The sequence below is a fragment of the Janthinobacterium sp. 1_2014MBL_MicDiv genome, assembly GCF_001865675.1.
In the GTDB taxonomy this organism is placed as follows: domain Bacteria; phylum Pseudomonadota; class Gammaproteobacteria; order Burkholderiales; family Burkholderiaceae_D; genus Janthinobacterium.
Window position 1 is genome coordinate 4,442,674 of the sequence record NZ_CP011319.1, and the last position, 115,343, is coordinate 4,558,016.

Sequence of the window (115,343 nt, forward strand, 5' to 3'; positions counted from 1 at the left end):
GTACGCGGCCGGCGACCTGCAGTCGAGCGTGTCGACCTTCGCCGTCACCATCTGAGCCCCATGAAAGTACTGCTCTTTCACATCGGACGCGACCGCTACGGCCTGCCGCTGGCCGGCATCGTGCGCGTGCTGCCGCTGCTGGAGCTCAAGCAGTTGCCGCTCACGCCCGACTATGTGGCCGGGCTGATGGACTTGCACGGCGCGCCCGTGCCCGTGATCGACCTGTCGCGCCTGGCCGGGCTGCCGGCAGCGGCCGCGCAATTCGACACGCGCATCATCATCGTCGACTACCGCGCGCCTGGCGGCGCCGCGCATGCGCTGGGGCTGATGGCCTCGCAGGTGCGCGGCATCGCCGACATCGATCCGCAAAAACTCGACGACAGCGGCGTGGCGACGGCGCCCTTCCTGGGCCAGGTGGCCAGCGACGCCGACGGCATCGTGCAACTGGTGGAACTCGAACACCTGCTGCCGCCCGACGTGCGCGCGCTGCTGTTTCCGGCCGGGAGCGCGGCATGACGGCGCAAACGCTGCTGCGCCGCGCGACCGGGCTGTCCGTCTCGAAAGCCGTGGCCGAGCGGGCCGTCAGCCAGCGCATGGAGCAAACGGGCTTTGCCGACAGCGAGGCCTACCTGCAGGCGCTCACGCCGGCCGAAATGACGCAATTGATCGAACTGGTGGTGGTGCCCGAATCGTGGCTGTTCCGCGACCCGCAGGCGTTTTACGCCACCGTCGAACTGGTGCAGGAACGCTGGGCGCGGGGCCGCGCCACGCGCATCCTGTCGATTCCCTGCGCCGGCGGCGAGGAACCGTATTCGATGGCCATGGCGCTGCGCGACGGCGCCGTGCCGAAACAGGCGTTCAGCATCGACGCCTATGACCTGAGCCCCGGCTGCATCGAACGGGCGCAGGCCGGCATCTATGGCCGCAACGCCTTCCGCGCCCAGGACGTGGCCTTCCGCGAACGCTATTTCACGCATGTGGCCGACGATTCCTACCGCATCATCGACGCCTTGCGCGAACAGGTCACGTTCAGGCAGGGCAACCTGCTGCAGTTCGATACGGCCACCTACAGCCGCCATTACGACGTCATCTTCTGCCGCAACCTGCTGATTTACTTCGACAAGCCGACCACGCGCGCGGCCATTCACAACCTCTCCGCCCTGCTGGCCGACGACGGCATGCTGCTGGCCGGCTATGCGGAGGTGCCGTCGTTCTGCCAGAACGGCTTCGCGCCGCTGCAGTTCCGCCAGGCCTTCGCCCTGAAAAAGGAAAGCACGCCGCCGGCGGCCGTCATCCAGGTCGCCGCGCTGCCGCCCGCGCGCGCGCTGCGCAGCGTGCCGCCGACGCCGCGGCCCGCGCCTGCCCGGGCCGCCGCGCAGGCCGCGCCGCCAGCAGCGGCGCGGCCGCGCCCGGTACCGGTGCAAACGGCGCCGGCACCGGCCGACCTGCTGGCCGAGGCGCGCGTGCTGGCCGACCGCGGCCTGCTGCGCGAAGCGGGCGAGAAATGCCACGCCCACCTGGCCAGGGTGCCCGAGGCGGCGGAAGCGTATTTCATGCTGGGCATCATCAATGAACTGGCCGGCAAGATGGACCTGGCCGACGACTACTGGCGCCGCTGCATCTACCTGCAACCCGACCATTACGAAGCGCTGTGCCATCTGTCGCTGCTGGCCGAACGCAATGGCAACCATACGGCCGCCGCCACCCTGAAGGCGCGCGCGGCACGCATCTACCAGCGCCGCCAGGCCAGCAACTAAGGGGAACGCAGCATGACAACCATCACCGGCAGCGAGACCACCGAAGCGATCCAGGACTGCTGGAACCATATCGGCGTGGTCGGCGACCAAAGCTGCAGCAAGCTGCCGGCCAACGTCCATTGCCGCAACTGCGACGTGTATGCGGATGCCGCCCAGCGCAACCTGCAGCGTCCCGTCGACGCACACTACCAGCAGGACTGGGCCAGCCACTTCCGCCAGATCGATGCGGGCGGCGAGGTGCGCGACAGTTCGGCGCTGGTGTTTCGCATCGGCCGCGAATGGCTGGCGCTGCCCACGTGCGTGTTCGACTCGGTGGCGCCGCAGGCGAAGCCGCACGCGCTGCCGCACCGCAGCGGGCGTGGCCTGTCGGGCATCGTCAACATCGGCGGCAAGCTGTATCCGTGCATGTCGCTGGCGTCGCTGCTGGGCATCGACGAACAGGGCGCGCCGCCGACCAAGGGCCGCCATACATTCGCGCGCCTGCTGCTGATGCGCTGGGAAGACCAGGCCTATGCCCTGCCCGTGGCCGACCTGCACGGCATCGTGCGCTACGCGTCGGGCACCGTGCAGGCGCCGGCCGCCACCATCAACAAGGGCCTGTCGCGCTTCCTGTCCGGCGTCATCACCGAGGGCGAGCTGCGCATCGGCTGCCTCGACACGGCGCTGATCGGCTTTCAACTTGCGAGACTATTACGATGAGCCAGGACCAGCACGGCGACCTGAGTGCCTTTTCCATGCTGGACCTGTTCCGCATGGAGGCGGACAGCCAGACCCAGATTCTCACCGATGGCCTGCTGGCCATGGAGCGCCATGCGGGCGACGCCGCCGCCGTCGAGGCGATGATGCGCGCAGCCCATTCGATCAAGGGCGCCGCCGCCATCGTCGGCCTGCAGGTGGTGGTGCAGCTGGCGCACGGCATGGAAGACAGCTTTGTTGCCGCCCAGCATGGGCGATTGAAACTCACGCCGGAACGGGTCGACGTGCTGCTGTCGGGCGTCGACCTGATTGTGCAGCTGTCGCGCCTGGACGACGCGGGCGCCGAGGCGTGGCTCGCCGCCAACGCGGCACAGATCGACCAGACCCTGAACGCCATCGCCGGCATCGCCGAACTGCCGGAATTGCCGGCCCTGCCGTCGGCCCCGGCGGCGGCCCCCGCACCGGCGCCTGCACCAGCGCCAGCACAGCCCGACATCGCCGAGCTGCAAGCGCCGCTGTCGAGCGGCCTGGCGGACGAGGAAGCGGCTGCGGCCGCCCCGGCGCCGCGCGGCGGCACGACGCCGGCCAAGGCGCCGGCGCAGAATTTCGACAAGCTGCTGTCGCTGGCCAGCGAATCGCGCATCAACGCGCACCAGATGCACCCGTTCATCGGCGCCCTGCAGCGCTTCAAGCGCAACCAGAGCAGCCTGTTTTCCGCCATCGAGCACCTGCACGAAGCCATTGCCCGTTCGGGCGACGCGGGCCTGATGGAAAAATCGCTGCTGGCGCTGCAAAAGACGCAGCCCATGAAGCAGTTCATGCTCGAGCACATCGCCGACATCGAAACCTATGAGCGGCGCCTGCTGGCCGTCTCGCAAGGCATGGTCGACGAAGTGCTGGCCCTGCGCATGCGCCCTTTCCGCGACGGCATCCACGCGTTTCCGCGCATGGTGCGCGACCTGGCGCGCAGCCTGGGCAAGGAAGTGCAGCTCGAGATCGAGGGCGAGGACACGCTGGTCGACCGCGACATCCTGGCGAAGATCGAAAGCCCGCTGAACCACATGCTGCGCAACGCCATCGACCATGGCATGGAAGGTCCGTACGAGCGCATCGATGCGGGCAAGGAGGCGCTGGGCACGATACGCATGGAGGCGCGCCACCGCGCCGGCATGCTGAGCATCGAGATCAGCGACGACGGGCGCGGCGTCGACCTGGAGAAGATCCGCCAGTCCGTCATCGAGCGCAAGATGGCCAGCCCCGCCATGGCCGCCGCGCTGTCGCCGGGCGAGCTGCTGGAATTCCTGTTCCTGCCCGCCTTCAGCCTGAAGGCCACGGCGAATCAATTGTCCGGACGCGGCGTGGGCCTCGATATCGTGCACGAGACGATACGCCAGCAAAACGGCACGGTGCGCCTGGAATCGGAGCCGGGACGCGGCTTCCGCGCCCTCATCACCCTGCCGCTGACGCAATCGATCGTGCGCGCGCTGGTGATCGACATCCAGGGCGAAGCCTACGCCATCCCCATCGTCAAGGTGGAAAGCGTGGTGCGCGTGCCGCAGGCGGCCATCCACACGCTGGAAAACAAGCAGTTCTTTGAACTCAAGGGCGAGCACCTGGGCCTGGTCTCGGCGGCGCAGGTGCTCGAACTGGGCGAGACGGCCAGCAGCGCCGACGACCTGCCGGTGGTGGTGATCGGACGCGGCAAGCAAAGCTACGCGCTGGTGGTCGACGCCATCCGCGGCGAGCAAAGCCTGGCGGTACAGGCGATCGACCCGATTTTCGGCAAGATGCGCGACATTTCCGCCGCCGCCCTGCTCGACGATGGCGAGCCGGTGCTGATCCTCGACGTGCCCGACCTGCTGCTGTCGATCGACAAGCTGCTGCACGAGGGCGGCCTGCACCAGCTGGCGCAGACGGGGCACGCCGAGCGGCGCCGCGCCAAGCGCATCCTGGTGGTCGACGATTCGCTAACCGTGCGCGAGATGGAGCGCAAGCTGCTGCTGGCGCGCGGCTTCGACGTCGACGTGGCCATCGACGGCATCGACGGCTGGAACGTCGTGCGCAGCGGCGAATACGACCTGGTGATCACCGACGTCGACATGCCGCGCATGGACGGCATCGAACTGGTCTCGCTGATCAAGAAGGATCTGCACCTGCACAAGCTGCCGGTGATGATCGTCTCGTACAAGGACCGCCCGGAAGACCGCGCACGCGGCCTGTCCGCCGGGGCCGACTATTATCTGACCAAAGGCAGCTTCCACGACGAGACCTTGCTCGACGCCGTGGCCGACCTGATAGGAGATGCCCGCTTATGAGTTGTACTTCATGAAAATTGCCATTGCCAACGATGTCGCCATGGCCGCCGAGGCCTTGCGCCGCGTGGTGGCCAGCACGCAGGAACACCAGGTGCTGTGGATCGCCCGCACGGGCCTCGAAGCGGTGCGCATGTGCGAGGGCAACCGCCCCGACCTGATCCTGATGGACCTGAACATGCCGGAGATGGACGGCGTCGAGGCGACGCGCCTGATCATGGAGCAAAGCCCGTGCGCCATCCTCGTCGTCACGGGCCGGCCGCAGGACAATGTCAACCAGGTTTTTCGCGCCCTGGGCGCGGGGGCGCTCGACGTCACCGCCACGCCCATGCTGCAAGGCAAGGCCGGCGGCGACAGCGAACTGCTGGCCAAGATCAAGACCATCGGCAAGCTGATACGGCACAGCGCCGAGACGCCGCCGCCGCGCCAGGCGCCGGCCAATGGCGGCGAACGCGGCGACGGTCAGGTCAGCACGCTGGTGGCCATCGGCGCCTCGACGGGCGGCCCGTCGGCCGTGGCCAGGGTGCTGTCCGGCTGGACGGCGCCGCCCGGCTGCGCCATCGTGGTGGTCCAGCATATCGATGAAACCTTCGCCTCGCACTTCGCCAAATGGCTGGACGACCAGCTCAGCATGCCGGTGCGCGTGATCGCCGAGGGCGACGAGCTGGTGTCCGGCACGGTGCTGATCGCCAAGACCAATGACCACCTGCTGCTAGATCAAAATTATCGTTTGGGGTACGATGCAGCACCGCGCGAGTATGTTTACCGCCCCTCCGTCGATGTATTCTTCAATTGCGTGGCGCAGCACTGGCGCGGCGACGCCATCGGCGTATTGCTCACAGGCATGGGACGCGACGGCGGCGACGGCTTGCTGGCCATGCGCCGCGCCGGCAAGACGACCATCGCGCAAGACCAGGCCAGCAGTGCCGTGTACGGCATGCCGCGCGCGGCGGCCGAACTCGATGCAGCGCAACAAATTTTGCCTCTGGACAAAATCGGCGCCAGCCTGCGCAGCCGCCTGGGCGCCAAACTCAACAATGGGTGGGAGCCCTCCCCTAACATCTGAAAAGAATGCAATGCCAGAATTTTCCTCCAGTTTCATCCAGCACGAACCTGCCCTGACCGAATTCAAGGTCAGCGTTCTGCTGGTGGACGACCAGTTGATCATTGCTGAGGCAATCCGGCGCATGCTGAGCGACCAGCAGGATATCGAGTTTCACTATGTCACCGATGCCACCCAGGCCCTGGAGACGGCACTGCGCCTGCAACCCACCGTCATCCTGCAGGACCTGGTGCTGCCAGGCATTGACGGCTTCGCCTTGATCAAGCTGTACCGCGAGCACGAGGCGCTGGCGCACGTGCCCGTCATCGTGCTGTCGGCCAAGGATGATCCGAAACTGAAGGCGCACAGCTTTGCCGTCGGCGCCAATGATTACGTGGTGAAACTGCCGGACCGCCTGGAATTGCTGGCGCGCATACGCTATCACTCGGCGGCGCACATCAGCCGCCTGCAGCGCGACCAGGCTTTTCGTTTCCTGCGAGAAAGCCAGAAAAACCTGGCCGACGCCAATATCGAACTGCAGAAACTGGCCGCGCTCGATGGCTTGACGGGCATCGCCAACCGCCGCCGCTTCGATGAAACCCTGCAATTCGAATGGCAGCGGGGCCAGCGCGACAAAGCACCGCTCAGCCTGCTGTTCTGCGATATCGACCATTTCAAGAGCTATAACGACCATTTCGGCCACCTGCCGGGCGACCTGTGCCTGAAAAAGGTCGCCGCCGTGCTGACGGAACATCTGAAACGCCCGGCCGACCTGGCGGCCCGCTACGGTGGCGAAGAGTTCGCCCTGATCCTGCCGGAAACGGAAGCGGCCGGCGCCCTGCTGATCGCCGAAGCGTGCCGGCGCCACCTGGAAGGCTTGCAGATCGAGAACCCGGCGGCAGACACCGGCATCGTCACCATCTCGATCGGCGTGGCCACCGTGGTGCCCTCGCCCAACTCGACCATCGAGCAGCTGATCAACCGCGCCGACCAGGCCCTGTACGCGGCCAAGCGCGGCGGACGCAACAGCGTGCTGGGCGCCGATGACGTCAATGATTGATTTTTTTCAACCGCAAGGAAAGTGAAGCATGAGCACACAACTGGACAATGTCAGCGTCGTCAAGAAGTCGAATATTTACTTTGATGGCAAGTGCGTGTCGCACAACGTCATCCTGGCCGACGGCACGAAAAAAAGCGTGGGCGTGATTTTCGCGTCTTCGCTGCGCTTCAACACGGGCGCGCCGGAAACGATGGAAATCGTCAGCGGCCTGTGCAAGGTGCGCCTGGCCGACGCGTCGGAATGGAACAGCTACGGCGCCGGCACGGCATTCAAGGTGCCGGGCAATAGCTATTTTGATATTGAAACCACGGAGACCGTGGATTACGTCTGCCATTTCGGCTGATCCACGCAGAAAAACGTCGATGGCTGTACTGCCCTCAACATTTTTCAAGCATGGATTTGATGCACATCACACAAACACAGGCTCGGGCGACAGGCGCACGCCATATTTCGCCTCTACATCATCCTGTATCGCTGCCGCCAGCCGGGTAATGTCCGCGCCACGAGCGCCGCCATTATTCACGAGGACCAGCGCCTGCTTGGGATACACTCCCGCGGGCCCCAGGTTCCTCCCCTTCCAGCCGCACTGGTCGATCAGCCATCCGGCCGCCAGCTTTTCCGTGCCATCGGGCTGCGCATGGTGCACCAAGGCAGGAAAACGTTCCAGTAAAGCAAGACATTGCTCGCGTGACACCACCGGATTCTTGAAGAAACTGCCCGCATTGCCGATCACGGCCGGATCGGGCAGCTTGCGCCGGCGGATCGCCATCACCGTCTCGGCCACCTGCTGCGGCGTCGGTTCGGCAATCGCGCGCTCGGCCAGCGCCTGCGCCAGCTCCGCATAGCGCAAATTCGGCTGCCACTGGGCCGGCAAGGCAAACGTCACTTCCAGCACGATCAGCTCGCGCCCGTCTTCCTGCTTGAAGATGCTGTCGCGGTAGGCGAAGCGGCAGGCGTCGCGGTCCATGTCGAAGACGATGCCGCTGGCGCTGTGCATGACGCTCACGCTATGCAGATAATCCTTGATTTCGACGCCATACGCGCCGATATTCTGGATAGGGGCCGCGCCCACCGTGCCGGGGATCAGCGACAGGTTTTCCAGCCCGCCCACGCCCTGGGCCAGGGTCCATTGCACGAAATCGTGCCAGTTTTCGCCGGCCGCGGCCGTGACGAGGATGGTGTCGAAGTCAGCCTGCGCCAGGCGCATGCCGCGCGTGGCCATGTGCAATACGGCGCCGGGAAAGTCGCCCGTCAGGACGATATTGCTGCCGCCGCCCAGTATCAGGCGCGGCATGGCGGACAAGGCGGGATCCTGCAGCGCCGCTTGCAGCTGGGCCTGGGAAGTGATGCGCATGTAGGCGGCCGCATTGGCCGTGATGCCGAAGGTATTCAGGCGCTGGAGGGGGTAATTGTGTTCGATGGTGAGCTCGGCAGACATGGAATAGCGATTATTTTGCTCGATTATAGAGTGAAACCGACAAAAAACCAGCGCAAGACAAGGGCAGGCCGTCCGTTGTCCGTTAAAATGTCGCATCTTTAACGGGGCTGTGCCATTTTGCAAAGAATGCGCGCGCCCGGCGCGCTACGAGCGCGTTCGCTCTAATACGAAAGGAACAGACCATGCCGTCATTTGATGTAGTCTCCGAAGCCGATATGATCGAAGTCAAGAATGCTGTCGAGCAATCCAACAAGGAAATCACGACCCGTTTCGACTTCAAGGGCAGCGATGCCCGCGTCGAGCACAAGGAAAACGAATTGACCGCGTTCGCGGATTCCGAGTTCCAGCTCAGCCAGGTGCGCGACGTGCTGACGAACAAATTGACCAAACGCAAGGTCGATGTGCGCTTCCTCGACGAAGGTGACATCAAGAAGATCGGCGGCGACAAGGTCAAGCAGATCATCAAGATCAAGAATGGCATCGAGTCGGACGATGCGAAGAAAATCGTGCGCGTCATCAAGGACAGCAAGATGAAGGTGCAGGCGAGCATCCAGGGCGAAGCCGTGCGCGTCACGGGCGCCAAGCGCGACGACCTGCAGGCGGCCATGGCCATGCTGCGCAAGGACGTGCCCGACATGCCGCTGGAATTTAACAATTTCCGCGATTAAACGCGGCCCGGCCTGCGTTTGCCGCCCATGGGCGGCAAGCGAAAGAACGGCGCAATGCCTCGGTGAGCCACCCCGCTTGGGGTAGAATTGGGGCTGTGCACAGCTACATGCGCGCGCCCGCACGCCGACACGGCGGCGGGCATGACCGTACATCTGGCTCAGTGATAACCACGGTAGTCTAAGGATAGCAATGAAACGTGTTGATGATTTCCGCCTGCGATTTGGCAAAAAAGAGTATGTGCCCATCATGATAGGCGGAATGGGTGTGGATATTTCCACGTCGGAGCTGGCGCTGGAAGCAGCCCGGCTGAACGGTATCGGCCATATCTCCGATGCCATGGTGGAAGACGTGTCGGATCGCCGCTTCGACACCACCTTCGTCAAAGACAAGACGAAACTGTACAAGTTCAACATCAATAACAGCGACAAGGCCGTGGTGCAGTTCGACCTGGGCCGCCTGGCGGAAGCGCAGCGCCTGCATATCGGCCGTACCATGGAAGCGAAAAAAGGCGATGGCTTGATCTTCGTCAATTGCATGGAAAAGCTGACCATGAATGGCCCGCGCGAAACCTTGCGCGTGCGCCTGAATGCGGCGCTCGACGCCGGCATCGACGGCATCACCCTGTCGGCCGGCCTGCACTTCGGTTCGTTCGCCCTGATGGCTGACCATCCACGTTTCCGCGATGCCAAGCTGGGCATCATCGTCTCGTCCGTGCGCGCCCTGCAGATTTTCCTGCGCAAGAACGCCAAGCTGGACCGCCTGCCCGACTTCATCATCGTCGAGGGACCATTGGCCGGCGGCCACCTGGGCTTCGGCATGGACTGGGCCAATTACGACCTGCACACGATCACGGCGGAACTGCTGGCCTACCTGAAGGCCGAACAGCTGGACATCCCGCTGATCGCCGCCGGCGGCATCTTCACGGGCAGCGATGCCGTTTCCTTCCTGGAAGCGGGCGCGGCCGGCGTACAGGTGGCGACGCGCTTCACGGTCACGAAGGAATGCGGCCTGCCGCACAAGGTCAAGCAGGAATACTACAAGGCCTCGGAAGAAGACATCATCGTCAACGGCGTCTCGCCGACCGGCTACCCGATGCGCATGCTGAAAAACACGCCCGCCATCGGCGCCGGCATCCGCCCGGGCTGCGAATCGTATGGCTACCTGCTCGATGCGACCGGCAACTGTGCCTACATCAACTCGTACAACCGCGAAGTGGCTGCCCATCCGGAGCAAAAAACCGTCGTCGTGATGGACAAGACCTGTCTGTGCACGCACATGCGCAACTTCAACTGCTGGACCTGCGGCCATTACACCTACCGCCTGAAGGACACCACGCATAAGCTCGACAATGGCGAATACCAGATCCTGACGGCCGAACACGTCTTCAAGGATTACCAGTTCAGCGTCGACAACCAGATCGCCCTGCCGGAAAAAGAAATCCTCGTGGCAGGCTGAATCTTTCCGGCCTGATCTGAACATGGCGCAGCCTGCGAAGGCTGCGCCATTTTTTTGCCTACCGCTGATGCCAGCCGCCATGCGTCACCAGATGAACGCCGTGCAGACGGTCCTTTCATCGATGATCGCATAGGCAATCTGGCAGTGCTCGCTCCCCTGCAGCTGCGCACACAGGGGATCGGCGATGCGGAACGACAGGGTGCGCTGCCGCGTGTCGATATCGGTCAGCACGATGGTATTGAAGTCCAGGAAGCGCTTGACCGTGCTGAACATCGCCTTGTAAAAACTTTCCTTGGCAGAAAATACCAGCGCCATCAGCACGCTGAACGGCGCCGCATGCGCCATCGCCCGCATGCGGACGATTTCCGCGTCCGACAGCACGATATCGATCATGCCCCGCCATGACTCGGCCGTCATGACGCTTTCGATATCGATGCCGGCGCCCCGGTAGGGGCCCAGCGGCAGCACCGTCGCCGCCGCCAGCACCTGGTTATGCGTGATGCTGCCGATGATGCCCGGCGGCCAGAGCGGTTCGCGCGAGCGCCCGATCGGCACGTCGCCGCAGCTCAGGCCGTGCTGCAGCAGGGCGGCGCGGGCGCACAGGCGGCCGTGGAAGAATTCCGCCTGCCGCCGCGGCACGCTGGCGGCGATCTGCGGCGGACAGTCGAGCGCCTCGCTGGCGAACCACGCCGCATCGAACAAGCCCTGCTCGACCCGGGTGAGAAAAACGGACAAGGCGCCATGGCCGTGCACGGCCATGCTCCAGCGCCTGACGCGAACATCCTGTGCGTGTGAAATCACGATGCCATCCTTTCGGTGCCACGTTCAAGGGTAAAAACCGGCAATTGCCGCAGCGTCGACGCCACGCATTCCAGCACGGCCGCACGCTGTTCATTGACAAAAAAATGGCCGCCGTCAAACCAGGCGATGCGGCTGTCCCTGGCCGTCTCGCGGCCCCATTCCGCCAGCCGGGCGCCGGCCACATGCTCGTCGTCGCGGCCCGCCAGCACGGTCAGCGGCACCGGCAGGCGCAGCCACGGCTGGTAGGCATACGTTTCGACCAGGCCGAAGTCGGCGCGGATCGCCGGCAGCACCAGCGCCATCAGCTCGCGGTGCTCGAGCAGCTCGGCCGGCGTGCCGTTGTACTGGCGCAGCGCATCGATCAGCTGGGCATCCGGCAGCAAATGCAGCTGGCGCAGCCCGCTGCGCGCCGCCGGCGCATCGGAACCGGAGACGAACAGGTGCAGCGGCAGGGGCAGGCGCAGGCGGTGGCTGCAGCGCGCCACCTCGAACGCCAGCAAGGCCCCCAGGCTGTGGCCGAAGCAGGCATACGGCAGCGGCCCCTGGCGCGCGATCACGTCGGCCACGGCCGACGCCACCTGCGCCAGCGAGATCAGCGGTGTTTCGCCCATGCGCGCGCCGCGCCCCGGCAGCTGCACGGCGCACACCTCCACATGCGGCCCCAGCTGCTGCTGCCACTGGGCATACGCGCTGGCGCTGCCGCCGGCATAGGAAAAGCAGAACAGCCGCAACCGCGGCGCCGCGCAAGGCGACCGCACCAGCCAGGAAGTTGCCATCATCATATTGCCTCGCTTCGTCGGTGACAGGGTCAGAACGGCTCCGGAACGGCATCGCCAACGAGCTTGATGCGGCCGTGGGAGATGAGGATTTCCCGCTTGCCGAACAGGCGCGCCGAATAAATGTCCTCGTTGCGCAGCTTTTCCACCAGCAAGTTGCTTTCGATGATGGGTTCCGATTCATCGTCATACGAAATCGAGGAGATGAAGCGCAGCGCCGGCTCGGCCCCCATCGCATACACGAAGACGGAATGGGGCGTGAAGCAGCTCACCAGTTCATAGGCGCGCTCGCAGTCGGAACCGTTCAGGCGGCGCGACTGGTCCTGGCTGCGCGTCAGCGACTTGGTCAGGAAGCTGCCGTACAGCCAGGACATCGGCGCACCGCGGCATTCCATGCCGATGAAGATCGTGTCGATCTTGCCCAGCTTCCTGGCGATCAGGCGGTACATCTCGGTATCGAGATTGTTCGAATCGGCAAGGAACATGGTCGAGGCGCCGTTGTCGCGGATGGCGTAGCCGAGCTTGCCGATGATATTCATGTCGCCGTGCTCGCCCAGGAAGGGCAGGCCCGTGATGGCGCCTTCGGGCAGGTCGATCGACTCCAGTTCGCCCAGCTCGATGACGTTGGGGAAGCCGCAATGGTTGAGGATCATCTTCAGCGACGGGTCCGTGATGCCGTTGCCGCTCGTCTTGGGCACGACGATGGCGCCGATGCGGCTGCGGATCTGCAGCAGCGTTTCAAACAGCACATGGTCCGAATGGTTGTGCGTGAGCAGCACGTAATCTATGCGTGCCGGCAAGTCCAGGTCGCTGAACGAGGGAATCCCGTTCGCATCGGCCGAGGCGATGAAGGGGTCGACCATGATGGACACGTTGCGGCTCTGGATCAGCGCCGACGCATGCGCGAAATAGCGCACGCGCAAGCCGTCGCCCGCATACTCGTTGCCGCTGTTGGCCACCACGGGCGTATCCGTGACGAGCTGCTCGAGCTGCGCGGCGCTGCAGGCGCCGTTGCTGAGTTTTTCGACCAGCGCCAGCAGGGTATCGAATTCCACGCCCTGGTACTTGGCCGACATCAGCACGTCGACGTCGCTGCTGGCGAACGGCACGTTGAGGACGATGCCGTCATCGCCCTGGAAGCACGGGGTCGACAGCGCGAACGGACGGTTGTCCATGTCCGACTTGATCAGGCGCAGGCTCTGGAAACGGTCGGTGCTGTACTTTTCATACACCAGCGCCTCGATCAGGCGCAGCGACGGCCGGCTGCGGATGTCGTAGGTCAGCTCGGTAATGCCCCGCAGTTCGGCCGGCAGCTCGTCGTACAGGGGTTCGACTGAATTGCCGTCAAGCACATTCAAGCGTTCATGGAATTCGAATACCTTGTTCGCCAGCGAACTCAGCTCGGCCAGCGAGGTGCGCGTCTGCGCGGCGAACTGCTCCACATTGGCGACGTCGCCCTGGTAATTGATGAACGGTCCGCCGATCAGTGCAGGATCGCGGGCCGCATTGATGTGCACCTGCGGCGACTTGACATAGGACTCGAGCAATTTCAGGTGGTTGCTGTTGGTGATCATCCCCAGGGTCGGCGGATAGATCAGGAACGGCCAGGCGTACCAGGAATTGACGCGTGGTTCAAATGCGATATCGGCTCTGAAAAAGACTTTGCGGGACATGTGTTTCTCCTGTTATTTATTATTCATCAATGTTCATTAGAGGGCATGCACGGCGTGCATGCCCCGTATTGCATTTCCTCAGCCGCGCAGCGCCTGCACGGGACGCAGGCCCAGCGCCGCCAGCGTATGGCGCAAGGCGGCCAGGGTGGCCATCAGCGCCGTCGCCAGCACGGCCGCCAGCAGCGGCCAGCCGCCGACGGGCGCCCGTTCCACATAGCCGGCCAGGTATTGCGCGCCCGCCAGCCACGCCAGCGGCAGGCCCAGCACCAGTCCCAGGACCAGCAAGGTGCCGAATTCGCGCACCAGCAGGCCCGCGATGGCGCCGGCGCCCGCGCCGTGCAGCTTGCGGATGACGATTTCGCGCGTCTTGATGCGCACCGTGTAGGCGGCCAGCGAATACACGCCCAGGCTGGCCAGCAGCAGCGCCATGACGCTGGCGGCGGCGATCAGGCCGCCCACCATGCGGTCTTGCTTGTAGTGCTCGGCAAGGTAGGCATCGACCGTATCCATCGTCACCACGTCGTCGGGGAACAGGCGCTGCCAGGCCGCCTGCACGGCCTTGCGCGCCTGCGGCAGGTCGCTCGTGTGCAGGGTCAGCACGGCGCCCGCGCCGAAGTTGCCGTCGTTCAGGTAGAACAGCTGGGCCGCCGCTTCCGCATGCGCCGTTTCCTGGCGCACGCGGTCGATCACGGCCACCACGCGGGCGAACTTGCCGTCGGCCGACTTGATGTTGGCGCCCAGCGCCTGTTCCGCCTGCGCAAAGCCGAGCAGCTTCGCGGCGGTGCGGTCCAGCACGACGGACTTGTCGGCATTGGCGTCGACGGTGGTGCCGCCCGAGGTGATCTTGCCAGCCAGCAAACCGATCTTGTAGACATCGAAGAAGGCCGCGTCGACCGCATTCATGCGGATCAGCACGGGCGCCGGATTGCTGCCCGTGGTGAATGCCTCGTTCTGGCCCGCGGGATTGCGGCCAGGCACCTCGTCGCTCCAGGCGGCCCCATCAATGCCGGGCGAACGCGCCAGCACGTCGCGCAGCGCGGCGGCGGACTGCGGCGTGGCCGTGGCCGGCAGGGTCACCGCCAGCAGGCCCGTGCTGCGGAAGCCCAGGTCGAGCGTGCGCACGAAATGGCTTTGCCACATGATCGTCGCGGCGACGGCCGACAGCGTGATGGCGGCGGCAAACTGCAGCGCCGTCATGGCGCGGCGCACCCAGCGTCCGCCCGCATTCTCGCTATGGCTGCGGCCCGACAGCGATTCGGCGCAATTGATCTTCAGGGCGATGCGGGCCGGATACAGGCCCGTCACCACGCCCAGCGCGACACAGCCCAGCAGCAGCGACAGCAGCATGGCCGGCGTGAACAGCCGGTTGTCGAAGCGGTAGTTGAGCAGTTCGCCGAACGCGGGCGCCACCAGCCAGGCCAGCAGCACGCCCAGCGCGCCGGCCAGCAGGGCCACCAGCATCGATTCGCCGATCAGCTGCCCCGCCAGCCGCGCCGGACTGGCGCCGAGCGACTTGCGCACGCCGATCTCGCGCTGGCGCGCCAGCGTGCGCACGGTGGTCAGGTTGACGTAGTTGACGCTGGCCAGCGCCAGCATGGCCAGCGCGGCGGCGGCCAGGGCGCCGTACAGCAGGCGCTTGGCGCCGCTGCCGGCGCCGCTGAAGGCCAGCTGGTCCATCGGCACGGCGCGCAGGAAGGCGGCCTTGCGGCCATTCTCGATCCAGCCCGGCGGCACTTCGCGGATCACGGGCGAGTGGTCGAAAATGCTTTGCGCGATCTCGCCCAGCTGCGCCGCGCTGGCGCCCGGCGCAAGGGTGGCGTAGACGCGGCCCGACAGCGCATACCAGCCTTCGCGGTCTTCCGGCGGCAAGCCGTTGAGGATGGAATTGAACGGCGCCAGCGCCTCGAACTGCAGCTGGCTGTTGCCGGGCTGGCGCGGCAGCAGCGCCGCGACGGTGACGGTCTTGCCGTTGACGGCCAGTTGGCGGCCCAGCACGTCGCGCTGGCCGAACAGGCGTTCGGCCGCCTCGAAGGTCAGCGCCACGCTGTCAGGACGCGTCAGGCTGGCCTGCAGGTCGCCGGCCGCGCTGGCCAGACCGAACATGGAAGCCACCTCGGCATCGGCGAACACCATGTCGATCCTGGCCACCTGTTCGCCCACCCTGGCCGAGATATCGGTCTTCAGGGCGCGCGCCGACGCCGCCACGGGTGCCTTGGCCGCATGCAGCGCGTCGCGCAGCACGAACGGCGCGGCGCCGGTCCAGTCGATCTTGCGGTCGGGGATGTTCGGCTTGAAGTCGAGCGCCACCACGCGCGAGGGCTGCGCCATCTTCGACTCGGGGAACATGGCGTCGGCCACCAGTCCCAGGATCAAATAGCTGCTGGCCACGGCGATGGACAGGCCCAGGATGACGATGGCCGAATACACGGGGTCGGCCAGCAGCTGGCGCCAGCCGGTGCGGAAATCGCTGAACTTGATCATCCGACCCTCCGCAGCATGGCGCCGTCGTTGACCACGCGGCCGTCGAGCAGGTCGATCACGCGCGTCGCCTGTTTCGCATGCGCGGGCGAGTGGGTCACCATCACCAGCGTCGTGCCCTCGTCGTTGAGTTCCTGCAGGATGCGCATGACTTCATCGCCATGGCTGCTGTCGAGGTTACCGGTCGGTTCATCGGCCAGCAGCAGGGCTGGCCGGGTGACGATGGCGCGCGCGATGGCCACGCGCTGCTGCTGCCCGCCCGACAGCTGCGACGGCTTGTGGCCGGCGCGGTGGCTCACGCCCAGGCGGTCCATGGCGGCCGCCACGCGCTGCTTGCGCTCGGCCGCGGACAGGTCGCCGTATTCCAGCGCCAGCGCGATGTTTTCCTGCACGCTCAGCTCATCGATCAGATTGAAGTTCTGGAAGATGAAGCCGATGCGGCCGCGCCGCAGCTGGTTCAGCTGGCGTTCGCTGGAACCGGCCACGTCCTCGCCCTGGAAGCGCATTTCGCCGCTGTCGGGCGCGTCGAGCAAGCCGAGGATGGACAGCAGGGTCGACTTGCCGCAGCCGGACGGGCCCGTGATGGCCACGTATTCGCCCGCCTCGATCGTCAGGTTGATCTGGTTGAGCGCCGCCGTTTCGATGTCTCCCACGCGGTGCAGCTTGCTGACGTTATGTAGTTTTAGCATTATGTTTTCCTTCAAGTTAAAAAAAGATCCGGCCCGACGGCGCCGGCGATTCACTGGTCAGCGCGTCAGGCGCAGCCCTTCTGCTTCACCGAAACGGCGGTAGCCGGAAACGATCACCCTGTCTCCTGCTGCCAGCCCTCCCAAGACTTCCACCTTGCCGGCCGCGCGGCGGCCCAGCTTGACGTTGCGCCGCGCCGCGTAATCGCCGCCCGCGTCGAGCACGAACACCCAGGCGCCGCCCGTGTCGGCATAAAAGGCGCCGTCCGGCAGCAGCAGCGCGCGCGCCGACTGGCCCAGGGTGACGTGGGTGTCGAGGCTCTTGCCCGGCTGCAGGCCCGATGGCGCGGCGCCGTCGAAATGCAGGAACATCGTGAAGCGGCCATCCTTGATCTGCGGATTGAGCTGCGACACCGTCAGCGCATACGCCTGCCCCCCCTGCTCGACCTTGCCCTTCAGGCCCGTGGCGATGCGGTTCAAATAAAACTCGTCGACCGAGGCCGACAGCTTGTAGCGGTCGGAACTGTCGATGCGGCCGATACGGTCCGTCGTCTTCACGGATTCGCCCACCTGCAGCTGGAAGCTGGTCAGGCGGCCGTCGACGGGGGCGCGCACGGCCAGCTGTTCGGCGCTGGCGCGCACCAGGCGCAAGCCGTTGTTCAAGCCCGAGATGGCGGCGTCGAACTCCGTGATCGACTGTTCGCGGATGCGGTATTCGGCCCCCGCGTCGGCGCGCGTCTGCGCCAGCAAACGCCGCTGCTGCTCCAGCTTGTCGGCCGCCTCTTCCAGCGTGGCCGCCGAAATGAAGCCCTTGGCCGCCAGGTCGGCCTGGCGCGCATATTCCTTGGCCGCGCGCGTCACGTTGTATTCATAGCCGGACAGGTCGCGCTGGTAGCCGGCCTTGGTGGCGGCCAGGGCGGCGCGCATGGTCGACAGGTTGGCCAGCTGCTGCGCCACGTCGGCCGAACGCGCCAGCGCTTCCTGGTCGCGCTGCGGGTTCGACAGGCGGAACAGCAGTTCGCCCTGCTTCACCGTGGCGCCGTCGCGCACCAGCACCTCTTCCACGCGCCCGCCCTCGGTCGCATCGAGATACACGGACGACAGCGGCACGACCGTGCTGCGCACGGCCAGCGCATCCTGGAACACGCCCTGGGCCACGGTGCCGATATCGAGCTCGCCCGCCTCGACGGCATAGCCGCGCGGCATGGCCAGCCAGACGGCGCCGGCCAGCCCCGCCACGGCCGCCGCGCACGCGCCCATCCTGATCCAGCGCTTGCGCGGATCGCGCGCCACCACGCGGTCCATGCCGGCGCCGCTGCTGGCCTGCGGCAGCGCCGATACTCTTGCAGTGTTCGCTTCATTCATATGCATGTCCTTGTCAATGCCGTCGCGCTCACACCGCCGGGGTGTAGAAATAGCTGCGGCGGTAGGCGATCTTGTCGTCCTTGAAGCGGTAGATTTCCGCGTAGTGGATATCGACTTCCGTATCGTCCTTCTTGCGCCCGAGGAAATGGCCGCAAGCCATGGCGCTGTCGCCGCCGCAGACGAAATCGACGATGGCGTGGTTGCCGTCGCGGATCACGCGCGCATTCCGGTAAAAGTCGAGGATTTCATCGATGCCGGAAAAAGCCGAGTAGCCGGGCCGCTCGTACACGGCATCCTCATGCATCAGCTCCTTGAGCGCCTCGAAACGGCAGCCATCGATGGCCATGAACATCTTGCGCACTACGTCTTCGTTAACCATATCGCCTCCAAAAAGTGAGAAAAATGATGTGCCGGCCTCAGGCGCGGCGCATGAACATGGAGCTGTTGACACTCTCGCGTTCCCGCGCATGCGGCAGCTCGATCCGCGTGACTTCGCCGTCCGCCATGACGATCACCTTGTCGGCGATGTCGAAATAGCGGTCGTCATGGGTAATCGCCACCACGGCCTTGCCGCGCGCCTTCAGCGACGGCAGCACTTCGTGGTAGAACACTTCCTTGAAGATGGGGTCCTGGTCGGCCGCCCATTCGTCGAACAGATACAGTTCCTTGTCCTCGATGAAGGCGGCCAGCAGCGCCATGCGGCGGCGCTGGCCGTCCGACAGCGCCAGCGTGGAGAACTTGCCATCCTTGTACGTGACCTTTTCATCGAGGCGCAGGGCCACCAGGAAGTGCTGCACCTGCGCCGCGTCCACTTCCACGCCCAGCAGGCGGTCGAACAGGTAGTAATCCGAATAGATGGCCGAGACGCTCTGGCGGCAGATGCCGATCGTGTCGCGGTCGATGGCCGTGTCGCCGAAGTAGATCGTGCCCGCCACCGGCTGGTAGTGCAGCGTCAACAGCTTGCACAGGGTCGACTTGCCGGAGCCGTTGCCGCCGACGACCATGGTGATTTCGCCCTTGGCGAATTCGAGGTCGATCGGGCCGACGCGAAAGCCGCTCGCATCGTCGGCCAGCTGGTGCTGGTAGCACACCTGCTCGAAGCGGATCACGTCCCACTGCACGGGCGTCGCCGCCGTCTCGGCGATGTCTTCGTCGGAGAGGCGCTCGAGCAGCGACGTGACGCGCTGCAGCGCGATCTTCGAGCGCGAAATTTCGGGCAGCAGGCGCAGGATGCCGGCCACCGGGCCCGTGATGTACAGCAGCACCATGATCGCGCCCAGCAGTTCCTCCGTGTTGATGGCGTGGTAGTTGACGAGGATGAAGGTGACGGCGCCGATGATGAAAAAGCTCAGCATCTCGCCGTAGTTGGCCGAGACGCGCACCACCGTGTTGGCGCCTTGCTGGGCGCCGAACAGGTCGCGCTCGTAGCGCAGCAGCATGGTGTCGAAGAAGGCGCGGCGCTTGTCGTCATTGAGCTTGAGCTCCTTGACGCCGCGCACCAGGCCCTGGATCGCTTCCTGCAGCGAATCGGAGCTCTTGCCGCCCTCGATGAAGTAACGCTGGCCCAGCAGCATCGGCAGCTGGTAGGTGATCACGCCGAAGATGATGGCGCCGAAGACGAACCAGAAGATGGTCACGTCCAGGTACAGCAGGAAGCCCAGCATGCCGGCCACGGTGACGCAGGCCACCAGCAGGTCGGGCAGCAGCTGGGTGCCCGACACCACCGTCGGCAAGTCCGAGGTCATGGCGGCGATCAGCTTGGGCACGCCGATATGCTCGAGCGACGGCAGCGGGGCGCGGGCGATGCGCTCGTACATGTTGACGCGCAGGTCGGAAGCCAGCTTCATCGACACGCGCGACAGCGTCACCTGCGAAAAGGTACGCGCCACCACGATGAACAGGCAGATGGCGGCAAACAGGGCCGCCACCGGCGCGTTGGCCACTTCCAGCCAGGCCACCGTCACGGGGCCGCTGTCGACGGTGGTGAAGCGGGCGTCGGCCGGACGCAGCGCATTGATCATCAGCGGGATCAGCAGCGCGTAGGTGGCGCCGGACAGCACGCCGAGGAGCATCGAACCGAATACGCGGTTCGGGGCTTTTTTGGACAACATGGAAAACAGGCTCATTTTGCCTCTCCGGATTGGACTGCGGGATTGAGTGGAACGAATTGAACCTTGGCAAACGGCTCGACCATGTCGTCGTAGTGCCGGCTCAGCAGATTGCCGGACTGGCCGGTGGAATTCATGTACATGTTCAGCACGCCGTCCGGCTGCAGGCGGATCACCTGGCGGAAGCCCGCGCCCAGGTGCTGCTTGTAGCCCTTCTTGGTCTCGAACGAGGAAGCGGCCACGTTGATGGTATTTTCCGAGCCGCCGCTGCCGACGCGCCGTTCGAAGAAGCCGTCGAGCGGCTTGGTCTGGCTGAATGGCGTGTGGCCGTACAGCGCCGTCTGCAGCTTGCCCCAGTGCCAGGAATCCATCGAATGGTCGCCCTTGAGTTCATAGATTTCATCGATGGCCGCCTGCAACGAGGTGCGCAGCACGTCCTGGCACGCCTTCACGCCGGCCGTCGCCGCCGGCGCGCACCAGCCGCCCTGCTGCTGCGCCAGGATGCGGCGCAGGGTGTCGACGCGGATTTCCTCGCTCAGGCCGCGGATCACGCCGCCCTGCTCGGCCTTGTTCCAGTAGCCCTTGAACTGCGCCGAGAACAGCTGTTCGCGCAGGTGGCGCATCCAGACGTGGAAGATGGCCGCGGCCTGGCTGTCCGCCTGCATGTCGCCATTCCATTGGCGCAGCCACGTCATGGCCTGGCGCTGCGCGTCGTTGGCGGGCGCCAGCTTGAGCAGCTCGGGCAGGATTTCCTGCGCTTCCAGGTCCAGCGTGTCGCCCTGCATCTGCTGCATGTCCGCCATCGTCAGCGGCTTGTTGGCGGCCAGTTTCTGCCGCAGCAGCTGCTCGATGCGGCGCGCCCGCGCCGGCGAGGCCCAGTCCTGCGAAATGAAGTACGGGTAGCCTTCGCCGACGATGCTGTTGTTGGCGCTGACGATAAAGCCCGATGGCGGGTTGTATATCTGCGGCAGCTTGTCGGCGGGGATGAAGCCGCTCCAGGCGTAGTCGTCGTTCCAGCCCGGCGACGGCACGCTGCCGTTGCCCTTGCCGCGCAGCGGCACCCTGCCCGCGCCCAGGTAGCCGATATTGCCCTGGCGGTCCGCGTACACCATGTTCATGGCCGGCGCCACGTGCAGCTGCATGGCCTGCTTGAAGGCGCCCCAGTCGGCCGCGTGGTTCAGGCGGAAGAAGGCTTCGTAGCTGGTGTCGCCCGCGTCGAGGGCCGTCCAGCGCAGCGCCACCGGCTGGTCGAACACCTTGAACATGTCCGAGACGATGGGACCGTGGCGGCTGGCGCGCACCTGCACCGTCACCGGCTCGTATTTCGGATGCAGGAAGTCGGGAAACTCCGAGCGCACCGATACCGAGACGCTGCGCGTGGTGTAGGCCTGCCAGTCGCCGTTGACGGCGTAGCGGCCCGGGTTGGCGGGGTCGCTGCGCTCGAAATACAGGTCCTGGGCATCGGCCATCATGTTGGTGCCGCCCCAGGCGATGTCCTTGTTGTGGCCGAAGATCACGGCCGGCAGGCCGACCAGGCTCATGCCGCCTACGTCCAGGGTCTTGCCCTTGGCGCTGACGACGTACCAGAGCGACGGGATCTGCAGGTTCAGGTGGGGATCGTTGGCCAGCAGCGCGGCGCCGCCGGCGCTGTGCTTGCCCGACACCACCCAGGCATTGCTGCCCACGCCCCTGCCGCCCAGGCCCAGGCCTTGCGTCAGTTCCTTGTGCTGGAACGCCAGCATGCTGGCCAGCTGGCCGCTGGCGGCCGTGCCGCCGGTCTTGCCGGCCTTGCCGTTCTCGCCGCCGGCCAGCAGGGTGCTGTCGATGCTGTTATCCGGGAACAGCACCGCCATGTGCTCGGCGTCGAGGCTCTGGCCCGCCAGGTAGCGGCCCATCTCGCGGTTGAAGTTGCCGCCGAGATTGAGCGCGAACATCTTGATCCACGCCAGCGAATCGTAGACGGTCCACGGCTCGGGCTGGACGCTGAGCATACGGAACTCGGGCGGCAGCGTCTCGAGCGAGGCGCGGCCCGCGTTCACGCCCGCCGTATAGGCGGTCAGCGATGCCTGCGCCTCCTTGCTCAGCGCCGGCCAGGCCGAGCGGGCCGCGTCGTACAGGCCCAGGGTGCGGAACCAGATGTCGCGCTGCACGCTGGAGCGGCCAAACACTTCGCTCAGGCGGCCCTGGGCGATGCGGCGCTGGATTTCCAGCTGCCACAGGCGGTCCTGGGCATGCACATAGCCGATCGCATAGTAGGCGTCGTTGTCGGCGCGCGCCTCGATATGCGGCACGCCGTGGGCGTCGCGGCGGATCGACACGGGCGCCGTCACGCCCTGCGTCAGCTGCAGCGCGCCATCGGTGGGCAGGCTGTGGCGGAACTTGGCCAGCAGCAGGCCGCCCGCCACCAGCAGCGGCAGCAGCACCACGACGACCAGGCGCGTCAGGAGCGGCGAGCCTTGCGTCAGTTTCGTGTAACGTTTAAACATGGAAGACCTTTAGTATCTGCACAACATTTATCGGATGCCGGGAAGGGGTCGCCTTCGGCCGGCCTTGCATCAGGTGCGCCATGGATCACACATCGCCCTCCCGCATGACATCGTTGAGCCACGCGCCCAGCTCCTGCACGTGCGGCGCGGACAGCAGGGTCATGTGGTTGCCCGCCGCCTGCCGGTAGCCCAGTTGCGGCACCTGCCCGCGCCAGCGCGCCAGCATCTGCGCGTCGTCGATGTCGCGTCCCGCGTTGGCGGCCAGGACCAGGTGCGCCCTGCCCAGATATGGCGCGGCGGGCTGGTAGTCCGTGTTCAGGTTGGCCTCGAAGACGCGCACGATGCCGCGCATCGCCTGCAGGCTGGTACGCGCCGGCATCAGCCTGGCCTTGACGACGCGTTCGAGCAGCAAGGCGATCTGCTGCTCGCAGGCCAGCGGCGCAAAATCCGCCTCGGCCAGGCGCAGCGATTTGCCCAGGGTCATTTCAAACAGCGTTACCAGGCGCAGCAGCGCCTCGATGCGCGGGTAATGGCGGCGCGCCTGGCCAGATGCGGAAGGCACCCGGCTGTCGAGCACCACCAGGCTGGCCACGCGCTCGCCTGCCGCCTCGAGCTGGCGCGCCATTTCCAGCGCCACCCAGCCGCCGTAGGAATGGCCGAGCAGGCGGTACGGCCCGCGCGGCGCCACTTCGCGCATCGCCCGGATATACGCGCGCGCCGCGCTCTCGACGTCGATGTGCGGCGCCAGGCGGCCGCACAGGCCGCGCGGCTGCAAGCCATGCACGGGCAGGCGCGCATCGAGCGACTGCGCCAGCGCATGGAAGACCGTCACGCTGGCGCCCGCGCCCGGCACGCAGAACAGCGGCGCATGGCCCTCCTCGCCGCGCTGGATGGTGAAACGCGGCGCATAGCGCACTTCCGGCGTGGCGTCGCGCTGCAGCCTGGCGGCGCTGCGCAGGGCCTTGTTCATGGCCGTGCCCAGCTTGCCGATGGCCTGGCCCTGGACGATCGCGTAATGGTCGCCCGTCAGCGGATAGGCGTGCATGCCGCCCAGCGCCAGCTGTTCCCAGTCACGGGCATTCTTTTCCGGATCGCCGCCCACGCTGGCCGTAAACAAGGACAGCGGCGCGGAAAGCGGACACATCGGATAGGCGTGCAAGGCCAGCAGCATGCCCCGGCGCACGTCGAAGTAGCGGCGCAGCGCATCCTGGCCCAACTCCGGCGGCAGCATGCCGATCTGCTGGCACTCGAGCAACATGGCATCGAGATCCTGCGCCCGGGCCAGCTGGCGCAGGCGGGCCAGCGCGGCGCCCGGCGTGCCGGCCGGCACCATACTCAGCAAGGCGCCGCACTCGTCGAATTCCGCCTTCGCGCGCAGCAGCAGCTTGTCGCCCACCGTGCGTTTTTGCAGCGTGCCGTAATCGGGCACCGTGTCGATCAGGCCGAGGAATTCGACGCTCTCGTCGGCGCCGGCCAGCTGGGCCGCCATCTCCCAGGCGATCGTGCCGCCGGCCGACCAGCCGGCCAGGCGGTACGGCCCGTGCGGCTGCACGTGGCGCAAGCCCTGCAGGTACAAGGCCGCCATTTCCGGCACCGAACGCAGCGCCGTTTCGCCTGCCTGGAAACCGCTGGCGGCAAAGCCGTACACGGGCATGCCCGGTTCCAGGTATGGCGCCAGGGCCAGCGCGTAGCCCACCTCGCCCTCATACGGATGTACGAGGAACAGCGGACGCGCCGTGCCGGCCGTGCGGATCGGCACCAGGTTCGGATAAGGATTGGCCTGCGCCTGGCCGCCCAGCATGGCCGCCAGGCCAGCCAGGGTCGGCTGGCTGAACACGTCGCGCAGGGCGATGACGATGCCGAAGCGCTGCTCCAGCATCGCTTGCATCTTGATCACCAGCAGCGAGTGGCCGCCCAGCGCGAAGAAGTTGGCGTCGCGGCCGATATGCTCCATGCCCAGCAACTCCGACCAGATGGCGGCCAGGGCCTGCTCCATGCCCTCCAGCGGCGCGCCGTCCGCGCCGGAATCGGCTTGCTGCGCCACCTCGGGCAGCGCGCGGCGTTCCAGCTTGCCGTTCGGGCTGAGCGGGAAGGCGTCGAGGCGCACGAAGGCCGACGGCAGCATGTAGGCCGGCAGCACGGCGGCCAGCGCCGCGCGCAGGGCACCGGCCTCCATCTCGCCCGCATCGGCGGCGGCGATCCAGTACGCCACCAGCCGCTGCGCCTCGCCTTCGCCGCGCGCCACCACCACGGCTTCCTTCACGCCGTCCAGCTGGCACAGGCGCGCCTCGATCTCGCCCAGTTCGATGCGGAAGCCGCGCACCTTCACCTGGAAGTCGTTGCGGCCCAGGTATTCGATGTTGCCGTCAGGCAGCCAGCGTCCCAGGTCGCCCGTCCTGTACATGCGTCCGCCCTGGAAGGGATCGGCGATGAAGCGCTGCGCCGTCAGTTCCGGCTGCTTCAGATAGCCCAGCGCCACGCCCGCGCCGGCGATGTGGATCTCGCCCGGCACGCCCAGCGGCACCGGCTGGCCATGGCTGTCGAGCAGGTAGAAGCGCGTGTTGTTGATCGGCTTGCCGATCGTCATGGCGCCCGTCAATGGCGCATCGAAACTGGCCCACGACGAATACGTCGTGTCTTCCGACGGACCGTACAGATTGCACACGCGCGCCACGCCACCCTGCGCCAGCAGGGCGTTCACCAGCGCCACCGGCAGCGCTTCGCCGGCCAGGTTGACCACCTGCACGCTGGCCGGCACGGCCTGCGCATCGACGAGGGCGCGGCAGGCCGACGGCACCGTGTTGAGCAGGGTGATGTCGAGCGGGCCTTGCAGCAGCGCCAGCGCATCGTCGACCACCACCGTGGCGCCGCCCAAGGACAGCGGCACGAAGATCTCGAACACCGACAGGTCGAAGTTCAGCGACGTCGAAGCCAGCACGCGCGCCAGTTCGGCCGGCGCGTACGCCGTCTGCGCCCACTGCACCAGCGCCGCCACGTTGCGGTGGCAGATCTGCACGGCCTTCGGCCGCCCCGTCGAACCCGAGGTATAGATCAGGTAAGCCGTGTCTTCCGCCAGCGCGCGCGGCGCAGGATTGCCGTGCGGCTGAAGCGCCACGGCGGCCGTCACGGCTGCCGCGTCGAGCGCCAGCAAACGCGTGCCCGCCGCCTGCAGCGCCGCTTGCAGCTCGCCTTGCTGCTGCAGCTGCGCCAGCAAGTCTTCCTGCGTCAGCAGCCAGGCCATGCCGCTGTCCTCGACGATATGCGCCTGGCGCTGGGCCGGGTACATCGGGTCCAGCGGCACGTAGGCGGCGCCCGCCTTCAGGATGGCCAGCAGCGCCACCACCATCTGCTCCGAGCGGCGCAGGCACACGCCCACCAGGCTGCCCGCCGCCACGCCCTGCGCAAGCAAATGATGCGCGAGGCGGTTGGCGCGGATATTCACTTCGCCGTACGACAAAGCCGTGGCGCCATGCACGAGCGCCAATGCCAGCGGATCGCGCGCCGCCTGCGCCTCGAAGGCCGCATGCATCAGGCGCGCCGCGTCGTAGGGCTGGGCGTTGTCGTTGAAGCCGGACAGCAGCTGCTGCAGCTGCGCAGGCGACTGCAGCGGCAAGCTGGCCACGGGCAGCGTCTCGTCGGCCACCATGGCGGCAAACAGGGTCTGCAAATGTCCGGCCCAGCGCGCAATCGTCGCGGCGTCGAACAGGTCGGTCGCATACTCGATGCTGAAGGCGATGCCGTCCGCATTGTCAAAGCACGACAGCGACAGGTCGAAGTGCGTGGTCTGGCGCGCCTGCTCCAGCACGCCCAGGGTCAGGCCGGGCATGCTGAGGGCATGCGGCAAGCCCGCCTCCGTCAGGGTCAATGAGCTCTGGAACAGCGGTGCATGGCTCATCGAACGGGCCGGATTGATGGCCTCGACCACCTGTTCGAACGGCACGTCCTGGTTGGCATAGGCGTCGAGGGCGTCGCTCCGCACGCGGGCCAGCAGCGCGGCCACGCTGGGGTTGTCGCCGAGCTTGACGCGCATGGCCAGGGTGTTGACGAAAAAGCCGATCAGCGATTCGATCTCGCTGCGGCCCCGGTTGGCCACCGGCGCGCCGATCACCACCTCGTCCTGGCCCGACAGGCGGGCCAGCAGGACGGCCCAGCCCGTCAGCAACGTCATGAACAGGGTGCTGCCATGGCGCTGGCTCAGCTGGCGCAAGCCGTCGCTCAGTGCCGGCGGCAAGGTGGCGGCAAACAGGCTGCCGGCATAGCTTTGCTGCGCCGGGCGGGCACGGTCCAGCGGCAGTTCCAGCAGGGCCGGCGCGTCGTCCAGGTGCGTGCGCCAGAAGTCGAGCTGCGCCTGCAGCGCGTCGCCCTGCAGCCAGCCACGCTGCCAGGCGGCGAAGTCGGCATATTGCAGCGCCAGCGGCGGCAACGGGTCGGCGCCGCCCTGGCTCAGTGCCGCATACAGCGTCGCCACTTCGCGCACCATGACATTGATCGACCAGCCATCGGTGACGATGTGGTGCTGGGTGATCAGCAGGATGTGCTCTTCCGGCGACAGGCGCAGCAAGCGGCCGCGGATCAGCGGACCGCGCGCCAGGTCGAACGGCTTGGCCGCCTCGTCCTGCGCCAGGCGCATGACGTCGTCCGCGGCGCCGCCGGCAAGGTCCTGCAGCTGCAGGTCGAACGGCGCGGCGGCGTCGATCACCTGCCTTACCTCCTGCTCCTGCGCCACGAAGCGCGTGCGCAGGATTTCATGGCGCTGCACCAGGCGGTCGAGCGTGGCTTGCAGCGCGGGCAAGTCCAGCCGGCCCTGCAGGCGCAAGGCCATCGGGATGTGATAGGCGGCACCGGCCGCATCGTCGAGCTGGTCGAGGAACCACAGCCGTTGCTGGGCCCACGACAGCGGCAGCGCCGCGTTGCGGTCGGCCCGCTCGATGCGCGCCAGATTGCTGCGGCGGGCGCCGGCCACCAGGGCCGACAAGCCTGCGAGCGTGGGCTGCGCAAACAGTTCGCGCAGCGACATTTCCACGCCAAACACCTGGCGCAAACGCGACACGAGGCGGATCGCCAGCAGCGAATGGCCGCCCAACTCGAAGAACTGGTCGTGGCGGCCCACTTGCGGCAAGCCCAGCAAGTCTTGCCAGATCTGCGCCATGCCCTCTTCCACGGCGCCCTGCGGCGCCGCATACTGCGCCGTTGCCAGCAATTCCTGTTCCACCTCGGGCAGCGCGCGGCGTTCCAGCTTGCCGTTCGGGCTGAGCGGGAAGGCGTCGAGGCGCACGAAGGCCGATGGCAGCATGTAGGCCGGTAGCACGGCGGCCAGCGCCGCGCGCAGGGCACCGGCCTCCATCTCGCCCGCATCGGCCGCGGCGATCCAGTACGCCACCAGCCGCTGCGCCTCGCCTTCGCCGCGCGCCACCACCACGGCTTCCTTCACGCCGTCCAGCTGGCACAGGCGCGCCTCGATCTCGCCCAGTTCGATGCGGAAGCCGCGCACCTTCACCTGGAAGTCGTTGCGGCCCAGGTATTCGATGTTGCCGTCAGGCAGCCAGCGTCCCAGGTCGCCCGTCCTGTACATGTGTCCGCCCTCGAAGGGATCGGCGATGAAGCGCTGCGCCGTCAGTTCCGGCTGCTTCAGATAGCCCAGCGCCACGCCCGCGCCGGCGATGTGGATCTCGCCCGGCACGCCCAGCGGCACCGGCTGGCCGTGGCTGTCGAGCAGGTAAAAGCGCGTGTTGTTGATCGGCTTGCCGATCGTCATGGCGCCCGTCAATGGCGCATCGAAACTGGCCCACGACGAATACGTCGTGTCTTCCGACGGACCGTACAGATTGCACACGCGCGCCACGCCACCCTGCGCCAGCAGGGCGTTCACCAGCGCCACCGGCAGCGCTTCGCCGGCCAGGTTGACCACCTGCACGCTGGCCGGTACGGCCTGCGCATCGACGAGGGCGCGGCAGGCCGACGGCACCGTGTTGAGCAGGGTGATGTCGAGCGGGCCTTGCAGCAGCGCCAGCGCATCGTCGACCACCACCGTCGCGCCGCCCAAGGACAGCGGCACGAAGATCTCGAACACCGACAGGTCGAAGTTCAGCGACGTCGAGGCCAGCACGCGCGCCAGTTCGGCCGGCGCGTACGCCGTCTGCGCCCACTGCACCAGCGCCGCCACGTTGCGGTGGCAGATCTGCACGGCCTTCGGCCGCCCCGTCGAACCCGAGGTATAGATCAGGTAAGCCGTGTCTTCCGCCAGCGCCCGCGGCGCAGGATTGCCGTGTGGCTGAAGCGCCACGGCGGCCGTCACGGCTGCCGCGTCGAGCGCCAGCAAACGCGTGCCCGCCGCCTGCAGCGCCGCTTGCAGCTCGCCTTGCTGCTGCAGCTGCGCCAGCAAGTCTTCCTGCGTCAGCAGCCAGGCCATGCCGCTGTCCTCGACGATATGCGCCTGGCGCTGGGCCGGGTACATCGGGTCCAGCGGCACGTAGGCGGCGCCCGCCTTCAGGATGGCCAGCAGCGCCACCACCATCTGTTCCGAGCGGCGCAGGCACACGCCCACCAGGCTGCCCGCCGCCACGCCCTGCGCAAGCAAATGATGCGCGAGGCGGTTGGCGCGGATATTCACTTCGCCGTACGACAAAGCCGTGGCGCCATGCACGAGCGCCAATGCCAGCGGATCGCGCGCCGCCTGCGCCTCGAAGGCCGCATGCATCAGGCGCGCCGCGTCGTAGGGCTGGGCGTTGTCGTTGAAGCCGGACAGCAGCTGCGCGCGCTCGGCCGGCGCCAGGATGGCGATGTCGCCCACCGGCAGGTCGGGCTGCTGGCGCAGCGCCTCTGCCACGGCCAGGACGGCCGTGTGCAGATAGGCCGCCACGCGCTGCGGTTCGACACCGCTGCACTTGGCCGTCAGGACGAATTCGTCCTTGAAGTCGTCGACCGAGATATCGAACGGATAATTCGTGCGTTCGACCGCGCTCAGCAAGCGGGTGCCTTCCCAGATTTCCAGCGCATCGCCATCGCCCGAAGGCGTGACCACGTTCGGATGCCGGTAGTTCAGCAAGGCGCTGAACAGGGGCAGCGGCGCGCGCACGCCGCTGCAGCGCTGCGCCAGCGCCAGCGACGCCTGCTCGTGGCCGAGCAGCTGCGCCATGCCGGCATACGTTTCGCGCACGGCGTCCTCGACGCTGCGTCCGGCCAGCGAGATGCGCAGCGGCAGGGTATTGATGAACATGCCCAGCACCTGGTCGGCGCCGGCGGAGCCTTGCAGGCGGCCCGACAGCACGCTGCCGAAGACCACGTCCTCGCGTCCGCTACAACGGGCCAGCACCTGCGCCATGGCGACGTGGAACAGCACCGCCGGCGGCACGCCGCGGCCGCGCGCCGTGTCGCGGATGGCTTGCGCGGCGTCGCCCTCGATCACCAGGCTCGCTTCGGCGGCGACGGCGCCGCTGGACTGCACGTCGAGCAGGCCGAAAGGCGCGGTCGGCTCGTCGATATCGCCCAGCTGAGCGCGGAAATACGCTTCGTGCACGGCGTCGGGCACGGAGCGGGCTTGCGCGATGAAGTTACGGTAAGGGACGGGCGGCGTCAGCTGCGCCTCCTGGCCCGAGATCAGGTAGCCGATCTCCGCCAGCACCAGCTGCAAGGTGAAGTTGTCGCTGATGATGTGGTGTTCGTGCAGGCCCAGCAGATAGCCGGAGCCGTCCGGCTTGGCCGCCACGAAGGCGGCCAGCTGCGGCGCCAGGCGCAGGTCCATCAGCGGATAGTCGCGCGCCACCTGGGCCAGCAGGTCGGCGACCGGCTCGGCGCCGTCATCGAGCCGCAGCTCCGTGACGGGCAGGCTGGCGCGGCGCGCCACCACTTGCACCGGCTGCGCCAGGCCTTCCCAGAAGAAGGCCGTGCGCAGGATGTCGTGGCGGTCGATGACGGTCTGCAGCGCCTGCAGGAAGCTGTCGAGACGTCCGCGGCTGTCGAATTCGACCACCGAGCAGGACAGGTAGGCATCGCTGCCGTTGCCCAGCATGTGATGGAACAGGATGCCTTCCTGCAGCGGCGCCAGTGCATACATGTCCTGCACGTTGGCGATCCCGCCCGGCATGGCGGCGACCACGAGGTCGATTTCCGCCTGCGACATCTCGGCCAGCGGCAGCATGGCGGGCGTGATTTCGCGCGCATCGGCGGCGATCAGGTTGACCGGCGCTTCCTGCGGTGCCGGCCGGTCCGCGCGCTGGGCGATGACGGCCGCCATCGCCTGCAGGGTCGGCGCATTGAAGACATCGCGCACGTCCATGGCCAGGCCGCGCTGGCGCAGCCGTTCGATCAGGGTCACCACCAGCAGCGAATGGCCGCCCAGCTCGAAGAAGTGGTCGTGGCGTCCCACGCGCTCGATGCCCAGCACCTCCTGCAGCACGGCGGCCACGGCCAGTTCCACCTCGCCTTCCGGCGCCACGTAGGCCTGCGTCACGACGGCTTCCTGGTCCGGCGCGGGCAGCGCCTTGCGGTCCAGCTTGCCGTTCGGGCTGAGCGGGAAGGCGTCGAGTGCCACGAAGGCGCTCGGCACCATGTGCGCCGGCAGCACGCCAGCCAGGTAGTCGCGCAGGGCCGCCGGCGACAGCTCGGCGCCGTCTTCCAGCAGCAGATAGGCCACCAGACGCTTGTCGCCGGCGGACGCACCCTGGGCGTCGTCGCGCGCGGCGACCACCGCTTCGCGCACGCCGGGAGCGGCCGCCAGGCGTGCCTCGATCTCGCCCAGCTCGATGCGGAAACCGCGGATCTTCACCTGGAAGTCGTTGCGGCCCAGGTATTCGATATTGCCGTCGGCCAGCCAGCGCCCCAGGTCGCCCGTCTTGTACAGGCGCGCGTCCGCCTCGCCGCCGAACGGGTCGGCGATGAAGCGCTCGGCCGACAGTTCGGGGCGGAACAGATAGCCGCGCGCCACGGCCGTGCCGCCGATGTGGATCTCGCCGCTCACGCCCAGCGGCACGGGCTGGCCCTGCGCATCGAGGATGTACAGCTGCGTGTTGGCGATCGGTTTGCCGATCGGCACCGAGCCTTGCAGGTCCGGCGTGCAGCGGAACACGCTGGCGCACACCGTCGTTTCCGTCGGGCCGTAGGCATTGAACAGGCGGTGGCGCGCCGCCAGCTGGCGCGCGGCGGCCGGCGGGAAGGCGTCGCCGGCGACGATCAGGGTCATGCCATCGGCCAGGGCGTCGGCATCCCAGGCCGCCACCACGGCGCCCGGCAGGGTCGCATGGGTGATGCGCTGGCTGGCCAGCGTGTCGAGCAGCGGCTGGCCCGGCAGCAGCGCGTCGCTGCTGGCCAGGTGCAGGCTGGCGCCGCTGGTCAGCGCCATCACGCATTCCCAGATGCTGGCGTCAAAGCTGAACGAGGCGAACTGCAGCACGCGGCTGCCCGCTCCCGCCTCGAACAGCTCGGCCTGGGCGCGGGCCAGGTTGCACAGGCCGCGATGGTGGTTCATCACGCCTTTCGGCATGCCGGTCGAACCGGAGGTGTAGATCACGTAGGCCAGGTGGCCGGCGTGCAAGCCATCGACCTGGGGATTGTGCTGCGGCCGGCGCGCCAGCTTGGCCGCGTCCTCGTCGAGCACCACCACAGGCGCCGCCAGCCATGGCAGGCGGTCCAGCTGGGCCGACTGGCTGACCAGCACCGACGGCGCGCAGTCTTCCAGCATGTAGGCCAGGCGGTCGAGCGGATATTGCGGGTCGAGCGGCACGTAGGCGCCACCCGCCTTGAGGATGCCCAGCATGCCGATGACCATCTGCGGTCCGCGCTCGACGCACAGCGCGACGCGCTGGTCGGGACCGATGCCCAGCGCGATCAGGTGGTGCGCGAGCTGGTTGGCGCGGCGGTTCAACTCTTCGTAGCTGAGCGTCTGCTCGCCGAACACGAGGGCAGGCGCCTGCGCATCGGCAGCGGCGCGCGCCTCGATCATGTGATGGATCAGCTCGCCGTGCGGATAGTCGCGCTGCGAGGCATTGAAGGCGTGCAGCAGCTGCGCGCGTTCGCCATCCGACAGCAGGGCCACTTCGTTCACGCGGCGCTGGTCATCCTCCACCATGGCCGCCAGCACGCACTGCAGGTGGCCGGACCAGCGTTCGATGGTGCTGGCCGCGAACAGGTCGCTGGCATACACGAGCGAGCCTTCGATATGCTCGCCCGACTCGGCCAGCAGCAGCGAGACGTCGACCTTGGCCGTATGGTGGCTGCTCTCGACCTGCTCCAGCCGCAGGCCTGGCAGGCTGGTGGCGCCGCCATTGGGCATGTTGTTGAGCGTGAGCGAGACCTGGAACACGGGTGGGTGGCTCATCGAACGCACCGGATTGACGGCTTCGACCACCTGTTCGAACGGCAGGTCCTGGTGCGCATAGGCGTCCAGGGTGTCGGCCTTGATGCGTTCGAGCAGCTGCGCCAGCGTGGGATTGTCGTGCAGGCGCACGCGCAGCGCCAGCGTGTTGACGAAGAAGCCGATCAGGTTTTCCACTTCGTCGCGCTGGCGGTTGGCGATCGGCGCGCCGATCACCATGTCCTGCTGCCCCGTCAGGCGCGACAGCACCGTGGCCCAGGCGGCCATCAGGATCATGAACAGCGTGCTGCCCGAGCGCCGGGCCAGCGCGCGCAGGTCGGCCGTCAGCTGCGCCGGGAACGTCACCGGCACCAGCGCGCCGGCATAGCTTTGCACGGCGGGACGGGGGAAGTCGAGCGGCAGCTCGAGCAGCGACGGCGCGCCGGACAGGTGGCCGCGCCAGAAGTCGAGCTGCGCCTGCAGCACCTCGCCCTGCAGCCAGCCGCGCTGCCAGGCCGCATAGTCGGCGTACTGGATGGCCAGCGGCGGCAGCGGGTCGGCTTCGCCCTGGGTGAAGGCGGCATACAGCGCCATGACTTCCTGCACCATGACGCCCACCGACCAGCCGTCGGTGACGATGTGATGCTGCGTGATGAGCAGGATATGCTCGTCGTCCGCCGTGCGCAGCAGCTGGCCGCGGATCAGCGGACCCGTGGCCAGGTCGAACGGCGCCAGCGCCTCGGCGCCGGCGATCCGCTGCAGCGCCGCTTCGCGGGCGCCGGTCTCCAGGCCGCGCAGGTCGTGCATGGCCAGGGCAAAGCCGGTAGCGGCATCGCCGATGGCCTGGCGCGGCTGGCCTTCGTGCACGACGAAGGCCGTGCGCAGCACTTCATGGCGCGCGACGATGCGGTCCAGCGTCGCCTGCAGCGCTGCCAGGTCCAGCTGCCCGCTCAGGCGCAAGCCGGCCGGCAGGTGATACGCCGCGCCGGCCGCATGGTCGAGCTGGTCGAGGAACCACAGGCGCTGCTGCGCCCACGACAGCGGCAGGGGCAGGCTGCGGTCGGCCGCGGCGATGCGCTCCAGGTTGGCGCGGCGGGCGCCGCCGGCCACGGCCGCCAGTCCGGCCAGGCTCGGTTCGGCAAACAGTTCGCGCAGGCTCACTTCCACGCCGAGGGTCTGGCGCATGCGCGAGAGCAGCTGCACCGCCAGCAGGGAATGGCCGCCCAGTTCAAAGAACTGGTCATGCCGTCCCACCTGCTGCTGGCCCAGCAACTCCTGCCAGATGGCCGCGATGGCCGTTTCCAGCGGACCGACGGGCGCCTCGAAGGCGCGCGCCAGCACGGCGCCCTGCTCCGGCGCCGGCAGCGCGGCGCGATCGAGCTTGCCATTGATGGTCAGCGGCAGCGCCGCGAGCACGACGAAGGCCGACGGCACCATATAGTGCGGCAGGTGGGCCGCCAGGGCGGCGCGCAGGGACGCCACCTCGAGCTGCGCGCCGTCGTGCGGCACCAGGTAAGCCACCAGGCGCTTGTCGCCGGCCGCTTCGTCGCGGGCCACGACGGCGGCATCGCGTACCCCGTCGAGCTCGGCCAGGCGCGATTCGATCTCGCCCAGTTCCACGCGGAAGCCGCGAATCTTCACCTGGAAGTCGTTACGGCCCAAAAATTCGATGCTGCCGTCGGGCAGCCAGCGCCCCAGGTCGCCCGTCCTGTACAGGCGCGCGTCCTCTTCCCCGCTGAACGGATCGGCGATGAAGCGCTGCGCCGTCAACTGCGGCTGGTTCAGGTAGCCGCGCGCCACGCCGGGACCGCCGACATGGATTTCGCCGGGCACGCCCAGCGGCAGCACCTTGCCTTGCGCATCGAGGATATAGATGCGCGCGCCGGCGATGGGACGGCCGATCGGCACCGTGCCCTGTCCCTCAGGCAGGCAGGCGTGCACGCTGGCGCACACCGTGATTTCCGTCGGGCCGTAGGCATTGAACAGGCGGCAATGGGCGGCCCAATGGCGCGCCACGGCAGGCGGACACACGTCGCCGGCCATGATCAGGGTCAGCGGCTGCGCCGGGACGGCGTCGCCCCAGATCGCCACGACCGAACCGGGCAAGGTGACATGGCTGATGCGTTCCTGCTGCAAGGTCTGCCACAGCGCGTCGCCGGCCTGCAGGCGCGCCGGGCTGGCCAGCACCAGGGTGGCGCCGCCGCACAGGGCCATCACGCATTCCCACACGCTGGCGTCGAAACTGAACGAGGCGAACTGCAGCACGCGGCTGCCGGCGCCGGCGCCGAACAGCGTGCGCTGCGCGCGCGCCAGCCTGCACAGGCCGCGGTGATGGTTCATCACGCCCTTCGGCAAGCCGGTCGAACCGGAGGTGTAGATGACATACGCCAGATGCTCGCCGCGCAGGCCCAGCGCAAGCGGATCGGGATTACCGGGCGCCTCGTCCTGCGGCGCCAGCAGCGCGGCGATGTCGAGCGCCGGCACGGCCAGCGGCGGCAAGCCGTCCGCCAGCGATGCCTGGGTCAGCAGCGCCACCGGCGCGCTATCGGCCAGCATGTAGGCCAGGCGCTCCTGCGGATACTGCGGGTCGAGCGGCACATAGGCGCCGCCCGCCTTCATGATGCCCAGCAGGGCTGCCACCATGTGCGGACCGCGCTCCAGGCACAGCGCGACGCGCTGGTCGGGCACGACGCCGAGCGCGATCAGCTGCCGCGCCACGCGGTTGGCCATGTCGTTCAGCTGCGCGTAGCTGATCTCCTCGCCGTCATGCGACAGGGCGACGGCCCCGGGGCACGCCGCCACCTGTTCTTCGAACAGCTGCTGGATCAGCGCGTGGCCGTCGTCGGCATCGGCCGCCGCGTTCAGGTTGAAGTCCTGCACGAGGTGGCGCTCCTGCGCCGGCGACAGCAGCGGCAGGTCGCGCACGGCCAGCTGGTCGTCGGCGGCCATCGCGGCCAGCACCGTCTGCAGGTGGCCGATCCAGCGCGTCACGGTGGCCGGTTCGAACAGGTCGCTCGCATATTCGAGCGCGCCGGCGATGCCGGCCGCGTCCTCCGAGAACGTCAGCGACAGGTCGAAATGGCTGGTCACGTGCGACGGCTCCAGCGACGACAAGCTCAGGCCCGGCATCTCGAGGGCCGCGCCGGACGGCGTATTGTTCAATGCCAGCATGGCCTGGAACAGCGGCGCATGGGCCAGCGAGCGCACGGGACGGACCGCCTCGACGACCTGCTCGAACGGCAGGTCCTGGTGCGCGTACACGTCGAGCGTGTCGCCGCGCACGCGGCCCAGCAATTCAGCCACGCTGGGATTGTCGCCCAGGCGCACGCGCAGCGCCAGGGTGTTGACGAAGAAGCCGATCAGGTTTTCCAGCTCGCCGCGCTGGCGGTTGGCGATCGGCGCGCCGATCACCACCTCATCCTGTCCCGACAGGCGCGACAGGACAATCGCCCAGCCGGCCAGCAAGGTCATGAACATGGTGCAGCCATGGCGCTGCGACAGCTGGCGCAGCGCGCCGCACAGGTCGGCCGGCAGCATCACCGGCAGCATGCCGCCGGCATGGCTTTGCACGGGTGGACGGGCGTGGTCGAGCGGCAGTTCGAGCAGCGCGGGCGCGCCCTCGAGGTGGCCGCGCCAGAAATCGAGCTGCTCCTGCAGGGCCTCGCCCTGCAGCCAGCCGCGCTGCCAGACGGCGAAGTCCGCATACTGCAGTTCCAGCGGCGGCAGCGGGTCGGCCCGGCCCTGGCGGAAGGCGCCATACAGGGCAGCCACTTCCTGCACCAGGATGCCGATCGACCAGCCGTCGGTGACGATATGGTGCTGCGTGACGAGCAGGATGTGCTGATCGTCGCCGAGGCGCAGCAGCTGGCCGCGGATCAGCGGTCCCTGCGCCAGGTCGAACGCTGCGCACGCCTCGGCCTGGCCCAGGCGCCGCACGGCGGCCTGCTGCTGTTCCGGCGTCAGGCCGGACAGGTCCTGTTCGCGCAACTGGAAGGCGGCGCCGGCCGCGTGGATGACCTGGCGCGGCTGGCCGTCGTCTTCGACGAAGGTGGTGCGCAGCACTTCATGGCGCGCCACGATGCGCTCCAGCGTCGCCTGCAGGGCGGCGCGGTCGAGCTGCCCCGTCAGCAGCAGTGCGGCCGGGATATGGTAGGCGGCGCCGGCCGCATGGTCGAACTGGTCGATGAACCACAGGCGCTGCTGCGCCCAGGACAGGGGCAGCGGCAGGCTGCGGTCGGCCCGCTCGATGCGCGACAGGTCGGCGCGCCTGGCGCTGTCGGCCACGCTGGCCAGGCCCGCCAAGGTGGGCTGCGCGAACAGCTGGCGCAATTCCAGCTCCACGCCGCGCAACTGGCGCAGGCGCGACACGAGCTGCACGGCCAGCAGCGAATGGCCGCCCAGCTCGAAGAACTGGTCATGCCGGCCCACCCGTTCCACGCCCAGCAGCTCTTGCCACAGTGTGGCCAGCGCGATTTCCGTCTCGCCCACGGGCGCCTCGTATTCGCGCGCGGCCAGCGACTGCTGGTCCGGCGCCGGCAGGGCCTTGCGATCGAGCTTGCCGTTCGGCGTCAGCGGGAAGCTGTCCATGCAGACAAACGCGGACGGCACCATATACGGCGGCAAGACCTGCGCCAGCTGCGCGCGCAGGACGGCCGCCGACAGCGCGGCGCCCTCCTCTGGCAGCACATACGCCACCAGCCGCTTGTCGGCCGGCACGCCGGCCTCGGGCTGCGCCTCGCGCGCCAGCACCACCGCTTCGCGCACGCCGGCGCAGGCGGCCAGGCGCGCCTCGATCTCGCCCAGCTCGATGCGGAAACCGCGGATCTTCACCTGGAAATCGTTGCGTCCCAGGTATTCGATATTGCCGTCGGCCAGGTAGCGGCCCACGTCGCCCGTCTTGTACAGGCGCGCGCCCTCCTCGTCGCCATACGGATCGGCGATGAAGCGCTGCGCGCTCAGTTCGGGACGGAACAGGTAGCCGCGCGCCACGCCGGGGCCGCCGATGTGGATTTCGCCCGCCACGCCCAGCGGCACGGGCTGGCCGTGCGCGTCGAGGATGTAGATGCGGGTGTTGCCGATCGGCTTGCCGATCGGGATGGAGCGGGCATCGGCCGCCACGGCAGTGATGTCGTAGGTGGCGGCAAACGTCGTCGTTTCGGTGGGGCCATAGCCGTTGATCACGTGGCGCGGCGGCACGGCGCTGGCCAGCAGGCGCGCCATGGCGCGCGGATCGAGGGCGTCGCCGCCCACCAGCAGGTAGCGCAGCTGGCTGAACGCCGTCTCCAGCAAGGGCGCATATTCGTTGAACAGGCCCACCGTCATCCACAGGGCCGTCACATGCTCCTCGATCAGGGCGTTGGAAAAACTGATCGGGTCGAGCAGCACCGGCTGCGGCACCAGCAGCAGGCGCGCGCCGTTCAGCAGGGCCGCCCAGATTTCCCAGGTCGAAGCGTCGAAGGCGGGATTGGCGCAATGCGCGATGCAATCCTCGGCATCGATGCGGGCGTACGGATTGTTCATGACCAGGCGCAGCACGCTGCGCTGTTCGACCATCACGCCTTTCGGCTCGCCGGTCGAGCCCGAGGTATAGATCACATACGCGAGGTGGCGCGGCTGCGCCTCGCCGCGCTGCGGATTGGCCTCGCTGCATGGCGCCAGCTGCGCCGCGGCCGCGTCCAGCGCGATCATGGGGCAGGCCAGCGACGGCAGGCCTGCCAGCAGCGGCGTGCTGCCGACCAGGGCGGCCGGGGCGCAGTCGGCCAGCATCCATGCCAGGCGCTCGGGCGGATAGCTGGTATCGAGCGGCACATAGGCGGCGCCCGCCTTGAGGATGGCCAGCATGGCGACGATCATGTCGGGGCTGCGCTCGAGACAGACGGCGACGCGGTCCTCGGCCGCCACGCCCAGCGCCGTCAGGTGGTGCGCCAGGCGGTTGGCGCGGCCATTCAGCTGTCCATACGAGACGCTCGCGCCTTCATGCACGAGCGCGACGGCGTCCGGCTGCTGCGCGGCGCGCGCCTCGAATACCCGCGCGATATCCATGTCGTGCGGATACTCGCGCGCCGTGGCGTTCAAACTTGTGACGATCTGCTCGCGCTCGGCCGCCGTCAGCAGCGGCAAGGTGCCGGCCTGCTGCTGGTCGTCGGCCACCATGGCCGCCAGCACCGTGTGCAAATGCCCGATCCAGCGCTGCACGGTGGCCGCGTCGAACAGGTCGCTGGCATAGGTCAGCACGCCCTGCACCGCCTGGCCCACTTCCATCAGCTCCAGCGACAGGTCGACCTGGCTGGACGTGTCGTGGGAAGCGATGCGCGACAGCGACAGGCCGGCCAGTTCCAGCTCCGTGCTGATCGGCATGTTATTCAAGGTCATCGACACCTGGAACAGCGGCGCGTGGCTCATCGCGCGCAGCGGCTGCACGGCTTCGACCACCTGCTCGAACGGCAGGTCCTGGTTGGCATAGGCGTCGAGCGCATCGGCCTTCACGCGCGCCAGCAGCGCGGCGACGCTGGGGTTGTCGTCCAGGCGCACGCGCATCGACAGCATGTTGACGAAAAAGCCGATCAGCGACTCGATTTCGGCATGCGGACGGTTCGCCACCGGCGTGCCGATGACGATATCGTCCTGGCCGGACAGGCGCGACAGCACGATGGACCAGCCCGTGAGCAGGGTCATGAACAAGGTGCTGCCATGGCGCTGGCTCAGGTGGCGCAGGCCGTTGCACAGCTCCGCCGGCAAGGCCAGCGCCAGGGTCGCGCCGGCGTAGCTCTGGATGGCGGGACGGGCGCGGTCGAGCGGCAGCTCGAGCAGCGTCGGCGCGCCCTGCAGGCGGTTGCGCCAGAAGGCGCGCTGGCCGTCCAGCACACTGTCGTGCAGCCATGCGCGCTGCCAGCTGGCGTAGTCGGCATACTGCAGGGCGAGCGGCGGCAGCGGGTCAGGCTGCGCCAGCAGGAAGGCGGAATACAGCGCCGCCAGTTCCTGCACCATCACGCCCACGGACCAGCCGTCGGTGACGATGTGGTGCTGGGTGATCACCAGCGCGTGCTGGTCGTCGGCCAGGCGCAGCAGGCGGCCGCGCACCAGCGGGCCGCGCGCCAGGTCGAACGGTTCGCGCTCCTCGCTGCGGCACAGGCGCTGCACCGTCTCCTGCTGCGCCAGTTCCGTCATGTCGCGCAAGTCTTCGCGCAGCAGGCAGAAGCCCGCGCCGGCCGGCGCCACCAGCTGCATCGGCTGGCCGTCGACGGCGACAAAGCTGGTGCGCAGGATGTCGTGGCGGGCGACGATGCGGTCGAGCGCCGCCTGCAGCGCCGCCGTATCGAGTTCGCCCTGCAGCAGCAAGGCCGTGGGGATATGGTAGGCAACGCTGGCTGCGTGGTCCAGCTGGTCGAGGAACCACAGGCGCTGCTGCGCCCACGACAGGGGTACCGGCACGCTGCTGTCGACGCGCTCGATGCGCGCCAGGCTGGCGCGCCGGGCCTGGGCCGCCAGGCGCGACAGGCCGGCCAGCGAAGGCTCGTCGAACAGGTCGCGCAAGGTCAGTTCCACGTCGAGCGCCTGGCGCAGGCGCGAAATCAGCTGCACCGCCAGCAGCGAATGGCCGCCCAGCTCGAAGAACTGGTCGTGCCGGCCGACGCGCGCGGCGCCCAGCAAATCCTGCCAGACCTGCGCCATCGCCGCTTCGATGCCCTCGTGCGGCGCTTCATACACGCGCGTGGCCAGGGCCGCCGCATCCGGCGCCGGCAAGGCGCGGCGATCCAGCTTGCCATTCGCCGTCAGCGGCAAGGCATCGAGCACCACGAAGGCGCCCGGCACCATGTAGGCCGGCAGCACCACGGCCAGGCGCGCGCGCAGGTCGGCTGCCTCCAGCACGGCGCCATCGCGCGCCGTCACATAGGCCACCAGGCGCTGGCCCGCATCGCCGGGGAAGTCGTCGCGCACGATCACGGCGGCGTCCAGCACGTCGGGGCAGGCCGACAGGCGCGCCGCGATTTCACCGAGCTCGATGCGGAAACCGCGCAGTTTGACCTGGTCGTCGGCACGTCCGACAAACTCCAGGTTGCCATCGGGCAGCCAACGCACGAGGTCGCCGCTGCGGTACATGCGCGCGCCGGCGACGAAGGGGTCGGCCAGGAAGCGCTGCGCGGTCAGCTCGGGCAGGTTGATATAGGCAAGCGCCAGGCTGTCGCCGGCCACATGCAGTTCGCCCACCACGCCCACCGGCACCGGGCCGCCGGCCGCATCGAGCACGTACACGCGGCGGTCGCCGATCGGACGCCCGATCGGCAGCTTGTGCGCGTCGGCCGCCGGCGCTGCGGGCAGCACGTGGCAGCAGCTGAATACCGTGCACTCGGACGGGCCATAGCCGTTGACGACGCGCGTTGCGGGCTGGGCCAGCATCAGCTTGCGCACATGCGGCGCCGAGACCTGTTCGCCGCCCACCATCAGCTGCGCCACGCCGGCGAGCAGCGAGACATCCTCGTCGACGATCAGGTTGAAGAAGCTGGACGTGATCCACAGCTGGTTGACGCCGTGCGCGCGGATATGCCGGCCCAGTTCCTGCGGCGTCACGCTGGCGCCGCTGAACAGCACCGAGCGGCCGCCGTGCGCCAGCACGGGCCACAGTTCCAGCGTCAGGGCATCCCACGATGCCGACGAATACTGCAGCATGACGCTGGCCGGCGTCCACGCCACATAGTCGACGTCGAGCATGAACCCGAGCACGCTGCGGTGCGGAATCGCCACGCCTTTCGGCTGCCCCGTCGAACCGGAGGTGTACATGCAGTAGGCCAGGTCGCCCGGCTGGCTGAGGGCCGGCGGATTGCTGTCAGGATGGCCGTCGATGACGGCCGCGTCGCGGTCGAGCAGCAGCAGGTGCTGTCCGGCGAGCGGCAGCGCACTGGCCACCTCGCCATGGGAAATGACCACGCCGGCGGCCGTATCGGCCAGCATGAAGGCCAGCCGGTCGGCCGGCAGCGCGGGATCGAGCGTGACGTAGGCGCCGCCCGCCTTCAGGATCGCCAGCAGGCCGACCACCATGTCCACGCCGCGTGGCACGCAGATGGCCACCGGCTGGTTCGGCGCCACGCCGAGCGCGCGCAGGTGGTGCGCCAGGCGGTTGGCGCGGCCGTTCAGCTGCCCATACGACAGCTGCTGCGCGCCGCACTCGAGCGCGATGGCGTCGGCATTCCCGGCGGCGCGGTCTTCGAACAGCTGGTGCACCAGGCGCTCCTGTGCACAGGCGCGGGTGCCGGCGTTCAAGCCGTGCAGCATCTGGTGGCGGCCCGCGGCGTCGAGCAGCGGCAGCGCACTGACGCGCTGCGCATCGTTACCGGTCATGGCTTCCAGGATGGCCCGCAGGTGGCCGGCCCAGCGCGCGATGGTGGCGTGCTCGAACAGGTCGCTCGCGTATTCGATATCGCCTTCGATGCGTCCGCCGCTATCGGTCAGCGACAGCGACAGGTCGAAGTGGGTGGTGCGGTGGTCGCGCGCCAGCGGCGCCAGGGTCAGGCCCGGCGTGACGAGCGCCCCGCCCTGCGGCGTATTGTTCAGCGTCAGCGATACCTGGAACAGCGGCGAGTGGGCCATCGAGCGCACCGGGTTGAGCATCTCGACCACCTGCTCGAACGGCAGGTCCTGGTGCGCGAAGGCGCCCAGGGTGCCGCTCTTGACGCGCGCCAGCAGCTCGGCCACGCTGGGATCGTCGTCGAGGCGCACGCGCAGCGCCAGCGTATTGACGAAGAAGCCGATCAGCTCCTCGACCTCGCGCCGCTGGCGGTTGGCGATGGGCGCGCCGATCACCACGTCCTGCTGTCCCGACAGGCGCGACAGCAGGATGGCCCAGCCCGTCAACAGGGCCATGAACAGCGTGCAGCCGTGACGCTGGCTCCACACGCGCAGCTGCGCGGACAAGGCATCGTCCAGCACCAGCGGCACGCTGCCGCCGGCGTGGCTTTGCCGGGCCGGGCGCGCATGGTCGAGCGGCAGTTCCAGCAGCGCGGGCGCGCCCTGCAGGTGATGGCGCCAGAAATCGAGCTGCGATTGCAGCACCTCGCCCTTAAGCCAGTCGCGCTGCCAGGCCGCATAGTCGGCGTACTGGATCGCCAGCGGCGCCAGCGGGTCGGCCTCGCCGCGGCTGAACGCCTGGTACAGGGTGACCAGCTCCTGCACCAGCAAGCCGTTGGACCAGCCGTCCGTGACGATATGGTGCTGCGTGATCTGCAGGATGTGTTCTTCATCGTCCAGGCGCAGCAGCTGCGCGCGGATCAGCGGGCCGCTGGCCAGGTCGAAATGCTGCTGCTCGTGCGCCGCACACAGGCGGCTGATGGCCACCTCGCGTTCCGCGCCGTCCAGCGCCGCCAGGTCGTGCTCGTGCAGGCTGAAACCGTGGGCCGGGGCGATCACCTGCACCGGGTGGCCGTCGATCTCGGCAAACGTGGTGCGCAGCACTTCATGGCGCGCGATGATGCGGTCCAGCGCCGCCTTCAGGGCGGGACGATCCAGCTTGCCGGACAGGCGCAGGCCGGCGGCCAGGTGGTAGGCCGCGCCGGCGGCGCTGTCGAGCTGTTCCAGGAACCACAGCCGCTGCTGCGCCCAGGACAGCGGCACCGGCAGGCTGCGGTCGGCCTTGCCGATGGCGGCCGGCTGCCGCGCGGCGCCACCGGCGCCCTTGGCCAGGCGGCGCAGCATCAGTTCGCGTTTCAGTATCTCGACGGCGCTCGTCGCGCCCGTGCTCAATTCATTCATTGCATATCTCCAGTGTCATTCGATGTCGTTCGGCGGCATGGCGACGCCAGCGCCCGTGCCAGTCCTATTGATCTTCTTGCGCCAGCAATGCCAGCAGCTGCTCCTCCGTCAAGTCGTCGATGCCGGCGCCCGCCCTGGCGATGTCATCCGATGCGAAGCGCGCCATCTGCTCCTGCGCCACCAGTTCGCCCAGGAAGGCGATGGTCGGCGTCTGGAACACCCTGGCCAGCGGCACCTCGACGCCAAACTCTTCGCGGATGCGCACCAACAGGCGCATCGCCAGCAGCGAATGGCCGCCCAGTTCGAAGAAATGGTCCTGGCGCCCGATGCGCTCGATGCCCAGCAACTGCTGCCAGATGCCGGCCAGCGCGCCTTCCACCTCGCCGATCGGCGCTTCCCAGTCGCGCTTGACGACGGCCTGCGCACCGGGCGCCGGCAGCGCCTGGCGGTCGATCTTGCCGTTCGGCGTGAGCGGGAAGGCATCGAGTTCGACGAAGGCGCCCGGCACCATGTAGGCCGGCAGGCACGCCGACAGCTGCTCGCGCAGCGCGGCAACGGCCAGCGCCGCGCCGTCGCAGGCCAGCACATACGCCACCAGCCGCTTGTCGCCGCCCGCCTCGTCGTCGCGCGCCACCACCAGCACTTCGCGCACGCCATCGCACTCGGCCAGCCGCGCTTCCACCTCGCCCAGCTCGATGCGGTAGCCGCGGACCTTCACCTGGAAGTCATTGCGTCCCAGGTACTCGAGCTGGCCGTCCGGCAGCCAGCGTCCCAGGTCGCCGGTGCGGTACAGGCGCGCACCGGGCGCCGCCGAGAACGGATCGTTGCCGAAGCGCTGCGCCGTCAGGTCCGGCCGCAGCAGGTAGCCGCGCGCCACGCCGGCGCCGCCGATGCAGATCTCGCCGACGGCCTGCGGCGGCACGAGGCGGCCTTCGCCATCGAGCAGGTAGATCGCCGTGTTGTCCAGCGGACGCCCGATCGGGATATCGCCGGACGGCAGCGCCTGGGCGCCATCGAACATCGAACCGGTGACATACACGGTGGCCTCGGTGGGGCCATAGGTATTGAGCCAGCTGCAATGGGCCATGCCGTCGGCCGCCATCCATGTCGCCAGGTGACGCCGTTCGGCCTTTTCGCCGCCCACCACCACCAGCCGCAATTGCGGGCAGCGCGGCACGCCAGGGTCGCGTGCCTGCCGCGCCCACTGATGCCAGAACGCGGTCGGCAGTTCCGCCACGGTGATGGCGCTGTCCTGCACGAAGTCGAGGAAGGCGCGGTCGGGCACCAGCATGCCGACGGGGCACAGCACCAGCGCGGCGCCGGCCGCCAGCGGCGTGAAGATTTCTTCCACGGCGCTGTCGAAGCTGACGGACGAGAACTGCAGCATGCGGTCGCGCGGCGTCAGGCGGCTGTTGCGCAGCGCCGCGTGGATCATGTTGACCACGTTGCGGTGCTCGACCATCACGCCCTTCGGCTGCCCCGTCGATCCCGACGTATAGATCACATACGCCAGGTGGCGTTCGAGCAGGCCGGCCGTCTGCGGCGACGGATTGTCGTCGCGCCCGTCCACGGGAGCGGCAGCCGGCAGCACCGGCACGGCCACGTCCAGCGCGCTGTCGGACAGCACCAGTTTCGGCGCGCAATCGGCCAGCATGTAGGCCAGGCGCGCCGGCGGATAGGCCGGGTCCAGCGGCACATAGGCGGCACCGGCCTTGAGCACGGCCAGCAGCGCCACGATCATTTCCACGCTGCGCGGCAGGTGCACGGCGATGCGGTCGTCCGGCGCCACGCCGCGGGCCAGCAAGTCGTGCGCGAGGCGGTTGGCGCGGCGGTTCAACTCGCCGTAGCTGAGCTGCTGGCCCGCATGTTCGAGCGCCAGCGCGTCGGGCTGCGCCGCCGCCTGCGCCTCGAACAGCTGGTGCACCAGCATGCCCGGCGTGTGCACCCGCGGCGGCGGATTGACGCCATGCAGCAGATGCGCGCGCTCGGCGGCAGGCAGGCGGTCCAGGGCCGCGAAAGGCTGCTGCGCATCGCCTTCCAGCGCCGCCACCAGTTGCCCGATGGCGTGCAGCAGGTAGCCGAACACGCGCTCGGGACCATGTTCGCGGTAGCACTGGACGGTCAGCGCGAAGCCCTCGCCCATGTCGTCTACCGTCAGCTCGCACGGATAATTGCCGCGCTCCTCGGCCGCCAGCACGCGCATGCCGTCCCATTCCATCAGCGCTTCCACCGTGCCGTCCGGGCTGTGCACGAGCTGGCTGTGGCGGTAGTTGAACAGGGCGTTGAGCAGCGGCGTGCCGGCAGGCAGGCCGCTGGCGCGCTGGGCCAGGGCCAGCGGCGCCTGTTCATGGCTGAGCAGTTCCGTCAGGCGGCCGTACGCTTCGTCCAGCACTCGGGCGACGCTGCGCCCGCCACCGAGCGAAATGCGGATCGGCAGCGTGTTGATGAACATGCCCAGCACCTGGTCGGCGCCGCTGGAACCCTGCAGGCGGCCCGACAGCACCGTGCCGAAGACGACATCGTCGCTGCCCGCATGGCTGGCCAGCACCTGCGCCCAGGCCACATGGAACAGCGCCGCCAGGGTGGTCTTGTGCTGGCGCGCCGCTTCGCGCATGCGCGCTGCCAGCGCCGGCGCCAGGTGCTGCTGGAAGGCGCCCATGCGCTCCTCGTCGTGCGCCGGACCGAACAGGCCAAACGGCGCCGTCGCCTCCTCCACGTCGCCCAGCTGGGCGCGGAACCAGGCCGCATGCTCGTCCTCGCTGACGGAATGGGTCAGCGCGATGAAGTTGCGGTACGGTAGCGCCGCCGGCAAGTCGCCATGGCGCTCCTGCAGGATCAGGCGGATCTCGGCCAGGATGAATTCCATCGTCACGTGGTCGCAGATCAGGTGATGGTCGAGCAGCACCAGCAGCCACTTCGACGATTGCGGATCGGCGGCGATGGTGGCCGACATCAGCGGCGCGCGCGTCAGGTCCAGCCGCACGTGGCGCGGATCGACGCGTTGCAGCAGCTGCGCCAGCGCACCGCCCTCGCCGTCCAGCGCCAGCTCGGCCAGCGGCAACGGCGCATGGCGCAGCACCACTTGCACGGGCTGCGGCAAGCCGTCCCAGAAGACGGCCGTGCGCAGGATGTCATGGCGGTCGATCACTGTCTGCAGCGCCGACAGGAAGGCATCGAGGCGGCCGCGGCTGTCGAATTCGATCGCCACCCGCGCCAGGTAGGAATCGCCCTCGCTTTCCAGCAGATGCTGGAACAGGATGCCTTCTTGCAGGGGACCGAGCGGATAGATGTCCTGGATGTTGCGCATGCCGTCCGGCACGCCGGCGGCGATGCCGTCGATGGCTTCCTGGCTCAGCGCCACCAGCGGCAGCATGGCCGGCACGATGGCGTCGCAACCGGCCGCGATCAGGTTCGGCGGCGCCTCGAAGGCGGCCGCGCCACCCTGCTCCAGCGCGCTCGCCAGTTCGGCCAGGGTCGGCGCGTTGAAGACCATGCGCACGTCCGCCGCATGGCCGTGCGGACGCAGGCGCTCGATCAGCGACACCACCATCAGCGAATGGCCGCCCAGCTCGAAGAAGTGGTCGTGGCGGCCGACGCGCTCGATTCCCAGCAAGTCCTGCCAGATCTGCGCGATCGCCTCTTCCACCGCGCCCTGCGGCGCGGCATAGCGGCGCGCCGCCATCGCTTCCTGGTCCGGCGCGGGCAGCGCCTTGCGATCCAGCTTGCCATTCGGCGTGAGCGGGAAGGCCTGCATCACGACGATGGCCGACGGCACCATATAGGCCGGCAGCACGGCGGCCAGCTGCTCGCGCAGCGCGGCCACGGGCACGGCCGCGCCCTCGTCGGCCAGCAGATAGGCCACCAGGCGCTTGTCGCCGCCCTGGTCGTCGCGCGCCAGCACCACCGCTTCGCGCACACCGGCGCACTCGCCCAGGCGCGCCTCGATTTCACCGAGTTCGATGCGGAAGCCGCGGATCTTCACCTGGAAATCATTGCGGCCCAGGTACTCGATGCTGCCGTCGGGCAGCCAGCGTCCCAGGTCGCCCGTGCGGTACATGCGCGCGCCCGCTTGAGCTGGCGCGGCGAACGGATCGGCAATGAAGCGCTCCTGCGTCAGTTCCGGACGGAACAGGTAGCCGCGCGCCACGCCGGCGCCGCCGATGTGCAGCTCGCCCGTCACGCCCAGGCCGACCGGCTGGCCGTGGGCATCGAGGATGTAGATGCGGGTATGCGCAATCGGGCGCCCGATCGGCACCGGTCCCGTGTCCGCCGCGCCGCACAGCCAGTAGCTGGCCCACACGGTGCACTCGGTCGGGCCGTATTCGTTGTACAGCGCCAGTCCCGGCACGCGCGCCGCCTGCGCGCGCAGCGCTGGCGGACAGGCTTCGCCAGCCACGATCAGCGCCTGCAGCGCATGCTGCCGCGGCAGGTGGTCGAGGATCAGGCGCGCCAGCGAGGGCACGCACAGCAGGCTGGTGATGCCTTCGGCGGCGATGTACTGTGCCAGCAGCTGGGGATCCTGCGCCACGGCCTGGCTGCCGATGTGCAAGGTGCCTTGCGACACCAGCGTGCCGAAGATGCCGGCGATCGAGCTGTCGAAGCCGATCGACGACAGCAGCAGGAAACGCTGGCCTGGCGCATACACGGCGCTGCGGGCCCGGGTCGACGCCATCAGGTTGTGGTGCTCGATCATCACGCCCTTCGGCATGCCGGTCGAACCGGAGGTGTAGATGACATACGCCAGGTGCCGCGGCAGCAGGGCCTCGAGCACCGGATTGGTGGCCGGGCGGCGCGCGATTTTCTTCGCATCCTCGTCCAGCGCCACCACCGGCGCGGCGATCCACGGCAGCAGGTCGAGCTGGGCCGACTGGCTCACCAGCGCGGCCGGCGCGCAGTCTTCCAGCATGTAGGCCAGGCGGTCGGCCGGGTAAGAAGGGTCGAGCGGCACATAGCCGCCGCCCGCCTTCATCACGCCAAGCAGGGCGACGGCCATGGCCACGCCCCGCTCGAGGCAGATGGCGACCCGGTCGTCGGGCGCGATACCGAGCGCCAGCAGGTGATGGGCGAGCTGGTTGGCGCGGCGGTTCAATTCAGCATAGCTGAGCGACTCGCCCGCATACACGACGGCAGGCGCATCGGGGCTGGCGGCGGCCTGGTGCTCGAACCACTGGTGCGCCAGCCACTGCTGCGGCGGCGGCGCCAGCGCTGCACCGTTGAACCCGTCGAGCAGCAGTTGGCGCTCGGCTGCCGGCAGCACCGACAGCTGCGCCACCGGCGTGGCGGGAGCGCTTTCCAGCGCCTCCACCAGGCCCAGCAAGGCCGTCTGCAGGTAGGACACGATGCGACGCGAGTCGATGCCCTGGCTGCATTGCGCCGTCACGGCAAAGCCGTGCGGCATGTCGTCGACGCGCATGGTCAGCGGATAGTTGGTCAAGTCTTCCGTGCGCAGCACGCGCATGCCGTCGAGGATCTGGTCGGCATCGTCGCCGCCGTCGTGGGCCGTGGCGACCTGGCTGTGGCGGTAGTTCAGCAGGGCGCTAAACAGCGGCAACGGCGCCGCCACGCCGCTGGCGCGCTGGGCCAGCGCCAGCGGCGCCTGCTCGTGCGCCAGCAATTCGCTCATGCGCTGGTAGGTTTGCAGGACGACGTCGCGCACGCTGCGGCCCGTCAGCGAGACGCGCAGCGGCAAGGTGTTGATGAACATGCCCAGGGCGCGGTCGGCGCCCTCCGAACCTTGCAGGCGGCCCAGCAGGACGGAGCCGAACACCACTTCTTCGCGGCCGCTGCAATGGCCAAGCACCTGCGCCACGGCGACATGGAACAGCACCGCGGCATTGATGCCATGCGTGCGTGCGGCGGCACGCAGGCGCGCGGCCAGCGCCGGCGACAGGTTCTCGCGCACTTCGTCGACGGGACCGCCGTCGCCCTGGATGTCGAGCAGGCCGTACGGCGCCGTCGGCTCGTCGATGTCGGCCAGCTGGGCGCGGAAATACGCTTCATGCGCGCTGGCCGGCACGGCGTGGGTGTGCGCGATGAAGTTACGGTACGGCAGCACCGGCGGCAAGACCGGCGGCGTCCCGCTTTCCTGCGCCGCCAGGATGGCGCGGATTTCATCGACGATGAATTCCAGGGTCACGTGGTCGCACACCATATGATGGCTGAGCAGCACCAGGAACCAGTGCGAAGACTCCGGATCGGCCGCCACATGGCAGGCCAGCAGCGGCGCGCGGCGCAGGTCCAGGCGCAGCTTGCGCGTGTCGGTGCGCTCGAGCAGCTCGGCCAGCGCATCGCCGCCGGCGGCCAGCTGGAGGGTTTCCACGGGCAGCGGCGCGTGGCGGTACACCACCTGCACCGGTTGCGGCAAGCCTTCCCAGCGCACGGCGCTGCGCAGGATGTCGTGGCGCGCGATCACCACCTGCATCGCTTCCAGGTAGCGCTCCAGGCGCGTTTGCGAATCGAAGGAAAACACGGAACGCAGCAGGTAGGCGTCGCGTCCTGACTCCAGCAGGTGATGGAACAGGATGCCTTCCTGCAGCGGAGCGAGCGGATAGATGTCGGCGATATTGGCCGCGCCCTGCGGCACGCTGGCGGCGACCAGGTCGATCTCGGCCTGGCTCAGGGCGACCAGCGGCAGCATCTCCGGCGTGATGGCGGCACAATCGGCGGGAATCTGCGGCGGCGGCACGACGAAGGCCGGTGCGGCCTGCCGCGTGGCGGCGGCGGCCATGGCGCACAGGGTCGGCGCGCTGAAGATGCTGCGCACGTCGAGCTGCATGCCTTCCTTGCGCACGCGCTCGATCAGCGCCACCACCAGCAGCGAATGGCCGCCCAGCTCGAAGAACTGGTCCTGGCGTCCCACGCGGGCCACGCCCAGCAGGTCTTGCCAGATGGCGGCCATGGCCGTTTCGGCCGCGTCCAGCGGCGCCTCGTATTCGCGCATGGCCAGCGCAGCCTGGTCGGGCTGCGGCAGCGCCTTGCGATCCAGCTTGCCGTTCGACGTGCGCGGCAGCTCATCGAGCAGGACGAAGGCGGCCGGCACCATGTACGACGGCAGCTGGGCAGCCAGCGGTTCGCGCAGCTGCGCCGGTTGCAGCACGGCCTGCGGCTGCGCCAGCACATACGCCACCAGGCGCTTGTTGCCCGGCGTGTCTTCACGCACCAGCACCACCGCCTCGCGCACGCCATCCAGCAGCTTCAGGCGCGCTTCGATCTCGCCCAGCTCGATGCGGAAGCCGCGCAGCTTGACCTGTTGGTCGACGCGGCCGACGAATTCCAGGTTGCCGTCGGCGCGCCAGCGCGCCAGGTCGCCGCTGCGGTAGCAACGGCTGCCGGCCGGGCCGAACGGATCGGCGATGAAGCGCTCGGCCGTCAGCTCCGGCAGGTTCAGGTAACCCTGCGCCACGCTGTCGCCGGCCACGTGCAGCTCGCCGGCCACGCCCAGCGGCACGGGCTGGCCATCGCGGTCGAGCAGGTAAATGCGGCGGTCGCCGATGGGGCGGCCGATCGGCAGCAGTTCCACGTCGTCGGCCAGGCCGGCCGGCACCACGTAGCAGCTGCTGAAGACCGTGCACTCGGACGGACCGTAGCCATTGACCAGGCGGATGTCGGGACAGGCGCGCTGCAGCTTGCGCACATGCGCCGCCGAGACCTGCTCGCCGCCCACCATCAGCTGGCGCACGCCGCGCAGCAGCGCCACGTCGACGTCGACCATGGCGTTGAAGAAGGTCGAGGTGATCCACATCAAGTTCACGCCGTGCGCCTGCACCGCCGCGCCGATTTCCTGCGGCGTCGGATTGGCGCCCGCATACAGCACGGCGCAGCCGCCATGGGCCAGCACGGGCCACAATTCCAGGGTCAGCGCATCCCACGAGGCGGACGAATATTGCAGCGAAACACAATCGGCCGCGTAATCGACATAGTCGACGCCCAGCATGAAGCCGAGGATGCTCTTGTGCGGAATCGCCACGCCCTTCGGACGGCCGGCGGAGCCGGACGTGTACATGCAGTAGGCCAGGTCGTCGGCCGTGGCGCGCGGCGCCGGATCGCTGTCCGGCTGCAGCGCCAGCAGCGCATCGATCTCGTCCACGCACAGCAGCACGCGGCCGTCCAGCGGCAGGGCCGGCGCCAGCGCGCTGTGGCTGAGCACCACCGTGCAAGCCGTATCGTCGAGCATGAACGCCAGGCGCTCGGCAGGATAGGCCGGATCGAGCGGCACATAGGCGGCGCCCGCCTTGAGGATGCCCAGCAGGCCGGCCACCATGTCGGCGCCGCGCTCGATGCAGATGGCCACGCGGTCGCCGGCAGCGACGCCGAGCCCGATCAAATGATGCGCGAGGCGGTTGGCGCGGCGATTCAATTCCCCGTACGAGATGAACTGCCCGTCGTGGCGCAGCGCCACGGCCAGCGGCTGGGTAGCGGCGCGGTCGGCAAACAGTTCGTGCACCAGCCGGTCGTGCGGGCATGGCCGCACGCCGGCATTGAAGCCATCGAGCAGCATGGCGCGTTCGGCTGCGGGCAGCAGCGGCAGCGTGCCGATGGCCGCCGGCGCATCCGCCTCCAGCGCGGCCACCAGGCCCTGCACGGCTTGCTGCACATACTGCGCCACACGCAGCGGATCGATGCCCGCGGCGCACAGCGCATGAATGGCAAAGCCTGCGCCCAGGTCATCGATCGAGACGGTCAGCGGGTAGTTGGTGCGCTCCTCGCTGCCCAGCAGCGTGATGCCGGACAAGCCCATGCCGGCGCTGCCGTCCGCGCTGTCGAGGGCATTGCCGTGGCGGTAATTCAGCAAGGCGGAGAACAGCGGCAGCGGGCTGGCCACGCCGCTGCAGCGCTGCGCCAGCGCCAGCGAAGCTTGCTCGTGGCTCAGCATCTGCGACAGGCGCGCATAGGTTTCCGTCACCACCTGCCGCACGTCGCGCTGCGCCAGCGAGACGCGCAGCGGCAGCGTGTTGATGAACATGCCCAGCACGCGGTCCGCGCCGCTGGAGCCCTGCAGGCGGCCGGACAGCACGGTGCCGAACACCACGTCGTCGCGGCCGCTGCACTTGCCCAGCACCTGCGCCATGGCCACGTGGAACAGCACCGCCGCCGTCACGCCGTGGGCCCGCGCCGCGGCGCGGATGGCGTGCGCCAGCTCGGCCGGCAAGGCCAGTTCGGCGGCGGCTACATCGCTGCCGTCGCCGCGCACGTCGAGCAGGCCGAATGGCGCCGTAGGTTCATCGATATCGCCCAGCTGTTCACGGAACCAGGCTTCATGCGCGCTGGCCGGCTGCGCCAGTCCCTCGGCCACGAAATTGCGGTATGGCAGCGGCACCGGCAATGCGGCGCCCTGGCCGGCCAGGATCAAGCGGATTTCGCCGATGATCAATTCCAGCGTGACGTGGTCGCACACCAGGTGATGATTCTGCAGCGCCATCAGCCAGGCGCCCGTCGCGGCGTCGTGCGCCACGTAGGCGGCCAGCAGCGGGCCGGCGCGCAAATCCATGCGCATGGCGCGCGGATCCGTCTGCGCGCGCAACTGCGCCAGCGCATCGGCGCCCGGCGCCACGGCAATCTCGTGCACGGCCAGCTGGGCGTCGCGCTGCACCACCTGCACGGCCTGCGGCAAGCCTGCCCAGTGCACGCTGCTGCGCAGGATATCGTGGCGGTCGATCACTTCCTGCAAGGCCGACAGGAACGCATCCATGGTGCCGCGCTGCTCGAACGACAGCATCGAGCGCAGCAGGTAGGCATCGCCCTCGCCGCCCAGCAGGTGATGGAACAGGATGCCGTCCTGCAGCGCCGTCAGCGGATAGATATCGGCGATGTTCGCCGCACCCTGCGCCACGTTGGCGCACAGGGCGTCGATGTGTTCCTGCTCCAGCACCACCAGCGGCAGCATGGCCGGCGTGATGGCCTGGCAGCCGGCGGGAATCGCGTTGGCCGGCACCGTCGCAGCGGCGTCGCCCTGCCCCGCGCGGCCGACGGCTTGCGCCATGGCCGACAAGGTCGGCGCGGTAAACACATGCTTGACGTCGAGCGCCATGCCTTGCTGGCGCAGCCGCTCGATCAGGGTGATGACGGTCAGGGAATGGCCGCCGAGTTCGAAGAACTGGTCGTTGCGGCCCACGCGGGCGACGCCCAGCAGCTCCTGCCAGATGGCGGCAATCGCGCACTCCACCGCTCCTTGCGGCGCTTCGTACTGGCGCGCCACGAGCGCCGACTGGTCCGGCGCCGGCAAGGCCTTGCGATCGAGCTTGCCGTTCGCCGTCAGCGGGAAGCGCGCCAGCGTCACATATGCCGACGGCACCATGTAGTCGGTCAGCACGGCCGACAGCTGCTGGCGCAGCGCGGCGGCCGACGGTTCGGCGCCCTGCTCCGCGATCAGGTAGGCGACCAGGCGCTTGTCGCCCGGCGCATCCTCGCGCACCATCACGACGGCTTCCTGCACGCCATCGCAGGCGGCCAGGCGCACTTCGATCTCGCCCAGTTCGATGCGGAAGCCGCGCAGCTGCACCTGTTCGTCGATGCGGCCCAGATGGGCCATCTCGCCGTTTTCCAGCAGCTTGCCCAGGTCGCCCGAGCGGTACAGGCGCTGCCCCGGCTGCCATGGATGGGCGATAAAGCGTTCCGCCGTCAGCTGCTCGCGGTTCAGGTAGCCGCGTCCCAGGCCATCGCCGCCGACATAGATTTCGCCGACCACGCCGACCGGCAGCAATTGCTGCTGCGGCCCGAGGATCAGGGTGCTGGTGGTGGGGATCGGCGTGCCGATATTGTTCGAATTGGAGGCGATATCGGAGGCCGTGATGCGCTTGAACGTCACGTGCACGCACGTCTCGGTGATGCCGTACATGTTGACCAGGGCGACATGCGGGTAGCGGGCGGCAAAATCCTGCAGGTTGACGGGATCCAGTCCCTCGCCGCCGAAGATCACGTAGCGCAGGGCCGGCAGCGTCAGGCCGGGCTGACGCTTGGCTTCGGCGATCAGGTTATAGAAGGCGGTCGGCGTCTGGTTCAGCACCGTCACGCCTTCGGCCGCCAGCAGGGCCAGCACGGCGGCGGGGTCGCGCCGCACTTCTTCCGGCACGATGGCCACGCGGCCGCCGTGCAGCAGCGCGCCATAGATCTCCCACACGGAGAAATCGAAGGCGCAGGAATGGAACAGGCTCCAGACATCGGCGGCGCCGAAATTGAATTGCAGGCGGTCGTTGACCAGCAGGCGCACCACGTTGCGGTGCTCGAGCATGGTGCCCTTCGGCATGCCGGTCGAACCCGAGGTATAGATCACGTAGGCGAGGCTCGACGCGCCGGCCAGCGGCGCGGGGTTCTCTTCCGGGAAGGCCTGCGCGGCAGCCACCGCCAGGACCGGCAATCCCGCCGGGAACAGCGCCGGACTGACGTCGTCGCCGGCGATCACGCACACGGCGCGGCAATCGTCCATGACATAGGCGATGCGTTCGGCGGGATAGGCCGGGTCGACGGGCACATAGGCGCCGCCCGCCTTCAGCACGGCCAGCATCGCCACCAGCAGGTCCGCCGAGCGGCCCAGGCACAGCGCCACCATGGCGTCGGCGCCCACGCCCATCGCGCGCAGCTGGTGCGCCAGACGGTTGGCGCGGCGGTTCAGGTCGCCGTAGCTGAGGCGGGTCTCGCCGCAGCTGACGGCGATGCTGTCCGGCGTGCGCTCCACCTGTGCCTCGATCAGCTGGTGGATGGTGGCCTCGCGCGGCCACGCGGCGGCGCTCTGGTTCCACGTCGCCAGCTGCTGCCGCTCTTCATCCGCGTCCAGCAGGGGCACGCTGTCGATGACGGCGCCGTCGTTGTCCGCCAGCGCCTGCAGCAGCACCTGGTAATGGCGCATCATCTGCCGCATCAGCCAGGCATCGAAGAAGTCGGCGTTGTACACCAGCTTGCCCGCCCACTGGCCGCCGGCGTCATGCAGGTACAGGTGCAGGTCGTTCTTGCCGTAGCCAAGGTTGGTTTCGATGATCGCGGCCGACAGCCCGCCCGCCTGCAGCTGCTGCGGCGCGGCCTCGTCGAACTGGAACAGCACGTCGAACAGGGCCGTGCGGCTCATGTCCTTCTCGGGCTTGAGCGCCAGCACGAGCTGGTCGAACTGCATTTCCTGGTTGTGCAGGCCGTCGCGCAGCTGGCGCTCGACCTCCGTCAGCAGCGACGCCAGGGTGGCGCCGGCAGGACAGGCATTGCGCGTCACCAGCAGGTTGGCCAGCGGGCCGACCATGTGTTCCAGTCCCGGCGCGTTGCGGCAGGCGACGCTGGTGCCCACCACCAGCTCGTCATGTCCGGCATAGCGGCGCAGCAGGGCATTGAACGCGGCCAGCAGCACGGCAGTATGGCTCACGCCGTGGCGGCGCGCCACGGCCTTCAGCCGCGCCGTCAGGCCGGGCGCCAGCTCGAAGGCATGGCGCGCGGCCGTGAAGGTATGCACGAGCGGACGCGGGCGGTTCAGCGGCAGCTCCATCGCCTGCAACTGGCCGCGCAGCTGGTAGCGCCAGTAGAACAGCAGCTCGTCGCGGTGCTGCGCGAGGAAATCGCGCTGCCACGCGGCATGGTCGGCGTACTGCAGCGCCAGCGCAGGCAGCTGCGGCGCGCGGCCCTCTTCCTGGGCGGCGCACAATTCCAGCAATTCCTGTCCGATCAGCTGCATCGAACGGCGGTCGGCCACCGCATGGTGGGCGCAGACGGCCAGCACGCTGCTGCCGTCCGTGCCTTCGACCAGCACGGCGCGCAACAGGGCGCCGCCGATGAAGTCGAATGGCTGCTGGCTCGCCTCGATGGCGCGCGCATGCACGTCGCCCGCCTCGCAGCGGATATGTTCGAGCCCGATGGACAGTTGCGGATCGAGGCTGGCGACCACCGTTTCGCCGGCCATGCCGATGCGGCTGCGCAGCACGTCATGGCGCGCGACGATGGCGTCGAGCGCCACTTGGAGCACGTCCGGCGCCGGCGCACGGTGCCAGGCGAGCAGCAGGGGAATATTATGGTAGACGGGGCTGGCGGGATACAGGCTGCCAGCTTCGAAGGTGTCGATGAACCACATGCGGTTCTGGTGGGCCGACAGGGCTTGCGGCGACGGGCCGCGCGGCGCGGCCGGCACGTCGGCCATGGCGGCCGGCGTCACGCCGACGTGGCGCAGCGGCTGCAGCGGCGCGCTCTCGAGCGCCTCGACCAGCTGCGCCAGCGCGGCGGCCGTGTAATGCGCCAGCTGCAGCGGCGCGATGCCGCCGACGCACTGTGCCGTCAGGACGAAGTCGTCGCGCGCATCGTCCACGTTCAGGGTGAACGGATAGTTGGTGCGCTCTTCGGCGGTAAGGAAACGCATGCCCTCGCCGGCCGCGACGCTGGCGCCATCGATGCTCGACGGCGCGCTGTGGCGGTAGTTCAGCAAGGCTGTAAACAGCGGCGTATTCGCCGCCACGCCGCTGCAGCGCTGCGCCAGCGCCAGCGATGCCTGCTCATGTTCGAGCAGGCTGCTCAGGCTATCCCAGGTGGCGTCGAGCACCTGGCGCACGCTGCGCCGTCCCAGCTGCACGCGCACCGGCAGGGTATTGACGAACATGCCGACCGGGTTGCCCTGCACCTCGACATCCTGCAGGCGGCCGGACAGCACGGTGCCAAACACCACGTCGTCGCTGCCGGACAGCTGGGCCAGGACCTGGGCCCACGCCACGTGGTACAGCGCGGCGGCTGTGGTGCGGTTGCCGCTGGCGGCACGGCGCACGCGCGCGCTCAGCGCGGCGCCCAGCAGATGGCGCGCCTCGGCCGCCTGCGAGCCGTCGGCCTGCACGTTGGACAGGCCCAGCGGCATGGTGGGACGGGTCACGTCGCCCAGCTGGCGGCGGAAATACGCCTCGTGCAGCGCCGCCGGCACCGCCCTGGCGCGCGCCACGAAATCGCGGTACGGCAAGGCCGGCGGCAGCTTGCCGCCTTCGCCGCGCAGGATGGCCTGCACTTCGGCCAGCAGGATGTCGAGCGTGATGTGGTCGCAGGCCAGGTGATGGATCAGGATGGCGAGGTAACAAGCGCCGGAGCGCGGGTCCTGCGCGGCATAGGCCAGCATCAGCGGCGCGGTGCGCAAGTCCAGGCGCACGTGGCGCGGATCGGACAATTGCAGGAACTGCTGTTCGCAATCGCCGTCCGCATCGAGTTCCACGCTACGCGTTTCCATCTGCGCATGGCGCTGCACCACCTGCAGCGGCTGCGCCAATCCTTCCCAGCGCAAGCTGGTACGCAGCATGTCGTGGCGCTCCACCAGCTGCTGCAGCGCGGCCAGGTAGGCATCCAGGCGGGCGCGCGTATCGAGCGCAAACGCGGCGCGCAGCAGATAGGCGTCGCCTTCGCTCTCGAGCAGATGGTGGAACAGGATGCCTTCCTGCGGCGGCGCCAGCGGATACATGTCCTGCACGTTGGCCGCGCCGCCCGGCACGCCGGCGACGATCTGGTCGATGTCGGCCTGGCTCAGCGCCACAAGCGGCAGCATCTGCGGCGTGATCGCCTCGCAGCCGGCGGGAATCGCGTTGGCCGGCACGCCGGCGGAGGCCGGCGCGGCGGAGGCTGCAATCACGGCGGCCAGCGCCTGCAGGCTGTTGGCGCCAAACACCGCGCGCACGTCGCATGCCACGCCGAGCGCCGCCAGCCGTTCGATCATCTCCAGCACCATCAGCGAATGGCCGCCCAGTTCAAAGAAGTGGTCATGGCGGCCCACGCGCTGCAAGCCCAGCAGCTCTTGCCAGACCTGGGCGATGGCGCCTTCCAGCGCGCCCTGCGGCGCTTCGTACTCGCGCGCCACGGCGGCGCCGGCATCGGGCGCCGGCAAGGCCCGGCGGTCCAGCTTGCCATTCGGCATCAGCGGGAAAGCGTCCAGCACCACGAAGGCGGCCGGCACCATGTAGGCGGGAACGGCCTGCGCCAGTTGTGCGCGCACGCGTTCCGGCGCCAGCACGGCGCCGGCAGCCGGCACGAGATAGGCCACCAGGCGCTTCGCGCCCGGCACGTCTTCGCGCGCCACGACCAGCGCCTCGCGCACGCCTTCGCATTCCTGCAGCCGCGCGCCCACTTCGCCCAGCTCGATGCGGAAGCCACGGATCTTGACCTGGAAGTCATTGCGGCCCAGGTAGGCGATATTGCCGTCGGCGAGCCAGCAGGCCAGGTCGCCGGTGCGGTACAGGCGAGCGCCAGCGACGAAGGGGTCGGCGAGGAAGCGCTCGGCGTTCAGCTGCGGACGCTCCAGGTAGCCACGCGCCACGCCGGCGCCGCCCACGTAGATTTCACCCGCCACGCCCGGCGGCACCGGCTGCATGGCGCCGTCGAGGATGTAGATGCGCGCATTGGCGACGGGACGCCCGATCGGCAGCTGGTCGGGACAATCTGACGCGTACTCATACACCGTGCTGCACACCGTCGCTTCGGTGGGGCCATACGCATTGAAGAAGCGCCGGCCGGCCGACCAGTGGCGCGCCAGGGCGGCCGGGCAGGCATCGCCGCCGACGATCAGCGACTGCACCGTCGCCAGGTCGGCATCGGGCGGCAGCGCGGCCAGGGCCGCCGGCGGCAGGAACAAATGGGTCAGGGCGCCGCGCTGCACGGCGTCGACCAGCGGCGCGCCAGGCAGCAGCGCTTCGCGCGTGGCCAGGTGCAGGCTGGCGCCGGCGCTGAGGGTCAGGGCAATCTCCCAGATGCAGGCATCGAAGCTGCACGAGGCAAATTGCAGCACGCGGCTGGCCGGCGTGATGCCGAACAGCACCACCTGGTCATGCACGAGGTTCCACAGGCCCGCGTGGTGATTCATGACGCCCTTGGGCTGTCCGGTCGAACCGGAGGTATAGATCACGTAGGCCAGGTGCCGCGCGTCGAGGCCCAGCTGCGCCGGATCGGGATTGCCATCGGGCGCGCTGCCGCCCTGCGCATCGAGCATCAGGGTCGGCAAGGCGGTCGGCGGCAAGGCGGCGGATGCCAGCGCCGTGCTCACCAGCGCGCGCGCGCCGCAATCGACCAGCATGTAGGCGAGCCGCTCGGCAGGATAGTCCGGGTCGAGCGGCACGAAGGCGGCGCCCGCCTTCATGATGCCCAGCATGCCGGCCACCATGTCCATGCCGCGCTCGACGCACAGGGCGATCCTGTCGTCAGGCTGCACGCCCATCTGGATCAAACGGTGCGCCAGCTGGTTGGCCTGGCCATTCAATTGCGCGTAGCTGAGCGTACGCCCGTCCATCGCGAGGGCGACGGCGTCGGGCTTGCTGGCGGCGTGGGCTTCGAACAATTGCTGGATGGGGCGGGCGGCGGGGAAACCGCGCGCGCCGCCGGCAAAGGTGCCCAGCAATTGCTGGCGTTGTGCCGCGGACAGGGGCGACAGCGCGGCATGCGCCTGCTGATCGTCGGCAGCCATCTGCGCCAGCAGCGATTCCAGGTAGCCGGCCCAGCGCTCGACGCTGGCACGCGCCAGCACGTCCGCATCGAACTTCAGTTCGCAGCGGATGCCCTGTTCCAGTTCGAGCACTTCCAGCACCAGCGGGAAGTGCGCGTGGCCGCCGCTTTGCAGCAGCGGGAAGGACTGCAGGCGCACGCCGCCCCACTCGGCGACCGCGTCGGCGCCGCTCCACAAGGCCAGCAAGTCGCTGGCGTGGCGCGCTTTCTGGAAGACGAAAGCCGTCTGGAAAATCGGATGCTCGTGGCTTTCGCGCGCCGGCTGCAGGCGTTCGACCAGGTCGGCAAACGGCAAATCCTGCTGCGCCATGGCGCGCAGGGTGGCGCCGCGCACGCTGCGCAGCAGCTGGGCCACGCTCTGCTCCGCCTCATGCGCGATGCGCACGGCGACCGGATTGACGAAGTCGCCCACGACCTGGTCGAACTGCTGGCTGGTGCGGCCGGGCATCGGCGTACCGATCACGATATCGTCCTGGCCCGTCAAGGTGCGCAGCAGCAGGCCGTAAGCCGCCAACATGGTGGTAAACAAGGTCGAGGCATTCCGGCGCGCCAGCGCATGCAGTTCGGCGGCAAACTGCGCCGGCAGCGAAAAGCCGACGCTGTCGCGGCGCCCGCTGACGCGGCCCGAACGGGTGACATCGCTGCGCAACTGCAGCACCGGCAGCTCGCCCCCCAGGTTCCGCTCCCAGTACTGGCGCTGCGCTTCGGCAGCCGGGCTGTCCAGCCAGGCACGCTGTTGCGCGACATAGGCGGCGTAATCGGCCTCCGGCGGCAAGGCAGGCAAGGCCTGGCCCCGCATCAGCTGGCCCAGCTCGTCCAGTAACTGCCAGTAAGACCAGCCATCGCAGGCGATATGGTCGAACACCAGCAGCAGCACGCCATCCTGCGCGCCCTGCGCGTACCAGTGCGCACGCATCAGCGGCGGCGCCGCCAGGTCGAAGGCGATGCCGCAATCGGCCTGCACCTGCCGCGCCAGATCGGCGTCTGCGCTGCCCCGGACATCACGGCAGATCAGCTGCACCGGCGCGCTGCCGGCGATGCTTTGCTGCGGCGTGCCGGCCGACTGGCGGAAGCGGCTGCGCAGCATCGGATGGCGCGCGGCCAGCGTCTGCAGCGACGCGTCGAGCACATCCAGGTCCAGCGCGCCCTGCACGCGCGCCGCAAAGCCATTGTTGTGCGTGCCCTGGGTGGCCGGGTCCAGCTGGTACAGGAACCAGCGGCTGCTTTGCGCGGCGGACAGGGGGAACCACGATTGGGTCAGGTCGAGCGCGCTCATACGGCACCTGCCGTCTGCGCGGCGCGCGCTTGCAGGTGCTGCGCCAGCTGGCGCACCGATGGGTAATCGAACAGCGTCTCGAGTTCGAGCTCGATGCCGGTGCGGTCATGGATGGCGCGCGCCAGGCGCAGGGCGACGAAGGAATCGACGCCTTGCTGGTCCAGGGTGGTGGTGAGGGAAATGGCGCCGCGTTCGGCATTGGTCAGGTCCGCCAGGAGGTCGACCAGGCATTGTTCAAACAGGTTCATGGGGTTCTCTTCGCAAAAGTCAGGCAATGGCTATCGCGCCGCAGGCGGCGCATGGAATGGTGGAAATCAGGGAGCTTCGGCACGCGCCAGCGCGCCATCGAGATAATCGAGCCGGCACTGGTTGCGCCGGACCTTGCCGCTCGAAGTCCGGGGCAGCGCGCCAGGCTTGATGAACAGCACCTCGTCGAGCGTCAGGCCCAGGTTCGCCGTCACGGCGGAGCGCACGCTGGCGGCAACCTCCGGCCACTCGGCATGGCGGCGCAGCCACTCGCGCTTCAGTTCGAACACCAGCACGGTGCGCTGCTTGTCGCCATCGACGATGCTGAAGGCGCCGCCCCCGGATTCGCGCAAGGCGATGTGATTGCGTTCGGCTTCGTTCTCGATGTCTTGCGGCAGGTATTTTTTGCCATAGTGGATGATCAAGTCCTTCAGGCGGCCGCTGACGAAGAGCTGGCCGTTGCTGACATAGCCCAGGTCACCGGTGCGCAGGTAGCGCTGCGCGCCCTCGTCCGCGATGCTGGCGTGGAAATACTGTTCGCTCAGTTCGGCGCGCCGCCAGTAGCCCAGCGCGACGCTCGATCCCTGCACCCAGATCTCGCCCACCAGGCCATCGGCCAGGCGCTGGCGGCTATCGGGGTCGACAATGGCGATGTGCGTGTCGTGGCGCGGATGGCCGCAGCCCACGATGGCGCTCTCGTCGCGCTGCTGCACTTCCAGCCCGGCGCCGCGTTGCGCTCCCGTGATGAACAGGGTGGACTCGGCCATGCCGTAGCAGGCATAGAAGGCCTCGGGACGGAAGCCCACGGAGGCGAACCTGCGGATGAAGGCGTCGATGGCCTCGGGACGGATCGGCTCGGCGCCGCAGAACGCCACGGACCAGGCCGACAAATCCAGGCCGGCCATGTCTTCGTCGCGGATGCTTTGCGCGGCCAGCTGGTACATGAAATTGGGGCCGCCGCTGGTCGTCATGCCAAAGCGCGAAATGATCTGCAGCCAGCGCTCCGGATACTGGACGAATTCGGCCGGCAGCATGCAGCTGGCGCTGCAACCGGTGTACATCGATTGCAGGATGCCGCCGATCAAGCCCATATCGTGGAACAGGGGCAGCGCCGTAAACACGCTGGAGCCGGCATCGAGCTGCATGCCCTGGCCGATGGCCAGGCAGTTGTTGACCAGGTTGCCATGGCTGACCATCACGCCCTTGGGGTCGCCCGTGGAGCCGGACGTGTATTGCAGGAAAGCCAGGTCATTGCCGGACAGCGCAGGCAATGTCCAGCTGGCGGCCATGGCCGCCAAGTCGTCACACGCGGACCAGGTGCGCATGTCGATGCAGTCGCTGACCGCCTGGGCATCGTGGAAATGCGCCGGCGCCACTTCGTCGCTGTCGCAGATCAGGGCGCGGAAGGCGGCATCGCGTGACAACACCTGCAGCCGTTCGAGCAAGGCATGGCGGCGCGGCAAGGCCGTCGGTACGGCGACGGCGCCCGCCATCAGGCAGGCGAAGAAGGCGATCACAAAATGCCGCTGCGACTTGCAGGTCAGCAGCACGCGCTCGCCGGCCAGTCCCCGCGATTGCAGCAGGGCCGCCAATGCCGCGGACTCTTCCCACACGCGCTGGAATGTCAGGACATCGGGGACCAGGCTGGCGCCCTGGAAGAAGCGGTATGCCGTGCCGTCGGGCGAGGACTGCGCACGCTGCAGCAGGATTTCCGGAAAGGTTTTCATGGCGGCCTATCCCGCGATGCGCAGATTGGACAGCGCGCCGGCAGCGGGCCGGAGACGGTCGGGGGAAATGGCTGGTCTGGCGAAATGCATAGTCGTCACTCACACGAAAAAGGGGTCGGAATGTGTGATGTGGCAGACAGGAAAACCGTAAAAAGCCGTCCATCGCAGGCGAATCAACATCGTTCACCTTGCTTCTCCACACCATGCACAGCGGTGTTTATAGGAGCCCATTAAACGTGAATGCGCAGGCGGAGATAACTGTCAGATTTGACAGTGAAGGTCAGGACAGGGAAAAAATGAGGAGGAAAAACGCGGGCCGACAACGTGGCGCGCCGCAGTGTGCAGAGAGGAAAAACGGCAGGCAGGGGCTGGACGCGGAAGGCGCCCGCCGAGGCGAAAAAAAATTACAGCAGGCGCAACATCGCGGCCTTGACGACGCCCGCGGTTTTATTGACGACGCCCAGTTTGACGAGGGAATTGGTGATGTGGAAGTTGACGGTACGCTCGGAAATATCCATGATCTGGGCCACCTCGCCCGACGTCTTGCCATCCGCCGTCCAGCGCAGCACTTCCACTTCGCGCGCCGTCAGCATGATGGCCGGTTCGGCATCGCGCTTCATGCTGGCCAGGCGTACTCCGCCCTCGTGAACCGCCTGGGCCAGCCAGGACAGCTGTACGGAATTTTCCCGCAACTCCGTCAGCGTAATCTCCTCTTGCGAGCGCGCCAGCGTCAGCATGCCGACATTGCTTTTGGCATCAAACGACGATTGCGCCCAGCCATGCTTCAAGCCATGCCCGCTGGCATCGGTCCAGAAGTCGGGACAGCTGGCGAACAATTGCGGCGACCACACGACGGGCATGGCGGACTGGATACCGTGAGCAACGGTGGGATCGACCGCCAGGTAGTTCTCGCTCGCGTAGCGCTGCTGCCATTCGGTGGAATAATTACTTAAAAGCAACATCTTGGGATTGGAGACGGGCAACGGCATGCGCAAGCCATAGGCGCAGTACTCGAAGCCCAGGTCGCGCGCCGCCTTCGCGATGGCGGCGAAAAACGTCTCTTCCGTGGTGGCGTTCGTTAACGCTTCGCTTTGCTCTTCTCGCCAGACAATTTCACGTTTCACAGAATCATCCTCACACTGGAATGCCGGGCAATATGGCCGGCAAAAAAAGCAACTGTCAGATCTTACAGTGTCCCAAACACCATTTTTGCCTCAGGATAGACTGCACCTTTGTTTCTCTCTATCCTGACAAATGAAAAAATGGGGTCAAGCCGGACATGACAGTCATCGCATTTACAAGGGCTCCTTTTGAGAACCAAGCAAAATATTCTTGCTGGCCAAATTTTGGCGATGCGGCATGGACATCAGCAAATCCATTGCCGAATAGCAGCAAACCTCGAATATAAGCATCTCTTTTTATCATTGCAAGAAAAATATTGATTATTTGATATAGGTGGTGGCGATACAGCACCAGCCGTGCTGAAAATGGGGGGAGCTGTAAAAGATGACAGTTATGCGGGTTCGTTGAAAAAGGTTTAATGGCAACCATTGGGAATCTTGATGTACCACCACTTGGAGCGCGCAGATGAACGTAATCACAGGCAAAACCGGAGCACTTCCCGAAGAACTTCTGACCAGTCTCGCGCACTATCGCCACAAGGTGTTCGTGGAAACACTCGGGTGGGATTTGAAAACCAAGAATGGCGAGGAACTCGATCAATTCGACCGCCCCGATACCCTGTATGTGGTGGCAAAGGATGAGCAAGGGCAAATCAATGGCTGCGCCCGGCTTTTGCCGACAAGCCAGCCCTATCTGCTCGGTGAAGTCTTTCCCGAACTGATGCAAGGACAGCCCATTCCCTGTTCATCCGATATCTGGGAACTTTCCCGTTTCGCCTCGGTGGATTTCAATGGCGGCAAGACGTCCGCCCTGGCGCAGTTTTCCTCGGGCGTGGCGGCGCAACTGCTGCGCGAATCGATCGCCATTGCCAAGGCACATGGCGCGAAGCGTCTGATCACGGTCTCGCCGATCGGCATCGAGCGCCTGTTGCGCCATACGGGCGTCCATGCCCACCGCGCGGGTCCGCCGATGATCATCGGTGGCCATCCGATTTTTGCATGCTGGATTGAAATCGACTAAGCAATATCCCGCCATCGCCCGTGTTGACGGCGCAGGCAAGGACGGGACTCGCCCACCAATGACCTCGCGGTCTGATATTCGGAGGTTCCATGGACAAAAACAGATTGCTCGTGTCGGAGTCTGGCTATATACACCTTTCCTTCGCGGAGCTGCAGGATATCAGCCTGATCCACCTGATTTCCGGTCTCGACGAAGACATGGCCGGCATGCCGGCAGAAGGCGCGATACCCACCGCCATCACCGGCTATACGGAATGGATTGCCGATGGCAACCAGGGTGTCTCGATTGGCTGGGACTGGCAAATGCAGGGCGATAGCCACCATGTCCAGCTGACGCGCGTAGGCGACGCCAGCAGCAACGTCATGCTGCAAAGCGAAGCGCGCATGGATCTGGGAACGGCCAAGACGGCACTGCTGCTTGAAGTGCTCATCGATGGCCTCAACTGGCAACCGACCACCTTGAATTATGTGAACGAACGTTACAGTAATTAAAAAAAGAAACCGATGAATTTAACAAATATATTAACAAAAAACATAAATAGCGACGGCAGGGCCTTATACTATGAGACTTGCTGGTAGCGCCCCCGAAAATCCGTCCTTAGTGCGCGATTGCGCATCACTTGTTTATCCCTGTTCTGTTTCACATCCATGCTAACGATCTCTCCGGACGGTTATATCCGTCTTTCGCTTACCCAGCTTGGCGCCGTCAAGCTGATTCACCTGACATCGGGTCTGGATGAAGATATGCCGGCGTGTACCGCCGAATCGGCGGCGGCCACCGTCATCACTGGTTATACGGAATGGGTCAGCGATACGACTCCTGCCATTTCAATCGGCTGGGACTGGATCATGAAGGTAACGGATGGCGCCGTGCGCCTGACACGCCTGGGTGAACCACGCAGCAATTGCATGCTGAAAAATGAAAATGACGATGACCTGGGACCGGCACGCAGCAACGCCGCCCTGGCCGGCTTTGTCGATACCCTGGCCTGGCAAGGCGAAGCCGAGCACCATATCGCCTCGCGTTATCACCACTAGCGCCTGTTAGTATCCTGAAAATACAAAGGCACCGCATGGCGGTGCCTTTTTTTACGCCTGTCGATTCCCAACTGGGCGCGATAACGCCAGCTAACGCCAGCGCATCGCCCACCAGCCGCGAAAACCGCATTCGGGATGCACCCCAAAATCAGCCAATTCTGCCGCCATTCCGGCTTTTTCATCATGGGTTCAGGCCAGCAAACATAAAAACAAAAGCACCAGACGAAAAAAAACCCCGCCATTGCTGGCGGGGTTTTCCTCTACTGCGTATAACAAGCCTGACGATAACCTACTTTCACACTGGTTGCAGCACTATCATCGGCGCAAAGTTGTTTCACGGTCCTGTTCGGGATGGGAAGGGGTGGGACCAACTTGCTATGGTCATCAGGCATAACTTGTATGACAGCCTGTCCCCGACGGGGCGACAGGTGTCGAAATCTGGAAGAAGCGGATTATGTATTGAGGTATTACTTGGGTAATGAGTGGTATCAACAACTCACAACGTTACTTTCTTATCCTCTGTACCTGCTAAGGTTATAGGGACAAGCCGTACGGGCAATTAGTACTGGTTAGCTTAATGCATTACTGCACTTCCACACCCAGCCTATCAACGTCCTGGTCTCGAACGACCCTTCAAAGAGCTCAAGGCTCTGGGAAATCTCATCTCAAGGCAAGTTTCCCGCTTAGATGCTTTCAGCGGTTATCTCTTCCGAACTTAGCTACCCGGCAATGCCACTGGCGTGACAACCGGTACACCAGAGGTTCGTCCACTCCGGTCCTCTCGTACTAGGAGCAGCCCCCTTCAAATTTCCAACGCCCACGGCAGATAGGGACCAAACTGTCTCACGACGTTTTAAACCCAGCTCACGTACCACTTTAAATGGCGAACAGCCATACCCTTGGGACCGGCTACAGCCCCAGGATGTGATGAGCCGACATCGAGGTGCCAAACTCCCCCGTCGATATGAACTCTTGGGAGGAATCAGCCTGTTATCCCCAGAGTACCTTTTATCCGTTGAGCGATGGCCCTTCCATACAGAACCACCGGATCACTATGTCCTACTTTCGTACCTGCTCGACTTGTCAGTCTCGCAGTTAAGCACGCTTATGCCATTGCACTATCAACACGATGTCCGACCGTATCTAGCGTACCTTCGAACTCCTCCGTTACACTTTAGGAGGAGACCGCCCCAGTCAAACTGCCTACCATGCACTGTCCCCGATCCGGATAACGGACCAAGGTTAGAACCTCAAACAAACCAGGGTGGTATTTCAAGGTTGGCTCCACGAGAACTAGCGTCCCCGCTTCAAAGCCTCCCACCTATCCTACACAGATTGGTTCAAAGTCCAATGCAAAGCTACAGTAAAGGTTCATGGGGTCTTTCCGTCTAGCCGCGGGTAGATTGCATCATCACAAACATTTCAACTTCGCTGAGTCTCGGGAGGAGACAGTGTGGCCATCGTTACGCCATTCGTGCAGGTCGGAACTTACCCGACAAGGAATTTCGCTACCTTAGGACCGTTATAGTTACGGCCGCCGTTTACTGGGACTTCAATCAAGAGCTTGCACCCCATCATTTAATCTTCCAGCACCGGGCAGGCGTCACACCCTATACGTCCACTTTCGTGTTTGCAGAGTGCTGTGTTTTTATTAAACAGTCGCAGCCACCAGTTTATTGCAACCCTTTCACCCTCATGGAGTAAACCAATCAAGCTACCGGGGCGTACCTTTTCCCGAAGTTACGGTACCAATTTGCCGAGTTCCTTCTCCCGAGTTCTCTCAAGCGCCTTAGAATACTCATCTCGCCCACCTGTGTCGGTTTGCGGTACGGTCTCGTATGACTGAAGCTTAGAGGCTTTTCTTGGAACCACTTCCGATTGCTTCGTGAACAAGTTCACTCGTCCCATCCCCTTGAATTCCGCGCCCGGATTTGCCTAAGCGCCTTCTATGAGACAGAAACTGACTATTCCAACAGTCAGACAACCTTCCGCGATCCGTCCCCCCATCGCATCATACGACGGTGCAGGAATATTAACCTGCTTCCCATCAGCTACGCATCTCTGCCTCGCCTTAGGGGCCGACTCACCCTGCTCCGATGAACGTTGAACAGGAAACCTTGGGCTTACGGCGTGGAGGCTTTTCACCCCCATTATCGCTACTCATGTCAGCATTCGCACTTCTGATACCTCCAGCATCCTTTACAAGACACCTTCGCAGGCTTACAGAACGCTCTCCTACCATATATATCTGTGATAAATCACAGAACAATATCCGCAGCTTCGGTGACTGGCTTAGCCCCGTTACATCTTCCGCGCAGGACGACTCGATCAGTGAGCTATTACGCTTTCTTTAAATGATGGCTGCTTCTAAGCCAACATCCTGACTGTTTTAGCCTTCCCACTTCGTTTTCCACTTAGCCAATCTTTGGGACCTTAGCTGGCGGTCTGGGTTGTTTCCCTCTTGACGCCGGACGTTAGCACCCGACGTCTGTCTCCCAAGCTCGCACTCATCGGTATTCGGAGTTTGCAATGGTTTGGTAAGTCGCAATGACCCCCTAGCCATAACAGTGCTCTACCCCCGATGGTGATACTTGAGGCACTACCTAAATAGTTTTCGGAGAGAACCAGCTATTTCCAAGTTTGTTTAGCCTTTCACCCCTACCCACAGCTCATCCCCTAATTTTTCAACATTAGTGGGTTCGGACCTCCAGGGCGTGTTACCGCACCTTCATCCTGGCCATGAGTAGATCACTTGGTTTCGGGTCTACACCCAGCGACTGATCGCCCTATTCGGACTCGATTTCTCTACGGCTTCCCTATTCGGTTAACCTTGCCACTGAATGTAAGTCGCTGACCCATTATACAAAAGGTACGCAGTCACGGAACAAGTCCGCTCCTACTGTTTGTATGCACACGGTTTCAGGATCTATTTCACTCCCCTTCCGGGGTTCTTTTCGCCTTTCCCTCACGGTACTGGTTCACTATCGGTCGATTACGAGTATTTAGCCTTGGAGGATGGTCCCCCCATATTCAGACAGGATGTCACGTGTCCCGCCCTACTTGTCGTACGCTTAGTATCACCGGTCCGATTTCACATACGGGGCTATCACCCACTATGGCTCCTATTTCCAGAGGATTCTGTTATCGGTCCGACTATCACGTACAGGCTCTTCCCATTTCGCTCGCCGCTACTTTGGGAATCTCGGTTGATTTCTTTTCCTGCAGCTACTTAGATGTTTCAGTTCGCCGCGTTCGCCTTGCATACCTATGTATTCAGTATGCAATACCCTAAAAGGGTGGGTTGCCCCATTCGGAAATCTGCGGATCAAAGTGTGTTTGCTCACTCCCCGCAGCTTATCGCAAGCTACTACGTCCTTCATCGCCTGTAATCGCCAAGGCATCCACCATGTGCACTTATTCGCTTGTCCCTATAACGTTAGCCTCTGATTACCTAAGTAATCAAAGAGCGCTACAGGGATAAGAAAGTACAACGTTGTTGCTTGTTTGTTGATACATACAATCATTACCCATCGATTCGCTTTTTACGGCAAACCGATCAATAAATAATCTTTACTTCTTCCAGATTGTTAAAGAACGAAACAGCTTTGATCGCTAAAAGATCAAACCTAAACCACAGTCTTGTTGACCGGCTTACGTTTGCACTTTCAAAGTACTTGGTGGAGGATGACGGGATCGAACCGACGACCCCCTGCTTGCAAAGCAGGTGCTCTCCCAGCTGAGCTAATCCCCCTGAGATTTACTACTTAACTGGTAGGGCTGGTTGGACTCGAACCAACGACCCCCGCGTTATCAACACGGTGCTCTAACCAGCTGAGCTACAGCCCCAACGCGGTGCTACTACGACTACTGTTTCTTCTCTTACTAACAGCCGATAAGTGTGAACATTTGATGCGTGAATCATTACTGATTCGTGCAAACTCTAGAAAGGAGGTGATCCAGCCGCACCTTCCGATACGGCTACCTTGTTACGACTTCACCCCAGTCACGAATCCTACCGTGGTAAGCGCCCTCCTTACGGTTAAGCTACCTACTTCTGGTAAAACCCGCTCCCATGGTGTGACGGGCGGTGTGTACAAGACCCGGGAACGTATTCACCGCGACATGCTGATCCGCGATTACTAGCGATTCCAACTTCATGCAGTCGAGTTGCAGACTACAATCCGGACTACGATACACTTTCTGCGATTAGCTCCCCCTCGCGGGTTGGCGGCGCTCTGTATGTACCATTGTATGACGTGTGAAGCCCTACCCATAAGGGCCATGAGGACTTGACGTCATCCCCACCTTCCTCCGGTTTGTCACCGGCAGTCTCATTAGAGTGCCCTTTCGTAGCAACTAATGACAAGGGTTGCGCTCGTTGCGGGACTTAACCCAACATCTCACGACACGAGCTGACGACAGCCATGCAGCACCTGTGTACTGGTTCTCTTTCGAGCACTCCCCAATCTCTCGGGGATTCCAGCCATGTCAAGGGTAGGTAAGGTTTTTCGCGTTGCATCGAATTAATCCACATCATCCACCGCTTGTGCGGGTCCCCGTCAATTCCTTTGAGTTTTAATCTTGCGACCGTACTCCCCAGGCGGTCTACTTCACGCGTTAGCTGCGTTACCAAGTCAATTAAGACCCGACAACTAGTAGACATCGTTTAGGGCGTGGACTACCAGGGTATCTAATCCTGTTTGCTCCCCACGCTTTCGTGCATGAGCGTCAATCTTGACCCAGGGGGCTGCCTTCGCCATCGGTGTTCCTCCACATATCTACGCATTTCACTGCTACACGTGGAATTCTACCCCCCTCTGCCAGATTCTAGCCTTGCAGTCTCCAATGCAATTCCCAGGTTGAGCCCGGGGATTTCACATCAGACTTACAAAACCGCCTGCGCACGCTTTACGCCCAGTAATTCCGATTAACGCTTGCACCCTACGTATTACCGCGGCTGCTGGCACGTAGTTAGCCGGTGCTTATTCTTCAGGTACCGTCATTAGCAAGAGATATTAGCTCTCACCGTTTCTTCCCTGACAAAAGAGCTTTACAACCCGAAGGCCTTCTTCACTCACGCGGCATTGCTGGATCAGGCTTTCGCCCATTGTCCAAAATTCCCCACTGCTGCCTCCCGTAGGAGTCTGGACCGTGTCTCAGTTCCAGTGTGGCTGGTCGTCCTCTCAGACCAGCTACTGATCGATGCCTTGGTAGGCTTTTACCCTACCAACTAGCTAATCAGATATCGGCCGCTCCACGAGCATGAGGTCTTGCGATCCCCCACTTTCATCCTTAGATCGTATGCGGTATTAGCGTAACTTTCGCTACGTTATCCCCCACTCTAGGGTACGTTCCGATATATTACTCACCCGTTCGCCACTCGCCACCAGAGCAAGCTCCGTGCTGCCGTTCGACTTGCATGTGTAAGGCATGCCGCCAGCGTTCAATCTGAGCCAGGATCAAACTCTTCAGTTTAATCTCTGTTTAATGTCATTTCTGACAGGTCGGACAGTATCGCTACCATCCAAATCTTTTGCATTGCAAAAGATTTGCTCACTCAAAAAACTGACAGGCTACTTCCGAAGAAGTATCCTATTTCATTATTTCTTGTGAACATTTGATATTTTAAGTATTACGCCAATCCGAAGATCGACGCTGCACTAACATCAAATGCCCACACTTATCGACTGTTAATTGTTAAAGAACTGTATTCGATTACTGCTTTCGCGCTATCGACAAAGCGTTGTGTTTGCCAGCTGCGAAGAAGGAAGAGTATGAAGCAATTTGCTACGTCCGTCAACTCCTTCTTTTTCTCCACCTCACTCGGCATTTGCATGCGTCGTTCAGCGAGGGGGCGAATTATAGCCAAGCCCCGCCTGCCCTGCAAGGGCTATTTTCCCACTATCGACAATCCCCCCTTCGCTCTGGGCGAGCGCCGTCCAGCCAGCCCGGTTTTCACTTCAAGTGCGTTTTTTCGCAGCCTGTCGCAATGAACTGGCGCGACGCCCCGACTTTAGGCACAGTGGCAACATCAGACTCTGACGCGGCTCAACAACAGGTTAAACTTGTTCGCTGCGTCGATTAACTCTTGTACTTTGAAAGCGTCCACATGCTCCCGATTTCCAACCTGCCTCAATTGTTGAAAACCATTCTCGCCTGGTTGCAACGAGGATTCGACGCGACCACGACGTGGGTCACGCAACTGTCTTGGTGGAAATTCTTTCTGTTTGCGGCGCTGGCCCTGATCGCCGGCTCGATTTTGCAAGATGAGCTGTTCTCTTCCAGCCCCAATGAAGAGGTCGTCATCAAGTCGCACAAGCGGGCGAACAAAGGTTCGGGTGAGACGAATATCCTGATCGACGATACCGGCATCCATTTCAATCCGCGCAATAGCAAGAACCGGCGCAGCACGGCGGACGCCGCCACCGATCCAGCCGATGCCGCCGAAGCGGACGAGCACGCAAACACCGTGCCGCCGGAGCCGCCTGAACCACCGGCCACTCCCGCCAAGCCCAGCTATCCAGTCACGACCAATGCTTCGGGGGAAGAAGTCCATATTGAATTGCCACCGCAAATTGGTGAAGAGCTGTCGAATGCCATCGAAGAAGCCGTCGATGATGCGGCAGAACAAAAGGTCTCGCGTTACCACCAGCAGGCGTCCACCTGGTTCAAGAGCTTTGTGTCCTTGCTGGTCCTGGCCCTGTTCGCCATGAAAGCCCTGGTGGGCGGCAAGAAACGCGCTGAAGCGGAGACGGTCACGGCCAATGAGGCGGCCGAGCGCGAATCGATGCAGCGCCAGCTCAGCGAAGCGAAGATGCAGATGATGCAAGCACAAGTCGAGCCGCATTTCCTGTTCAACACCCTGGCCTCCGTCGAGCACCTGATCCAAACCGACCCGCCGCGCGCCGCCAAGATGCAGCGCAGCCTGATCCAGTACCTACGCGCCGTCCTGCCGCAAATGCGCGACAACGCCCTGATTACCAACCTGGGCCGCGAAGCGGACATGGTGCAAGCCTACCTGAACCTGCTCAAGATGCGCATGGAAGAGCGTTTGACCGTCGATTTCCAGATTCCCGACGGCCTGCGCAGCGCCGCCTTCCCGCCGATGATGCTGCAATCGATGGTCGAGAACGCCATCAAGCACGGCCTGGAAGTCAAGCCGGAAGGCGGCACCCTGCGCATCGTGGCCGAAGTGGCGCACAGCAAGCTGCGCGTGACGGTCACCGATGACGGCCTCGGCTTTGGCGTCGTGCCCAGCGATGGCACGGGCCTGGGCCTGCCCACCATACGCGAACGCTTGAAACTGCTGCATGGCGACCAGGGCAGCCTGACCATTACGCCAAATCAACCGTCCGGCGTGTGCGCCGTGATCGAAGTGCCGTATCAACTGTCCAAATAAGGTAGTTGATAAAAACGCTAAATCATTGAATAATCAATCTTCGCCAGTTCACACTTGAATCCTTATGCCTACCGCTATTATTGCCGACGACGAAAGACTGATGCGCGACCAACTGCGCTTGCGCCTGGGCCAGGCCTGGCCCGAACTGGAAATCATCGGCGAAGCCAAGAATGGCGACGAGGCGATCGAACTGGTCGAACAGCTCAAGCCGGACTTTGCCTTCCTCGATATCCGCATGCCAGGCAAGACCGGCATGGAGGCGGCACAGGTAATCGGCGGCAAGAGCCACATCGTCTTCGTGACGGCCTACGATACGCACGCTGTCGAGGCCTTCGAGCGGGGTGCCGTCGATTACGTGCTGAAACCGCCCGAACATGAGCGCCTGCTGGTGACGGTGGAGCGCCTGAAAACCCACTTGAACAAGCCGGCGCTGGACGTCAACAGCAGCGTCACGGCCATGCTGTCGCAACTGGCGGAAAAAATCACCGCCAAGCCCACGTACCTGCAATGGATACAGGCCAGCATCGGCCAGGACTTGCGCATGATCCCCGTGGAAGAAATCCTGTTCTTCCGTTCCGACGAGAAATACACGTGCGTGCAAACGGCCAAGTACGAGGCGCTGATCCGCAAGCCCGTGCGCGATCTGGCCGAAGAGCTCGACCCTTCGCTGTTCTGGCAAATCCACCGCGCCACGCTGGTCAATGTGAACGCCATCGAAGGCGTGACGCGCGATATTCGCGGCCGCCACCTGGTGCTGATCAAAGGCAAGTCCGACAAGCTCGAAGTAAGCCGCAGCTTTTTGCACCTGTTCAAGCAAATGTAATGCCCTATCGCCGCCCGGCCTGCCCGGCGCGGCGTATTGATTTCTTCCTTCCCCCTTCCTGCGCCACATCAAGCCACGCCGCGCCAGCAGGCATAGGCTACATAAAGTCCTGTCCGCCATCCCTGTCTTGCCTGCCTTCGCAAGGAGATACCCATGCCCGACCGCGGCAACTCCGGACTGCTGCGCATCCTGCCCCTGGGCATGGCGACGGCGCTCCTGCTATGTCTGCTGCCTGCCGTGAAGGCGAGCAGGCAGCGCCAGGCGCGTGGCCAGGCCATCATCGACAGCGCCAGCGATGCCATCATCAGCATCGATAGCCGGCAAATCATCCTGCGTGCAAACGCGGCCGCGGCCCGTTTGTTCGGCCACACGCCGGCCGGCATGCGCGGCATGCGCCTGGGCCATTACATCCTGCGCGACTTGCGCAGCCTGTGCAATGAAGATGGCGAGCCGCCGTTTGAGGACATCGGCCAGGAATTGCGCCTGACGGGCCGGCGCGCCACCGACTACACACTGACGGGACGGCGCACCGATGGCGCCATGTTCCCGCTCGAAGGCTCGCTCTCCAGCATGCAGGAAGATGGCCATAGCGTCTTTACCATCATCGTGCGCGACATCAGCGCGCGCAAAATCGTGCATGAACAACTGGCCCGCTCCTTTTCGCAACTGCGTGAGTTGTCGAGCGCACTGCAAACCATCCGCGAGGAAGAGCGCAAGCATATTGCGCGCGAACTGCATGACGACCTGGGCCAGTTGCTGGCCACCTTGCGCGTCGACCTGACCCTCGTGCGCCAGCATGGGGACACGACCGTGCCATTGCAGGTGCTGCTGCATGGCATGGATGGCTTGCTGGTCACGGCCATCACCTCGCTGCGGCGCATCGCCAGCAATCTGCGTCCGCGCGCGCTCGATGAAGGGGGACTGTATTTCGCGCTGCAAAAACTGCGCCACGACTTCCTGCAGCGCCGCGCCATTCATTTCGAACTGCTGGCCGACGAGGCCGACCTCGTGCTCGACGACGCGCGCAGCACGGCCATCTACCGCATCGTGCAGGAAGCGCTAACCAACATCGCGCGCCATGCCGAAGCGAGCCATATCACCATCGCCCTGCACCGCATCGATTCCTCGCTGGCCATCACCATTCAAGATGACGGCCGCGGCATTGCCGAGCACGACCTGGAAAAGGCCACGGCCCTGGGCCTGCTGGGCATGCGCGAACGGGTATGGGGCTTGAATGGCAGCATCCATATCGGTGCCGACAGCGAACTGGGCGGTACACGCATCGAAATCTCGTTGCCCATGCATGCAGGCGCGGCGGAACCCGCACTGCAATAAAAAAGGCGCCCGCAGGCGCCTTGCATGACGGAAAACAGTCTGTATCAGAACTTGTGGGTCATGCCCAGCTGGTACATCGATTTTTCGCTGAACTGATCGCGGCCACCGTAGACGTACACGGCAGTGCGCTTCGACAGCGGGTAGTCGTAGCCCAGACCGAAGGCCTTGGCCGTTTCCTTGCCATTTGCCGTGTTGCTGTCTTGCTTCTGTTTCACGTAGCTGACCTTGATGGCACCGCCGCCGATGTCGTAAGCCAAGCCCAGCAGGTAGCTCTTGAATTCGCCCGTGGCAGCCACGTCGGTGTCAGCCTTCGAGTAGTCAAAGGTCACTTTGGCCGGGCCAAACTTGTAGCCGCCGCCGACGATCCACAGTTTTGGCTCAGCAGCTGCGTTGGCAACGGACTGCACCTTCTTTTGGTAGCCGGCATGGGCGCTGGCTGGACCCTGGTCATACGTGGCAACCACGCTGAAACCCGAATCGGCATCCTTGATTTCGCTGGCGACGTATTGGCCGCTGACGATGAAGCCGCTGAACGATGGGCTGTTGTAGGTCACGGCATTGCTGACGCGCGACACGCCGACCACCGATGCGCTCGGCACGGCTTGAGCGCCGTTTGGCGACTGGCCGCCGCGCATGACTGGTTCGTTGATCTTGCCGATGACGCCATAGGTATTGAATGGGTCAACGCGGGCCAGGGTGCCGTCGATCAAGTCCTTGGTGCGGCCCAGGTAGACGGTACCGAAGTCGCCGGTCAGGCCGACCCATGCCTGGCGATCGAACAGGGTGTTGGCGGTGGCTTGTGCACCCGTATCGGCCTTGAATTCGCTTTCCAGGTTGAAAATGGCTTTCAAGCCATTGCCCAGATCTTCCGTACCTTTGAAGCCCACGCGCGAAGCCTGGTTCTCACGTTCCAGCAGCGCACCGCCGGTGGTCTTGGCAATACCGAGGTCGACCACGCCATACACGGTGACGTTCGATTGTGCTTGCGCCGTAGCTGCTGCGAAGGTGCCGATGATCAATGCTGCCAGAGTAATTTTTTTCACTTGGGATTCTCTACATTAGGTTGGACAAGATGTGCTGCTTAGCTGCTGAACCGAATCATGCCCATCAAATACTTCAACAATATGACATCGACAAGATGTTGTTTTTTGGCACATTATCTTGTCAGATAAAAACGACAGGCGAAAAAAAACCGCCCGCAGGCGGTTGGTCGTGCGGCACGCCTTATTTCAGGCGGCAGCTCAGCAGCCAATAGTATTCCAGGCGCTTCATGCGGATTTCGCGGGCCGAATGGGCAAACTTCTTGCGCAGGTGGCTATCCGATGGAAAATTCTTCAGCACTTCATAGCGCTCGCCCGCGTCCGTCGTGCGGAACTGGTGGGTATTGCCTTCCAGGTCGGTACGCGCGATCACGGTGCTGCTGCCATCGACATAGGAATTGTCGATCAGCACCAGCAGGATATCCTTGCCCAGCTTGCTGCGCAGTTGCTTCAGGTATTTATCCTGGTCTTCGCGCTTGACGTGCGACCACCAGAAACCGGCGAACACGGCGGTGAATTTGCCCGACAGGTCGTCAGGCAAGTTGAACGCGTCGAGCTTGGCGAACGTGACGTTGTCCGGCAAGCCGCGGGCCTGCGCCAGCGCCAGCATTTCATCGTTGATATCGGTGGCCAGCACGGACTCGGCCGACTCGGCGACCACTTCCGTCCAGTAACCGGTGCCACAGGCCAGTTCCAGCACGGTGTGGCCTTCCAGCACGTCGGCGACCTTGTCGCGCAACACTTCCAGGTCTTCCTGGCGTTCGGGCTTGTCATAGACGCGCTCGTACTGCTGCGCGATAGTGGCGTAATATTTGGCAAGCTGATCGGTAATCATGTGTTTCTTCTCTTCAAAATAATCCGGGCCAGGCACATCGCCCGCCCGTGTCCTGCATGGTTATAGTTCGTAGTGCTCTTTATCACCGCTCATCGCCTGCTCTATGAGCTTGCGGTTCAGGGTCGGCGTCAGCAACTCGATAAAGGTATAAATATAGCTGCGCAAATATGCGCCCTGCTTGACGGCCACGCGCGACACATTCATGCCGAACAGGTGCCCGACAGGGATGGCGCGCAAGCCTTTGTCGCGCTCGGCATCGAAGGCCATACCCGCTATGATACCAATCCCCATGCCCAACTCGACATAAGTCTTGATCACGTCGGCGTCTATGGCTTCGAGCAAGATGTCCGGCTTCAAGCCGCGCAGCACGAAAGCGTGGTCGATTTTATTGCGTCCGGCAAACGCGCTGTCATAGGTAATCAAGGGAAAAGCGGCGATTTCCTCGAGGGTCACGGACTTCGATTTCAGCAGTGGATGGTCAACCGGCACCACCACCACATGCTCCCATTGATAGCATGGCAAGGTGATCAGGCCATCGATGGCGGCGATCGATTCGGTGGCAATGGCGAGGTCGGCCTGGTCGCGCTGCACCATCTCGGCGATCTGGCGCGGATTACCTTGCAGCAACGACAATCTTACCTTAGGGAATTTCAGCATGAATGCCTGCACCACCTTGGGCAGGGTGTAACGCGCCTGCGTATGCGTGGTGGCGATGGTGAAGCTGCCGCTGTCCTGCGCCGCGAATTCCTTGCCGATGCGTTTCATGCTGTCGATTTCCTGCATGATCAGCTCGACCGACTCCAGCACCAGGCGGCCCGGTTCCGTCAAGCCGCGGATGCGCTTGCCATGGCGCGTGAAAATATCCACGCCCAGCTCTTCTTCCAGCTCGATGATGGCTTTCGACACGCCCGGTTGCGACGTGAACAAGGCTTTGGCGGCGTCCGTCAAGTTGTAGTTCTGCCGGACCGCTTCGCGCACGAAGCGCAGTTGATGGAGGTTCATTGCTGGTTTGCCCTAGATTGCCGTGATATGCCGGTTTCCGCCCCACCCATGATTTTGCGCTCATGCATATACGCATATCGCATATAAGCAAATGCGTACTAAGTAGTTTGGAATAAACACTAAGTTTATTACTATTGCGGGTACTTTGGGGGTACACGTATGACTTTGTCTTATATAGTCTCAGGATTTGCCGTTGGATTACTCGTAGGAATGACCGGCGTGGGCGGCGGTTCATTGATGACCCCCCTGTTAACCCTGCTGTTTGGCGTGCCGCCGTCCGTGGCCGTCGGCACCGACCTGGCCTTCGCCTCGATCACCAAGAGCGCCGGCACGCTGACGCACCGTCTGCGCGGCACCATCCGCTGGGATATCGTCAAGCGCCTGTGCATCGGCGCCCTGCCCGCCGCCGTCGTCTCGACCCTGGCGCTGAAGTCGTTCGGCACCCTGTCGCCGGAAATCGGCCAGATCATCCGTTACTCCATCGCCGGCTCCGTGCTGCTGACCGTGGTGGCGCTCATCTTCAAGAGCCGCATGCTGGCCTGGATCAATGCCCATCCGGAGAAACAATTACAAGGAAACAAGCTTGCCGCCGCGACCATTTTTTCCGGCGCCGTGCTGGGCGTGCTGGTGACGGTGTCGTCGATCGGCGCCGGCGCCATCGGCGCCACCCTGCTGGTGATGCTGTATCCACGTATGAGCTCGGCCGAAGTGGCGGGCACCGACATCGCCTACGCCGTGCCGCTGACGGCCATCGCCGCGCTCGGCCACTGGTGGCTCGGCTCCATCCACTGGGAATTGCTGGCCTCGCTGCTGGTCGGCTCCCTGCCCGGCATCACGCTCGGTTCCTGGGTGGCCCGCTCGGTGCCGGAAAAGTTTTTACGCGTCCTGCTGGCGATGACCTTGACCGGCGTGGCAGTAAAGCTAATCTATTAAGTGACAAACACAGTATCAAGAACATAATCCCAGGCAATCTTCCAGCACCCCGGCTTTTTTAGGAATTGATATGTACCATTACGATCAGTACGACCACCTCATCATCAAAGAACGCATCGCCCAGTACCGAGACCAGGTTGCGCGCCGTATCGCCAATGAACTGACGGAAGAGGAATTCATTCCGCTGCGCCTGCAAAACGGCCTGTACATGCAACGCCACGCCTATATGCTGCGCATCGCCGTGCCGTACGGCTTGCTGTCGTCGAAGCAGATGCGCATGTTCGCGCACATCGCGCGCAAGTACGACCGCGGCTATGGCCACTTCACCACGCGCCAGAACATCCAGTTCAACTGGATCGAGCTGGAGCAGACACCCGACATCCTGACGGACCTGGCATCCGTGGAAATGCACGCGATCCAGACCTCGGGCAACTGTATCCGAAATACAACATCGGATCCCTACGCCGGCGTTGCCGCCGATGAAATCATCGACCCGCGCCCGTACGCGGAAGTGCTGCGCCAGTGGAGCACCTTCCACCCGGAATTCATCGCCCTGCCGCGTAAATTCAAGGTCGCCATCAATGGCGCCGTGGAAGATCGCGCCGCCATCGCCGTGCACGACATCGGCTTGACGGCCGTGCGCAACGCCGCCGGCGAAGTGGGCTTCAAGGTGATGGCCGGCGGCGGCATGGGCCGCACGCCCATCCTCGGCAGCGTGGTGCGCGAATTCCTGCCATGGCAGCACTTGCTCACATATATACAAGCAATCATGCGCGTGTACAACTTGCACGGCCGCCGCGACAACAAATACAAGGCGCGCATCAAGATTTTGCTGAAAGCCATCGGCGTGGAAGAATTCACGCGCCAGGTGGAAGCAGAGTGGGTCGACCTGAAAGATGGTCCGGAAACCCTGACGACCGAGGAAATGCAGCGCGTGGCGGACTTTTTCAATCCGCCCGCCTACCTGGCCCTGCCGGAACTCGACTACAAGCTTGAACACGCGGACAACAAGGCCTATGTGAACTGGCTGGCGCGCAACGTCAAGCCGCACCAGCGCCCCGGCTATGTGGCCGTGGTGCTGTCGCTGAAGAAGACGGGCGTGCCGCCGGGCGACGCGACGGCCGAGCAGATCGACTTCGTGGCGGATCTCTCCGACCGCTACAGCTTTGGCGAACTGCGCGTCACGCATGAGCAAAACCTGGTGCTGGCCGACGTGGAGCAGTCGAAACTGTTCAAGCTGTGGCAGGAAGCCAAGGCGCACGGCCTGGCCACGCCGAACATCGGCTTGCTGACCGACATGATTTGCTGCCCGGGCGGCGACTTCTGCTCGCTGGCCAACGCCAAGTCCTTGCCGATCGCGGCCGCCATCGCGGAACGCTTCGACAGCATCGACTTCCAGCACGACATCGGCGAGATCGAGCTGAACATTTCCGGCTGCATCAATGCCTGCGGTCACCACCACGTGGGCAGCATCGGCATCCTCGGCGTCGACAAGGATGGCAGCGAATGGTATCAAGTGTCGATCGGCGGCGCCCAGGGCAACCATGCCGCCATCGGCAAGATCATCGGCCCCTCGTTCTCTTCCCTGCAGATGCCTGAAGTCATCGGCCGCCTGCTGCACGTCTACGTGCGCGACCGCCACGAAGGCGAGCGTTTCGTCGACACGGCCCAGCGCCTGGGCCTGGCGCCGTTCAAGGAACACGTATATGCAACGCCGATCACCGTCGGCAACCTGGTGGGAGAAGACGAATATGTTTGAAGTACGCGAAGAAATCATCAAGAACACCGCCGTGGTGCCAAATAGCTGGGGCCTGCTGCGCCTCGATGAAGGCGAAACGCCGGAAACGGTGACCGTTCCTGCGGGCAAGGTCATCGTGCCGCTGCCCGTGTGGCAAGCCCAGCGCGAAACCCTGCTGGCTCGCCAGCCCGACATCGGCGTCTGGCTAGCCAGCGACGAGCGGCCGGAAGAGCTGGCGGCCGACGTGGCGCAACTGCCCGTCATCGGCGTGGACTTTCCGAAATTCACGGATGGCCGCGGCTATTCCATCGCCTTCAACCTGCGCGCCCGCCTCGGTTTCCAGGGCGAATTGCGCGCCATCGGCGACGTCTTGCGCGACCAGCTGTTTTCCATGCACCGCGTCGGCTTCGACGCGTATGCGACGCGCCCCGACCGCAGCATCCATGAGGCGCTGAAAGGCCTGTCCGTGTTCTCGGAAACCTACCAGGCATCGTGGGACCAGAAGTCGCCGCTGTTCCGCCGCCACCACCGCGAAGGCCAGAATCCCGACCTCGACAACGCGGCCGGCATCTGAGGCAAAGGCAGAAGGTAAACCCATGAGCGATCTGACTTCTTTAATTGACGCCACCGAGCAAACGCTGACACGCATCGCCGCGGACTTTTCGCCGGCCGTGTTCGCTTCTAGCCTGGCAGCCGAAGACATGGTGCTGACCGACATGATTCTCAAGGCGAAGCTGCCCATTGGCATCTTTTCCCTGGAAACAGGCCGGCTGCACCAGGAAACCCTGGCCGTGCTCGACAAGGTCAAGGCCCATTACGGCCACGACATCGCCCTGTACCGGCCGCAAGCGGAAGCGGTGGCCGCCTACGTCGAGCAGAACGGCCTCAATGCCTTTTATAACAGCGTCGAAATGCGCCGCGAATGCTGCCGCATCCGCAAGGTCGAGCCGCTGGGCCGCGCCCTGGCCGGCAACAAGGCCTGGGTCACGGGACAACGCCGCGCCCAATCCACGACGCGCGCCGAACTGCATGTGCAGGAAGACGACGCGGCGCACGCCATGACGAAATTCAATCCGCTGGCCGACTGGTCGGAAGAAGACGTGTGGGCCTACATCCGCGCCAACGACGTACCCTACAATGCGCTGCACGACCAGGGCTACCCGTCGATCGGCTGCGAACCATGCACGCGGGCCATCGAGCCGGGCGAAGATGTGCGCGCCGGACGCTGGTGGTGGGAAAACCCGGATTCCAAGGAATGCGGCCTGCACATGGTGGACGGCAAGTTGATACGCATCAAATCCGTGGCAGCCTGAACAGACATAACAGACGCAGCAGAACAAGAAAGCATCCAATATGAGCAATATTTTGAACCAGCGCCACCTCGACAGCCTTGAGTCGGAAGCCATCCACATCATGCGCGAAGTGGCGGCCGAGTCGGCCAATCCCGCCTTGCTGTTCTCCGGCGGCAAGGATTCCGTCGTCCTGCTGCGTTTGGCCGAGAAAGCCTTCCGCCCAGGCAAGTTCCCCTTTCCCCTCGTGCATATCGACACGGGCCACAATTTCCCGGAAGTCATCACCTTCCGCGACAAGAAGGTGGCGCAACTGGGCGAACGCCTGATCGTCGGCTCCGTCGAAGACTCGATCAAGCGCGGTACCGTGCGCCTGCGCAACCCGGCCACGGACTCGCGCAACGCGGCGCAAGCCGTGACCTTGCTGGAAACCATCGCCGAGCACGGCTTTGACGCCTGCATCGGCGGCGCCCGCCGCGACGAGGAAAAGGCCCGCGCCAAGGAACGCATCTTTTCGTTCCGCGACGAATTCGGCGCCTGGGACCCGAAAGCCCAGCGCCCCGAGCTGTGGGACCTGTATAACACGCGCGTGCACCCGGGCGAGAACATGCGCGTCTTCCCCATCTCGAACTGGACCGAACTGGACGTATGGCAATACATCGCCCGCGAGCAGCTGGAATTGCCGCCGATCTACTTCGCGCACGAGCGCCAGGTGATCCCGCGCAATGGGCTCCTGGTGCCGCTGACGGACCTGACGCCGCCGCGCGAAGGCGAAACGGTGGAAACGCAAGTCGTGCGCTTCCGTACCGTGGGCGACATCTCGTGCACCTGCCCCGTCTCGTCCGACGCGGCCACGGTGGACGCCATCATCGCCGAGACGGCAATCACGCAAATCACGGAACGGGGCGCCACCCGCATGGATGACCAGACTTCCGAAGCCTCGATGGAAAAACGCAAGAAAGCAGGGTATTTCTAATGAACGCAGCAATCCAGAACACCACTCTCAGCAACAGCGTCGAACGCGGCATGTTGCGCTTCATCACGGCCGGTTCCGTCGATGACGGCAAGAGCACCCTGATCGGCCGCTTGCTGTTCGACAGCAAGGGCATCTTTGCCGACCAGCTCGACGCCATGTCGCGCTCCAAGCACAAGCGCACGGTGGGCGACACGGTCGACCTGTCGCTGCTGACGGATGGCCTGGAAGCGGAGCGCGAGCAAGGCATCACCATCGACGTGGCCTACCGTTACTTCGCCACGCCGAAGCGCAAGTTCATCATCGCCGATACGCCCGGCCACGAGCAATACACGCGCAACATGGTCACGGGGGCATCCACCGCCGACGCCGTCATCATCCTGATCGACGTGTCGAAAGTCAAACTGGGCGACGATGGCAGCGTGGAACTGTTGATCCAGACCAAGCGCCACTCCACCATCGCCCATTTGCTGCAGATCGAGCACGTGGTCGTCGCCGTCAACAAGATGGACCTCGTCGACTACGACGAAACGGTGTACAACCGCATCGTGGCCGCCTACCGCGAATTCGCCCAGTCGCTGGGCTTGAAGGACATCACGCCGATCCCGCTGTCGGCCTTGACCGGCGACAACGTCGTCGAGCGGGGCGAGAAGCTGGGCTGGTACACGGGGCCGACGCTGATCGAGTTGCTCGAATCGCTGTCCGTCTACGATGAATCGCACGACGCGCCATTCCGCTTCCCCGTGCAGCTGGTGGCGCGCCACAATGGCCATGAAGCGAACGACTTCCGCGGCTACATGGGCCGCATCGAGGCGGGCAAGGTCAGCATCGGCGACACGCTGGTGGTGCAGCCGTCGGGCCAGACGGCCACCGTCAAGGATATCGTCACGCTGGACGGCTCGCTGCCGACGGCCGTGGTGGGCCAGTCCGTGACCCTGCTGCTCAATGAATACCTCGATATCTCGCGCGGCGACCTGCTGGCCAGCGTCGATCGCCCTGCCACCCTGCTGAAACAGGTGGTGGCCGACGTGTGCTGGCTGTCGGAAGACGCGCTGGACCTGCGCCGCAAGTACTGGATCAAGCATGGCACGAAACAGACGGCGGCAAAAGTGACGGCCATCGATACCTTGCTCGATATCAATACCCAACAGCGCCATCCGGCCGACGGCTTGAAATTGAACGATATCGCCCGCATCAGCCTGACCGTGCAGCAGCCGCTGGCGGCCGACTCTTACGCCGACATCCGCGCCACGGGCGCGTTCATCCTGATCGATGAAGTCACCCACCAAACCGTCGCCGCCGGCATGGTCCGGCTGTAAGCGCGCATCGACCAGGAAAGGCAGCCATATGCACAGCTCCCCATCTCTCCCCGGCAAGGTTTACCTAGTGGGCGCCGGCCCCGGCGCGCAAGACCTGATGACCTTGCGCGGCGCGCGCCTGCTGGCGCAAGCGGACGTCGTGCTGCACGACGCGCTCGTCACTGACGAGATGCTGGAGCTGTGCCCGCAGGCGCAAAAGATTCTGGTCGGCAAGCGTTGCGGCCAGTTGTCGACGGCGCAAGCTTTTATTAACAAGCAACTGGTCGACCACGCGCGCAAGCACGCCATCGTGGTGCGCCTGAAGGGCGGCGACCCCATGCTGTTTGGCCGCGCCGACGAGGAATTGCGCGCGCTGGAAGAAGCCGGCATCGCGGTGGAAGTGGTGCCCGGCATTACCACGGCGCTGGCGGCGGCGGCAGCCACGCAACAGCCGCTGACCAAGCGCGGCGTGGCCCGCAGCGTGGCCTTCTTTACCTCGAGCACGGCACCGGGCGAGCCGGACCAGACGGCCATTCCCGACTGCGACACCCTGGTGCAATACATGGGCGGACGCGAAGCCATCGTCACGGCCCGGCGCCTGCTGGCGCAGGGCCGCCCTGCCGCGACTCCCGTGGTGGTGATCGAAAACTGCAGCCGTCCAGGGCAGCGCATCGTGCGCCTGCCCCTGAGCGCACTGGCGCATGGCCTCGGCGATGCGCACGGTCCCGTGCTGGTGATGCTGGGCGAGGCCATGGCCACGCGCACGCACCAATCCATCGAAGAAACAGCCACCATTCTGGCGCGCCAGGCTTGAATTAAAAACAGCGTATTTTACCGACTTTAGAGTCAGTAACTGACGTCTCCAGGTAAAACATGATAGGATGCTGACGCATCTTTTCTCGAGAAGTTATTGCGTAACAGCAATGAAACTTACGCTTCGCCTCGCCATAGCGCTTGCTGTGCGGCATCCCGGCTGACGGGAACCGCGCGGCAGTCTCCCCGAAAAAAGCTGCGCCCGCGGGCTGCAATACCGCCGCCGCGCAACTTTAGCCGTCACGATCAACACATGAATTTCTCTACCGTGCGCGAATCCCTGTATTCGCTCAGCCGCAGCAATGCCGGCGTCGCCAGCGCCGTGCTCTTGAGCATGCTTGCCTCCATCGCCCTGTGGACGGTGTTTCCGAATATCGACGATGAAAACCATTTGCTGGAATGGCTGCAGGCGCTGTTCCTGGCCCTGGCCTGCACGGTGCACGGCGTGCGCGCCTGGCAGGAGTCCGACCGCCAGTCGCTGCGCTTCCTGATGCATGCGGGCCTGTGCGCCCTGCTGTTCGGCTTCCTGCTGCGCGAACTCGATATTGACCAGTTCGGCACGGCACCCGCCTGGGCCCAGCTTGAGAAAGCCCTGCGCGTGGTGGAATTGCTGATACTGATACGCTTGCTGATCTTCTTCGCGCCGCGCGCGCGCAAGGTGTTTGCCCATGCGGGACTGATTTTCAGCATGCGCATCACCATCCTGACCTTGATTGGCGGCTTGCTGATGGTGGCCGGCTGGCCCTTCGACAAGAAGGTCTTCCACGGCATGCCCGACGCGTATGCGCTGCTGGGCGAGGAAGTGCTGGAGCTGGGCGCCTACCTGCTGCTGTTCCTCGCCTCGCTGTGCGACAGCTCGGCGGCCGCGCGCGTCAGCCTGGCGCCAAGGAAAAAACAGGCCTAGGCGTGTTCGAATGACGACGGCAGCGGCAGCAGCCGCTGCAAGGTAGCCGCCACGCGCAGCAGGCGCGGATCATCATCCTCCACCTCGTCGCAGGTATCGTTGATGCAGAAGAAAGGCAGGCTGCCAAAACGCGCCAGCAGCTGCTCCAGCTGCAGCGGCGCATCCGCATCGCCACTGGCGATATGCAGCGGATCGAAAATGCGCGCATGCGCATACCCCATATGCACCATCCAGCGCGGCACCAGGTCCGGCAGCAATGCCGGCACCTGCCATGAGCGGAACACCGTCGCGCGCACGCTGGCAAACATGGCCGGCGCCAGCGCCTCGAGTTCGTGCAGCGCGCTTTTCAGCATGGGGCGCGGCGCATGCGCATACAGGCGCGCCTCGTGCCGGTAATCGGGATACCGCGCCGACAGCCATTGCCGGGCCAGGGTGGCGCAATTGACGGGCGCCGCCGCATCGGCGCGCAAGCCGTCCGGCTCCTCCTGCAGCGCGCTTTCCGTGAAGACGCTCAGATGGCTGCGCTGCCCTTCGCCGAACCAGAATCCCGGCTCGAATGGCGCCCCCAAAAACACATCGTCATTCAGGTACAGGAAGCGTTCGGACAAGCCCGGAATATGGTGCAGGTACGATTCGATATGGCCCGAGTCGAACACGGGCAAGGCCGCTTCGGGCATCAGGCTGCGGTGATCGAGCACCGTCAGGCGCTTTGAAGAACGCAGCCAGGCCGGCACCTGGCGGTCCGTCAGCAAGTAGATATGGCCATGGCCGGGAAAGAAGCGCTCGAGTGCGCGCAGGTTGTAGCGCAGTTCGCCGTTATCGCGATAGCGGCCCGCCACGTTGCCGTGCAGGGCCAGCTGGCCGGGATGCGCCTGCTCCCATGCCGCATACGCCTGCTGCTGGCGCGCGCGCCATGCCGGGTCCGCGCCATCGACCCACAGATAGACGATATCGATGTTCACGGGGGAAGGCGCGCAGCCGGCGCGGCTCAAGAGGACTGCGTAGCGCCCGGCGCGGCCACGCAATAGTCGGCGATGGCAGCCAGCACGCCGGCATTCTCGCCCACCGCCTCGACCACGTTCAGGCGCAGTTGCGGATGCCGCTGGCGCAGCTCTTCCGCCAATAGCGGCAAGTCGCGCAGCACATGCCCGCCCTGTCCCAGGAACACCGGCACCACGGTGACGTCCAGCGTGGCGCCAGCGGGCAGTTCGGCCAGCAGCGCCTGCACCAGTTCGGGCAGGCGCGGCGTCATCAGTTCAAGGAAAGCCAGGTGCACGGACGTTGCGGGCATGCGCGCCTGGGTCAGCTCGCGCAGGCGTTCGAATGGCGCGGCCCAGGATGCGGCGCGCGCGCCATGGGCAAACAGGATCAGCGCCTGCTGCGCGCCGGCCGCGGGCGTGCCGGTGGCATGCATCAGTGCCGCTCCACCCACCACAGGGCGCCCAGCGCCAGCAGCAGATACAGGGCGCTCGGCGCCACCGCCGTCAGGAAGGCCGGCCAGGTGCTCAGCAAGCCAAGGTGCGAAAACAGTGTGTTGACCAGCATGAAGCTCACGCCGATCATGATACCGATGAAAATCTTCAGGCTGATGCCGCCGCTGCGCGTATGCATGTAGGCAAACGGCAGCGCCAGCGCCATCAGCACGAAAATGGCCAGCGGATCGATCAGCTTTTTCCAGAAGGCGATGCGGAAGCGCTCCGTTTCCTGCTTGTTTTCGGCCAGGTGGCGCGTATATACGGCCAGTTCGCTGGCCGACATGCGCTCGGGATCGGAGGCCGACACCGTCAGGATCTTCGGCGTCACTTCCGAGACCATGTCCTTGGTCGCGCTTTTCACGGTGTGCACCAGGCTCGTTTCCTGGCCATAGTAGTTTTCCAGCTTCGGCTCGTAACCGGGTGCGGCGGTGGCGCTGTTCGAGAACGAGGTTTCCGTCACATCCGTCAAGCGCCAGATATTCTTGCCCTGATAGGTAGCGCCGTTGGCCACGGTCAAGGTACGCAAGCGCATATCGGTGTCAAATTCATACAGCTTGACGTTTTTCAGCTGCCCGTCCGGCTGCGCTTCGCCGACATTGAAGAAACGCGAACCGGTGACGGCGCCCGTCAGGCCATCGCTCTTGACCATGTCCTTGGTCCACAGGCCCGAGCGGAATTCGCTCGACACGGCCGCGCCGCGCGAGGTCAGCTTCAGGCGCTCGGCCAGCGGCTCCGTGCGTGGCGTAATCAATTCGCCGAAGATGAAGGTGATGACGACGAAGACGATACCGATGCGGAACAGGAAGCCGGCCGCCATCGCCGTCGACATGCTCGACGCGCGCATGATGGTAAATTCCGAGCTGGCGGCAAACTGCGCCATCGTATAGATGGTGCCGATCAGCGCCGCGATCGGCATCACTTCGTACACATGGCCAGGCACCAGCACCAGCACATACAGGAAGGCGTACTGGATGGTGTAACCATTGCGCCCCACCTTGGGCAGCTCGCCCGTCAGGTCGATGAAGGCTTGCAGTGCCAGGAAGGCCAGCAGCACGAACAGCACCGCCTGGAATATCGAGACCGCAAAATAGCGCTGTAAAATCTTCATTTCGATACCGCTTTACTTGTGTTGCCGGCGCGGCGCGCGCGCTTGAAGGATGCCAGCAGAACCAGCGGATGGTAGCGGTGGTTGACATTCAGGCGCCAGGCGAACAGCGCCACCACGGCCAGTGCCGCCAGCAGGTGCAGCGGCCACCAGGCCACGCCAAACGTCAGCCTGCCCTGTTTCACGCTCGCCTCGACAACCTTGATCAGATTGCTATACGAGAAGAAGATCAGCAAGGCCACGATCAGGTTGGCCGAACTGCCGGCGCGCGGATTGACAAAACCCAGCGGAATGGCCAGCAGGATCAGCATCAGGCCAATCAACGGTGCGCTGATGCGCCACAGCAGTTCTGCCATCGTGTACTGGTTGTTCGCGGCGATCAGCGCCATGGTGCTCATGGCGCGCACGCCGAGATCCGCCCCCAGTTCCTGCGGCTTGCTCTCGATGCGCATGATGTACTGCTCGAATTCCATGGTCTGGAAGTCGGCCTGCGTCGGCACACCCTGGTAGCGGCGGCCGCTCTTCAGCACCAGGAAGCGTTCGCCACGGGCGTCGGTATTGATCACGCCTTCCTTGGCGACGACGACGACGGCACTGCCTTTTTCATCGACGGTGTTGACGAAGACGTTCTGCACCACGTTTTTCTCGCCGCTGGCGCCTTCGACGAAGAAGATGCGGTTGCTGCCAGCCGATTCGCGGAACTGGCCAGGCGTGACCTTCTGCAGGTCTTCGCGTTTTTCGAAGCGCGCCACGTATTCGTCGCTTTTCTGCTGCGCCCAAGGCGTGGCGTACAGGCTCAGGATGCCGGTGGCCAGCACCAGCGGCAGGCCAAAGCTGAGCACGGGCCAGATCCAGCGCGACAGGCTCAGGCCGGAGGCGAACCACACCACCATCTCCGATTCCTTGTAACTGCGCGTGACGACCATCAGCACCGCGATGAAACCGGTGAGGATGAGGATGGTGGGCAGCTGCATCAGGGCGGAAAAGACCATCAGGGACATGACGTCGGAGGACGCGATCTTGCCGCCCGCCGCCTTGCCGAGAATACCGATCAGCATCCAGGTGAGCAGGATGCTGAACAAAACAGTGAAGGTGGCCCCGGCGGCACTAGCCAATTCACGTCGAAGGGCGCGTTGAAAGATCATTCGGAGTTTATAATTCGGGTCAGTTAGTTGAGTAACACGTTACTAGTAAATGAAAACGGAGAACCAAATGGACTTTAGCATAAAAGCATTCGATACCAAGAGCACCCTCGGCACGGCCAAAAGCGGATGCATCGCGGTTGCGGTATTCGAAAACAAAAAACTGTCGCCAGCGGCAAAATCGCTGGACAGCAAGGGTGCGATTTCGGCTGCGCTGAAGTCCGGCGACATCAGCGGCAAGCCTGGCAGCACTTTGCTGCTGCGCGCAATCGATGGCGTCGTCGCAGAACGCGTTCTGCTGGTCGGCATGGGCAGCGATGAAACGGTCAGCGAAAAAAACTTCGCTACCGGCGTACAAGCTGCACTGAAGGCCTTCGGCTCCCTCGGCGCCGCGGACGCCATTATCGCACTACCGCTGACGGATGTGAAAGAGCGCGACGTTAATTGGGCAATCCGTTGCGTTGTACAAGCCGCACATGACAGCGAATACCGCTGCGACTCGCAAAAGAGCAAGAAAGATCCAGCGCCAGCGGGCGTGCGCAAGATCGTCCTGTCGGCACCTGCCACCGCTGCCACGCGCGGCGCGCTGGCACAAGCCATCGCCATTGCCAACGGTTCCGACCTGACGCGCAAGCTGGGCGACCTGCCGGCGAACATCGCCAATCCAACCTACCTGGCCAACACGGCCAAGCAGCTGGGCAAGGATTACAAGTTTGAAGTCGAAGTACTGGACCGCAAACAGCTGGAAGCGCTGAAAATGGGCAGCTTCCTGTCCGTCACCAACGGCAGCGAGCAGCCGCCGAAGTTCATCGTCCTGAAACACATGGGCGGCAAGGCCAAGGATGCGCCAGTCGTCCTGGTCGGCAAAGGCATCACCTTCGACACGGGCGGCATCTCGATCAAGGCCGGTCCTGGCATGGACGAGATGAAATACGACATGTGCGGCGCCGCCTCGGTGCTGGGCACCTTCCGCGCCATCGGTGAAATGAACCTGAAGCTGAACGTCATCGGCGTCATCGCCGCCTGCGAAAACATGCCATCGGGCCGCGCCACCAAGCCGGGCGACATCGTCACCTCCATGAATGGCCTGACCATCGAAGTGCTGAACACCGACGCCGAAGGCCGCCTGGTGCTGTGCGACGCACTGACCTACGCCGAACGCTTCAAGCCGGCAGCCGTCGTCGATATCGCCACCCTGACGGGCGCCTGCGTCATCGCGCTGGGCCACCACAACAGCGGCCTGTTTACGCGCAGCGATGCGGCGCATGACCAGCTGGCCAATGAGCTGCTGGCAGCCGGCAAGCAAGCCAGCGACACGGCCTGGCGCATGCCGATCGAAGAGGCATACAACGAGCAGCTGAAGTCGAACTTCGCCGACCTGGCCAACATCGGCACGCCAGGCGGCGGTTCGGTGACGGCAGCGGCCTTCCTGGAAAACTTCACCAAGAAGTACACCTGGGCGCATCTGGACATCGCCGGCACGGCATGGAAATCGGGCGGCGCAAAAGGCGCCACCGGTCGTCCGGTGCCCCTGCTGACGACGTTCCTGATCAACCGCGTGTAAGGGAACGCCAGACCAACCCTGCTGCGCGGGGCCATGGGCGGCCGGCGACGCTCGCTGTACAAAAGTACAGCTGCGCTTCCCGGCCCCTACCAGCTCCCGCCCGCGACGGTTTCGTCCGGCGTCCTGATGCCGTAAAAAAACCGCCAGGTCACCGTGACCATGGCGGTTTTTTTGCATGATGAAGCGCTATTTAATAGACGACAGGGTCGGGAATCGGCGACGGCGCCACCGTCGGCTGCACGACCGGTTGCGGCGTGGCCTCGCCCGGCATGGCGGGCGGTTTCGCGGCGACCGCTGCGGGCGGCGGCGCAATGCGCGCCGGGTCCTGCATGACGATGGTCAGGACGGATGGGTAGTCGAAGCCGGCGCCCGTGTTGCGGTCGACGAAATAGCCGACGCCCAGGGTCAGGATGACATTGCCCCAGACGCTGCCATTGAGCTTGGGATCGATGCTGCCGTCCGTCGCGATGGCGGGCGAACCGTGCTTCTTGCAGTCGACCTTCAGCGGTTCGCGGCTCTTGCGGATGGTGATGCGCCCGGGCGTGGTGACGAACCACTTGCCGACGTCATTGCTGAGGATACAGCCGGCGCCATGCAGCTCGCGGTTATCCTGGATGGTTTGCACCAGCACCATCTGCTCGGTGTTGCCGGTCAAGGTGGCGCAGCCGCCCAGGCCAAACAGCAGCAATGCGGACAGGGCACTGACGGGACGGCGCATCGCGGCCACCCTAGCGCACGGGAATCGGCTGGTCGCCAGGCACGGCGACGGCGGTGACGCTGTTTTTCGGACTGCCTTCGATCAGGCGGTCCGAATACACGAGGTAGACCAGCGCATTGCGCTTGCTGTCGACCATGCGCACCACGCGCACGTGCTTGAAGAAGATCGAGGCACGCTCGGTGAACACTTCTTCCTGGCGCGGCAGCTTGCCCTTGAATTGCAGCGGCCCCACCTGGCGGCAGGCGACAGCCGCATCGGCCTTGTCTTCCGCCAGGCCGACGGCGCCCTTGATGCCGCCCGTCTTGGCGCGCGACAGATAGCAGCTGACGCCCGACACGCGGGGATCGTCATAGGCTTCGACGACGATCTTGTGGTCCGGGCCGATCAGCTTGAAGACCGTGTCGACGGAACCGATGGTTTCGGCATGCGCCGGGACGCACGCGGCGCCCAGCAGCAATGCGGCGGCCAGCAATTTATGCATGAAAGTGACACCTTGAAGTAAACCTGCGTGAAGTAACCCAGCGGGCACGCACGATGGCTGCCATCAGTTAATGGGGGCAAATCGCTGCACCATGACGCCCTCGACTTCGATCAGCTGAAAGAACACGTCTTTCGGCCGCGTCCAGATCGAGCCGTCAGCGGCGCGATAGACGATCATCGGCGTCAGATCCGATTCCAGCGTGGCTTCGCATACCAGTTCGTAAATGCCGCCCTTGTAGTGCCGATAACGCATCGCCGTCCCCTCAAGCCGTGGAATCTTCGCTCTTGTCGTCGGCCAGTGCCTTCTGTTTCATCTTCAGGCTCTGGATCACTTTCAAAATGCCTTCCATGCCGGCGGCGCCTTCGGCACCGCTGAAGGCGTCCAGCACCTCATTGAGCACCTTGTTGCGCACCGTTGCCTCGTCGGACGACATCTCCAGCGCACGCTGCGCCTTCGCTGCCTTTTCGGCCGCGCTGACCCGCGGCTTGGTTGCCGTCTTGCCATGCGTCAGAGCCGCCTGCCAGATGACCCAGCGGCGCTGGGTCTCGAAAATCAGGTACTCGTCCGGTTTGTCTTCTCTTCGCCGCACAATGTGGCCGTCACGCTGCGCCCACGCTTCAAATGCAGTTCGCATTTTCTTCCTTTGCAAATGCTACGCGCAAGTCTCACTATTAAAACTGCAACATTTCAAAATAGTACCATCTATTGATGTCGCAAAACAGTCTCATAGATATAGTACTGCAATTTATATAACAAGTCTGGCGGCGCCAAGGACGGACTCTACGTTCCGCCCCGGGCACAGTGGTCATGTAATTCGGAATAGCAATTACAACTAATTACAACTGCTTCCTGTCTGGTTGCCAACTTGGCCGTAACAAAGCTGTGTGACACAGTTGTTACATTGTGCCATTTTAGTAGTTTTTATCGCGTTTTAGCGAGAAACTTTACACCTTTGTCGCGTTAAAACGCGATACGCAGCGCAGCGCGCCAACCACTTATGCCAAATCAAACATAGGGGTTGATCAATCATACACAAAAACATAATATTCATGCGCCACGATTGGTTAAAAATAAATACTTTTTTTATATTCATTTTCCTTCCAAGCAAACAAAGCAGGCGCTCGGCAAGCCTGGCACGACGCCGGCGACACGCATGCGGTAAGATTCGCGCCTATCGACACCATATCGTCACCTATTCAAGCAAGGATTTTTCCCATGAAATTAGCCACCTGGAACGTCAACTCGCTCAAAGTGCGCCTGCCGCAAGTGCTGCAGTGGCTGGCAGACAACCCGGTCGACATACTGTGCCTGCAAGAAACCAAGCTGACGGACGACAAGTTCCCCGTCGCCGACATCGAGGCGGCCGGCTACCAGGTGGTCTTCAGCGGCCAGAAGACCTACAACGGCGTGGCCATCCTGTCGAAGCTGCCGATCACCGACGTGGTGAAGAACAATCCGCGCTATGAAGACGCGCAGCAGCGCATCCTGGCCGCCACCATCGGCGGCGTGCGCGTCGTCTGCGCCTACGTGCCGAACGGCCAGAGCGTCGACTCGGACAAATATGAGTACAAGCTGGGCTGGCTGGCCGCCCTGCACGACTGGCTGGCCGAGGAGGCGCAGCAGCACCCGCAGCTGGCCGTCGTCGGCGACTACAATATCGCGCCCGACGACCGCGACGTGCACGACCCGGTCGCCTGGGAAGGCCAAGTGCTGGTCTCGGACAAGGAACGCGCCGCCCTGCAGCGCCTGTTCGACATCGGCCTGACGGACGCCTTCCGCCTGTTCGAGCAGGCGGAAAAATCGTTCAGCTGGTGGGATTACCGCCAGCTGGGCTTCCGCCTCAACAAAGGACTGCGCATCGACCACATCCTGCTGTCGCCCGCCCTGGCTGGCCGCTGCACGGCTTGCGTGATCGACCGCGTGCCGCGCAAGTGGGAACAGCCGTCCGACCACGCGCCCGTCGTCGCCACCATCGACTGACCGATCCGGAGCGCCTGACGGCGGCGCAGCAGCTTATGCCCGGCGTTCCAGCAACGCCTGCGCATTCGCCGCCGGCACGGGCGCCGAAAACAGATAGCCCTGCGCGTAGCGGCAGCCATGCGCCTGCAGCAGGGCGAACTGCTCCTCCGTCTCCACCCCTTCGGCCACGGCCGACAATTGCAGGCTGTCGGCCAGCGCGATGATGGCGGCCACGATGGCGCGGTCTTCCCCGCTATGCTCGAGGTCCTTGATGAAGGCGCGGTCGATCTTGACCTTCTTCACGGGGAAGCGCTTCAGGTAGGCCAGGCTGGAATAGCCGGTGCCGAAGTCGTCGATCGACAGGCGCAAGCCCATGCCATTGATCTGGCGCAGAATCTCCAGCGTATGCTCGCCATGCTGCATCAGCGCCGTCTCGGTGATCTCGAATTCCAGCAGCGCCGGGTCGATGCCGGTTTCCCGCACCACGGCGCCGATGGCCGCCACCAGGCCCTTGTGCATGAACTGGCGCGGCGACAGGTTCACCGCCAGCGGCACCGGCTGCAGGCCCTGGCGCTGCCAGGCCATGCTTTGCGCGCACGCCTGGCGCAGCACCCATTCGCCGACCGGCACGATCAGGCCATTTTCCTCCATGATGGGAATGAAACGGTCCGGCAGCACCAGGCCGTGGCCGGGACGGCGCCAGCGCAGCAGCACTTCCATGCCGTGCAGGCGGCGCGTGGCGATATCGATGACGGGCTGGTAAAACAGCTCGAACTGGTCTTGCGCCAGCGCCGTGCGCAGGCTGCTTTCCAGGTCGAAGTGCAGGGTCGCCGCCTGATTCATCGTCTGCGTGAAAAACTGGTAGTTATTGCGGCCATTGCCCTTGGCATGGTACATGGCCGCATCGGCATGGCGCATCAGGGCATCGACATCGCCGCCATCGTCCGGATACACGCAGATGCCGATCGACGGCGTGACGTGCAGCACGTGGCCGTCGAGAGGAAAGGCGGGCGTCAGGGCCTCGATGACTTTCTCGGCCACGCGCGCCGCTTCATCGCCTCCGCGTATGCCCGGCACCAGCACGACGAATTCGTCGCCGCCCAGGCGCGCCACCGTATCGCTGGCGCGCACCGCGCGGCACAGCCGGCCGGCCACTTCCTTGAGCAGCAAATCGCCCGTCATGTGGCCCAGCGAATCATTGATGGTCTTGAAGCGGTCCAGGTCGATGAACATCACGGCCAGCTTGCGTCCGGAGCGCTGCGACGCCAGCATGGCGCGCTCCAGGCGGTCCGACAGCAGCGCGCGGTTCGGCAAGCCCGTCAGGTTGTCGTGGTAAGCCATGTGATGCACGCGCGCCTCGGCCTGGCGCCGCTCGACGATCTCGCCTTGCAGCAGCAGGTTGGCGCCGGCCAGTTCGGCCGTGCGCTCGTGCACGCGCAGTTCCAGCTCGTCGCGCGCGCGGCGCACCGCTTCGGCCGCCTCGCGGCGCGCCGTCACGTCGTCCACCAGCCACACCGAGCGGCCATGCGCATGCGCCAGGTCGAACGGCCGACCGGACAGGCGCGCCCAGAAACGGCTGCCGTCCTTGCGCACCAGCTGGTATTCGGACATGTGCACGCGGCCCGCCTTGAAATCGCGCGCCGTCTCGCTGCGCGCCGCCTTCCAGGCCGCCACGTCCGGATACAGGGCCTGCACGGAGAGGCCGTTCATTGCGCCGGGCGCATAGCCGAACAGCTCCTCCATCTTGCTGTTGCTGCGTAAATTGAAGCCGCCCTCCACCACCGAGATGCCCAGCACGGCGCTATCGAGGATGGCCTGGTTTTCCAGCAGCGCGTTGCGCAAGGACTCTTCGGCGCGCTTGGCTTCCGTGCGGTCCTCGATGATCCAGATGGTGCCCGCGGTGGGGTCGTCCGGATTGACGACATAGGCGATCAGCTGCGCCCACAGCGTGCTGCCGTCGCGACGCATCATCTCCACTTCCGTCTGGAATGGCTTGCCCACCGAGAGGAAGGGGAAGGCCGCCGCGCCCAGCAAGTCGTACGACTGCTGCGATACATACAGCGCGCGCCCCGGCAAGCCCAGCGCCTCGTCGCCGCTGTAGCCGAACATGGCGGCAAAGCCCAGGTTGTAGCGCGTGATCTGGCGGTTCTTGGTAAACAGGATGCTCACCGAGGCATTCGTCATGATGGCCGCCACTTCCATCTGCGCCTGCCGGCTGGCGGTGACGTCTTCGAGTATCCAGATGGCGCCCTGCTCGCTGTGCGCCTGGTCGACGGCCTTGGCGCGGATGCGGCACCAGAACAGGCTGCCATCGCGGCGGCGGAACAGCGATTCGTCCTGCTCGTACGGCAAGCCCTGCCCCAGCAGCGGCGTCGCCTGCACGCCAAACTCCTCGTAGGCGGCGGCCGACGGAAACAGCTCGGCGGCGGGCAAGCCCGTCATCTCGTCCTGCGTGTAGCCGAACATTTCGGCGAAGCGGGGATTGCAGCGCAGGACCAGGCGCGCGCGTGAAAACAGGATGCCGACGGAGGCGTTGTCGAGGATGGCCTGCTGCTCCAGCATCAGCTGGCGCGTCGCCTCCTCGGCCGCCTTTTGCGCGCTGCGGTCGTCGAACAGCCAGATCGTGTCGCGCAGCGCGCGGTCGGCCTGGTTTTCCGGATTGAGCACATAGCCATACGCCAGCGCCCAGAAGGTGGAACCGTCGCGGCGGCGCATCTCCATCTCGCCCTGGAACGGCAGGCCGCGCCGCAGCAGGGGCGAGGCCTGCCGCACCACGCTCTCGTAGGCCGCGCGCGACGGATACAGGTCGACCACCGGCAAGCCCACGCCGCTGTCGCCGTCGAAGCCGAAACACTCGGCGAAGCGCCGGTTGTAGCGCAGCACGCCCTTGTCGCGCTGGAAACCGATGGCCAGCGGCGCGTTATCCATCACCGCCTGCATTTCCAGCAGGGCGCGGCGCAACTGATCCTCGTCACGCCGGTGGTCGCTGATATCTTCGATGATCCACACCGTGCCGTCGTGCGTATTCAGCGGGTCGACGGCGCGTCCGTGCAGCCGGCTCCAGAACAGCGTGCCATCCTGGCGCCGCAGTTCCAGCTCGGTGCGGTACGGCTTCCCTTTGGACAGCAGCGGCGCCGCTTCCAGTCCCAGTGCGCGGCAATGCTCGGCGGAGCGGTACAGCACCGCGCCGGGCATGCCGGTCAGCTGGTGGCGCGCATAACCGAGCATTTCGGCGGCGCGGATATTGCACTCCTCGATGAAGCCGCCCTTGGAAAAGACGATGCCGACGGCCGCGCTTTCCAGGATGGCCTGCTGCTCCAGCAAGGTCTTGCGCAAGGCCTGCTGGTCGCGCTGCTGCACGCTGATGTCGGCAAACACGAGGGTCGCGCCCGGCAAGCCATCGCCCGCCGGCAACGGCTTGGCCCACACCTGCACGGCGATGGCGCGGTCCGCGCCCTGCAGGCTGCTGTCCCAGTGCCGCTCGCGCCCCGCCGCGCCCAGCGCGCCGCGCAGCATGCTGGTGCTCGAGACGCGGTAGGCGTCGCTGAAACAGTCGGCCAGCAGCCGGCCGGAAATATCCACACCCAGCAGGGCGATCAGGGCGCCGTTCGCGGCCACCACCATGCCGCAGGCATCGCAGGCGCACGCCGGCAAGGCGATCAGCTGCAAGGCATCGGCGATGAAATCGGGACTGGTCGGTACGCGGTTCATGGACACCATGGGTCGGTTAAAGGCGGGTCGGACATGCGCCTGGACTAGCCACGCTTCCAGGCATCATGGTGCTGCTAGATCATAAACCAGTTTCCAGGGGTTTTTTCATATTCCTTCGTGGCAATATCTGAAACGCCACAGACCAGTTGCAACGCGCTTGTTGCAATGACGTTGCAGCGCAAAATAATGAAACAAATCGTTTAAAATAAAGCATGCGCCGTCCCTCCCATCCCCCGCTCGAGCACCGCGACAAGCCCGTCATCTGGACCGTCTCCGTCTCGCGCCTGTTCGACCTGTTTCGCGACATCACGCTCGAATACGACGACCTGGCGGCGATCGAACCGATCAACCTGGGCTTCGACGACGCCGTGCGCCACATCCGCGAACGCATGGCCACGGAGCGCTGCGACGCCGTCATCGCGGCCGGCTCGAACGGCGCCTACCTGAAGGGACGCCTGTCGGTGCCCGTCATCATCGCCAAGGCCAGCGGCTACGACGTGATGCAGGCGCTGGCCCGCGCGCGCCGCATCTCGCCGCAGATCGGCGTCGTCACCTACCAGGACCCGATGCCGGAACTGGCCGAATTTGCCGCCACCTTCGGCTTCCAGATTTTTCAACGCACCTATGCCACCGAAGAAGACGCGCGCGCGCAGATCAATGAACTGAAGGCGGCCGGCGTGAAAGCCGTCGTCGGCGCGGGCCTCGTCACCGACCTGGCCGAGGAAGCGGGACTGGCCGCCGTCTTCGTGTATTCGGCCACCTCGATCCGGCGCGCCTTCGACGATGCACTGGAACTGGCGCGCCTGACCCAGCTCGAATCGGGCCGTAGCAGGCGCACGGCGGTGGCCGATACCTTGCGCGCGCGCCACGGCCTGCACGACCTGCGCGGCGAATCCGAGGCGATGGAGGCGCTGCGCCAGTCGGTGGTGCTGTTCGCCCGCTCGCCGGCGACGGTACTGATCCAGGGCGAGACCGGCAGCGGCAAGGAACTGGTGGCGCAGGCGATCCACCGCGAAAGCCCGCGCAGCCTGGGCGCCAACCGCCCCTTCATCGCCATCAATTGCGGCGCCATCGCCGAATCCCTGCTGGAGTCGGAGCTGTTCGGCCACGAGGATGGCGCCTTCACGGGCGCGCGCCGGGGCGGCCATGCGGGCCTGTTCGAAGCGGCCAACCACGGCACCCTGTTCCTCGATGAAATCGGCGAAATGCCGCTGGCCCTGCAAACGCGCCTGCTGCGCGTGCTGGAGGAGCGCGAGGTGGTGCGCGTGGGCGGCACGCGGCCCATCGCCATCAACGTGCGCATCATCAGCGCCACGCACTGCGACCTGGAGCAGCGCATCCGCGAAGGCCGCTTCCGCGCCGACCTGTTCTACCGCCTGGCCGTGCTGCGCCTGCATCTGCCGGCCTTGCGCGAACGCGCCAGCGACATTCCCGGCCTGGCCGAATGGTCGCTGAAGAACGCGCTGGCGGCGCTGGGCGCCCGCCCGCATCCGAACCTGCACGCGGAAGTCCAGGCGTGCGCGCCGCTGCTGCGCCGCTACGACTGGCCCGGCAACGTGCGCGAACTGCGCAACCTGGCCGAGCGGCTGGCGCTGTTTCTCGCCGCCGAACCGCTGCAGGCGCTGACGCCCGCCTTCGTGCTGGGCGTGGCGCCCGAGCTGGCGCAAGGCTCAATCGCGGCGCCGCTTGCGCCAGTGCCAGCAACCGCCACGCCGCCGCGCCTGGCAAACGAAAGCGCCAGCGCCGTGCTGGCGCGCTTCGGCGGACGCCGCGATGCCGCCGCCAGCTACCTGGGCATCAGCCGCACGACACTATGGCGCCGGCTTCGCGCCGGCTGACACCTCCTCCTTCCCCCTGCCACCACTTGGACACCATGGACGACTGGCTTTCCCTGCACCGCTTATGGCAGCATTGCACCACGCCCCCCGGCACGCCCGGCACCAGGGCGCTGTCGAACGATAACCGTGAAATCAGGGCGCTGTATGGGCTGGGTATTTCGCTGGAAGACGCGCTGCAATTCCTTCACCAGCAGCAGCCATCGCTGGACGCCTTCCAGGGCTGGCTGGCCGCGCGCACGCGGGTGCGCCCGCCGCACGCCGCAAACGGACATACAGACCTGCTGTCCGCCAGCGACCTGCGCTTCTTCGAGGAACATGGCTACCTGGTGCTGCGCGGCGCAGTGCCGCGCGAACAATGCCTGGCCGCCCGGCAGGCCATCTGGGACTACCTTGGCGCCAGCGCCGACGATACGGCGTCGTGGTACCAGCCGCACCCCGGCAAGCGCGGACTGATGCTGCAGTTTTCCGACCATCCCGCGCTGGAGGCGAACCGCCACGGCGCGCGCATCCGCCGCGCCTACCAGCAGCTGTATGGCAGCAGCGCCATCTACCCCTCCATCGACAAGGTGAGCTTCAATCCACCCGAGACGGCCAGCCACCGTTTCCTCGGCAGCGCGCTACACTGGGATGTCAGCCTGCGCCTGCCCGTGCCCTTCAAGCTGCAGGGCATGCTCTACCTGAGCGACTGCCCGGCCGACCATGGCGCCTTTCACTGCGTGCCCGGCTTCCAGCACCGCCTCGGGCCATGGCTCGACAGCGTGCCGCCGGAACGCCAGCCCCGCGAATGGGCGGTAGAAAACCTGCGTCCCGTGCCCGTCGCGGGCGACGCGGGCGATTTCATCATCTGGCACCAGGCCCTGCCCCACTGCGCCACCGCCAACCGCGGCGCGCTGCCGCGCATGGTGCAGTACCTGACCTACCTCCCGGACCAGGGCGTGGACCAGGAAGAGTGGATTTGAGCGCCGGCGCCGCCACTCATCCTCGCCTGCCACCGCTCATCCCGCCGTGCTGGCGCGGCGCCGCGCGCGCCGCTAGCATCATGCCAAGGAGGTAACACATCATGAAACGAACGATGCAAAAACTGTTTTTACTCGGCGCCTTGCTGGCCAGCGCCGCCCAGGCGGCGACGCCCACCGCATTCACCGTCGACGTCACGGGCCAGGGCAGTCCCGTCATCCTGATTCCCGGCCTGGCCTCGTCGGGTGACGTGTGGCAAGGCACGGTGGCGCGCCTGTGCGGCCCGCAAGGCGCGCGCCAATGCCATGTGCTGACCCTGGCCGGCTTTGCCGGCGTGGCGCCCATCGGCGGCGACTTGCTGGCCCAGGCGGAGCAGCAGCTGGCCGACTACATCACCGGAAAAAAACTGGGCCGGCCGGCCATCATCGGACATAGCCTGGGCGGCTTCCTGGCCTTGAAAATGGGCATCAACCACCCGGCGCAGACGGGCAAGCTGGTGATCGTCGACTCGCTGCCGGCCCTGGGCGCGACGCAACTGCCCAGCATCACGCAAGAACAGCTGCAAGCGATGTCGTTGCAGATGCAGGCGGCCATGCGGGCCCAGGACGCGGCCACTGCCAGCGCCAGCCAGCGCCGCACCGTCGCCAGCATGGCCAGCGCGCCGGCCGACGTGGAGCGCATCATCGGCTGGGGCCAGCGCTCGGACCGCGAAACCGTGATCCAGGCCATGGGCACGCTGATGGCCAGCGACCTGCGCCAGGACGTGGCGAAAGTGACGTCGCCCACGCTGGTCCTGGGCACCTGGATCGCCTACAAGGATTACGCGCCGCGCGCCGCCATCGAAGCGACCTTCCAGCAGCAGTATGCGCAGCTGCCGGGCGTGCAGGTCGCGCTGGCCGACACGGCGCGCCATTTCATCATGTACGACCAGCCGGACTGGATGTTCGGCCGCATCGAACAGTTCCTGCGCTAAGCCATGACGCCACTCCACCGCCCTTCGCTGCTGGCCCGGATCAACTGGTACTGGACCTTCCAGCTGGCCGGCTGGAGCGCGCTGGCCCTGTTCAACAGCGTGTACGGCGGCTCCTCGGAGCTGCGCATCGTCGCCACCATCGCCTGCTGGGGCTCGCTGGGCGGCCTGCTGCTGTCGCACCTGTGGCACGGCGTCCTGCGCCGGCGCGGCTGGGCGGCGAACGGCTTGCGCTGGAAACGCGTGCTGCCGTCGCTGTTCCTGCTGGCGGCCGTCCAGACGGCCAGCGTGGTGATCGCCTTCCACGTCATGTATCCGCCCGATGTCCTGCACGGCATCGCCTGGCTGCCTGGCGCGCTGCTGTTCTGGTTCGGCGTATTCCTCGCCTGGACGGTGTTTTATTCGGCCGCGCTGTCGCTGCGCCGCGTCAACCGGCTGGAAGCGGAAACCCTGCGCCTGCAGCTGCATGGACGCGAAGCGGAGCTGCGCGCGCTGCAGGCGCAGGTCAATCCGCATTTTTTCTTCAATAGCCTCAATAGCGTGCGCGCGCTGATCTTCGAAGACCGCGACGCGGCCGCGAACATGATCGACCAGCTGGCCGGCCTGATGCGCCACGCGCTGCAATCGGGCCAGCACGCGACGGTACCGCTGGCGGCCGAACTCGACGCCGTGCGCGCCTACCTGGCAATCGAGCAGATACGTTTCGAATCGCGCCTGCGCGTCAGCTTTGACATCGCGGCGGAACTGGAAACGACAGGCGTGCCGCCCATGTCCCTGCAGACGCTGGTGGAAAACGCCGTCAAATATGGCGTGGAAACCAGCCAGGACGGCAGCGACATCCGCATCGCGGCGCGGCGCGCCAGTCCGGCAGGGGGCGTGGCGATGCTGCAGATCGAGGTGGCCAACACGGGCGCCCTGCGTCAGCCCGGCAGGTCCACCAGCGTCGGCCTGCGCAATGCGCGCCAGCGCCTGCAGCTGGCCTGCGGCGCTGACGCCGGCCTGGAATTGCGCGAACAGGCGGGCTGGGTGTACGCCACCATGTCCCTGCCGGAGCAGCCATGAACGCACCGCCACTCAAGGTGCTGCTGGTCGATGACGAGCGCCTGGCGCGCGCCGAACTGCGCCGCCTGCTGGCCGCGCATGCGCAAGTGGACATCGTTGGCGAGGCGGCCAGCGCCGCCGAAGCCATCGCGCAGATCGCCAAGCTGCAGCCCGACCTGCTGCTGCTCGACGTGCAGATGCCGGGCGGCTCGGGCTTCGACTTGCTGGCGGCCCTCGACGCGGCCCCGGACGTCATCTTTTGCACGGCCTTCGACCAGTACGCGCTGCAAGCCTTCGAAGTGAGCGCCCTCGATTACCTGCAAAAACCCGTGCAGGCGGCGCGCCTGGCGGCGGCGCTGGCCAAGGTCGACGCGCGCGTGCAGGCGGCGCAGCCGGCGCCGCGCAAGGTCTTCATCAAGGATGGCGAGCGCTGCTGGTTTGTCGCGCTCGACGACATCCGTTTGCTGGAATCGGAAGGCAATTACACGCGCGTGCACTTCGCGGGGCAGCGCCCGCTCATGCTGCGCTCCCTGAACCAGCTGGAAGAACGCCTGCCTCCCGCGCAATTCTTCCGCGCCAACCGGCGCCAGATCGTCAACCTGGCGCACGTGGCCAGCGTCGCGCCCAACGCGGCCGATGGCCTCGACCTGCACCTGCCCGACGCCAGCGTGGTCGAGGTGTCGCGCCGGCGCGCGCAGCAGTTCAAGGCCATCACCAGCCTGTAGCGGGCTGGCGCGCGCCTACTTCAGCGCCGGTATCGGCTGCGCCTGGAATGCAGGCCGCGGCTGTTCCTTGAGCTTTTTCGCCAGCATCTCGAGCGCCACGTCCAGCTGGCGGTCGCCGCCATTGAAAGTAGCGTGCGGCGGATTGTCCACCTCCACGTCCGGCACCACGCCCACGCCTTCGATCAGCCACTGGCCGTCGATGCCGAACTGGCCGTTTTCCGCCACGCGCGCCATGCCGTTGTCAAGCAGCCGCGTATTGTCGCTGAGCCAGACGCCGGCGCCGGCCGTGCGCTTGCCCACCAGCGGCGCCAGGCCCAGGGCCTTGATGCCGGCGGCGAACGTCTCGCCATCCGAATACGTGAGTTCATCGACCAGCACCACCAGGTGGCCACGGAAGGTGTTCTGCATGTTCGACGACGGCTGCACGCCGGGCGGCGCCCAGTAAGCCCAGGCCTTGCGCAGCAGTTTTTCGATGATCCAGCTGTCGATATTGCCGCCGTTATTGCGGCGCACGTCGATAATCAGGCCTTCGCGGTTGATATTCGCATAAAAATCGCGCGCGAACGAGGCGATGTCGTTGGGTCCCATGGCGCGCAGGTGCAGGTAGCCGACGCGCCCCTGCGAGGCGGCCGCCACCTGTTCGGCACGGCTCAGTTCCCAGTCGCCATAGCGCAGCGCCGTCTGTTTTGCCATGGTCACGGGCTTGACGATGACGGCACGCGGCGCGCCGTTGCCCCGCTTCACCTGCAGCAGCACCTGCTTGTCGGCCTGGTTCAGCAGCAAATCGCTGATGTCGCGCGCGCCCAGCACGTCCTTGCCATTGACGGCCGTGATGATGTCGCCTGCGCGCACGTCCACCTCGGGACGCGACAGCGGCGCCCGCTCGGACGGCAGTTCCGGCTCGCTGCGGTAGATATGCTCGACCCTGTAGCCAGCACCCGTGCGCGCCAGCACGGCGCCGAGCCCCGCCGGCGTGCCTTCCTGTTCCGTGCGGCGCAGTTCGCCGGAACGGATCTGCGAATGCAGGGCGCCCACTTCGGCCACCATCATGCCCAGCACGTCATTGAGTTCGGCGCGGTCCGTCACGCGCTCGACCAGCGGCGCATACTTGTCGCGCGCCGCCTTCCAGTCCACGCCGCGCATCTTTGCGTCGTACAGGAAATCGCGGTGCAAGCGCCAGGCATCGTTGAACATCTGCTTCCATTCCAGGCGCGGATTCGACACAAACGTCCAGTCGTCAACTTTGACCTTTGCCTTCGACAGGTCGCCTGGCAGCTTGGCGCCCGCCTCGACCACGAGCATCTCGCCCGGGCCCGTCGCCGCTACTGTACGGTAATACAGGTGCTTTTTATCCTGGGCCAGGTCGAATTCGCGCACATTGGCCACCAGCAGCTCCGGCTTGGAGCCCGTATTGCCGATCGCCAGGGTCTTCAGGCTGGACTTGCGCTCGCTGCCTTCCCGCTCGAGGAAATACAGGCGCTTGTCGTCGACGGCCAACGCGCTGTAGTTGCCAGCAGGCAGCGGCACCTCGTACAACCGTTCGGCCAGGCCTGGCATGACGATGGCCGGCAGGGCGGCCGGCGCCTTCTTCACGGCGCTCTTGCCGCCGGCCTTTTCCAGCGCTTTTTCCGCCGCCAGCTCGGCCGCCTTTTCATCGTCCGTCTCGGCTGGCTTGACACCGGGCCGGCTCAGCTCATCGTCGGGCTGGAATGGGAAACGGTTGCCTGGCTGCAGCGCCAGCGCGTACACGCCCGTGCGCTTGTCGAACACGGGCCCCATGTTGCGGTCGCCCCACGGCGAGCCATTGGCCAGCTGGAAATTGCGCGCCGACATGAAATACAGCCACTTCCCATCGGGCGAAAACACGGGCGAGCCGGAGGTATAACGGTCGCTGGTGACGAACTGCAGCTGTTTCGACGCCAGGTTGTACAGGCCGATCTGCTCGCGCTGCGCATCGCTGGCCACGCGCACGAGGGCCAGGTTGCGGCTGTCGGGCGACCATTGCACTTCATCGTGCTTGTCCACGCCCGCCTTGCCCGCATCGTCGATCAGCTGGTTGGCCCGGTTCGCCAGGTCCAGCAGCCAGAAACGGCCCTTCTTGTCCGAGTGCGCCAGCCAGCGCCCGTCCGGCGACGGGTACAGTTTCCAGCGGTGATTGTCGCCCTGCGTCGTCAGCTGCTCGCCCTGGCCCGAGCCGTCGGCGGCGAATTTCCAGATTTCATTTTCGCCGCTCGTGTCGACGATGGCGAAGACGGATTTCTCGTCGCTGGAAAAGACGGCGTCGCGCGCACGCGCGCCTTCCGGAATGGCGATGTCGACGCGGCGCAGGCTGCCCGTGCCGGCGATGCTGACGCGGCCCCGCGCAGTGAGGATGATGCGCTCATCCTTGCCGGACAGCTGGACATTGCTCAAGGTATCGAGCGGCGAGCGGATCTGGCGCGCGCGCTGCTGGTCGAAGTCGGACACCAGGCTGATGGCCAGCGGCGGCGAACCCGCCGACGTGCCTGGCGCGTTCAAGTCGAGCACGTGCAAATCCGCGCCCAGCTGGTAGACGATCCGACCGTCGCCGAGCGCCGCATTGCGCACGTCCCACTGCGTGTGCGCCGTCAGGGCGCGGCGATCGGTGCCGTCAGGCAGCATGCTCCACAGATTGTCGCTGCCGCCTTCGTCGCTGATGTAATAGACGCGGCCCTGCCACCACATGGGGCGCTTGTTGTTGCCAGCCGACACGGCGGCATCCGTGTGCATGGGCACGGCTTCGGCCTTGCCGTCCAGACCATAGCGCCACAGCGTCGCATGCGCGCCGCCACGGTAGCGGCGCACATTGTCGTTGGTCATGGCCAGGCCGAAACGCGTGAAATAGAGGGTAGTGCCGGCATCGTCGAGCACGGCGTCATTCGCGTCGGCCACGGGAAACACGCGGCGCGTCTGTTGCACGGGGTCGATGGCGGCGACGATGCGACGCGAGGCGGGGCCATCCGTATTTTGCGTGCTGACCAGCACTTCGCCCTGCGCCGTCCAGCCCAGCACCAGCACGCCGCCATTGTCGTACGAGATACGGCGCGGCAAGCCACCGGCCAGCGGCATCACATACGCTTCCTGCGCCCCCTCGTAGGCGGCGGAAAACGCCAGCCACTGGCCATCGCGCGAAATCGCCGCATTCGTTTCATAACCGGGATGCGTGGTCAGGCGCTGCGCCGCGCCACCGCGTATATTGCTTTTCCACAGGTCGCCTTCGGCCGTGAAGACGACGGTGTCGCCGCGCACGGCGGGAAAGCGGAAATAGCTGCCGGCAGGCGCGGTAGAGGCAGCGGCGGCGCTGCCCAGCAGGCCGGCGGAAAACAGGAGGAAGGCGAGAGTACGGGACATTTTCATGAAGCAGTCTTTCAACAAGCTATGAGCGGACATGGAAGCGAAACGACGCGGGAAGTGTGGCATGGCCGACATCGGATCATGATTCTTGCATAGCTGAAGCAAAAGCAATACCTATTTTTAAACAAGGTAATTTCCACCACAGTTTCCCTGGCAAGCGATAGGCGCGTAAAAAAACCCGCGCCACTTGCGTGGGCGGGTTTTTCGGAAGGGGCAGGAAGCGCTTATTCCACTTCCACCGTTTCCGGTGCGGCCGTCGGCGCCGCGTCAGGCGGTTCCGGGAACTCCAGCAAGACCTGTTCCTTGTCGTCGAGGTCGACAGTGACCCGTCCGCCGGTGACCAGGCGGCCGAACAGCAGTTCGTCGGCCAGCGCCTTGCGGATCATGTCCTGGATCAAACGCGCCATCGGACGCGCGCCCATCAGCGGATCGAAGCCTTTCTTGCCGAGGAAGGTGCGCAGTTTCTCCGTAAACACGGCTTCGACCTTTTTCTCGTGCAACTGCTCTTCCAGCTGCATCAGGAACTTGTCGACCACGCGCAGGATGATTTCCTGGTCCAGCGCGCGGAAGCTAATGGTCGCGTCGATGCGGTTGCGGAATTCCGGCGTAAACATGCGCTTGATGTCGGCCATCTCGTCGCCCGCCTGCTTCGAATTCGTGAAGCCGATCGACGTCTTTTGCAAGCTTTCCGCACCCGCATTCGTCGTCATGATGATGATCACGTTGCGGAAATCGGCTTTGCGGCCATTGTTATCCGTCAAGGTGCCATGGTCCATGACTTGCAGCAGGATATTGAAAATGTCCGGATGGGCTTTTTCAATTTCATCGAGCAGCAAGACCGCATGCGGTTTCTTGGTGATCGCTTCCGTCAGCAAGCCGCCCTGGTCGAAGCCGACATAGCCCGGCGGCGCGCCGATCAGACGGCTGACCGCATGGCGTTCCATGTATTCCGACATGTCGAAACGGATCAGCTCGATACCGAGGATGAAGGCCAGCTGCTTGGCCACCTCGGTCTTGCCGACGCCGGTCGGACCGGAGAACAGGAAGGAGCCGATCGGCTTGTCTGTCTTGCCCAGGCCGGCACGGGCCATCTTGATGGCCGAGGCCAGCGCGTCGATGGCCGGATCTTGCCCGAACACAACATTACGCAAGTCGCGGTCGATCGTCTGCAGCTTGCTGCGGTCGTCCTGGTTGACCGTTTGCGGCGGAATGCGCGCGATCTTGGCGATGATGTCCTCGATCTCGGCCTTGCCGATGGTTTTCTTTTGCTTCGACTTCGGCAGGATGCGTTGCGCCGCGCCCGCTTCATCGATGACGTCGATCGCCTTGTCGGGCAGATGGCGGTCGTTGATGAAGCGCGCCGCCAGCTCGGCCGCCGTCGACAGGGCCGAAGCCGAGTATTTCACACCATGGTGCTCTTCGAAGCGCGATTTGAGGCCGCGCAAGATTTGCACGGTTTGCTCGACGGTCGGCTCGTTGACGTCCACTTTCTGGAAGCGGCGGCTCAAGGCATGGTCTTTCTCGAACACGCCGCGGAATTCCGTGTACGTGGTCGCGCCGATGCATTTCAGCTGGCCGTTCGCCAGGGCCGGCTTCAGCAGGTTGGACGCGTCCAGCGTGCCGCCCGACGCCGAGCCCGCACCGATGATGGTGTGGATCTCGTCAATGAACAGGATGCCGTTCGGATTGTCCTTCAATTGCTTGAGCACGGCTTTCAGGCGCTGTTCGAAGTCGCCGCGGTACTTGGTACCGGCCAGCAAGGCGCCCATGTCCAGCGAATACACGACGGCATTCTGCAGGATTTCCGGCACATCGCTTTGCGTGATGCGGTAGGCCAGGCCTTCGGCGATGGCCGTCTTGCCCACGCCTGCCTCGCCGACGAGCAGCGGATTATTCTTGCGGCGGCGGCACAGGATCTGGATCACGCGGTCGACTTCGTCCTCGCGCCCGATCAGCGGGTCGATCTTGCCTTCGGCAGCGGCCTTGTTCAGGTTTTGCGTGAACTGGTCGAGCGGGCTTTCCTTCGGCTGGCCATCGACGGGCGCCTCTTCCACGCCTTCCGACGCCTTCGCGCTTTCCGTCGACTGGTCCTTGCGCACGCCGTGCGAAATGAAGTTGACCACGTCCAGGCGCGTCACGCCCTGCTGGTGCAGGTAGTAAACAGCGTGCGAATCCTTTTCGCCGAAGATGGCCACCAGCACATTGGCGCCCGTGACTTCCTTCTTGCCGTTCGACGCGGACTGGACATGCATGATGGCGCGCTGGATCACGCGCTGGAAACCAAGCGTCGGCTGGGTGTCGACTTCGCCCGTGCCAGGCACGGTCGGCGTGTTATCGCCGATAAAATTGGTGAGGGTCTTGCGCAGGTCTTCAATATTGACCGCGCAGGCACGCAATACCTCAGCAGCGGAGGGATTATCCAGCAGTGCCAGCAGTAAATGCTCAACCGTAATGAATTCGTGCCGTGCCTGCCGAGCTTCGACAAACGCCATGTGCAAACTTACTTCTAATTCCTGCGCAATCATACTTCCTCCATCACGCACTGCAGGGGATGCCCCGCCTTGCGCGCATGCGTTAAAACGAACTCCACTTTGGTACACGCTATATCTTTAGAGAACACGCCGCACACTCCTTTGCCGTAGCGATGAACACTGAGCATGATTTGCGTCGCCGTTTCACGGTCCTTGTTGAAATACTCCTGAATGATGGCCACCACAAATTCCATCGGGGTGTAGTCGTCATTGAGCAAGGCTACCTGGTAGAGCGGTGGCGGCTTCAGCACTTGCCGCTCCAGCAGGGTTTCTGTGTCGTGCTTGGTTGCCATACGCTTATTCTAATGCTTTCACAGTGGTTGTCATGCGCAATATCTGCGCCTTTCCAATTGTTTTCAATCTTACGCGTTTTCTTAATACTGCGCAGATGGCGACCTTGCCGCCAAAATCAAGAGTTGCTTTTTTGGTCGTCGTGAAGAATTTGGCAATATCGGTGGAAAAGCGCTTGACTTCATTATTTATTCCGCCAACAATGCTGTATCGACTGTTGCAGTAATGTACAGCTTGATAAGAAGTGAGACGTCGAGGAGGGGGCAAGAAGCTTCTTGCTTTTATGGCTCGTGTGATTTGTTTTAATTTTGAAAGTTCTTTTTATGGCAACAGGTACAGTTAAGTGGTTCAATGATTCCAAAGGTTTTGGCTTCATCACTCCAGATGACGGCGGCGAAGATTTGTTTGCTCACTTCTCCGCAATCAACATGAACGGTTTCAAGACCCTCAAAGAAGGTCAAAAAGTTCAATTCGAAGTCACGCAAGGCCCTAAAGGCAAGCAAGCTTCCAACATCCAAGCAGCCTAAGCATCGCCGGCCCTCAGATGTGAAAAACCCCGTTGTCAAACGGGGTTTTTTTTCGTCCGCAGGATGCGCGCCGCGCACCCTGCCCCTGCCATTACATGTGCTCGATCATCACGTCGCCGAAGCCGGAACACGACACTTGCGTCGCGCCTTCCATCAGGCGGGCGAAATCATAGGTGACGCGCTTCGAGGCGATCGACTTTTGCATCGAGGAAATGACCAGGTCGGCCGCTTCCAGCCAGCCCATGTGGCGCAGCATCATTTCCGCCGACAGGATCAGCGAACCGGGGTTGACGTAATCCTTGCCCGCGTACTTCGGCGCCGTGCCGTGCGTCGCCTCGAACATGGCGACGGAGTCGGACAGGTTGGCGCCCGGCGCGATGCCGATGCCGCCCACTTGCGCCGCCAGCGCGTCGGAGATGTAGTCGCCGTTCAGGTTCAGGGTGGCGATGACGCTGTATTCGGCCGGGCGCAGCAGGATCTGTTGCAGGAATGCGTCAGCGATGGAATCCTTGACGATGATGTCGCGGCCCGTCTTCGGGTTCTTGAACTTGCACCATGGACCGCCATCGATCAGCTCGGCACCGAATTCCTTTTGCGCCAGCGCATACGCCCAGTCGCGGAAGCCGCCTTCCGTGTACTTCATGATGTTGCCTTTATGCACAATCGTCACGGAAGGCTTGTCGTTGTCGATCGCATACTGCAGGGCCTTGCGCACGAGGCGCTCCGTGCCCTCGATCGAGACGGGCTTGATGCCGATGCCGGAGGTGGCCGGGAAGCGGATCTTGGTCACGCCCATTTCCTTGACGAGGAAATCGATCAGCTTTTTCGCGCCCTCGGAACCCTGCTGGTATTCGATGCCGGCATAGATGTCTTCCGAGTTTTCGCGGAAAATCACCATATCCGTCTTTTCCGGCTCTTTCACGGGCGACGGCACGCCCGTGAAGTAGCGCACGGGGCGCAGGCAGACGTACAGGTCCAGCTGCTGGCGCAGGGCCACGTTCAGCGAACGGATGCCGCCGCCGACGGGCGTCGTCAGCGGGCCCTTGATCGAAACGACGTAATCCTTCAGCACTTCCAGCGTTTCCTCGGGCAACCACACATCGGGACCGTACACATTCGTCGATTTTTCGCCCGCATAGATTTCCATCCAGCTGATCTTGCGCGCGCCGCCATAGGCCTTGGCCACGGCCGCGTCGATCACCTTGATCATGACCGGGCTGATATCGATGCCCGTGCCATCGCCTTCGATGAAGGGAACGATGGGATTATCTGGTACATTCAGCGAAAAATCGGCGTTGACGGTGATTTTTTTGCCGTCAGCAGGTACAGTGATATGTTGATACATCGTGATCTCCGAAGTGGGACGCACCGTGGGCAGCCCTGGCGGCCCGGCGACGCGCTCTGCGGTTGCAGAGTTTACAAAAACAAGTCCGAACATGGCAGCAACAACGCACTTTAGCAGGGAAAGAACACCCAGGCCATCACGGCCGCCATACCAAAGCGCCCCATCACAACGCCAGCTTAAGTCTTCTATAAGACATAAGACAAGTGTTTCACATTATGCACCAGTATCGTGCAGGGCGCCATGCTTTTGCGGCGCCAGCCATCCATCACCATCGTTTGCATCACTTATAGCCCATCCGTATGCCACTCATCCTCTTCAACAAACCATTCCAGGTCCTGTGCCAGTTTTCGCCGCAGGAAGGCCGCGCCACCCTGGCCGACCATCTGACCATTCCCGGCATCTACCCGGCCGGCCGCCTCGACGCCGACAGCGAAGGCTTGCTGCTGCTGACCGATGACGGCCGCCTGCAGCACGACATCAGCCATCCCGACCGCAAGGAAGCCAAGACCTACCTGGTGCAGGTGGACGGCGTGCCCGATGCGGCCAGCCTGGCGCGCCTGCAGGCGCCGCTGGACCTGGGCGACTTCATCACCAAACCGTGCAAGGCCGTGCGCATTGCCGAGCCGGACTGGCTGTGGCCGCGCGATCCGCCCATCCGCGCGCGCGCCGACAAGCCGACGTCGTGGCTGGCGATCACCGTGAAAGAAGGAAAAAACCGGCAGGTGCGGCGCATGACGGCCGCCGTCGGCCTGCCCACCCTGCGCCTGGTGCGCAGCGCCATCGGCCCCTTTTCCCTGGCCAGCCACCCGCTGATGCCCGGCGAATGGTGCGAAGTGCCGGCCGAAAATATTGGAAAAACGTGAACGGGACAAGAAAATCCGCCTTTCCCAGCCAGTTTTTCCAATAAGCACTATTTATTTTTAGATAATGGAATAGAATCATCCTCACCTTCACATGACTGAAAAGGAAAGATGATGATGAAAACAATGTTGGGCCTGCTGGCTTCCCTGCTGGCCAGCGCCGCGCTGGCGCAGTCGGGAGCGCAATTGCATGCATCGGCGTCCACCGATGCCAGCCATCCGCCGAAGCCGCCCGCATCCGCATCGACCGACGCCTCCGCCTCGACGGATGCGACGCGCCCCGCCGCGTCGGCCAGGACCAGGGCTTCGGCCGGCACCGACGCGCCGCAACGCCTGATACCGAAGGCGCGCCGGACAAAGCAGCCGGCGAGCGCCGAAGGCACGCCGACCAAATAAGCCTGGCCCGCAGCCAGCCAGGGAAAAGCGGGTTGCGGCAACGCGCATGTTGCTGCAACCCCACGCTTTCGCCATCGTCCGGCGCAATGCTTGACCATGCGTGCGCCAGCATGGCTTAATCGCCGCTTCGATTGCCAGCGCCCACCCCATGAAAAATTCCCGCCGTAGCTACAGCCTTTTCCTTGTCCTGATGGCCGGCGCCGCCGGCGCCCTGGCGCAAACGCCGCAATGGAAGAGCGTGCAATTGTCGGCGGGCATGCATTTGATCCAGGCGGAAGTGGCTGCCACGGAAGCGCAGCGCGAGGAAGGCTTGATGTACCGCGACAAGATGCCGGCCAATGCGGGAATGCTGTTTGTCTTCGGCGCGCCGGCCACGCAATGCATGTGGATGAAGAACACGCCGCTGCCGCTGTCGGTAGCCTTCATCGATGCGGCCGGCAAGATCGTCAACATCGAAGACATGCAGCCGCACACGCTGGACAGCCATTGCTCAAGCAAAACCGTACCCGTACGCTATGCGCTGGAAATGCACCTGGGCTGGTTCAAGCAGAGAAATATCAAGCCGGGCATGAACATCGGCAACCTGCCGCCGGCGCGCTAAGCCCGCTCGCCGCGCCCGCGCCCTGCGTGCACGCTCACCCCAGACAGGGCAGATACCGCAGCAAACCGTCCGACCACGCGAAAAAACCCGCCAGAATGAATCTGCGGGTTTTTGCTTTTCAACCAGTGCCAGCGTACCGGCACAGGCAAGGCCACCTTGGCGGCTTGCCTGCTGGCGAATATTAAGCGGACAGTGCTTTCAAAGCAGCTGCCAGACGGCTCTTATGGCGAGCTGCCTTGTTTTTGTGGATGATCTTCTTGTCAGCGATACGGTCGATGGTCGACACGGATGCTTGGAAGATTGCAGCAGCAGCTGCCTTGTCGCCGCCCTGGATCGCTTTGCGAGCAGCTTTGATAGCCGTGCGCAAGGTCGAACGTTGGGACGAATTGTGTGCGTTTTGCTTAACTGCTTGACGAGCGCGTTTGCGCGCTTGTGCGGTATTTGCCATGGAATTTCCTAAAACAGGGTCAAAGTGCGTTTGCAAACATTAGTGTTTGCCAACCGGTGCGTTCTGTGCGTCTGCCGAACCATGTGTGCCAAACCAGTGCCTGTCAAACATTAGTGTCTGCGTAACAGAATTCTGTACAGCCTTCGATTATAGCGATATTTTCAAGCGGGGGCAAATCAAAAAACCGTGTGTGATGCCAAAATCACCTGAAAATGGGG

At 65.0% G+C, this 115,343-nt stretch carries 68 protein-coding genes, 2 tRNA genes and 3 rRNA genes (1 of these 73 running past the window's edge); 35 read left to right on the forward strand and 38 right to left on the reverse strand.

The annotated features are described in order from the left end of the window. The 8 genes in view from YQ44_RS19260 to ppnP are tightly spaced (at most 28 nt apart) and all read left to right on the forward strand, a layout consistent with a single transcriptional unit that may run on beyond the window. On the forward strand, positions 1-55 hold the 3' portion of the coding sequence (locus tag YQ44_RS19260) for a methyl-accepting chemotaxis protein (RefSeq protein WP_071324755.1). The gene continues 1,757 nt to the left of window position 1, outside the view; the window shows 55 of its 1,812 coding nt (coding positions 1,758-1,812); its start codon lies off the left edge, out of view; its stop codon occupies positions 53-55. A gap of 5 nt (positions 56-60) precedes the next feature. After that, entirely contained in the window at positions 61-516 is a 456-nt protein-coding gene (locus YQ44_RS19265) for a chemotaxis protein CheW (protein WP_071324756.1), read from the forward strand. Beyond that, on the forward strand, positions 513-1,757 hold the full coding sequence (locus tag YQ44_RS19270) for a CheR family methyltransferase (RefSeq protein WP_071324757.1): 1,245 nt from the start codon (positions 513-515) through the stop codon (positions 1,755-1,757). The genes YQ44_RS19265 and YQ44_RS19270 overlap by 4 nt, the downstream gene beginning before the upstream one ends. Positions 1,758-1,769: 12 nt before the next feature. Further along, positions 1,770-2,456, forward strand: coding sequence for a chemotaxis protein CheW (locus YQ44_RS19275; protein ID WP_071324758.1), 687 nt, complete (start codon positions 1,770-1,772; stop codon positions 2,454-2,456). Beyond that, positions 2,453-4,768 (forward strand): hybrid sensor histidine kinase/response regulator, encoded by a 2,316-nt coding sequence (locus YQ44_RS19280; protein ID WP_071324759.1) that lies wholly within the window; start codon positions 2,453-2,455, stop codon positions 4,766-4,768. The genes YQ44_RS19275 and YQ44_RS19280 overlap by 4 nt, the downstream gene beginning before the upstream one ends. A 10-nt stretch (positions 4,769-4,778) precedes the next feature. Further along, on the forward strand, positions 4,779-5,831 hold the full coding sequence (cheB, locus tag YQ44_RS19285; protein ID WP_071326625.1) for a chemotaxis-specific protein-glutamate methyltransferase CheB: 1,053 nt from the start codon (positions 4,779-4,781) through the stop codon (positions 5,829-5,831). Between the two features lie 10 nt (positions 5,832-5,841). Next, a complete protein-coding gene (locus YQ44_RS19290) occupies positions 5,842-6,867 on the forward strand; it encodes a GGDEF domain-containing response regulator (protein ID WP_071324760.1) in 1,026 nt (341 codons plus the stop codon). 28 nt (positions 6,868-6,895) lie between these two features. Next, positions 6,896-7,210, forward strand: a complete 315-nt coding sequence (gene ppnP / locus YQ44_RS19295; protein ID WP_071324761.1) for a pyrimidine/purine nucleoside phosphorylase — start codon at positions 6,896-6,898, stop codon at positions 7,208-7,210. A 66-nt stretch (positions 7,211-7,276) separates the two neighbouring features. On the opposite strand, the gene murB is transcribed toward ppnP, so the two are convergent. Further along, positions 7,277-8,305: a UDP-N-acetylmuramate dehydrogenase gene (murB, locus tag YQ44_RS19300; protein WP_071324762.1), complete on the reverse strand. Its 1,029-nt coding sequence runs from the start codon at positions 8,303-8,305 to the stop codon at positions 7,277-7,279. Positions 8,306-8,487: 182 nt separating this feature from the next. Between murB and YQ44_RS19305 the strand changes: the two genes are divergently transcribed. Beyond that, positions 8,488-8,973 carry a YajQ family cyclic di-GMP-binding protein gene (locus YQ44_RS19305; protein ID WP_034759416.1) on the forward strand — a complete coding sequence of 162 codons (486 nt, stop codon included), beginning with the start codon at positions 8,488-8,490 and terminating at the stop codon, positions 8,971-8,973. Between the two features lie 190 nt (positions 8,974-9,163). Further along, positions 9,164-10,429, forward strand: coding sequence for a nitronate monooxygenase (locus tag YQ44_RS19310; protein ID WP_071324763.1), 1,266 nt, complete (start codon positions 9,164-9,166; stop codon positions 10,427-10,429). Between the two features lie 84 nt (positions 10,430-10,513). Here YQ44_RS19310 and YQ44_RS19315 read toward each other — a convergent pair whose 3' ends face one another. From YQ44_RS19315 to YQ44_RS29100, 15 genes are all read right to left on the reverse strand, one after another. Continuing rightward, complete coding sequence (locus tag YQ44_RS19315) at positions 10,514-11,230, reverse strand: 4'-phosphopantetheinyl transferase family protein (RefSeq protein WP_156894913.1); 717 nt, start codon at positions 11,228-11,230, stop codon at positions 10,514-10,516. After that, on the reverse strand, positions 11,227-12,012 hold the full coding sequence (locus tag YQ44_RS19320; RefSeq protein ID WP_083411954.1) for a thioesterase II family protein: 786 nt from the start codon (positions 12,010-12,012) through the stop codon (positions 11,227-11,229). Before YQ44_RS19320 ends, YQ44_RS19315 begins: the two co-directional genes overlap by 4 nt. A gap of 26 nt (positions 12,013-12,038) precedes the next feature. Then, a complete protein-coding gene (locus YQ44_RS19325) occupies positions 12,039-13,679 on the reverse strand; it encodes an MBL fold metallo-hydrolase (protein WP_071324766.1) in 1,641 nt (546 codons plus the stop codon). 78 nt (positions 13,680-13,757) lie between these two features. Further along, a complete protein-coding gene (locus YQ44_RS19330) occupies positions 13,758-16,160 on the reverse strand; it encodes an FtsX-like permease family protein (protein ID WP_071324767.1) in 2,403 nt (800 codons plus the stop codon). Next, positions 16,157-16,846, reverse strand: a complete 690-nt coding sequence (locus YQ44_RS19335) for an ABC transporter ATP-binding protein (RefSeq protein ID WP_071324768.1) — start codon at positions 16,844-16,846, stop codon at positions 16,157-16,159. Before YQ44_RS19335 ends, YQ44_RS19330 begins: the two co-directional genes overlap by 4 nt. Positions 16,847-16,903: 57 nt before the next feature. Next, on the reverse strand, positions 16,904-18,208 hold the full coding sequence (locus tag YQ44_RS19340; RefSeq protein ID WP_071326626.1) for an efflux RND transporter periplasmic adaptor subunit: 1,305 nt from the start codon (positions 18,206-18,208) through the stop codon (positions 16,904-16,906). A gap of 28 nt (positions 18,209-18,236) precedes the next feature. Further along, complete coding sequence (locus YQ44_RS19345) at positions 18,237-18,587, reverse strand: nuclear transport factor 2 family protein (protein WP_071324769.1); 351 nt, start codon at positions 18,585-18,587, stop codon at positions 18,237-18,239. Between the two features lie 37 nt (positions 18,588-18,624). Continuing rightward, on the reverse strand, positions 18,625-20,334 hold the full coding sequence (locus tag YQ44_RS19350) for a cyclic peptide export ABC transporter (protein WP_071324770.1): 1,710 nt from the start codon (positions 20,332-20,334) through the stop codon (positions 18,625-18,627). Further along, a complete protein-coding gene (locus YQ44_RS19355) occupies positions 20,331-22,802 on the reverse strand; it encodes a penicillin acylase family protein (RefSeq protein ID WP_071324771.1) in 2,472 nt (823 codons plus the stop codon). The genes YQ44_RS19350 and YQ44_RS19355 overlap by 4 nt, the downstream gene beginning before the upstream one ends. Positions 22,803-22,887: 85 nt before the next feature. Continuing rightward, positions 22,888-43,833, reverse strand: a complete 20,946-nt coding sequence (locus YQ44_RS19360; protein WP_071324772.1) for a non-ribosomal peptide synthetase — start codon at positions 43,831-43,833, stop codon at positions 22,888-22,890. Between the two features lie 64 nt (positions 43,834-43,897). Further along, complete coding sequence (locus tag YQ44_RS19365) at positions 43,898-61,534, reverse strand: non-ribosomal peptide synthetase (RefSeq protein ID WP_071324773.1); 17,637 nt, start codon at positions 61,532-61,534, stop codon at positions 43,898-43,900. After that, entirely contained in the window at positions 61,531-61,782 is a 252-nt protein-coding gene (locus YQ44_RS19370; RefSeq protein WP_071324774.1) for an acyl carrier protein, read from the reverse strand. The genes YQ44_RS19365 and YQ44_RS19370 overlap by 4 nt, the downstream gene beginning before the upstream one ends. Positions 61,783-61,848: 66 nt before the next feature. Next, on the reverse strand, positions 61,849-63,507 hold the full coding sequence (locus YQ44_RS19375; protein WP_071324775.1) for a fatty acyl-AMP ligase: 1,659 nt from the start codon (positions 63,505-63,507) through the stop codon (positions 61,849-61,851). Between the two features lie 404 nt (positions 63,508-63,911). Then, entirely contained in the window at positions 63,912-64,631 is a 720-nt protein-coding gene (locus YQ44_RS19380; RefSeq protein WP_083411956.1) for a LuxR family transcriptional regulator, read from the reverse strand. Positions 64,632-64,749: 118 nt separating this feature from the next. Then, positions 64,750-65,058, reverse strand: a complete 309-nt coding sequence (locus YQ44_RS29100; RefSeq protein ID WP_156894914.1) for a hypothetical protein — start codon at positions 65,056-65,058, stop codon at positions 64,750-64,752. A gap of 36 nt (positions 65,059-65,094) precedes the next feature. On the opposite strand from YQ44_RS29100, the gene YQ44_RS19385 reads away from it, so the two are divergent. The 3 genes from YQ44_RS19385 to YQ44_RS19395 all read left to right on the forward strand — a co-directional run bounded on the left by YQ44_RS19385 (position 65,095) and on the right by YQ44_RS19395 (position 66,686). Further along, positions 65,095-65,649, forward strand: a complete 555-nt coding sequence (locus YQ44_RS19385) for an acyl-homoserine-lactone synthase (protein WP_071324776.1) — start codon at positions 65,095-65,097, stop codon at positions 65,647-65,649. A gap of 89 nt (positions 65,650-65,738) precedes the next feature. Beyond that, complete coding sequence (locus tag YQ44_RS19390) at positions 65,739-66,140, forward strand: DUF4902 domain-containing protein (protein ID WP_083411957.1); 402 nt, start codon at positions 65,739-65,741, stop codon at positions 66,138-66,140. Between the two features lie 156 nt (positions 66,141-66,296). After that, positions 66,297-66,686 carry a DUF4902 domain-containing protein gene (locus YQ44_RS19395; RefSeq protein ID WP_071324777.1) on the forward strand — a complete coding sequence of 130 codons (390 nt, stop codon included), beginning with the start codon at positions 66,297-66,299 and terminating at the stop codon, positions 66,684-66,686. 276 nt (positions 66,687-66,962) lie between these two features. Here the strand turns inward: YQ44_RS19395 and rrf are convergent. The 5 genes from rrf to YQ44_RS19420 form a co-directional block, all read right to left on the reverse strand. Next, positions 66,963-67,075 (reverse strand): 5S ribosomal RNA (gene rrf, locus YQ44_RS19400). Positions 67,076-67,224: 149 nt separating this feature from the next. Next, a 23S ribosomal RNA gene (locus tag YQ44_RS19405) occupies positions 67,225-70,114 on the reverse strand. A gap of 247 nt (positions 70,115-70,361) precedes the next feature. Continuing rightward, positions 70,362-70,437, reverse strand: a tRNA-Ala gene (locus YQ44_RS19410). Between the two features lie 18 nt (positions 70,438-70,455). After that, positions 70,456-70,532: transfer RNA gene (locus tag YQ44_RS19415), tRNA-Ile, on the reverse strand. A gap of 98 nt (positions 70,533-70,630) precedes the next feature. Then, positions 70,631-72,161: ribosomal RNA gene (locus tag YQ44_RS19420) — 16S ribosomal RNA — on the reverse strand. The 16S, 23S and 5S rRNA genes sit together here with 2 tRNA genes alongside, the layout of an rRNA operon. Before the next feature lie 634 nt (positions 72,162-72,795). Here YQ44_RS19420 and YQ44_RS19425 point away from each other — a divergent pair. The 3 genes from YQ44_RS19425 to YQ44_RS19435 all read left to right on the forward strand — a co-directional run bounded on the left by YQ44_RS19425 (position 72,796) and on the right by YQ44_RS19435 (position 76,243). Further along, a complete protein-coding gene (locus YQ44_RS19425; RefSeq protein ID WP_071324778.1) occupies positions 72,796-74,085 on the forward strand; it encodes a sensor histidine kinase in 1,290 nt (429 codons plus the stop codon). A gap of 64 nt (positions 74,086-74,149) precedes the next feature. Further along, a complete protein-coding gene (locus YQ44_RS19430; protein ID WP_071324779.1) occupies positions 74,150-74,908 on the forward strand; it encodes a LytR/AlgR family response regulator transcription factor in 759 nt (252 codons plus the stop codon). Between the two features lie 153 nt (positions 74,909-75,061). Next, positions 75,062-76,243, forward strand: a complete 1,182-nt coding sequence (locus tag YQ44_RS19435; RefSeq protein ID WP_071324780.1) for a PAS domain-containing sensor histidine kinase — start codon at positions 75,062-75,064, stop codon at positions 76,241-76,243. A gap of 44 nt (positions 76,244-76,287) precedes the next feature. Here the strand turns inward: YQ44_RS19435 and YQ44_RS19440 are convergent, their stop codons facing one another. The 3 genes from YQ44_RS19440 to YQ44_RS19450 form a co-directional block, all read right to left on the reverse strand. Further along, complete coding sequence (locus YQ44_RS19440; protein ID WP_071324781.1) at positions 76,288-77,286, reverse strand: porin; 999 nt, start codon at positions 77,284-77,286, stop codon at positions 76,288-76,290. Between the two features lie 181 nt (positions 77,287-77,467). After that, positions 77,468-78,118 carry a class I SAM-dependent methyltransferase gene (locus YQ44_RS19445; protein WP_071324782.1) on the reverse strand — a complete coding sequence of 217 codons (651 nt, stop codon included), beginning with the start codon at positions 78,116-78,118 and terminating at the stop codon, positions 77,468-77,470. Between the two features lie 60 nt (positions 78,119-78,178). Continuing rightward, positions 78,179-79,120: a CysB family HTH-type transcriptional regulator gene (locus YQ44_RS19450; RefSeq protein ID WP_034751505.1), complete on the reverse strand. Its 942-nt coding sequence runs from the start codon at positions 79,118-79,120 to the stop codon at positions 78,179-78,181. 159 nt (positions 79,121-79,279) lie between these two features. On the opposite strand from YQ44_RS19450, the gene YQ44_RS19455 reads away from it, so the two are divergent. From YQ44_RS19455 to YQ44_RS19490, 8 genes are all read left to right on the forward strand, one after another. Further along, positions 79,280-80,053 (forward strand): sulfite exporter TauE/SafE family protein, encoded by a 774-nt coding sequence (locus tag YQ44_RS19455; protein WP_071324783.1) that lies wholly within the window; start codon positions 79,280-79,282, stop codon positions 80,051-80,053. Positions 80,054-80,123: 70 nt separating this feature from the next. Next, positions 80,124-81,812 carry a nitrite/sulfite reductase gene (locus YQ44_RS19460; protein ID WP_071324784.1) on the forward strand — a complete coding sequence of 563 codons (1,689 nt, stop codon included), beginning with the start codon at positions 80,124-80,126 and terminating at the stop codon, positions 81,810-81,812. Continuing rightward, positions 81,805-82,365, forward strand: coding sequence for a DUF934 domain-containing protein (locus YQ44_RS19465; RefSeq protein WP_071324785.1), 561 nt, complete (start codon positions 81,805-81,807; stop codon positions 82,363-82,365). The genes YQ44_RS19460 and YQ44_RS19465 overlap by 8 nt, the downstream gene beginning before the upstream one ends. A 22-nt stretch (positions 82,366-82,387) precedes the next feature. Beyond that, positions 82,388-83,104, forward strand: a complete 717-nt coding sequence (locus YQ44_RS19470; protein WP_071324786.1) for a phosphoadenylyl-sulfate reductase — start codon at positions 82,388-82,390, stop codon at positions 83,102-83,104. Between the two features lie 40 nt (positions 83,105-83,144). After that, positions 83,145-84,056, forward strand: coding sequence for a sulfate adenylyltransferase subunit CysD (cysD, locus tag YQ44_RS19475; protein ID WP_071324787.1), 912 nt, complete (start codon positions 83,145-83,147; stop codon positions 84,054-84,056). Next, positions 84,056-85,372, forward strand: coding sequence for a sulfate adenylyltransferase subunit 1 (locus YQ44_RS19480; RefSeq protein WP_071324788.1), 1,317 nt, complete (start codon positions 84,056-84,058; stop codon positions 85,370-85,372). The genes cysD and YQ44_RS19480 overlap by 1 nt, the downstream gene beginning before the upstream one ends. A 28-nt stretch (positions 85,373-85,400) precedes the next feature. Further along, positions 85,401-86,165 (forward strand): uroporphyrinogen-III C-methyltransferase, encoded by a 765-nt coding sequence (gene cobA / locus YQ44_RS19485; protein ID WP_071324789.1) that lies wholly within the window; start codon positions 85,401-85,403, stop codon positions 86,163-86,165. A 252-nt stretch (positions 86,166-86,417) separates the two neighbouring features. Further along, positions 86,418-87,068 (forward strand): hypothetical protein, encoded by a 651-nt coding sequence (locus tag YQ44_RS19490; RefSeq protein ID WP_071324790.1) that lies wholly within the window; start codon positions 86,418-86,420, stop codon positions 87,066-87,068. Here the strand turns inward: YQ44_RS19490 and YQ44_RS19495 are convergent. The 4 genes from YQ44_RS19495 to lptF are packed head-to-tail and all read right to left on the reverse strand — an operon-like array spanning position 87,065 to position 90,763. Beyond that, positions 87,065-88,030, reverse strand: coding sequence for a Stealth CR1 domain-containing protein (locus YQ44_RS19495; protein ID WP_232250947.1), 966 nt, complete (start codon positions 88,028-88,030; stop codon positions 87,065-87,067). The genes YQ44_RS19490 and YQ44_RS19495 overlap by 4 nt on opposite strands. A gap of 26 nt (positions 88,031-88,056) precedes the next feature. Then, positions 88,057-88,482, reverse strand: coding sequence for a sirohydrochlorin chelatase (locus tag YQ44_RS19500; protein ID WP_071324792.1), 426 nt, complete (start codon positions 88,480-88,482; stop codon positions 88,057-88,059). After that, positions 88,482-89,651 (reverse strand): LPS export ABC transporter permease LptG, encoded by a 1,170-nt coding sequence (gene lptG / locus YQ44_RS19505; RefSeq protein WP_071324793.1) that lies wholly within the window; start codon positions 89,649-89,651, stop codon positions 88,482-88,484. Before lptG ends, YQ44_RS19500 begins: the two co-directional genes overlap by 1 nt. Further along, a complete protein-coding gene (gene lptF, locus YQ44_RS19510) occupies positions 89,648-90,763 on the reverse strand; it encodes an LPS export ABC transporter permease LptF (protein WP_335589231.1) in 1,116 nt (371 codons plus the stop codon). Before lptF ends, lptG begins: the two co-directional genes overlap by 4 nt. A 97-nt stretch (positions 90,764-90,860) precedes the next feature. Here lptF and YQ44_RS19515 point away from each other — a divergent pair, with 97 nt between their 5' ends. Continuing rightward, entirely contained in the window at positions 90,861-92,354 is a 1,494-nt protein-coding gene (locus tag YQ44_RS19515) for a leucyl aminopeptidase (protein WP_071324795.1), read from the forward strand. A gap of 190 nt (positions 92,355-92,544) precedes the next feature. Here the strand turns inward: YQ44_RS19515 and YQ44_RS19520 are convergent, their stop codons facing one another. The 4 genes from YQ44_RS19520 to YQ44_RS19535 form a co-directional block, all read right to left on the reverse strand. Then, on the reverse strand, positions 92,545-93,072 hold the full coding sequence (locus tag YQ44_RS19520) for a hypothetical protein (protein WP_071326629.1): 528 nt from the start codon (positions 93,070-93,072) through the stop codon (positions 92,545-92,547). Positions 93,073-93,082: 10 nt separating this feature from the next. Continuing rightward, on the reverse strand, positions 93,083-93,553 hold the full coding sequence (locus YQ44_RS19525; protein WP_083411959.1) for a CreA family protein: 471 nt from the start codon (positions 93,551-93,553) through the stop codon (positions 93,083-93,085). A gap of 63 nt (positions 93,554-93,616) precedes the next feature. After that, positions 93,617-93,805 carry a DUF1653 domain-containing protein gene (locus YQ44_RS19530; protein WP_065306721.1) on the reverse strand — a complete coding sequence of 63 codons (189 nt, stop codon included), beginning with the start codon at positions 93,803-93,805 and terminating at the stop codon, positions 93,617-93,619. A gap of 10 nt (positions 93,806-93,815) precedes the next feature. After that, on the reverse strand, positions 93,816-94,187 hold the full coding sequence (locus YQ44_RS19535) for a hypothetical protein (RefSeq protein WP_071324797.1): 372 nt from the start codon (positions 94,185-94,187) through the stop codon (positions 93,816-93,818). A 581-nt stretch (positions 94,188-94,768) separates the two neighbouring features. Between YQ44_RS19535 and xth the strand changes: the two genes are divergently transcribed. Then, the gene (gene xth, locus YQ44_RS19540; RefSeq protein WP_071324798.1) at positions 94,769-95,533 is read left to right on the forward strand and encodes an exodeoxyribonuclease III; all 765 of its coding nucleotides are present in this window, start codon (positions 94,769-94,771) and stop codon (positions 95,531-95,533) included. Between the two features lie 33 nt (positions 95,534-95,566). On the opposite strand, the gene YQ44_RS19545 is transcribed toward xth, so the two are convergent. Beyond that, positions 95,567-99,223 carry a sensor domain-containing protein gene (locus YQ44_RS19545; protein ID WP_071326630.1) on the reverse strand — a complete coding sequence of 1,219 codons (3,657 nt, stop codon included), beginning with the start codon at positions 99,221-99,223 and terminating at the stop codon, positions 95,567-95,569. Between the two features lie 212 nt (positions 99,224-99,435). On the opposite strand from YQ44_RS19545, the gene prpR reads away from it, so the two are divergent. The 5 genes from prpR (at position 99,436) to YQ44_RS19570 (ending at position 104,754) form a co-directional block, all read left to right on the forward strand. Then, the gene (gene prpR / locus YQ44_RS19550; RefSeq protein WP_071324799.1) at positions 99,436-101,061 is read left to right on the forward strand and encodes a propionate catabolism operon regulatory protein PrpR; all 1,626 of its coding nucleotides are present in this window, start codon (positions 99,436-99,438) and stop codon (positions 101,059-101,061) included. Positions 101,062-101,096: 35 nt separating this feature from the next. Continuing rightward, the gene (locus YQ44_RS19555; RefSeq protein WP_071324800.1) at positions 101,097-102,020 is read left to right on the forward strand and encodes a phytanoyl-CoA dioxygenase family protein; all 924 of its coding nucleotides are present in this window, start codon (positions 101,097-101,099) and stop codon (positions 102,018-102,020) included. Positions 102,021-102,121: 101 nt separating this feature from the next. Next, the gene (locus tag YQ44_RS19560; RefSeq protein ID WP_071324801.1) at positions 102,122-102,991 is read left to right on the forward strand and encodes an alpha/beta fold hydrolase; all 870 of its coding nucleotides are present in this window, start codon (positions 102,122-102,124) and stop codon (positions 102,989-102,991) included. A gap of 3 nt (positions 102,992-102,994) precedes the next feature. Then, positions 102,995-104,050, forward strand: a complete 1,056-nt coding sequence (locus YQ44_RS19565) for a sensor histidine kinase (RefSeq protein ID WP_071324802.1) — start codon at positions 102,995-102,997, stop codon at positions 104,048-104,050. Beyond that, positions 104,047-104,754: a LytR/AlgR family response regulator transcription factor gene (locus tag YQ44_RS19570; RefSeq protein WP_071324803.1), complete on the forward strand. Its 708-nt coding sequence runs from the start codon at positions 104,047-104,049 to the stop codon at positions 104,752-104,754. The genes YQ44_RS19565 and YQ44_RS19570 overlap by 4 nt, the downstream gene beginning before the upstream one ends. A gap of 15 nt (positions 104,755-104,769) precedes the next feature. Here the strand turns inward: YQ44_RS19570 and YQ44_RS19575 are convergent, their stop codons facing one another. The 3 genes from YQ44_RS19575 to clpS form a co-directional block, all read right to left on the reverse strand. Then, the gene (locus YQ44_RS19575) at positions 104,770-108,129 is read right to left on the reverse strand and encodes a S41 family peptidase (RefSeq protein ID WP_071324804.1); all 3,360 of its coding nucleotides are present in this window, start codon (positions 108,127-108,129) and stop codon (positions 104,770-104,772) included. Positions 108,130-108,350: 221 nt separating this feature from the next. After that, a complete protein-coding gene (gene clpA, locus YQ44_RS19580) occupies positions 108,351-110,651 on the reverse strand; it encodes an ATP-dependent Clp protease ATP-binding subunit ClpA (protein ID WP_071324805.1) in 2,301 nt (766 codons plus the stop codon). Next, positions 110,648-110,950, reverse strand: a complete 303-nt coding sequence (gene clpS, locus YQ44_RS19585) for an ATP-dependent Clp protease adapter ClpS (RefSeq protein WP_034751577.1) — start codon at positions 110,948-110,950, stop codon at positions 110,648-110,650. Before clpS ends, clpA begins: the two co-directional genes overlap by 4 nt. Positions 110,951-111,271: 321 nt before the next feature. On the opposite strand from clpS, the gene cspE reads away from it, so the two are divergent. Next, positions 111,272-111,475: a transcription antiterminator/RNA stability regulator CspE gene (gene cspE, locus YQ44_RS19590; RefSeq protein WP_010395943.1), complete on the forward strand. Its 204-nt coding sequence runs from the start codon at positions 111,272-111,274 to the stop codon at positions 111,473-111,475. Positions 111,476-111,566: 91 nt separating this feature from the next. Here the strand turns inward: cspE and icd are convergent, their stop codons facing one another. Further along, positions 111,567-112,820 carry an NADP-dependent isocitrate dehydrogenase gene (icd, locus tag YQ44_RS19595; RefSeq protein WP_071324806.1) on the reverse strand — a complete coding sequence of 418 codons (1,254 nt, stop codon included), beginning with the start codon at positions 112,818-112,820 and terminating at the stop codon, positions 111,567-111,569. Positions 112,821-113,119: 299 nt separating this feature from the next. Here icd and YQ44_RS19600 point away from each other — a divergent pair, with 299 nt between their 5' ends. The 3 genes from YQ44_RS19600 to YQ44_RS19610 all read left to right on the forward strand — a co-directional run bounded on the left by YQ44_RS19600 (position 113,120) and on the right by YQ44_RS19610 (position 114,677). Then, positions 113,120-113,683: a pseudouridine synthase gene (locus tag YQ44_RS19600; protein ID WP_071324807.1), complete on the forward strand. Its 564-nt coding sequence runs from the start codon at positions 113,120-113,122 to the stop codon at positions 113,681-113,683. Positions 113,684-113,797: 114 nt separating this feature from the next. Continuing rightward, positions 113,798-114,076 carry a hypothetical protein gene (locus YQ44_RS19605; RefSeq protein ID WP_198043765.1) on the forward strand — a complete coding sequence of 93 codons (279 nt, stop codon included), beginning with the start codon at positions 113,798-113,800 and terminating at the stop codon, positions 114,074-114,076. Between the two features lie 148 nt (positions 114,077-114,224). Continuing rightward, positions 114,225-114,677 (forward strand): DUF192 domain-containing protein, encoded by a 453-nt coding sequence (locus YQ44_RS19610; protein ID WP_071324809.1) that lies wholly within the window; start codon positions 114,225-114,227, stop codon positions 114,675-114,677. Between the two features lie 181 nt (positions 114,678-114,858). Here YQ44_RS19610 and rpsT read toward each other — a convergent pair whose 3' ends face one another. Continuing rightward, complete coding sequence (gene rpsT / locus YQ44_RS28370) at positions 114,859-115,125, reverse strand: 30S ribosomal protein S20 (protein WP_010395935.1); 267 nt, start codon at positions 115,123-115,125, stop codon at positions 114,859-114,861. Between the last annotated feature and the right edge of the window lie 218 nt (positions 115,126-115,343).

Bases quoted from the DNA above. Each gene is read 5' to 3' on its own strand.
- YQ44_RS19275 (WP_071324758.1), top strand. From the start codon at position 1,770: ATGACAACCATCACCGGCAGCGAGACCACCGAAGCGATCCAGGACTGC.
- YQ44_RS19340 (WP_071326626.1), bottom strand. From the start codon at position 18,208: ATGAATGAAGCGAACACTGCAAGAGTATCGGCGCTGCCGCAGGCCAGC.
- cysD (WP_071324787.1), top strand. From the start codon at position 83,145: ATGAGCAATATTTTGAACCAGCGCCACCTCGACAGCCTTGAGTCGGAA.
- YQ44_RS19375 (WP_071324775.1), bottom strand. From the start codon at position 63,507: ATGAAAACCTTTCCGGAAATCCTGCTGCAGCGTGCGCAGTCCTCGCCC.
- YQ44_RS19430 (WP_071324779.1), top strand. From the start codon at position 74,150: ATGCCTACCGCTATTATTGCCGACGACGAAAGACTGATGCGCGACCAA.
- YQ44_RS19520 (WP_071326629.1), bottom strand. From the start codon at position 93,072: ATGCGCCGTCCCGTCAGTGCCCTGTCCGCATTGCTGCTGTTTGGCCTG.
- YQ44_RS19290 (WP_071324760.1), top strand. From the start codon at position 5,842: ATGCCAGAATTTTCCTCCAGTTTCATCCAGCACGAACCTGCCCTGACC.
- YQ44_RS19360 (WP_071324772.1), bottom strand. From the start codon at position 43,833: ATGAATGAATTGAGCACGGGCGCGACGAGCGCCGTCGAGATACTGAAA.
- YQ44_RS19305 (WP_034759416.1), top strand. From the start codon at position 8,488: ATGCCGTCATTTGATGTAGTCTCCGAAGCCGATATGATCGAAGTCAAG.
- YQ44_RS19490 (WP_071324790.1), top strand. From the start codon at position 86,418: ATGAATTTCTCTACCGTGCGCGAATCCCTGTATTCGCTCAGCCGCAGC.
- YQ44_RS19480 (WP_071324788.1), top strand. From the start codon at position 84,056: ATGAACGCAGCAATCCAGAACACCACTCTCAGCAACAGCGTCGAACGC.
- YQ44_RS19530 (WP_065306721.1), bottom strand. From the start codon at position 93,805: ATGCGTTATCGGCACTACAAGGGCGGCATTTACGAACTGGTATGCGAA.
- murB (WP_071324762.1), bottom strand. From the start codon at position 8,305: ATGTCTGCCGAGCTCACCATCGAACACAATTACCCCCTCCAGCGCCTG.
- YQ44_RS19425 (WP_071324778.1), top strand. From the start codon at position 72,796: ATGCTCCCGATTTCCAACCTGCCTCAATTGTTGAAAACCATTCTCGCC.
- YQ44_RS19470 (WP_071324786.1), top strand. From the start codon at position 82,388: ATGAGCGATCTGACTTCTTTAATTGACGCCACCGAGCAAACGCTGACA.
- cobA (WP_071324789.1), top strand. From the start codon at position 85,401: ATGCACAGCTCCCCATCTCTCCCCGGCAAGGTTTACCTAGTGGGCGCC.
- cheB (WP_071326625.1), top strand. From the start codon at position 4,779: ATGAAAATTGCCATTGCCAACGATGTCGCCATGGCCGCCGAGGCCTTG.
- YQ44_RS19525 (WP_083411959.1), bottom strand. From the start codon at position 93,553: ATGCATAAATTGCTGGCCGCCGCATTGCTGCTGGGCGCCGCGTGCGTC.
- rpsT (WP_010395935.1), bottom strand. From the start codon at position 115,125: ATGGCAAATACCGCACAAGCGCGCAAACGCGCTCGTCAAGCAGTTAAG.
- YQ44_RS19575 (WP_071324804.1), bottom strand. From the start codon at position 108,129: ATGAAAATGTCCCGTACTCTCGCCTTCCTCCTGTTTTCCGCCGGCCTG.
- YQ44_RS19270 (WP_071324757.1), top strand. From the start codon at position 513: ATGACGGCGCAAACGCTGCTGCGCCGCGCGACCGGGCTGTCCGTCTCG.
- YQ44_RS19465 (WP_071324785.1), top strand. From the start codon at position 81,805: ATGTTTGAAGTACGCGAAGAAATCATCAAGAACACCGCCGTGGTGCCA.
- YQ44_RS19555 (WP_071324800.1), top strand. From the start codon at position 101,097: ATGGACGACTGGCTTTCCCTGCACCGCTTATGGCAGCATTGCACCACG.
- YQ44_RS19385 (WP_071324776.1), top strand. From the start codon at position 65,095: ATGAACGTAATCACAGGCAAAACCGGAGCACTTCCCGAAGAACTTCTG.
- YQ44_RS19535 (WP_071324797.1), bottom strand. From the start codon at position 94,187: ATGCGAACTGCATTTGAAGCGTGGGCGCAGCGTGACGGCCACATTGTG.
- YQ44_RS19460 (WP_071324784.1), top strand. From the start codon at position 80,124: ATGTACCATTACGATCAGTACGACCACCTCATCATCAAAGAACGCATC.
- YQ44_RS19310 (WP_071324763.1), top strand. From the start codon at position 9,164: ATGAAACGTGTTGATGATTTCCGCCTGCGATTTGGCAAAAAAGAGTAT.
- YQ44_RS19610 (WP_071324809.1), top strand. From the start codon at position 114,225: ATGAAAAATTCCCGCCGTAGCTACAGCCTTTTCCTTGTCCTGATGGCC.
- YQ44_RS19265 (WP_071324756.1), top strand. From the start codon at position 61: ATGAAAGTACTGCTCTTTCACATCGGACGCGACCGCTACGGCCTGCCG.
- YQ44_RS19600 (WP_071324807.1), top strand. From the start codon at position 113,120: ATGCCACTCATCCTCTTCAACAAACCATTCCAGGTCCTGTGCCAGTTT.
- YQ44_RS29100 (WP_156894914.1), bottom strand. From the start codon at position 65,058: ATGGTTGCCATTAAACCTTTTTCAACGAACCCGCATAACTGTCATCTT.
- YQ44_RS19545 (WP_071326630.1), bottom strand. From the start codon at position 99,223: ATGAACCGCGTACCGACCAGTCCCGATTTCATCGCCGATGCCTTGCAG.
- YQ44_RS19365 (WP_071324773.1), bottom strand. From the start codon at position 61,534: ATGAGCGCGCTCGACCTGACCCAATCGTGGTTCCCCCTGTCCGCCGCG.
- YQ44_RS19445 (WP_071324782.1), bottom strand. From the start codon at position 78,118: ATGATTACCGATCAGCTTGCCAAATATTACGCCACTATCGCGCAGCAG.
- YQ44_RS19570 (WP_071324803.1), top strand. From the start codon at position 104,047: ATGAACGCACCGCCACTCAAGGTGCTGCTGGTCGATGACGAGCGCCTG.
- YQ44_RS19350 (WP_071324770.1), bottom strand. From the start codon at position 20,334: ATGAGCCTGTTTTCCATGTTGTCCAAAAAAGCCCCGAACCGCGTATTC.
- YQ44_RS19455 (WP_071324783.1), top strand. From the start codon at position 79,280: ATGACTTTGTCTTATATAGTCTCAGGATTTGCCGTTGGATTACTCGTA.
- YQ44_RS19450 (WP_034751505.1), bottom strand. From the start codon at position 79,120: ATGAACCTCCATCAACTGCGCTTCGTGCGCGAAGCGGTCCGGCAGAAC.
- YQ44_RS19605 (WP_198043765.1), top strand. From the start codon at position 113,798: ATGAAAACAATGTTGGGCCTGCTGGCTTCCCTGCTGGCCAGCGCCGCG.
- prpR (WP_071324799.1), top strand. From the start codon at position 99,436: ATGCGCCGTCCCTCCCATCCCCCGCTCGAGCACCGCGACAAGCCCGTC.
- xth (WP_071324798.1), top strand. From the start codon at position 94,769: ATGAAATTAGCCACCTGGAACGTCAACTCGCTCAAAGTGCGCCTGCCG.
- YQ44_RS19335 (WP_071324768.1), bottom strand. From the start codon at position 16,846: ATGCTAAAACTACATAACGTCAGCAAGCTGCACCGCGTGGGAGACATC.
- YQ44_RS19560 (WP_071324801.1), top strand. From the start codon at position 102,122: ATGAAACGAACGATGCAAAAACTGTTTTTACTCGGCGCCTTGCTGGCC.
- YQ44_RS19435 (WP_071324780.1), top strand. From the start codon at position 75,062: ATGCCCGACCGCGGCAACTCCGGACTGCTGCGCATCCTGCCCCTGGGC.
- YQ44_RS19565 (WP_071324802.1), top strand. From the start codon at position 102,995: ATGACGCCACTCCACCGCCCTTCGCTGCTGGCCCGGATCAACTGGTAC.
- YQ44_RS19355 (WP_071324771.1), bottom strand. From the start codon at position 22,802: ATGTTTAAACGTTACACGAAACTGACGCAAGGCTCGCCGCTCCTGACG.
- icd (WP_071324806.1), bottom strand. From the start codon at position 112,820: ATGTATCAACATATCACTGTACCTGCTGACGGCAAAAAAATCACCGTC.
- YQ44_RS19370 (WP_071324774.1), bottom strand. From the start codon at position 61,782: ATGAACCTGTTTGAACAATGCCTGGTCGACCTCCTGGCGGACCTGACC.
- YQ44_RS19395 (WP_071324777.1), top strand. From the start codon at position 66,297: ATGCTAACGATCTCTCCGGACGGTTATATCCGTCTTTCGCTTACCCAG.
- clpS (WP_034751577.1), bottom strand. From the start codon at position 110,950: ATGGCAACCAAGCACGACACAGAAACCCTGCTGGAGCGGCAAGTGCTG.
- YQ44_RS19515 (WP_071324795.1), top strand. From the start codon at position 90,861: ATGGACTTTAGCATAAAAGCATTCGATACCAAGAGCACCCTCGGCACG.
- cspE (WP_010395943.1), top strand. From the start codon at position 111,272: ATGGCAACAGGTACAGTTAAGTGGTTCAATGATTCCAAAGGTTTTGGC.
- YQ44_RS19500 (WP_071324792.1), bottom strand. From the start codon at position 88,482: ATGCATGCCACCGGCACGCCCGCGGCCGGCGCGCAGCAGGCGCTGATC.
- clpA (WP_071324805.1), bottom strand. From the start codon at position 110,651: ATGATTGCGCAGGAATTAGAAGTAAGTTTGCACATGGCGTTTGTCGAA.
- YQ44_RS19325 (WP_071324766.1), bottom strand. From the start codon at position 13,679: ATGTCCCGCAAAGTCTTTTTCAGAGCCGATATCGCATTTGAACCACGC.
- YQ44_RS19330 (WP_071324767.1), bottom strand. From the start codon at position 16,160: ATGATCAAGTTCAGCGATTTCCGCACCGGCTGGCGCCAGCTGCTGGCC.
- YQ44_RS19345 (WP_071324769.1), bottom strand. From the start codon at position 18,587: ATGGTTAACGAAGACGTAGTGCGCAAGATGTTCATGGCCATCGATGGC.
- YQ44_RS19280 (WP_071324759.1), top strand. From the start codon at position 2,453: ATGAGCCAGGACCAGCACGGCGACCTGAGTGCCTTTTCCATGCTGGAC.
- YQ44_RS19320 (WP_083411954.1), bottom strand. From the start codon at position 12,012: ATGATGATGGCAACTTCCTGGCTGGTGCGGTCGCCTTGCGCGGCGCCG.
- YQ44_RS19390 (WP_083411957.1), top strand. From the start codon at position 65,739: ATGGACAAAAACAGATTGCTCGTGTCGGAGTCTGGCTATATACACCTT.
- lptG (WP_071324793.1), bottom strand. From the start codon at position 89,651: ATGAAGATTTTACAGCGCTATTTTGCGGTCTCGATATTCCAGGCGGTG.
- ppnP (WP_071324761.1), top strand. From the start codon at position 6,896: ATGAGCACACAACTGGACAATGTCAGCGTCGTCAAGAAGTCGAATATT.